107 protein-coding genes and 2 tRNA genes (2 of these 109 only partly in view) are annotated in these 115,343 nt (G+C 53.6%); 52 read left to right on the top strand and 57 right to left on the bottom strand.

Translation table 11 applies throughout. From position 1 onward, the window contains the following. From ACFOSD_RS12890 to ACFOSD_RS12865, 6 genes are all read right to left on the bottom strand, one after another. Window positions 1-88, bottom strand: partial view of a Na+/H+ antiporter subunit E gene (locus ACFOSD_RS12890; RefSeq protein ID WP_380697170.1) — the start only. It extends 386 nt beyond the left edge of the window; only the first 88 of its 474 coding nucleotides appear in the window; the start codon lies at window positions 86-88; the stop codon falls past the left edge of the window. Next, window positions 85-1,593 (bottom strand): Na+/H+ antiporter subunit D, encoded by a 1,509-nt coding sequence (locus ACFOSD_RS12885; protein ID WP_380697168.1) that lies wholly within the window; start codon window positions 1,591-1,593, stop codon window positions 85-87. Before ACFOSD_RS12885 ends, ACFOSD_RS12890 begins: the two co-directional genes overlap by 4 nt. Next, complete coding sequence (locus ACFOSD_RS12880; protein ID WP_380697166.1) at window positions 1,590-1,937, bottom strand: Na+/H+ antiporter subunit C; 348 nt, start codon at window positions 1,935-1,937, stop codon at window positions 1,590-1,592. Before ACFOSD_RS12880 ends, ACFOSD_RS12885 begins: the two co-directional genes overlap by 4 nt. A gap of 31 nt (window positions 1,938-1,968) precedes the next feature. Further along, window positions 1,969-2,421: a Na+/H+ antiporter subunit B gene (locus tag ACFOSD_RS12875; protein WP_380697164.1), complete on the bottom strand. Its 453-nt coding sequence runs from the start codon at window positions 2,419-2,421 to the stop codon at window positions 1,969-1,971. Beyond that, the gene (locus tag ACFOSD_RS12870) at window positions 2,408-4,717 is read right to left on the bottom strand and encodes a putative monovalent cation/H+ antiporter subunit A (protein WP_380697162.1); all 2,310 of its coding nucleotides are present in this window, start codon (window positions 4,715-4,717) and stop codon (window positions 2,408-2,410) included. Before ACFOSD_RS12870 ends, ACFOSD_RS12875 begins: the two co-directional genes overlap by 14 nt. A gap of 290 nt (window positions 4,718-5,007) precedes the next feature. After that, entirely contained in the window at window positions 5,008-5,757 is a 750-nt protein-coding gene (locus tag ACFOSD_RS12865) for a ParA family protein (protein WP_380697160.1), read from the bottom strand. Window positions 5,758-5,967: 210 nt separating this feature from the next. Here ACFOSD_RS12865 and doeB2 point away from each other — a divergent pair, with 210 nt between their 5' ends. The 5 genes from doeB2 (at window position 5,968) to ACFOSD_RS12840 (ending at window position 12,298) form a co-directional block, all read left to right on the top strand. Then, window positions 5,968-7,140, top strand: a complete 1,173-nt coding sequence (doeB2, locus tag ACFOSD_RS12860) for a N(2)-acetyl-L-2,4-diaminobutanoate deacetylase DoeB2 (RefSeq protein ID WP_380697158.1) — start codon at window positions 5,968-5,970, stop codon at window positions 7,138-7,140. A gap of 145 nt (window positions 7,141-7,285) precedes the next feature. Next, window positions 7,286-8,563, top strand: coding sequence for an aspartate aminotransferase family protein (locus ACFOSD_RS12855; protein WP_380697156.1), 1,278 nt, complete (start codon window positions 7,286-7,288; stop codon window positions 8,561-8,563). After that, a complete protein-coding gene (gene doeA / locus ACFOSD_RS12850) occupies window positions 8,560-9,855 on the top strand; it encodes an ectoine hydrolase (RefSeq protein ID WP_380697154.1) in 1,296 nt (431 codons plus the stop codon). Before ACFOSD_RS12855 ends, doeA begins: the two co-directional genes overlap by 4 nt. Window position 9,856: 1 nt before the next feature. Beyond that, window positions 9,857-11,218: an NAD-dependent succinate-semialdehyde dehydrogenase gene (locus ACFOSD_RS12845; RefSeq protein WP_380697152.1), complete on the top strand. Its 1,362-nt coding sequence runs from the start codon at window positions 9,857-9,859 to the stop codon at window positions 11,216-11,218. 279 nt (window positions 11,219-11,497) lie between these two features. After that, window positions 11,498-12,298, top strand: a complete 801-nt coding sequence (locus ACFOSD_RS12840) for a DODA-type extradiol aromatic ring-opening family dioxygenase (RefSeq protein ID WP_380697150.1) — start codon at window positions 11,498-11,500, stop codon at window positions 12,296-12,298. Between the two features lie 113 nt (window positions 12,299-12,411). Here the strand turns inward: ACFOSD_RS12840 and ACFOSD_RS12835 are convergent, their stop codons facing one another. The 3 genes from ACFOSD_RS12835 to ACFOSD_RS12825 form a co-directional block, all read right to left on the bottom strand. Next, entirely contained in the window at window positions 12,412-13,398 is a 987-nt protein-coding gene (locus ACFOSD_RS12835) for an NADPH:quinone reductase (RefSeq protein WP_380697148.1), read from the bottom strand. A gap of 105 nt (window positions 13,399-13,503) precedes the next feature. Further along, the gene (locus ACFOSD_RS12830; protein ID WP_380697146.1) at window positions 13,504-14,067 is read right to left on the bottom strand and encodes a VTT domain-containing protein; all 564 of its coding nucleotides are present in this window, start codon (window positions 14,065-14,067) and stop codon (window positions 13,504-13,506) included. Continuing rightward, window positions 14,060-14,485: a hypothetical protein gene (locus tag ACFOSD_RS12825; protein WP_380697144.1), complete on the bottom strand. Its 426-nt coding sequence runs from the start codon at window positions 14,483-14,485 to the stop codon at window positions 14,060-14,062. Before ACFOSD_RS12825 ends, ACFOSD_RS12830 begins: the two co-directional genes overlap by 8 nt. A 276-nt stretch (window positions 14,486-14,761) precedes the next feature. Here ACFOSD_RS12825 and ACFOSD_RS12820 point away from each other — a divergent pair, with 276 nt between their 5' ends. The 7 genes from ACFOSD_RS12820 (at window position 14,762) to ACFOSD_RS12790 (ending at window position 22,868) form a co-directional block, all read left to right on the top strand. Further along, window positions 14,762-17,125, top strand: a complete 2,364-nt coding sequence (locus ACFOSD_RS12820; protein ID WP_380697142.1) for an efflux RND transporter permease subunit — start codon at window positions 14,762-14,764, stop codon at window positions 17,123-17,125. Next, window positions 17,125-17,955, top strand: a complete 831-nt coding sequence (locus ACFOSD_RS12815) for an outer membrane lipoprotein-sorting protein (protein ID WP_380697140.1) — start codon at window positions 17,125-17,127, stop codon at window positions 17,953-17,955. Before ACFOSD_RS12820 ends, ACFOSD_RS12815 begins: the two co-directional genes overlap by 1 nt. Further along, a complete protein-coding gene (locus ACFOSD_RS12810; protein WP_380697138.1) occupies window positions 17,955-19,292 on the top strand; it encodes a hypothetical protein in 1,338 nt (445 codons plus the stop codon). The genes ACFOSD_RS12815 and ACFOSD_RS12810 overlap by 1 nt, the downstream gene beginning before the upstream one ends. Before the next feature lie 64 nt (window positions 19,293-19,356). Further along, complete coding sequence (locus ACFOSD_RS12805) at window positions 19,357-20,037, top strand: TetR/AcrR family transcriptional regulator (RefSeq protein WP_380697136.1); 681 nt, start codon at window positions 19,357-19,359, stop codon at window positions 20,035-20,037. A gap of 71 nt (window positions 20,038-20,108) precedes the next feature. Continuing rightward, window positions 20,109-21,518 carry an ATP-binding protein gene (locus ACFOSD_RS12800; protein WP_380697134.1) on the top strand — a complete coding sequence of 470 codons (1,410 nt, stop codon included), beginning with the start codon at window positions 20,109-20,111 and terminating at the stop codon, window positions 21,516-21,518. 11 nt (window positions 21,519-21,529) lie between these two features. Continuing rightward, on the top strand, window positions 21,530-22,237 hold the full coding sequence (locus ACFOSD_RS12795) for a response regulator (protein WP_380697132.1): 708 nt from the start codon (window positions 21,530-21,532) through the stop codon (window positions 22,235-22,237). 160 nt (window positions 22,238-22,397) lie between these two features. Next, a complete protein-coding gene (locus ACFOSD_RS12790) occupies window positions 22,398-22,868 on the top strand; it encodes a hypothetical protein (protein WP_380697130.1) in 471 nt (156 codons plus the stop codon). Window positions 22,869-22,951: 83 nt separating this feature from the next. Here ACFOSD_RS12790 and ACFOSD_RS12785 read toward each other — a convergent pair whose 3' ends face one another. After that, window positions 22,952-23,659: a helix-turn-helix domain-containing protein gene (locus tag ACFOSD_RS12785; protein ID WP_380697128.1), complete on the bottom strand. Its 708-nt coding sequence runs from the start codon at window positions 23,657-23,659 to the stop codon at window positions 22,952-22,954. A 128-nt stretch (window positions 23,660-23,787) separates the two neighbouring features. Here ACFOSD_RS12785 and ACFOSD_RS12780 point away from each other — a divergent pair, with 128 nt between their 5' ends. Then, window positions 23,788-24,318 carry a peroxiredoxin-like family protein gene (locus tag ACFOSD_RS12780; RefSeq protein WP_380697126.1) on the top strand — a complete coding sequence of 177 codons (531 nt, stop codon included), beginning with the start codon at window positions 23,788-23,790 and terminating at the stop codon, window positions 24,316-24,318. Between the two features lie 13 nt (window positions 24,319-24,331). On the opposite strand, the gene ACFOSD_RS12775 is transcribed toward ACFOSD_RS12780, so the two are convergent. From ACFOSD_RS12775 to ACFOSD_RS12765, 3 genes are all read right to left on the bottom strand, one after another. After that, a complete protein-coding gene (locus ACFOSD_RS12775) occupies window positions 24,332-25,480 on the bottom strand; it encodes a class I SAM-dependent methyltransferase (protein ID WP_380697124.1) in 1,149 nt (382 codons plus the stop codon). 22 nt (window positions 25,481-25,502) lie between these two features. Continuing rightward, the gene (locus ACFOSD_RS12770) at window positions 25,503-26,444 is read right to left on the bottom strand and encodes a hypothetical protein (protein ID WP_380697122.1); all 942 of its coding nucleotides are present in this window, start codon (window positions 26,442-26,444) and stop codon (window positions 25,503-25,505) included. Between the two features lie 134 nt (window positions 26,445-26,578). Then, the gene (locus ACFOSD_RS12765; RefSeq protein WP_380697120.1) at window positions 26,579-27,175 is read right to left on the bottom strand and encodes an SCO family protein; all 597 of its coding nucleotides are present in this window, start codon (window positions 27,173-27,175) and stop codon (window positions 26,579-26,581) included. 287 nt (window positions 27,176-27,462) lie between these two features. On the opposite strand from ACFOSD_RS12765, the gene ACFOSD_RS12760 reads away from it, so the two are divergent. Next, complete coding sequence (locus ACFOSD_RS12760) at window positions 27,463-28,386, top strand: DegV family protein (protein ID WP_380697118.1); 924 nt, start codon at window positions 27,463-27,465, stop codon at window positions 28,384-28,386. A 136-nt stretch (window positions 28,387-28,522) separates the two neighbouring features. Continuing rightward, on the top strand, window positions 28,523-29,269 hold the full coding sequence (locus ACFOSD_RS12755) for a winged helix-turn-helix domain-containing protein (RefSeq protein WP_380697116.1): 747 nt from the start codon (window positions 28,523-28,525) through the stop codon (window positions 29,267-29,269). Between the two features lie 38 nt (window positions 29,270-29,307). On the opposite strand, the gene ACFOSD_RS12750 is transcribed toward ACFOSD_RS12755, so the two are convergent. After that, window positions 29,308-30,315, bottom strand: a complete 1,008-nt coding sequence (locus ACFOSD_RS12750; protein WP_380697114.1) for a methyltransferase — start codon at window positions 30,313-30,315, stop codon at window positions 29,308-29,310. A gap of 71 nt (window positions 30,316-30,386) precedes the next feature. Between ACFOSD_RS12750 and ACFOSD_RS12745 the strand changes: the two genes are divergently transcribed. Beyond that, the gene (locus tag ACFOSD_RS12745) at window positions 30,387-31,049 is read left to right on the top strand and encodes a hypothetical protein (protein WP_380697112.1); all 663 of its coding nucleotides are present in this window, start codon (window positions 30,387-30,389) and stop codon (window positions 31,047-31,049) included. 49 nt (window positions 31,050-31,098) lie between these two features. Next, entirely contained in the window at window positions 31,099-31,764 is a 666-nt protein-coding gene (locus ACFOSD_RS12740) for a DsbA family oxidoreductase (RefSeq protein WP_380697110.1), read from the top strand. Here ACFOSD_RS12740 and ACFOSD_RS12735 read toward each other — a convergent pair. Both ACFOSD_RS12735 and ACFOSD_RS12730 read right to left on the bottom strand, forming a co-directional pair. Next, window positions 31,761-33,185, bottom strand: a complete 1,425-nt coding sequence (locus ACFOSD_RS12735; protein ID WP_380697109.1) for a sigma-54-dependent transcriptional regulator — start codon at window positions 33,183-33,185, stop codon at window positions 31,761-31,763. The two genes, ACFOSD_RS12740 and ACFOSD_RS12735, sit on opposite strands and share 4 nt — an antisense overlap. Next, on the bottom strand, window positions 33,166-34,689 hold the full coding sequence (locus ACFOSD_RS12730; RefSeq protein WP_380697107.1) for a sensor histidine kinase: 1,524 nt from the start codon (window positions 34,687-34,689) through the stop codon (window positions 33,166-33,168). The genes ACFOSD_RS12735 and ACFOSD_RS12730 overlap by 20 nt, the downstream gene beginning before the upstream one ends. A gap of 174 nt (window positions 34,690-34,863) precedes the next feature. On the opposite strand from ACFOSD_RS12730, the gene ACFOSD_RS12725 reads away from it, so the two are divergent. From ACFOSD_RS12725 to ACFOSD_RS12710, 4 genes are all read left to right on the top strand, one after another. After that, window positions 34,864-35,226 (top strand): DUF4168 domain-containing protein, encoded by a 363-nt coding sequence (locus ACFOSD_RS12725; protein ID WP_380697105.1) that lies wholly within the window; start codon window positions 34,864-34,866, stop codon window positions 35,224-35,226. Between the two features lie 130 nt (window positions 35,227-35,356). Continuing rightward, on the top strand, window positions 35,357-36,385 hold the full coding sequence (locus ACFOSD_RS12720; RefSeq protein ID WP_380697103.1) for a serine hydrolase domain-containing protein: 1,029 nt from the start codon (window positions 35,357-35,359) through the stop codon (window positions 36,383-36,385). Between the two features lie 46 nt (window positions 36,386-36,431). Then, a complete protein-coding gene (locus ACFOSD_RS12715) occupies window positions 36,432-36,974 on the top strand; it encodes a TetR/AcrR family transcriptional regulator (RefSeq protein ID WP_380697101.1) in 543 nt (180 codons plus the stop codon). Beyond that, window positions 36,971-37,960, top strand: coding sequence for an NAD-dependent epimerase/dehydratase family protein (locus tag ACFOSD_RS12710; RefSeq protein ID WP_380697099.1), 990 nt, complete (start codon window positions 36,971-36,973; stop codon window positions 37,958-37,960). The genes ACFOSD_RS12715 and ACFOSD_RS12710 overlap by 4 nt, the downstream gene beginning before the upstream one ends. Before the next feature lie 119 nt (window positions 37,961-38,079). On the opposite strand, the gene ACFOSD_RS12705 is transcribed toward ACFOSD_RS12710, so the two are convergent. The 5 genes from ACFOSD_RS12705 to ACFOSD_RS12685 all read right to left on the bottom strand — a co-directional run bounded on the left by ACFOSD_RS12705 (window position 38,080) and on the right by ACFOSD_RS12685 (window position 43,491). Beyond that, on the bottom strand, window positions 38,080-39,225 hold the full coding sequence (locus tag ACFOSD_RS12705) for a PQQ-dependent sugar dehydrogenase (RefSeq protein WP_380697098.1): 1,146 nt from the start codon (window positions 39,223-39,225) through the stop codon (window positions 38,080-38,082). Then, window positions 39,225-39,716 (bottom strand): hypothetical protein, encoded by a 492-nt coding sequence (locus tag ACFOSD_RS12700; RefSeq protein ID WP_380697096.1) that lies wholly within the window; start codon window positions 39,714-39,716, stop codon window positions 39,225-39,227. The genes ACFOSD_RS12705 and ACFOSD_RS12700 overlap by 1 nt, the downstream gene beginning before the upstream one ends. A gap of 175 nt (window positions 39,717-39,891) precedes the next feature. Then, entirely contained in the window at window positions 39,892-41,283 is a 1,392-nt protein-coding gene (gene pntB / locus ACFOSD_RS12695) for a Re/Si-specific NAD(P)(+) transhydrogenase subunit beta (protein WP_380697094.1), read from the bottom strand. Between the two features lie 12 nt (window positions 41,284-41,295). Beyond that, window positions 41,296-42,864, bottom strand: a complete 1,569-nt coding sequence (locus ACFOSD_RS12690) for a Re/Si-specific NAD(P)(+) transhydrogenase subunit alpha (protein ID WP_380697092.1) — start codon at window positions 42,862-42,864, stop codon at window positions 41,296-41,298. Between the two features lie 180 nt (window positions 42,865-43,044). Next, window positions 43,045-43,491: an RDD family protein gene (locus ACFOSD_RS12685; RefSeq protein WP_380697090.1), complete on the bottom strand. Its 447-nt coding sequence runs from the start codon at window positions 43,489-43,491 to the stop codon at window positions 43,045-43,047. 252 nt (window positions 43,492-43,743) lie between these two features. On the opposite strand from ACFOSD_RS12685, the gene ACFOSD_RS12680 reads away from it, so the two are divergent. Together ACFOSD_RS12680 and ACFOSD_RS12675 are read left to right on the top strand one after the other, a co-directional pair. Beyond that, a complete protein-coding gene (locus ACFOSD_RS12680; protein WP_380697088.1) occupies window positions 43,744-44,019 on the top strand; it encodes an ArsR/SmtB family transcription factor in 276 nt (91 codons plus the stop codon). A gap of 145 nt (window positions 44,020-44,164) precedes the next feature. After that, entirely contained in the window at window positions 44,165-44,539 is a 375-nt protein-coding gene (locus ACFOSD_RS12675) for a hypothetical protein (protein ID WP_380697086.1), read from the top strand. Here the strand turns inward: ACFOSD_RS12675 and ACFOSD_RS12670 are convergent. Genes ACFOSD_RS12670 through ACFOSD_RS12660 form a run of 3 tightly spaced genes read right to left on the bottom strand, consistent with a single transcriptional unit; the run spans window position 44,507 to window position 48,243 of the window. Then, window positions 44,507-46,903 carry an ATP-dependent helicase C-terminal domain-containing protein gene (locus tag ACFOSD_RS12670; RefSeq protein WP_380697085.1) on the bottom strand — a complete coding sequence of 799 codons (2,397 nt, stop codon included), beginning with the start codon at window positions 46,901-46,903 and terminating at the stop codon, window positions 44,507-44,509. The two genes, ACFOSD_RS12675 and ACFOSD_RS12670, sit on opposite strands and share 33 nt — an antisense overlap. A 4-nt stretch (window positions 46,904-46,907) precedes the next feature. Then, on the bottom strand, window positions 46,908-47,300 hold the full coding sequence (locus ACFOSD_RS12665; protein ID WP_380697083.1) for a hypothetical protein: 393 nt from the start codon (window positions 47,298-47,300) through the stop codon (window positions 46,908-46,910). 19 nt (window positions 47,301-47,319) lie between these two features. Next, window positions 47,320-48,243 (bottom strand): histone deacetylase family protein, encoded by a 924-nt coding sequence (locus ACFOSD_RS12660; RefSeq protein WP_380697081.1) that lies wholly within the window; start codon window positions 48,241-48,243, stop codon window positions 47,320-47,322. A gap of 342 nt (window positions 48,244-48,585) precedes the next feature. Between ACFOSD_RS12660 and ACFOSD_RS12655 the strand changes: the two genes are divergently transcribed. From ACFOSD_RS12655 to nudC, 4 genes are all read left to right on the top strand, one after another. After that, window positions 48,586-48,798, top strand: coding sequence for a hypothetical protein (locus ACFOSD_RS12655; RefSeq protein WP_380697079.1), 213 nt, complete (start codon window positions 48,586-48,588; stop codon window positions 48,796-48,798). 4 nt (window positions 48,799-48,802) lie between these two features. Then, entirely contained in the window at window positions 48,803-49,183 is a 381-nt protein-coding gene (locus ACFOSD_RS12650) for a winged helix-turn-helix transcriptional regulator (protein ID WP_380697077.1), read from the top strand. 118 nt (window positions 49,184-49,301) lie between these two features. Continuing rightward, window positions 49,302-51,944 carry a bifunctional acetate--CoA ligase family protein/GNAT family N-acetyltransferase gene (locus ACFOSD_RS12645; protein WP_380697075.1) on the top strand — a complete coding sequence of 881 codons (2,643 nt, stop codon included), beginning with the start codon at window positions 49,302-49,304 and terminating at the stop codon, window positions 51,942-51,944. A 38-nt stretch (window positions 51,945-51,982) separates the two neighbouring features. Beyond that, window positions 51,983-52,807: an NAD(+) diphosphatase gene (gene nudC / locus ACFOSD_RS12640; protein ID WP_380697073.1), complete on the top strand. Its 825-nt coding sequence runs from the start codon at window positions 51,983-51,985 to the stop codon at window positions 52,805-52,807. A gap of 678 nt (window positions 52,808-53,485) precedes the next feature. Here the strand turns inward: nudC and uvrA are convergent. After that, complete coding sequence (gene uvrA / locus ACFOSD_RS12635; protein ID WP_380697071.1) at window positions 53,486-56,335, bottom strand: excinuclease ABC subunit UvrA; 2,850 nt, start codon at window positions 56,333-56,335, stop codon at window positions 53,486-53,488. A 145-nt stretch (window positions 56,336-56,480) separates the two neighbouring features. Here uvrA and ACFOSD_RS12630 point away from each other — a divergent pair, with 145 nt between their 5' ends. The 3 genes from ACFOSD_RS12630 (at window position 56,481) to ACFOSD_RS12620 (ending at window position 59,683) form a co-directional block, all read left to right on the top strand. Then, window positions 56,481-57,839 (top strand): MFS transporter, encoded by a 1,359-nt coding sequence (locus ACFOSD_RS12630; protein WP_380697069.1) that lies wholly within the window; start codon window positions 56,481-56,483, stop codon window positions 57,837-57,839. A gap of 4 nt (window positions 57,840-57,843) precedes the next feature. Further along, on the top strand, window positions 57,844-58,392 hold the full coding sequence (locus ACFOSD_RS12625) for a single-stranded DNA-binding protein (protein WP_380697067.1): 549 nt from the start codon (window positions 57,844-57,846) through the stop codon (window positions 58,390-58,392). Window positions 58,393-58,480: 88 nt separating this feature from the next. Further along, window positions 58,481-59,683, top strand: a complete 1,203-nt coding sequence (locus tag ACFOSD_RS12620) for a Bcr/CflA family efflux MFS transporter (protein WP_380697065.1) — start codon at window positions 58,481-58,483, stop codon at window positions 59,681-59,683. On the opposite strand, the gene ACFOSD_RS12615 is transcribed toward ACFOSD_RS12620, so the two are convergent. After that, on the bottom strand, window positions 59,680-59,904 hold the full coding sequence (locus ACFOSD_RS12615) for a hypothetical protein (RefSeq protein ID WP_380697063.1): 225 nt from the start codon (window positions 59,902-59,904) through the stop codon (window positions 59,680-59,682). The two genes, ACFOSD_RS12620 and ACFOSD_RS12615, sit on opposite strands and share 4 nt — an antisense overlap. 193 nt (window positions 59,905-60,097) lie before the next feature. Here ACFOSD_RS12615 and rfbD point away from each other — a divergent pair, with 193 nt between their 5' ends. Then, a complete protein-coding gene (rfbD, locus tag ACFOSD_RS12610; RefSeq protein WP_380697061.1) occupies window positions 60,098-60,994 on the top strand; it encodes a dTDP-4-dehydrorhamnose reductase in 897 nt (298 codons plus the stop codon). Window positions 60,995-61,009: 15 nt separating this feature from the next. Continuing rightward, window positions 61,010-61,675 (top strand): flagellar brake protein, encoded by a 666-nt coding sequence (locus tag ACFOSD_RS12605; protein ID WP_380697059.1) that lies wholly within the window; start codon window positions 61,010-61,012, stop codon window positions 61,673-61,675. 19 nt (window positions 61,676-61,694) lie between these two features. Here ACFOSD_RS12605 and ACFOSD_RS12600 read toward each other — a convergent pair whose 3' ends face one another. Next, window positions 61,695-62,681: a polyprenyl synthetase family protein gene (locus ACFOSD_RS12600; RefSeq protein WP_449329098.1), complete on the bottom strand. Its 987-nt coding sequence runs from the start codon at window positions 62,679-62,681 to the stop codon at window positions 61,695-61,697. Window positions 62,682-62,983: 302 nt separating this feature from the next. Here ACFOSD_RS12600 and rplU point away from each other — a divergent pair, with 302 nt between their 5' ends. From rplU to proB, 4 genes are all read left to right on the top strand, one after another. Next, on the top strand, window positions 62,984-63,295 hold the full coding sequence (rplU, locus tag ACFOSD_RS12595) for a 50S ribosomal protein L21 (protein WP_449329097.1): 312 nt from the start codon (window positions 62,984-62,986) through the stop codon (window positions 63,293-63,295). 17 nt (window positions 63,296-63,312) lie between these two features. Continuing rightward, window positions 63,313-63,570 (top strand): 50S ribosomal protein L27, encoded by a 258-nt coding sequence (gene rpmA / locus ACFOSD_RS12590; RefSeq protein WP_380697057.1) that lies wholly within the window; start codon window positions 63,313-63,315, stop codon window positions 63,568-63,570. 88 nt (window positions 63,571-63,658) lie between these two features. Continuing rightward, complete coding sequence (gene cgtA / locus ACFOSD_RS12585) at window positions 63,659-64,846, top strand: Obg family GTPase CgtA (protein WP_380697055.1); 1,188 nt, start codon at window positions 63,659-63,661, stop codon at window positions 64,844-64,846. After that, a complete protein-coding gene (gene proB / locus ACFOSD_RS12580) occupies window positions 64,833-65,969 on the top strand; it encodes a glutamate 5-kinase (RefSeq protein ID WP_380697053.1) in 1,137 nt (378 codons plus the stop codon). The genes cgtA and proB overlap by 14 nt, the downstream gene beginning before the upstream one ends. A 3-nt stretch (window positions 65,970-65,972) precedes the next feature. On the opposite strand, the gene coq7 is transcribed toward proB, so the two are convergent. From coq7 to aroQ, 11 genes are all read right to left on the bottom strand, one after another. Then, a complete protein-coding gene (gene coq7 / locus ACFOSD_RS12575) occupies window positions 65,973-66,614 on the bottom strand; it encodes a 2-polyprenyl-3-methyl-6-methoxy-1,4-benzoquinone monooxygenase (protein WP_380697051.1) in 642 nt (213 codons plus the stop codon). Next, complete coding sequence (locus tag ACFOSD_RS12570; RefSeq protein WP_380697049.1) at window positions 66,611-68,827, bottom strand: hybrid sensor histidine kinase/response regulator; 2,217 nt, start codon at window positions 68,825-68,827, stop codon at window positions 66,611-66,613. Before ACFOSD_RS12570 ends, coq7 begins: the two co-directional genes overlap by 4 nt. 176 nt (window positions 68,828-69,003) lie before the next feature. Then, window positions 69,004-70,293, bottom strand: coding sequence for a phosphoribosylamine--glycine ligase (gene purD / locus ACFOSD_RS12565; protein ID WP_380697047.1), 1,290 nt, complete (start codon window positions 70,291-70,293; stop codon window positions 69,004-69,006). 44 nt (window positions 70,294-70,337) lie between these two features. Further along, window positions 70,338-71,924: a bifunctional phosphoribosylaminoimidazolecarboxamide formyltransferase/IMP cyclohydrolase gene (gene purH, locus ACFOSD_RS12560; protein WP_380697045.1), complete on the bottom strand. Its 1,587-nt coding sequence runs from the start codon at window positions 71,922-71,924 to the stop codon at window positions 70,338-70,340. Between the two features lie 24 nt (window positions 71,925-71,948). Continuing rightward, on the bottom strand, window positions 71,949-72,242 hold the full coding sequence (fis, locus tag ACFOSD_RS12555) for a DNA-binding transcriptional regulator Fis (RefSeq protein ID WP_380697043.1): 294 nt from the start codon (window positions 72,240-72,242) through the stop codon (window positions 71,949-71,951). Then, entirely contained in the window at window positions 72,239-73,231 is a 993-nt protein-coding gene (gene dusB, locus ACFOSD_RS12550; protein ID WP_380697041.1) for a tRNA dihydrouridine synthase DusB, read from the bottom strand. Before dusB ends, fis begins: the two co-directional genes overlap by 4 nt. 102 nt (window positions 73,232-73,333) lie before the next feature. Further along, complete coding sequence (locus ACFOSD_RS12545) at window positions 73,334-74,587, bottom strand: DUF3426 domain-containing protein (RefSeq protein ID WP_380697039.1); 1,254 nt, start codon at window positions 74,585-74,587, stop codon at window positions 73,334-73,336. Window positions 74,588-74,626: 39 nt separating this feature from the next. After that, window positions 74,627-75,520, bottom strand: coding sequence for a 50S ribosomal protein L11 methyltransferase (prmA, locus tag ACFOSD_RS12540; protein WP_380697037.1), 894 nt, complete (start codon window positions 75,518-75,520; stop codon window positions 74,627-74,629). 154 nt (window positions 75,521-75,674) lie between these two features. Further along, window positions 75,675-77,015, bottom strand: a complete 1,341-nt coding sequence (accC, locus tag ACFOSD_RS12535) for an acetyl-CoA carboxylase biotin carboxylase subunit (protein WP_380697035.1) — start codon at window positions 77,013-77,015, stop codon at window positions 75,675-75,677. A 12-nt stretch (window positions 77,016-77,027) separates the two neighbouring features. Further along, a complete protein-coding gene (accB, locus tag ACFOSD_RS12530; protein ID WP_380697033.1) occupies window positions 77,028-77,498 on the bottom strand; it encodes an acetyl-CoA carboxylase biotin carboxyl carrier protein in 471 nt (156 codons plus the stop codon). Window positions 77,499-77,524: 26 nt separating this feature from the next. Then, on the bottom strand, window positions 77,525-77,956 hold the full coding sequence (gene aroQ, locus ACFOSD_RS12525; RefSeq protein WP_380697031.1) for a type II 3-dehydroquinate dehydratase: 432 nt from the start codon (window positions 77,954-77,956) through the stop codon (window positions 77,525-77,527). Window positions 77,957-78,193: 237 nt separating this feature from the next. Here aroQ and ACFOSD_RS12520 point away from each other — a divergent pair, with 237 nt between their 5' ends. Continuing rightward, window positions 78,194-79,231 (top strand): DUF2333 family protein, encoded by a 1,038-nt coding sequence (locus ACFOSD_RS12520; protein ID WP_380697029.1) that lies wholly within the window; start codon window positions 78,194-78,196, stop codon window positions 79,229-79,231. A gap of 114 nt (window positions 79,232-79,345) precedes the next feature. Here ACFOSD_RS12520 and ACFOSD_RS12515 read toward each other — a convergent pair whose 3' ends face one another. The 5 genes from ACFOSD_RS12515 to ACFOSD_RS12495 form a co-directional block, all read right to left on the bottom strand. After that, complete coding sequence (locus ACFOSD_RS12515; RefSeq protein WP_380697027.1) at window positions 79,346-81,463, bottom strand: peptidase domain-containing ABC transporter; 2,118 nt, start codon at window positions 81,461-81,463, stop codon at window positions 79,346-79,348. Window positions 81,464-81,467: 4 nt separating this feature from the next. Beyond that, entirely contained in the window at window positions 81,468-82,265 is a 798-nt protein-coding gene (locus ACFOSD_RS12510) for a CPBP family intramembrane glutamic endopeptidase (protein ID WP_380697025.1), read from the bottom strand. Window positions 82,266-82,827: 562 nt separating this feature from the next. After that, on the bottom strand, window positions 82,828-83,196 hold the full coding sequence (locus ACFOSD_RS12505; protein ID WP_380697023.1) for a hypothetical protein: 369 nt from the start codon (window positions 83,194-83,196) through the stop codon (window positions 82,828-82,830). A 45-nt stretch (window positions 83,197-83,241) separates the two neighbouring features. Continuing rightward, on the bottom strand, window positions 83,242-83,451 hold the full coding sequence (locus tag ACFOSD_RS12500; protein WP_380697021.1) for a hypothetical protein: 210 nt from the start codon (window positions 83,449-83,451) through the stop codon (window positions 83,242-83,244). A 180-nt stretch (window positions 83,452-83,631) separates the two neighbouring features. Beyond that, a complete protein-coding gene (locus ACFOSD_RS12495; protein ID WP_380697019.1) occupies window positions 83,632-84,885 on the bottom strand; it encodes an HlyD family efflux transporter periplasmic adaptor subunit in 1,254 nt (417 codons plus the stop codon). Window positions 84,886-85,402: 517 nt separating this feature from the next. On the opposite strand from ACFOSD_RS12495, the gene ACFOSD_RS12490 reads away from it, so the two are divergent. Next, window positions 85,403-86,398, top strand: coding sequence for an IS110 family transposase (locus ACFOSD_RS12490; protein WP_380697017.1), 996 nt, complete (start codon window positions 85,403-85,405; stop codon window positions 86,396-86,398). A 380-nt stretch (window positions 86,399-86,778) separates the two neighbouring features. Then, window positions 86,779-88,962, top strand: a complete 2,184-nt coding sequence (locus ACFOSD_RS12485) for a YgiQ family radical SAM protein (RefSeq protein WP_380697015.1) — start codon at window positions 86,779-86,781, stop codon at window positions 88,960-88,962. On the opposite strand, the gene ACFOSD_RS12480 is transcribed toward ACFOSD_RS12485, so the two are convergent. The 4 genes from ACFOSD_RS12480 to miaB are packed head-to-tail and all read right to left on the bottom strand — an operon-like array spanning window position 88,954 to window position 92,762. After that, window positions 88,954-89,850, bottom strand: a complete 897-nt coding sequence (locus ACFOSD_RS12480; protein WP_380697013.1) for an HlyC/CorC family transporter — start codon at window positions 89,848-89,850, stop codon at window positions 88,954-88,956. The two genes, ACFOSD_RS12485 and ACFOSD_RS12480, sit on opposite strands and share 9 nt — an antisense overlap. Further along, window positions 89,847-90,341 carry an rRNA maturation RNase YbeY gene (gene ybeY / locus ACFOSD_RS12475; RefSeq protein WP_380697011.1) on the bottom strand — a complete coding sequence of 165 codons (495 nt, stop codon included), beginning with the start codon at window positions 90,339-90,341 and terminating at the stop codon, window positions 89,847-89,849. The genes ACFOSD_RS12480 and ybeY overlap by 4 nt, the downstream gene beginning before the upstream one ends. After that, the gene (locus ACFOSD_RS12470) at window positions 90,338-91,360 is read right to left on the bottom strand and encodes a PhoH family protein (RefSeq protein ID WP_380697009.1); all 1,023 of its coding nucleotides are present in this window, start codon (window positions 91,358-91,360) and stop codon (window positions 90,338-90,340) included. Before ACFOSD_RS12470 ends, ybeY begins: the two co-directional genes overlap by 4 nt. A gap of 46 nt (window positions 91,361-91,406) precedes the next feature. After that, entirely contained in the window at window positions 91,407-92,762 is a 1,356-nt protein-coding gene (gene miaB / locus ACFOSD_RS12465; protein ID WP_380697007.1) for a tRNA (N6-isopentenyl adenosine(37)-C2)-methylthiotransferase MiaB, read from the bottom strand. A 161-nt stretch (window positions 92,763-92,923) separates the two neighbouring features. Between miaB and ACFOSD_RS12460 the strand changes: the two genes are divergently transcribed. Further along, window positions 92,924-93,256: a DUF1820 family protein gene (locus ACFOSD_RS12460; RefSeq protein WP_380697005.1), complete on the top strand. Its 333-nt coding sequence runs from the start codon at window positions 92,924-92,926 to the stop codon at window positions 93,254-93,256. A 20-nt stretch (window positions 93,257-93,276) separates the two neighbouring features. Further along, window positions 93,277-94,104, top strand: a complete 828-nt coding sequence (locus tag ACFOSD_RS12455; RefSeq protein ID WP_380697003.1) for a glucosaminidase domain-containing protein — start codon at window positions 93,277-93,279, stop codon at window positions 94,102-94,104. Here ACFOSD_RS12455 and ACFOSD_RS12450 read toward each other — a convergent pair. The 4 genes from ACFOSD_RS12450 to ACFOSD_RS12435 form a co-directional block, all read right to left on the bottom strand. Next, window positions 94,079-95,116: a polysaccharide deacetylase family protein gene (locus ACFOSD_RS12450; RefSeq protein ID WP_380697001.1), complete on the bottom strand. Its 1,038-nt coding sequence runs from the start codon at window positions 95,114-95,116 to the stop codon at window positions 94,079-94,081. The genes ACFOSD_RS12455 and ACFOSD_RS12450 overlap by 26 nt on opposite strands. 24 nt (window positions 95,117-95,140) lie before the next feature. After that, a tRNA-Gln gene (locus tag ACFOSD_RS12445) sits at window positions 95,141-95,215 on the bottom strand. Window positions 95,216-95,242: 27 nt separating this feature from the next. Further along, window positions 95,243-95,319, bottom strand: a tRNA-Met gene (locus ACFOSD_RS12440). A 120-nt stretch (window positions 95,320-95,439) separates the two neighbouring features. Then, on the bottom strand, window positions 95,440-95,670 hold the full coding sequence (locus ACFOSD_RS12435) for a hypothetical protein (protein ID WP_380696999.1): 231 nt from the start codon (window positions 95,668-95,670) through the stop codon (window positions 95,440-95,442). Between the two features lie 83 nt (window positions 95,671-95,753). Here ACFOSD_RS12435 and ACFOSD_RS12430 point away from each other — a divergent pair, with 83 nt between their 5' ends. Next, entirely contained in the window at window positions 95,754-96,239 is a 486-nt protein-coding gene (locus ACFOSD_RS12430; protein ID WP_380696997.1) for a hypothetical protein, read from the top strand. A gap of 77 nt (window positions 96,240-96,316) precedes the next feature. Next, window positions 96,317-97,129, top strand: a complete 813-nt coding sequence (murI, locus tag ACFOSD_RS12425) for a glutamate racemase (protein ID WP_380696995.1) — start codon at window positions 96,317-96,319, stop codon at window positions 97,127-97,129. A gap of 94 nt (window positions 97,130-97,223) precedes the next feature. Here murI and ACFOSD_RS12420 read toward each other — a convergent pair whose 3' ends face one another. The 4 genes from ACFOSD_RS12420 to ACFOSD_RS12405 all read right to left on the bottom strand — a co-directional run bounded on the left by ACFOSD_RS12420 (window position 97,224) and on the right by ACFOSD_RS12405 (window position 101,655). Beyond that, the gene (locus ACFOSD_RS12420) at window positions 97,224-97,967 is read right to left on the bottom strand and encodes an alpha/beta hydrolase (protein ID WP_380696993.1); all 744 of its coding nucleotides are present in this window, start codon (window positions 97,965-97,967) and stop codon (window positions 97,224-97,226) included. Next, complete coding sequence (locus ACFOSD_RS12415; protein ID WP_380696991.1) at window positions 97,937-98,500, bottom strand: cob(I)yrinic acid a,c-diamide adenosyltransferase; 564 nt, start codon at window positions 98,498-98,500, stop codon at window positions 97,937-97,939. Before ACFOSD_RS12415 ends, ACFOSD_RS12420 begins: the two co-directional genes overlap by 31 nt. Continuing rightward, window positions 98,493-100,484 carry an ATP-binding protein gene (locus ACFOSD_RS12410; RefSeq protein WP_380696989.1) on the bottom strand — a complete coding sequence of 664 codons (1,992 nt, stop codon included), beginning with the start codon at window positions 100,482-100,484 and terminating at the stop codon, window positions 98,493-98,495. The genes ACFOSD_RS12415 and ACFOSD_RS12410 overlap by 8 nt, the downstream gene beginning before the upstream one ends. Before the next feature lie 148 nt (window positions 100,485-100,632). Next, window positions 100,633-101,655 carry a GGDEF domain-containing response regulator gene (locus ACFOSD_RS12405; protein ID WP_380696987.1) on the bottom strand — a complete coding sequence of 341 codons (1,023 nt, stop codon included), beginning with the start codon at window positions 101,653-101,655 and terminating at the stop codon, window positions 100,633-100,635. A 208-nt stretch (window positions 101,656-101,863) separates the two neighbouring features. Here ACFOSD_RS12405 and ACFOSD_RS12400 point away from each other — a divergent pair, with 208 nt between their 5' ends. From ACFOSD_RS12400 to ACFOSD_RS12360, 9 genes are all read left to right on the top strand, one after another. Then, window positions 101,864-102,316 (top strand): FxsA family protein, encoded by a 453-nt coding sequence (locus tag ACFOSD_RS12400; RefSeq protein WP_380696985.1) that lies wholly within the window; start codon window positions 101,864-101,866, stop codon window positions 102,314-102,316. Window positions 102,317-102,480: 164 nt separating this feature from the next. Next, window positions 102,481-102,771, top strand: coding sequence for a co-chaperone GroES (groES, locus tag ACFOSD_RS12395; RefSeq protein ID WP_304996398.1), 291 nt, complete (start codon window positions 102,481-102,483; stop codon window positions 102,769-102,771). 57 nt (window positions 102,772-102,828) lie between these two features. After that, a complete protein-coding gene (gene groL / locus ACFOSD_RS12390; RefSeq protein WP_380696982.1) occupies window positions 102,829-104,475 on the top strand; it encodes a chaperonin GroEL in 1,647 nt (548 codons plus the stop codon). A gap of 361 nt (window positions 104,476-104,836) precedes the next feature. Next, window positions 104,837-105,583: a type II secretion system protein N gene (gene gspN / locus ACFOSD_RS12385; RefSeq protein ID WP_380696980.1), complete on the top strand. Its 747-nt coding sequence runs from the start codon at window positions 104,837-104,839 to the stop codon at window positions 105,581-105,583. Further along, window positions 105,580-106,578, top strand: a complete 999-nt coding sequence (locus ACFOSD_RS12380; protein WP_380696979.1) for a type II secretion system protein N — start codon at window positions 105,580-105,582, stop codon at window positions 106,576-106,578. Before gspN ends, ACFOSD_RS12380 begins: the two co-directional genes overlap by 4 nt. A gap of 16 nt (window positions 106,579-106,594) precedes the next feature. Continuing rightward, entirely contained in the window at window positions 106,595-108,526 is a 1,932-nt protein-coding gene (gspD, locus tag ACFOSD_RS12375; RefSeq protein ID WP_380696977.1) for a type II secretion system secretin GspD, read from the top strand. Between the two features lie 330 nt (window positions 108,527-108,856). Continuing rightward, a complete protein-coding gene (gene adk / locus ACFOSD_RS12370; protein WP_380696975.1) occupies window positions 108,857-109,510 on the top strand; it encodes an adenylate kinase in 654 nt (217 codons plus the stop codon). Further along, the gene (gene tsaB, locus ACFOSD_RS12365) at window positions 109,510-110,187 is read left to right on the top strand and encodes a tRNA (adenosine(37)-N6)-threonylcarbamoyltransferase complex dimerization subunit type 1 TsaB (protein WP_380696973.1); all 678 of its coding nucleotides are present in this window, start codon (window positions 109,510-109,512) and stop codon (window positions 110,185-110,187) included. Before adk ends, tsaB begins: the two co-directional genes overlap by 1 nt. Next, a complete protein-coding gene (locus ACFOSD_RS12360) occupies window positions 110,162-110,956 on the top strand; it encodes a class I SAM-dependent methyltransferase (RefSeq protein ID WP_380696971.1) in 795 nt (264 codons plus the stop codon). Before tsaB ends, ACFOSD_RS12360 begins: the two co-directional genes overlap by 26 nt. On the opposite strand, the gene ACFOSD_RS12355 is transcribed toward ACFOSD_RS12360, so the two are convergent. Together ACFOSD_RS12355 and pta are read right to left on the bottom strand one after the other, a co-directional pair. Further along, the gene (locus tag ACFOSD_RS12355; protein ID WP_380696969.1) at window positions 110,953-113,580 is read right to left on the bottom strand and encodes a bifunctional diguanylate cyclase/phosphodiesterase; all 2,628 of its coding nucleotides are present in this window, start codon (window positions 113,578-113,580) and stop codon (window positions 110,953-110,955) included. The genes ACFOSD_RS12360 and ACFOSD_RS12355 overlap by 4 nt on opposite strands. 118 nt (window positions 113,581-113,698) lie before the next feature. Further along, window positions 113,699-115,343, bottom strand: the 3' portion of a protein-coding gene (gene pta, locus ACFOSD_RS12350) for a phosphate acetyltransferase (RefSeq protein ID WP_380696967.1). It continues 485 nt past the right edge of the window; only the last 1,645 of its 2,130 coding nucleotides appear in the window; its start codon lies beyond the right edge, outside the window; it ends in the stop codon at window positions 113,699-113,701.

Here is a 115,343-nt window from a genome sequence, read left to right as displayed (position 1 = left end):
AGCCGAACACAAAGTTCCACGCCGTGAAGCTGCCGGACAGAGCTATCCACGCCAACGCCAATAAAATATTAAAGAAGAAGGCAATCATGGGCGTTCTCCCAGCACGGCTTCAATGTAGCCCATCGGGTTCAACAATTGGTCGGCCGACGCGATGGCTAATTCATAGATCGGCTGGCCGTTCAGGCCGATAAAGAGCGTACAGACGGCCAAACCGATGATGGGCACCAACATTAACCACAATCCTGAATCTGTGGTTTTTCCAGTGAGTTTATCGGTGTTGACGCCTTCAGGTGTGGCTTTCCAAAACACTTCAGCCCAGATTTTGATCATCGAGTACAGTGTCAGCAAGCCCACAAACAACGCGACGGCCGTGACCACCCACGAGCCCGCTTCGACACCGGCACGAATCACAATAAATTTAGCGAAGAACCCCGACAACGGCGGTAAACCGGCGAGTGAAAGCGCTGGCACCAGGAACAATAGAGCGATCATCGGGCGCTCGCGGTAGACGCCACCGAGCTTTTTCAAGTCATAGCTGCCCAATAAGCGATAGACCAAGCCACTGACCAGGAACAGGTTCGTTTTAACAATGATGTGGTGCATGATGTAAAACACCCCGCCAACGAGGGCGAGCGGGGTAAACAGCGCCAGCCCTAACATCATGTAACCGATCTGACTGACAATGTGAAAGGACAGGATACGGCGGAACTCAAACTGCGCGGCCGCCCCGAGCACCCCGGTTACCATCGTCAAAGCTGCGGCCCACAGCAGAATATTATGGGTGAACTCAACGTCACCGATGAAGATTAGGGTGAACACACGATAGAGCGCATAAACCCCGACCTTGGTCAGCAACCCAGCAAACAGCGCCGATACCGCGACCAAGGGCGTATGGTAGGAGGCAGGAAGCCAGAAAAACAACGGAAACGCGGCGGCTTTAATGCCAAACGACACCATGAACATCATGGCCAACACGTTCACAATGCCCTGATGCTCAACCTGACTGAGTTTATAGCCGATGTCGGCCATATTCAGTGTGCCCACGGTGCCATACAACAAGCCCACGGCGGATAGGAAAACCGCCGACGAGAAAAGGTTCAGCGTCACGTATTTGATTGCGCCTTCCATTTGTGCCCGCTCACCGCCGAGGGTCAGCAGGGCAAAAGACGCCAGCAACATGACTTCGAACCACACGAACAGGTTGAAAATGTCACCGGTTAAAAACGAGCCCGCAACCCCGGCCAGCAACAAGTGCATCAGCGGGTAATAGCCGAATTTCTCATGGCGTTCGGGTGTGCTGGCTAACGAATATAGGGCAATGGACACGGCAATAATACCCGTCAACACCACCATGATGGCGCTGAGCAGATCTGCCACGATGGTGATCCCAAAGGGCGCCACCCAGTTGCCCATGTGCATCACGACATAACCTTCCGCGCGCGTGGTGTTAAGCAGCCAGATACTGGCCAGCAATAACGCCCCTGTACCGATCACGGCAATCACCCGCTGTGCCTTGGTGGAGCGCCAGCACATCACCGACAGCGCGGCGGCCAGCAAAGGAATCAGGATGGGTAATACAACTTCTGGGCTCAAGTGTCAGTATCCTTCATCTGGTCAAGGTCATCCGTACCTACAACTTCATAGGCCCGGTGAATCAGGACAACGGAAAACGCCAGCACCCCAAACGAGATGACAATGGCGGTCAAAATCAATGCTTGCGGTAAAGGATCGGCCACGATGCCAGAGGGCGCATACAGCCCTTCGGGAATCAATGGCGGTGCACCGCGCGTCATACCCGCGACGGTAAAAATCAGCAGATTAGCGGCATTGCTCAGGATGATGAGGCCAATCACCAGTTTAACGATGGAGCGTCGCAGCATCATATAGATGGCGCATGCAAACAGAACGCCGATGACCACGGCCATTAGGGTTTCCATTATCGGCTCTCCCCGTTGTTTCTTCTATTGTTCATGAATGTTCAGCCTCCGCCAGCGATACCACAATGGTCAAAATGGTCCCGATAACCGCAAAGTACACGCCAATATCAAACAATAAGACGGTTGAGAGTTTAACCAGAGTGTCAGGCCCTAAATAAAACTCCCACCATAAGGCGGTAAAAAAGGCTTCGCCGAGGAGCAGGCCGGGGATAACCGCTAAAACGCCCAGCAACAAACCGAAACCCAGTAGATCATGCGGATCAACGCGCATGAGCCGTCGAGTTGCTTCCACACCGTGTGCAAAGAGGTACAGCACGATGGCACTGGCCGCCACCAGACCGCCTATAAAGCCGCCACCCGGCTCATCATGGCCGCGCAGAAGTAAGAAAATCGATAGCAATAACTGCATGGGCAGAATAATCAGTGCCGCCGTGTGCAGAATCACCGTGTTGTCTTTCAGTGTTTTAGGGCTATTTGGCTTCATCGTTAGCCTCCGCACGCAGTTTCAACATGGAAAATACGCCCATTGCAGCGATGGCTAACACGAAGATTTCCCCCAAGGTATCCAGCGCCCGATAGTCCACCAAGATTACGTTCACCACGTTGCGACCTTTCGCCACGGGATAGCTGGTATCGAGGTAGTAACCCGAGATGGTTTCAAACAATTGTACGTCTATGGTTGCCATCACCAAGAACATCATCAGTAGACCCATGGCAACCGCTACCGAACCATCGCGCCACACTTCGTAGCGGGTAGAATAGCGTTTGAACCCGGGCAGCTTAAACAGCACCAGCACCAGCAAAATCACGGTTAAGGTTTCCACCAACACTTGCGTGATTCCTAGGTCGGGTGCACTGAACAGAATGAATGTCAGCGATACCATGAAACCCATTACCCCGAGCGTCGCCACGGAACCGAGACGAGAGCGCGTAAACACCGCAAAGACGGCGGCAATGATCAATACCGCGACCAGCGTCCATTCAAAAAATTGCACCTCGGCCGTGCGCAGTGTAAAGGAAAGACCGACTTGCGTTACTAGCGGATAACCCGTCAATACCACCAATACCATGATCAAGACGATCATGTACTTGCCCAACACACCGTTTTGCAACACCCGCGTTTGCCAAGCGGCAAAACCGGTGACTCCGTCCATAAATTTAAAGTAGCCCGCTTCCGGCCCCACACGCGCCAAACGATCATTGAAGGCCATGACGCCACCGCGATTGCGCTGCCACACGGAAAACAGTGCTAAACCTCCGGCTAGGCTCAAAGCAGAGAGGCCCAACGGTAGGTTAATCCCATGCCATAACGCTAATCGGTAGTCGATTGGGGTTGGGCTGACGGACTGCACAGCCGCCATCACGAGCCAGTCACTGGCCAGAAATGGCATCAAGCCAAACAGCAACGAAACGAACGTTAAAGCAATAGGGCCAGCCAACATCCCTATGGGTGCTTCGTGCGGATGTTTGGGTGTTTCTTGCAACGTGCCAAAGAATGGCTTAATCGCGATAACCAACGCGATGGCGGTCACCATCATCGCGGATAAAATTGCCAAGCCCAGCAGCATAATGTGCAGCATGGAGGCGGACAATACGGCTTCAAACATCAATTCCTTGCCAACAAAGCCGAATAAAGGGGGTAATCCCGCCAGCGACAAGGCGGCCAAAGCCGCTACGGTGGCGGTCACAGGCATGAGTTTGCGCAGACCGCCCAGCTTGGTGAGGTCTTTGGTGCCGGTTTCATGGTCCAGAATACCGGCGATCATGAACAGTGCGCCTTTGTACAGCGAGTGTCCGAGTAGAAAGGCGGCAAAGGCGATCATGGCATAGCGCGTACCAATACCTATCAGCATGGTCAGGGTGCCCAAGGCCATTACGGTTGAGTACGCCAGCACCTTCTTCACACCGGTGGCACCATAGGCCAAGTAAGCACCCACAAACATGGTAATGGCACCGAAGAAGGACAACATGAAGGTCCACAGTTCGTGTTCACCCAATACCGGGTTAAGACGAGCCATTAAGTACACACCGGCCTTGACCATGGTGGCCGAATGCAGATACGCGGAAACAGGCGTAGGAGCTGCCATGGCGTTGGGCAGCCAGAAGTGAAACGGGAATTGTGCGGATTTGGTGAAGGTACCCCCCAGAATACACAGAATCATGCCGACCGTGAGGCTGCTGGTCAGAATGCTGTCGCTCGACGCCATCAATTCTGAAATCTGATAGGTGCCGCCCAAGGTGCCCAGCATGATCAGGCCCGCCATCAAAGCCAGTCCGCCACCCACGGTCACAAACAAACCTTGCAAGGCCGACTTGCGCGCGTCGGCATCTTCGTGATTAAAGCCGATCAGCATGTATGAGGTAATGCTGGTGAGTTCCCAGAACACAAAGAGCGAGATCAAATTGTCCGACAGTACCACGCCCAGCATCGACGCCATAAACGACAACATGATCACGTAAAAACGGCCCAGATCCTTATGCCCCTGCAAGTAACTGCCAGCATAGATCAGAATGAACGTACCGATAAAACTGATAAGCAGGGCAAACATCAACGACAAGCCGTCGAGCAGGAAGCTGAGATTGATGTCAATGCCGGGGAACCACGCCCATTCTTGGGTAATGATTGCGCCCGCGCTGATGGCGGGAATAAAAGAAGCGAAATAGAGCGTTAGCCCTGCTGGTAACAAAGCCAATAACCAACCAATACGGTCTTTGCTTAGAGACCGAAGCATGGGTACGAGCGCAGCCAGTACGAAGCCCGATAGAACGGCGAATAACATGGTGTCAGGTAGCTCCATTCAATGGTTGTAGGCTATAGGAAGTACGTCAAAACCTCTTGTTCTCAATCTGGCGTTGTTAACAATGGCCAGATGTTCGCCGCTGAAGTTTTACGATACGCCCAATTGTTCAATTGGCCTTACATACGGAGAAATAAAACGTCGACGAAACCAACGATTCGGCAAAGCTGATCAGAGAATAGCGGAGGAAAATCCGCCACGCAAGAATATCCGGTTCGGAAGAATCTGTGTAGGGCGTCGAAAAAAGTGGCCAATTTCAAGAGCTTAGTGACCTACTTAGCTGGTATTTCCGCCTCTGCTAACACTTGCTGCCAGAGCGCTTCAAACGCCTTCGCGGCTATGCGTCGACCGCCGTATGTGCCAACGGGAGCGCGCTGAATCCCCATGCGCTCAACGTCAGCACTGTAGGGTATACGCGCGTCCAGGATGTAAGGGTATTGTGCGCTAAACGTGGCCATTACTTCTTTTTGTAAGGACTTTCTGCCTTCCACCATGCTGAAAAAAGGCAGCAATTTCTTTTCCTTTACACCCACGTCCGCCATGCGTAAACGCAATTGCTCATAGGTTCTTGCGGAAAGGGTAGTGGGTTGGACGGGTACGACAATGCGGTGCGCTGCGCGAAAAATCTGTTCTGAAAGCCGGTTGAAGGTAGGTGGACAGTCCACAATCACCAATTGATAACGCTTTTTTAGAGCGCGGAGTTCGCGTCTGAGTGCGGTATCGTCTTCGCCGTCCAGTACGAGGTCGAGATCTCGAAACGAATCGTGTGCGGCCACAATATCCAGCCAGTCGTAGTCAGTGCTCAGTACATGGTCAGTAAGTGCAGACTTACCTTTCAGCCAGCGTTTCGCTTCCAATGATCCTTCGGCGTCTTGGCGCAAATAAAAGGAGCTGGCACCTTGCGGATCAAGGTCAAGGAGCAATGTGCTGATGCCGGAGCGATGTGCTAACCAAGCTAAATTAACCGCTGTGGTCGTTTTTCCTACGCCACCTTTAATGCTGTAACTGGCCAGTATTTTCACTGCATGCCCTCAAATGGATACGTTTTCAGCCTAGCATGAAGTGTTAAGGTAAATATGACGAAACGATGACAAAGCCCGCTTTTGACAAAATGTTTGCACACCCTTTTTCACGTAAATGTCCCGTAAGAATCCCTCAGCTGTCCATGAAATACGCAGTCATCTGCTAGGGTTATACGCTAAATCTTCATTTTAACGGGAGGTAATGCCCTCGTGACACCTGTGTGGGATGACGTGATCACCGCCGCCATTGCCTTTCGGCGGACGCTACATCAACACCCTGAACTCAGTTGGCAAGAAACAGAAACGGCGCATCGGATACGTTCGGCACTCACGGCGTTATCCATTGCGTGGCGTCCTTGTGCCGACACCGGCACGGTAGCAACCCTAGCGGCGCAAGCGACTGGCAAACACATCGCGCTGCGCGCTGATATTGATGCTTTGCCTGTCCAAGAGCGCACCGATAAAGCGTGGTCGTCAACCTCGGACGGCTGCATGCACGCCTGCGGTCATGATGGTCACACGGCGACCTTGATGGCAACCGCCCAATGGTTAAAAGCCCATGAAGACGAATTGCCGGGTCCAGTTACGTTAATTTTTCAGCCTGCGGAAGAGGGCGGCCATGGCGCAAAACGCATGATTGAAGACGGTGCCTTGCGAGGGGTCGATGAAATCTACGGCTGGCACAACTGGCCTGCTATTCCCCTGGGACAGGCCGTCTGCCCGAACGGCACGGTCATGGCCGGAAATGGCACCTTTGAAATTGAAGTGCAGGGTCAAGGTGGGCATGCCAGTCAACCAGAGTTGTGCCGCGACCCCGTACTGGGTGCTGCCGCCATTGTGGTCGCGTTACAGCAGGTGGTGGCACGCCGTTTGCCGCCGCAGGATGCGACTGTGCTCAGCGTCACTTCCATAGATGCCCCCAGTTCGGCGACCGTGATACCGGAGACCGCACATATTGGCGGTAGCTTTCGCATTGCACAAACCCACACCCGGGAGCGGTTGGAGCAATTGATACAGGATGTCGCCACCGCCACCGCCGCTGCACATGATGTAACCTGCACCGTAAAGGTGTATCCGCGCTACGGCGCGACAGTCAATCACCCGCAGCCGGCGGCAAAGTTCCGAGCTGCGTTACAAGAAGAACTGGGTGCCCATGGTCTGAGCCAAAGTACGCCCATCCCCATCATGGCCTCGGAAGACTTCAGCTACTACCTGCAGGAGATTCCCGGTGCCTTTTCATTGATAGGTTCAGACGATGGCTTGCATGAACATCAGCGGCCATGTCACAGTCCAGAATACGATTTTAACGACGCACTCATCGCCAAGGTGACGCGGCTTTACTCTCGCTTGGTGGGGGCGCCCCTGCCCAGCGAATCGAACTGATCACATATTCTTCGGTGATCGGTATCGCTTATGGCATTCAGGCTCGTTCTGCTGCCACGTATTTGGCCAGGGTAGACCCGTAAGGAGCTGTCCTGTGCTGTCATCAAGGTGGATATCCACCTGTCTTAATCGAGGAGGGACTTTTATGAAAGTCTTTGAACAATTGGAATCGGACATCCGCGGTTACTGCCGTTTGTATCCGACCGTCTTTAAATCAGCATCGAATGCCCGGCAAGTGGACGAAGCGGGTAAGAGCTACATCGACTTCTTCGCCGGTGCTGGGGTGCTGAATTTCGGGCACAATAATCTGCTGATGAAAAAAGCCATCATCGAGTTTATTGAAGCGGACGGGGTGGCGCACAGTTTGGATACCTACACCACCGCCAAGCGAGACTTCCTCGAAGCCTTTCACAAAACCATTCTGCAACCCCGTGGCATGAACCACAAAATGCAATTTATGGGGCCAACGGGCACCAATGCCGTGGAAACAGCCTTGAAGCTGGCCCGGAAAGTAACGGGCCGCCGCACGGTGGTCGCGTTCACCCATGGTTTTCATGGTATGACCTTGGGCGCGCTGGCCGCCACCACCAACAGCTACTTCCGTAATGCAGCCGGTGTTCCCCTGGAGCATGTGCGGCACGAGCCCTTTGGCTGCAACAAACCCTGCCAAGGCTGCACCCTAGGCTGTGGAGTCGGTGCGGTTGACCGCTTACGGTCACTGTACGCCGACTCTTCCAGCGGTCTCGAACCACCGGCCGCCTTTTTGGTTGAACCGATTCAAGCCGAAGGTGGCGTCAATGTGGCCAGCAAAGAATGGTTGTTGGCCATTCAGACCCTCGCTCACGACTTGGGTGCATTATTGATCTTCGATGATATCCAGGCGGGCTGTGGTCGTACCGGGCAATATTTCAGCTTTGACGGCATGGGTCTTGACCCCGACATCGTTACCCTCGCCAAAGGCATTGGTGGCTTCGGCACACCACTGGCGATGAATCTGGTGAAGCCAGAGCATGATAAACACTGGTCTCCGGGTGAACATACCGGCACCTTCCGTGGGCAAGGGCTGTCGTTTGTGGCGGGTAAAGTCGGCCTGTCGTACTTCGACAACGACGACCTGATGAACGATGTCAAACGCAAGGGCGCCCAGATGCAAGAGCACCTTGAAGGTTTGGTAGAAACATTCGGTTCGGGCCGATTCCAAGTGCGTGGCAAAGGCATGATGCAAGCCTTGGACTTGGGCGACGGCGCACTGGCAAAACAAGTCGCCGCGAACTGCTTTGAACGCGGCCTGTTATTGGGTGCCTGCGGTACAGGTGGCAAGGTGATCAAGATGATTCCGCCACTGACCATACCCGATGCTGATCTCTCCGAAGGGTTGTCGCTGTTCACCGCAGCACTCCAAGACGCATTGGAGGCCGCATGATTGAACGCGATGATATGACCTTTCCGTTCGCGGAATACAAAAGACGCATCGACGGCTTGCGTGAACGCATGGCAAAACGGTTACTGGACGCGGTGGTTATCACCGATCCGGAAAACTTAATGTACCTTACTGACTATCAAACCACGGGTTATTCGTTCTTTCAGGCGTTGGTCGTGCCATTGGAGGGCGAGCCCTTCATGATCACGCGCAAATTGGAAGAGTCCAACGTGCATGCGCGTACCTGGGTCGAATTGACTCGGCCCTACCCGGATACGGGTGACGCCATTCAGATGTTGGTGCAGTCACTGCGCGAATTTGGTTTGAACGGCAAGCATGTGGGTTATGAGCGGAACAGCTATTTTTTCCCGGCCTATCATCAGGATGCCATTCACACCACCTTCACCGATGGCCGCCTGCTCGACTGCTTCGGCATTGTCGAACAAGGCCGCATCACCAAATCAGCGGTAGAAATCGACATCATGCACAAGGCGGCGCGTGCCACCGAAGCGGGTATGAAAGCCGGTTTTGACGCCACCGTCGCCGGTGCGACCGAAAACGAAATAGGCGCGGCCATCAGCTCGGGTATGTTCCGCGCCGGGGGTGAGCCGCCTGCCGTTATGCCTTATGTCGTCAGTGGGCCGCGCACCATGATCGGGCATGCGACATGGGAAGGTCGTACCGTACAGCCAGGTGAACATGTGTTCTTGGAAGTGGGGGGCTGCTATCGGCGTTACCATACTGCCATGATGCGCACCGTGGTGCTGGGTGATATGACCGATACCTTCTACAAAGCCCAAGAAAAAATGAAGATGGCACTCAATCAGTTGAAAGCCATTATGCGCCCGGGATTGACGGTTTCAGACGCCGACAATCTTGTCCGTGCGATCATCACCGAGAACGATATTGGCGGCAGCCTGATCACCCGGTCGGGCTATTCCATCGGTATCGCCTTTCCGCCCAGTTGGGATGAAGGCTACATCATCAGCCTGAAGCAGGGTGACTCCACCGTATTGGAAGAAGGCATGACCTTCCACATCATTCCGTGGATGTGGGGTGTAGAGGGCAATAAGACCATGGGTATTTCCGATACCCTGTACGTTACGGCCAATGGCTGCAAATCGTTCTTCACGCTGGATGAAGACTTCGTGATCAAACCGGAATACAGCGCCAAACGGGTGGCTAAGGCAGAAAAGAGTGCAGCGACCGATGCGCCAAGCACCCCTGCATCCCCCGCCACCGCGGAAAAAGCCGACCTCAAGGCGGTGCCCAATGCCAAAAGAGGAGGTAAATAAGATGTCGGTTTCTGTGATAAACCCCACCACGGGTGCCACACTCGGCACCAGCCCGGAGCTCAGTGCTCCGGCGCGTGAAGCTATTTTGAATGACGCAGTGGCGGCCTTTCCTGGTTGGAAAGCACTGACCTTTGCGGAACGCGGTGACGTCTTACGTGCCGTCGCCCAACGCATGCGCGACGATGTGGAAACACTGGCGCCGTTGATGACGCTGGAAATGGGCAAGCCGATTAAGGAAGCCCGCGCCGAAGTCTTGAAAGCGGCGCTCTGTGCCGACCACTACGCCGAGCATGCGCAAGCGTATTTGCAAGCCGAAACGCTGCCATCGGATGCCAGTCATTCTTATGTGCAGCATCTGCCCTTGGGTACCGTGTTGGGCATCTTGCCGTGGAATGCCCCGTTTTGGTTGGCATTTCGCTTCTGTGCGCCCGCGTTAATGGCAGGGAATACCTGTGTGATGAAGCACGACCCGCACGTGCCTGCTTGTGCGAAAGCCATTGCCGAATTGTTTGACGCCGTGGGTGCGCCAGCGGGCATCATGCAGAATATGCCGATGGCCAACGCCGATGTCGAAGCGGTCATCCGCGACACGCGCATTCAAGCCGTTTCCCTGACCGGTTCCGAGCGGGCTGGTTCTGCTGTAGCCGCCATTGCTGGCAGTGAAATCAAGCCTGTCGTGCTGGAACTGGGTGGCTCCGATCCCGCTATTGTGCTGGCCGATGCAGACTTGCAAAAAGCAGCGGAAACGCTCGCGTTGTCACGCATCATTAATGCCGGTCAGTCGTGCATTGCCGCCAAACGCATCATTGTCGAAGCCAGCGTCCATGACGAATTCGTCAGCCTGTTGGAGCCTTTGCTGGAAAAGCTCAAACAAGGCGACCCACGCGAAGACACCACGGATGTAGGGCCATTGGCGCGTGAAGACTTGCGGCAAAACCTGCATCGGCAGGTGATGGAGTCGGTTGTGGCAGGCGCAAAATGTCGCCTCGGCGGTGAGTTGCCCAAAGGGCCGGGGTTTTTCTATCCCGTGACCTTATTGACGGATGTCACCAACGACATGACCTGCGCCCGAGAAGAAACCTTTGGCCCGGTCGCCGTGGTGCTGAAGGCGGACGATGAAGCCCACGCCATTCGTATGGCAAATGACAGCTTATATGGCTTGGCTGCTGGCGTATGGACCGAACGTAGCCGGGGCGAGCGCATTGCGCATCAACTGCAGGTAGGGCAGGTCGCCGTTAATGGCATCGTGAAAACCGATCCACGGCTGCCCAGCGGCGGCATCAAACGTTCCGGCTTGGGGCGGGAGTTAGGGCCGCATGGGATAAGGGAGTTTGTGAATCATCAGCAAGTCTGGTTGGGATAACTTTTTCTCAAGCTGGCGTTGTTAAAAAAGCTCTCAAATCGCTCACTGGCTTGCCAGAACGACCATGGGTCGGCCCGAAGGGTGAGCGCAGCGAATACTTACCTAATGTAAGCTCGACTCCTTGAGAGCTTTTTTGCCTAGCCAGCTTATCGCCTCTGTGGTTTATCGACTCTTCAAGGCGCGCCATCAAATAAACTGAACGAAGCGTTGAAAGACCTTCGCTATGGTTTATAGGCCGATCTTCTATAATGACGCAATAGATATTACAGGAGATTGGCCATGACGCGTTTACCCACTTACTTTCTTTCGCACGGCGGCGGCCCTTGGTCGTACATGGATGGCCCCATGCGGGAAAGCTTTGCCGTGCTGGAAGCACAGCTTAAAGCCTTACCCAGCGAATTACCCGAGCGTCCTAAAGCGGTATTGGTGATCACCGGTCACTGGGAGGCCGATCATCTGCGTGTCAGCGCTGCCGAACGCCCCGGTATGGTGTATGACTATTTCGGTTTCCCGGACTACACCTATGACATCGTCTACCCCGCCCCCGGCTCGCCAGCTTTGGCGCACCGCGTAAAAGAACTGCTGGATGCCGCCGGTCAACCTACTGAATTAGACCACGAGATAGGTTTTGATCATGGCACCTTTGTGCCCATGTCCGTCATGTATCCGGAAGCCGATATGCCGGTGGTGATGCTCGCCATGCGCAGCGACTATGACCCAGAAACGCACCTCGACATTGGTCGCGCATTGGCACCGCTACGCGATGAAGGCGTGTTGATTATTGGCAGCGGGTTCAGTTACCACAATTTGCGCTTGATGGGGCCAGCAGGCAAAGCGCCTTCGGAGGCTTTTGATGCGTGGCTGCAAGACAGCGTGGTTAAGGCCTCGCCGGTTGATCGTTCGCAGCGTCTTTTGCAGTGGGAACAAGCCCCGGCAGCGCGTATTGCACACGCGCGGGAAGACCATTTGGTGCCGTTGTTTGTAGCTGTCGGCGCAGCAGAGGACGAAGCCGCTGAGTGTGTGTACCACGAAAAAGACTGGCGAGGCGGGATTACCGCGTCCAGCTTTCGCTTTGGCTAGTCTACCGTAGGAGCGCAGCCCCCTGCGCGAATGTTCGGCCAGAGGGCTGGCCTCCTGCTGTAAATGGCTCGCGCAGAGGGCTGCGCTCCTACGGTAAAAACGCTCGTTCTTACCTAGCCGACGGTAATAACCAAGTTCCCCAGCGCACCAGGCTTCAACACATCCAAGTGCGCTTGTGGCAGTTCGGTTAACGCATATTCTTTGCGTACCACCGGTTTCAGCAAGCCTGCGGCGAATAACGGATACATCGCCTTGGCGGTTTGTTGGTGGTCGGCTGGCGTCATGTTCATCACCGCCATACCCATCACCTGCGCATCACGCGCCATCAAATCCCGTGGGTTGATTTCCACTGTGCCACGGTTACCCACCACCACCACGCGGCCTTGACGCGCCAACGCTTTCAAGTCGATATCCAGGTTCACGTTAGCGAGCATCTCAATAATGATGTTAAAGCCGCTGTCGAACGAAGAATACGAGTCTAAATGGCCTTCGGCATCATGACGAATAATCATGTCCGCACCCTGTTTTTCCAGCAACTTAGCACCCTCATCGGTGCCTGCACTGGCCACCACGGTCAAGCCCGCAGCTTTAGCGAGCTGCACACAGGCAATGCCCACCGCACCGGTTGCCCCATGAATCAGCACCTTTTCACCCGCTTTTGCCTGCGCACGGCCAAACAACGCACGGTGAGCTGTGGTGTATGGCACCCCAATTCCCGCACCTTCGGCGAAGCTCACGGCATCGGCCAGCGGAAAGCAGTTGCTCGGTTCACACAGGGCGAATTCGGCTGCTGATCCCGTTAAGTTGCGGTTGAAATACACCCGATCACCGACCGCAAACCCCACCACGTTTTTACCCACTGCAGCCACTTCACCCGCGCCGTCCATACCCGGCGTATGCGGAAATTTGGCAGAATAGTTGTTGATCCCGGCACGAATGTAGGTATCGACCGGATTGACGCCAGCGGCCTTAACCGCGATCAGCAATTGGTCATCGTTGGGGGTGGGTTGGTCCACTGTTTCGAGGTTCAAAACATCAACATCACCGTGTTCATGGCTGCGCATGGCTTTCATCAAATTCACCTTTTGTTTTTTTAACATAAGAAAACGCTGAGCAGTATAGACGACTCGACGGCAAGGCGCATGCAACGCTCTGTACTGGTTCTGGGCGAAGGAGCGCGAAATGTAGGCCTTGCGTGCAGTGCACTAGGCCAACAGCAGCGCCAATACCGAAGCGCCACCAAACACATAGGCTGCGTTTAGCACAGCCTCACCCGTCATGACACCACCCAGAATGACCCGTTTTTGGAAACGTAACAAGGTCGCCAGGTAGACGATTAAATCGGTGGGGACCAGGGGAAAAAAGCTCCAGCTTACAATGATGGGGAGACCGTGTTGGCGCAGCCGTCGCTCCATGCGCGCATACCGTTGCGTACGTAAACGCTCTAGGCGCTGACCAAAATTCAAATGATTAATGGCTAAGATAACAATCAATGAAGACATAAAAATGCCTACCATGTTCATCCAATAAGCGGTCCACGGCGGAAAGAGTACGATGCCAACAAACAGCAGGGGTGTGCTAGGCATGAGCGTAAGGCCACGAATGGCCAACAGCAGAATATAGCCGATGGTGACTTCGGCTAAATTTTCTTCGGCGAGGGTTTGCACGCGTGACAACGTGGCATCAAGGTCGTTCGCAAATACGGTGAAGTGAATCGTCAATCCGGAAGCAATCAGGAGAAGCCAAAGCGCCATGAGGACCTTACGCATGGCCGTCATCCTCGACACAGTAATTATGCTCGAACACCACAGCAAAGTGACGCCACCGGTGGAGTGCAATGTAGGTTTTGCGGCATTCGGTCGGGTAATCCCACACCAGCACGCCGTTGAACAAGAGGTTGTTTTTCCGTTGTTGCTGGTCGTTCTGTGCTTCCGCCCATGCCGCAATAGCCGCACCATCACTGACGTGGGGAACGCCCAACTGTGTGGCAAGTTGCTGCCGCGAATAGATGGCTAACGATGCTTCCTTGTTGGGTTCCTTGATAGCAGCCACAACCGCTGGCCCGTAGGTACGCAAAAGAGAAGGCGAGGAGAACACCAAAACCCCGGACACCAAAGCAAGTACGCAGAGTGCGGCAATGGAGTAGCAGAGGGAGCGCCAAAGGCGACGGGTTCTAAGGCGAGCCATAAACATCTCAGATAAAAAAGAAGCAGAGACTATAGAAGAAATTCACTTCGACACAAAGTGTTGTGTGGCGGTTTCCTCCAACGGTATACGAATAAAAAGTACCTATTTCCACATCGGCTTTCTCCCGATTTCCGGCTCAAGTGGCTATTTTTTGAAAAATATTTACGGTGTTATCTTTACATCATAAAGTTTACGGTGTTAACTAAGCGGGCTTGCAAAGTAAGCACTGTAAACATAAGTGATGCCACTAACACTGAACTGCTGAGGAGAACAGCCGTGAAATCATTCATTCAATTGTGGGCCAGGTCGGTGATCGCCGGCCGCTGGCTTGTGCTGGGTGCGGTCGCGATCGCCATGGCACTGGCCATTCCACCCATGAGTAACCTGTATTACGACAATTCCAATGAGCGTTTTTTCCTCAATGGTGACCCGAATTTAGCGACCTTCAATGATTTGTTGGAACGCTTTGGTGATGTGGAGTACCTGTCGGTGGGGGTCGTTGCTCCGGAAAATGCGGAGGACTTATTCAACCCTGAAAGCCTGCAAGTCATCGCGGAGCTAACGGAGTTTTTGGAAAACCGGCCTGAAGTCACGCAGGTGCGTTCCTTGACCAAATATCAGTACACGCATTCCGGCGGCGGCATGATGGCCACGGATGATGTGTTTGAAGACATCACAGACCCCGTTTATATCGCCGAAGCGCGTGACATTATGCGCGGTGAGGAAATGGCGCTGGGTAGCCTGATCACGGAAGACTTCCGCCACACCCGCATTGCGGCACGTACGCAATACGAAGTCGGTGAGAGTGTATTGAAGATGTCGTTAATGGTAGCGTTGCGTGACTTTGTCACCGAGCAGCAGTTCGCGGAACGTGGTTACCCGCTGTATCTCAGTGGTCAGCCGGTATTTACCGAGCAGTTTGAAACGCTGTCCAAACGGGATCAAGCCTGGTTAAACCCCACCATGGCGGTGGTGATGATCATCATTCTGTTCATCAGTTTTCGCTCCCTAACCGGTACGTTAGTCCCTTGGGTGTTGATCGGCAGCGCCATCACCTTAGTCACCGGAATACAGGGCCTGATGCGTTGGCCGCATTCGGTGGTGGAGTCGGCGCTAATTCCCGCCTTAATCATCATCGGCGTAGGGGTGTCGGTGCATGTGCTGGTGGAATTTTATCGCTTCCGCGCCGAAGGCCAGAGCCCGCAAGCGGCCGCACAGGCCACCATCGAACACCTGTGGATTCCGGCTTTTTATACTGCGTTTACCACGGCGGCTGGCTTTATGGCGTTGAGTGTTACGCAACTTTTGCCGGTGCGGCAGTTCGCGTGGTTGGGTGCCATCGGGGCGATGATGTTGTTTCTGCTCGCCATGACGCTCTTGCCCGCTGTGTTGAGCTTTATTGCAGCGTTTTCTGATCGCACCCGGCACAGCGTTAGCACGGGCATTGTGGCGCGCATAACCGAGGCTGTACCGGCGTTTACCTATCGCTATAAGCGCGGCCTGACGTTGTTGGGTGCGGCCTTGTTGGCGGTCAGCTTGGCGTTAATTCCCCGCATTGAGGTGGATTCCAACTTTATTACCTACTTCAAGCAGAGTAACCCCACGCGGGCGGACTTGGTGTATTTCGACGACCAGTACAACGGCATTCAGAACATTGATGTGATGATCGACAGTGGCGAGCCGGGTGGTATCCATAACCCGCAGTTCTTATTGCGCGTTGCGCTGTTGCAGGAATGGCTAGAGGCACAGCCGGAAACCGGGCAGGTAAATTCACTGATCGACTTCCATAAAAGCATTAATCAAGCGCTGAATTTTGACGATCCCGCGTACTTGCGCTTGCCCGATACGCGTGAAATGGCGGCGCAGTTTCTGTTGTTGTACGACAACAGCGGCAGCGATGAAGATCTGACCGATGTAAAGGATTTCGATGAACGCTGGCTGCGCATCAGTGTGCCCATTCGCAACATGAAAGCCTCAGAAACCACCGCCTTTTTGCAGCGCATGAACGGCCATGTGGCGCGCAATTTTCCAGACCTGACGATCGAAACCAGCGGCAGCTTGGTGATGTACAACGCGCAGGATATGTACATCAATCAGGGCATGTTCCAGTCATTTCTGGTGGCGCTGGCCATTATTGGGGTGAGTTTTATCGTACTCTTCCGTTCGGTGAAATATGGCCTGATCGCCTTGGTACCGAGCATTGTGCCCATTTTAATTACGGGGGCTTTGTTGGTGGTTCTGGGTATTCCCTTGAATCTGGGCACCATGGTGGTGGGCGCGATGACCATGGGTATCGCCGTCGATGACGCCATCCACATGATGAACCGCTATCTCATTGGCAAGCGTGCTGGCATGAATGCCTATGATGCCATCACCCATGCGGCGAATCAGGCTGGTCGTGCGGTGGTGTTCACTTCCATCATCTTGGTACTGGGCTTCAGCGTCATGCTGATGGGTTCATTCATTCCTTACATTTATGTCGGTTTGTTCGCCGCCAGCATCATGTCCTTAGCTTTATTGGGCGACCTGATCTTCCTGCCTGCCATTCTGCACTGGGTTGATGGCCGCGCCGAAGAACAGGCTGATCCTTCCACCAATCAAACCATAGTTTCTGTTTCCCCCAATGGAGGTACTGTTTAATGTTGATGTTCAAATCCAAGACAATGTCATTGGCACTGGGTGGTCTTTTGCTGGCAGCCGGTATGGTTGCGGGTGGCACACAAGCCCAAACCCTGACCGCGCAAGAGATTATGGAAAGGGTAGATACACGCTATACCGGCGATTCATCGGTATCCAGGGCGCAATTGATTTTGGTTGACCGCAACAACCGCGAACGGGTGCGTGACCTCCGTTTGTTAACCTTAGAAGAAGAGGGCGTCACCAAGGGCGTTACCTTCTTTCTCTCACCGACCGATGTCGCCGGAACCGCGTATTTAAGTTACGACTACGACGCCAGCGACGATGAGGCCTGGTTGTACTTACCCGCCCTGAAACAAGTCCGGCGGGTTGCTGCAGGCGATCGTTCCGGCTCCTTTATGGGCAGCGATTTCACCTATTCCGATCTCAACGGTACAACCCTTGAGTGGTACGACTACCGACTGTTAAGCGACAGCGAAGTGGTGGATGGTGCGCCTGCCTGGTTGATTGAATCGACCCCGAAGCCGGAATTTCGTGATCGGGTACTGGCAGAAACCGGCTATGAGCGTTCACATTTATGGATTCGTCAAGACAACTTTGTGCAAGTTCAAGGGCAAATTTGGGTCGCTCGTGGCGGGCGGGTGAAGTATTTCTCAGCGCGCGACCTGGAAGAAATTGACGGTATTTGGACCGCCAAGCGCATTCAGATGATTACCACGAGAAATGGCAACCGTGAGCACGCCAGTGTGTTTCAGATCCATGACGTACGCTACAACGAACACAATGATCCTGCACTGTTTACCACGCAAGCCATGCAGCAAGGAGCCAATTAATGAAACGTATTGGGCTCGTGCCTTTGGTCATGGCGTTCGCCATGCCGGGGCAGGCGAATGACTTCTTCGGTGATGTGGATACCACGGCCAGTGCGCCTGTGGCTCCATCTGGACCGGTGCAATTTCTCGGCTGGGCACAGCACAAAACAGCCTTCGGGTATCGAGCGCCAGCGTCGGGATTCAGCCGCGATGAAGCAGCATTGACCCGTTTTGAATCAACACTCTATGGTCAGGTGACCGGGCGCTGGGGTGATGTTTCGGTGCGTGCAGCGGGGTCACTTGCGCACGACTGGTTGCCTGATGTTGCCGATGCCGGGCTGTGGTCCGCTTACGAATTCACCACGGCACAGGCTAATGCGCGGCGTTGGCAGGGGTTTTGGGATGATAGCTATGTACGCTGGCAACCCGGTGATCTGTGGCTCACGGCCGGGTATCAAACCTTTGCATGGGGTGAAGCCGAGAGCCTGACCGTGACCGATGTGTTGGCACCACGAGATCAGCGCTGGCCGGGTCAGGCCGATCTGGAAACGGTTCGGTTACCGGTTCCGGCACTGCATATGACCTGGCGAGATGCACTGGAACTGGTGGTGTTGGACGCTACCGCAGCAGACCGTTTGGCAGGACCTTTCGACGAATTTGATGCCTTGGCAGAATTGCGCGCCAGCGGCGCCAGTCTATCCACTCAAACACCGAGTCAACGGGTTGGTTTGGCCGCCCGATGGCAACAGCGCTGGTCGGGGTTGGATGTGCAAGTGATGGCTGCCAGCCTGAATGCGTACACACCCACTGTGCGTAGCGTGACTTTTGGCGGTAGTGGTCCTGAGCAAGTCGTTCTGCGGCCTGAAGCGCTCACTGTTGTCGGTGCCGGTGCGCAATGGGTGCTTGGATCCTGGTTATGGCGTACGGAACAAGCCTGGCATCAAGGTGTTCATTTGCCCACTGAACAAGCCTTGGCACCGTGGGAATCGGTAGACGAATGGCGCAGTATGGTGGGTGCTGAATACAGCGGGTGGTCGAATTTAACCGTGTCAGCAGAACTCGGAACAATGCGTATCACTCGCAACGGTGCGGCTGTCGATGCCGATGCGTGGCGCTGGTCACAGTCGCTGCGTACGCGCTGGACGGGCTGGAACGAGCGGCTAACCCTGACCGCCCAAACGGTCAATCTGCCCGGTAATGATGGGCTGTTGGGGCGACTGGACGCGGAATGGAAGCCCAGCGATCCGCTCACGGTCGGGGTCAGTCTGGTCGAGTACCATGCGTGGGACGAGGAACAGATGCTGCACCCGGCGCGGCACAACGATGCGATAACGCTAAACCTGCGTCTGGGGTTTTAAGGTCATTAGCCACCGCGTATCGTAGTCTGCTAAACTAAAGCGGTTTCCAGCAGTGAGAAGTTGTATGACCCAGCCGAAGAAATCCGCCTATCATCATGGCAATCTTAAAGCCGCCTTAATTGACGCGGGTTTTAAAGCGCTGGAAACCGGATCGTTAGAAGAACTCAGTTTGCGTGCCTTAGCGAAAGCGGTGGGTGTGACGCCCACCGCTGCCTATAACCACTTCGCCGATAAAATGGCCTTGATGGTAGAAATGAAAACGGAAGGTTTTCAGCGCTTCGATGCGGCCTTGCATGAAAGTCTGAGCGCGGCGGATCCCGCCAGCCCGGAAGGCAAGGTGCGGGCTATGGCTCGGGCCTATTTGCATTTCGCCTTTACCCACCCCGGTATTTTTAACCTGATCTTTTTCTGGACGCCGGAACCGGAATATTTTACCAATGACCTAATGCAGGCCGCAGGCTGTGCCGAGCGTCATTTGCAAAACACCATGTCGGAAATGTTTGCCCAAGAAGGTTTTGAGCTGACCGAATACCAGCAGGCTGTAGCCTCGTTCAGTGCATGGTCGTTGGTGCACGGTGTTACCTTGTTGCTGCGCACTGGCGTAGTGGATGCCGTGACCCATTGTGGTAACTGGCCAACGCAGTTTTCCTCGGCAAATCGGGAAGAACAGGCACGTATCTTGGAGCATGTTTTTACGATCGAGCTGGAAGGCTTGAAACACACACTCAGTAAGTTCCAACCTTAACGTTCTGCACATTGCGTGCACATTCATGCCTTATTATAGGGTGTTGTCACGGCCTCAAAGTCTCTTAATCGATGAAAATTCGCCTCCGTTACAAGTTGTTTGCTGTCATATTACTCGCCAATACGCTGTTGAGTCTGGCGATTGTAGGGGCGAACACACGGGTCTTTAATGTCGGCTTTTCACGTTATGTTGAAGCATCACAGCGCCAGCGTTTAGAACCCTTGGCCGAGTTGCTGGCGGAGGAATACGCACAACAAGGTAACTGGGACTGGTTGACGATGACGGACGCGCGGCAATGGCTGCGCTGGCAGCAACCGCTGATGATGCCGCGTCGGGACGGCCGCCCTGCACCGTCATCGCGCAATGCCATTATCCTTTTACAAGTCCGTGATGCTGAAGACCAACGCCTGCTGGGCAGCCCGGCACCCGCCAACACGATGAGTTGGATACCCATTGTGAGTGACGGGGTAACCGTAGGCAGCCTGGGATTTCCCAATCAACAGCGGTTGATGTCTGAACTCGATGGCGTATTTGCCGATCAACACCGCCGCCAAACCCGCTGGGTTGGACTGGTGGCATTGATGTTGGCCGCGGCGATCAGTATTCCAGCGGCGGCGATGGTATTACGCCCGGTAACGCGCCTGAAACAAGCCACTCATGCGTTGACCCAAGGCGACTACAACGTTCAATTGCCGGTACGAGGTTCGGATGAACTGGCCGATTTGGCACATGATTTTAATCGGTTGGCCAACGTGCTGCAGCATAACCTGCAAGCACGACAACAATGGATTGCCGACATATCGCATGAACTGCGCACGCCCATTGCCGTTCTAAAAAGCGAGTTGGAAGCCTTGCAAGACGGCATTCGACCCTTGGATGCAGACGCCGTTACGTCCTTGCAACAAGAGATTGCGCGCTTGAACGACTTGGTCAATGACCTGCACCAATTGTCGCTTTCTGACGTGGGCGCTTTGAGTTACCGCTTTACATCGTTGGACCTGATTGCTCATTTGCGCGCCATGTTGGCGCAACACAGTACCAGCTTGGTTCAGCATCATGTGCAGTTATTGGACGAGTTGCCCACCACGCCCGTGTTGATTCAGGGTGATGCGCAACGTTTAACCCAGCTCTGGACCAATTTGTTGTCGAACAGCGTGAAGTACACCACCGCCAGTGCTGAGCGGCCGGGATATTTGCGCCTGCGTCTTAACCAAACAGCCGATGCGGTCATCCTCGAATGGAGTGATTCGTCACCTGGCGTGCCAGAAGAAGAGTTGGCCAAGATTTTTGACCGCCTTTATCGGGTCGACGCATCCCGCAACCGGGAATCCGGTGGTTCGGGTTTGGGCTTGGCGATTGTGCACAGCGTGGTGCAGGCGCATGGCGGCTCGGTGACAGCCAAGACGTCTAACCTTGGCGGTTTGAGTGTTTGTATCCGCCTGCCGCGCCTCGATGCGGGCAAAGCTGCGGCGGCAGAATAAGGAACTTAACGATGGCGCATATATTGATTGTGGAAGATGAGCCCAAGCTGGCGCAGGTTTTAAGTGACTATTTGCGGCGTGATGGTTTCGATACCCACATCTGTGGCGACGGAGCGGACGTCATGCCATGGTTGGCGGAACACGCAACGGACTTGGTCATTCTGGACTTAATGTTGCCGAACATTGATGGTATGACGTTGTGTCGACAAATTCGCCAACAGCATCAACCACACAGCCGCACGCTTCACCAAACGCCCATCATCATGACCACGGCGCGGGTAGAAGAAATAGACCGCTTGTTGGGCTTGGAACTGGGCGCTGACGACTATGTCTGTAAGCCCTACAGCCCACGCGAAATCGTAGCGCGCGTTAAAGCCGTGCTGCGCCGCACGGCCCTGACGGCAGAAGTGTCTACGGCTCCATTTTCGCTCGATTTGGTGGTTGAGCCTAATCATAACCTGTTGCGCGTGGGCGAGCGGCGCGTGGAATTGACAGCGGTAGAAATGCGCTTGCTGCAAGTGATGGTGGGGTCACCCGGACGTATTTTCACCCGCGAACAACTGATGGACCAAGCCTATCCCGACCGGCGCCTAGTCAATGATCGTACCATTGATAGCCATATCAAGAACCTGCGACGGAAACTGAACGCACTGAATGCTGAGCATCAGTACGTGCGTTCGGTGTATGGCGCGGGATACAAGTACGAGCCCACGCCATAAGGCCGTTAAGCGCCCTGCGAGCGCAGGGTGTGTAAAAGTGGTGTCATGCACATTCCCTCCATATTCTCTGCGCTTTTAGCGTTGATGATGTCCTCATCGTCATCGTGCGTTCCACACCGGAATGACCTTCGGCGACCTTTCAATGACTAGGAGCGTTATCATGAAGACAACACGTTATGCAAAATCTCTATTGGCTGCCACGCTGGGCTTATTCATGGCCATTGGTTCATCCCAGGCCATGGCGCACGATGGACAACGAGATGGCCAGCGCCACGGACAACGCGGTGGCATGTCCATGAGCTATATTGCCGATCAATTGGATATTACGGAAGAACAGCAAGTACAAGCGCATGAGATCATCCGCCGCATCATGACTGAACAACGCGATGCTATGCGGACTGAAATGAAGGAAACGCCGCGCGCCGAGCGCACGCGTCCTAGCGCCGAAGAAATCACGGCACGTCGCGCGCAGATCAATACCCTGTTGGCCGACGAATTAGGAACGGTATTGCGCCCCGAGCAAATTGAAGGGTTATTGACCTACATGAACGCCCACATGCCTTCGCCTGGCCGAGACGGGCACATGCGTGGTGGACGCATGGGCGGTGGCCATCATGGCGCTGAAATTTAGCAGACCCTGCTTGAAGAACTAATGTTTGAGATTCATCCCGTTTGCCGCCCACCGGGCGGCTTTTTTCAAGAGAAAGCCACGGTCTATGCCAAAACAGGCTGCGCCTTATGATGCTTAGGTGCGCAGCCAAAATGCTGGCGATAGGCCCGGGTCAGTGCCGTTGGTCCTGAATAACCGGCATGACGCGCCGCGGCCGCGACACTGCTGCCCTGATTGAGCAGACGCTGTGCCGTGTGCAGCTTCCAATGCGCGATATAGCTGCCCGGTGGCTCACCGATGACGCGCCGAAAATGCTCAATAAATGACGAACGTGACATCGCCGCATGGTCAGCCAGCCGTTCAACGGTCCAACCTTGCTCTGGATGATCGTGCAGTGCCACCAAGGCGCGCGCAATCTGCGGGTGCGCCAAACCGGCCAGCAAACCGTCCGGTGCCTGTTGTTGCTCCAAAACCGTGCGCAATAACTGAATCAGTATTACCTCCGTCAGATGTTGTAGCATCATGCCCCCGCCACACCGCGAGCTGTTCAACTCGGTCGACAATAGCCCAACCAGCGCGGACAGATCAGGATTCTCGGCCCATGACATGCGAAGATTATCGGTTAGGGCATAGGCCAACGGTGCATGCGGGTGTTGAAAGAGAATGGCCAGCGACTGCTCATCTGGCCGGGCCCGTTGTCGCCAGTAGATCGTTTTCGCGTGATGATCCAAGATCAGAAAGCCCGCTGCTTTGGCCGGGTCATGGGTAATGAGTGGCAGTGATAAACGTAACAGCGTCGTCAGACGATCCATAAAGTCACCGATTCAAACGAAAGGTTAGGTAATAAGAACATAATAGATCGATAAGTTCACTATGATTCTGAGCATGATCCTGCACCTAGGGTGTTTGATCTTCCATCATCTATTTGGAGAAACGACAGATGAGCTTAATACCACGCCAACCCGTTCCCGCTTTACAGGTGCCACTCTTTGGCCATGAGTCCTTTGATCTTGCGCATGAAACGGCCGAGAACTTTACGTTATTGGTGTTTTATCGCGGTCATCATTGCCCAATTTGCATGAGCTATCTTCGGTCGCTGAATGAATTGCATGATGAGTTCACAGCGCGCGGCGTGTCTGTTCTGGCCTTGAGCAGTGACTCGGCAGAGCGTGCGCAAGCGACGCACGACAAGTTAAAACTTGGGGCGTTACGGTTGGGCTATGGTTTAACGGCTGACGCAGCACGGCAATGGGGCTTATTCCGTTCGGCGGGTAAAGGCAAAACCTCCATTGGCATTGAGGAACCCGCCGAGTTCTCCGAGCCTGGCTTGTTTCTCGTCCGTCCAGATGGCACCTTGTATTTCAGCACCGTACAAACCATGCCGTTCAGTCGCCCGGATTTTCCCGCATTGTTGAAAACCATCGACTTCGTATTGGAGAAGGACTATCCGGCGCGTGGTGAGTTGCAGTAGCTGCGAGCCTTAATCACCTAGGCTGGGTTGCCACCAAGACAACGAAACGCTTGTCTTGGCTGATGGTGCGTACCTGCTTGAAGCTGTGTTTCAGCAGGGCGTGGTAGCCCAAATGGCGATTGCCCACCACCACGAACTGCCCATCCGTTCGCAGTACGCCGCTCGCTTGGGTAAACAGGTCGCGCGCCACATCGGTGGTGACCGTGTCGGCCTGATGAAACGGCGGGTTACAAAGAATGACATCCGCACTCCGCGTATCTAGGCCGTGCAGGCCATCGCCTAAGCGAACGGACCATGAAGCGGTCCTCGGTGCATTGGCGGCCAGCGTCAGTTCGGCGCTGGTGACCGCCGCAACGGACGCATCGGTACTCAGTAAATGATGACTCGGGTGGCGCAGCAACCAGGCCAAACCGAGTATTCCACTGCCACAACACAGGTCAATAATCTGCGCATCTTCACCCTGTGTGCGGCGCTCGATGTCGGCCAAATAGCCCAGCAAACAGGCCGCGCCGGGGTCCAGTCGTTTTGGGGAAAAGACACCCGCCCGATGATGCAATACCACCTCCGGCTCACTGATCTTGACGTGTTGAATAGAGGGTATTTCGCTGCGTGAAGAGGTCACGGCCTGCCAAGTTCGGGCTTTTTTAACAATACGCGATGCTGCCAGGCCGTCCAACCGAGCGCCTAGGACAGCAAGGTCAGCGGGTGTCACGTGCTTTAACATACCGCCTAATAGCAGGGGCCTACCGGCGGGTAGCTGCTGATTGATCTGGGCCAGTTGCCAGTCCAATAATGCACTGCTGCGGGGTAATTTAAGCAGGACGCCGTCGACATCGTTGGGCAGGGGCTCTGACTGCGCGTGATGCTGGGGTGTTGGTATGCCGTTTCGGATGGCATTATCTACCAACGCGTCGGCTTCGACGGCGCTGTCATACCATAGAACGGGTGCTTGTGTTGCTAAACCGAGTGTAAGGGCGCCAAAGCTGTCATTAACAATAGCCCAACGGCCATTGGGGCTTTGTTCGGCGGCTTGAGCAAGTAGATATTCATCGGCGGCATCCCACGCCCGCAGGGCCGGATGATGCGGAAACGGCGAGCGCCGCAATTCCAGAGTTCGGTGGATACTCTGGAATTGGGTCTCAATGTTGTTGTTTTCTGGCATTTATAACCGTTGGCCTCAGGCCTCAGTTGCCTTTGCGGCGACTACCGGCAGCACTTTGGAAGGGGCTGACTTCGCTGATTTGCAGCACCGCGTCGGGTTCATCATCACCGTAGGTGCCAACCCAAACGGCGTAGCGTCCGGCGGCGGCAGATTCAATGGAGAGGCCGGGGTTCAAACCTTCATAGTCATCATTGCAGTACCAAACATCATCGGGGCTGCGAATAACCAGAGTGAGGTCGCTGTCGGAGGTGGCAGAAAAATGCAGCGCACCGACGCCGGAATATTCGACGGTCACATCCGGTGCCGCGCCGTAGATGTTGCCATAACAGCTTGAGCCGATAGAGCTGGGTACCGTATCGGTACCACCCGCAATCAATTCCAGTTCAATGGGATTAGGGCCAAAACCTGCGGCAAGGGTGTAGTGTTCAAACGTGGGCTCTGCCTCCCAATCTATGGCTAAGGATACGCCAGGCTTCTGCGCCATCATGGGTGAAGTATAGGCCACACGAACGGCGGTTTCGGGGTAATCACCGGGGTAGTGAATGCCCACCCACACCGAATAATCACCGGGTACAACCGGCATTTCGACACCGGCATTCAAGCCACGGCCATCGGCGTCGTCGTTGCAGTAAATCTTTCCGTTCGGGTCCATCACCACCAAGGTGCTGTCATCACCGGAATAGGTAGCGAAATAGATTTGCGATTGTGCATTCGCAGGAACGGAGATCACAGCATCCGGTGCCTCAGACACATAACCGGAGCAGTACATGTCGGTGTCCGGTACGCTGTGCATGCTCATGTCATAGTCGCCACCCGCGCGCACCATAACCATCACTTGATCATCGGCAGCCGTGCCAAGGCTTTGTGTTCCGTAGTTTGCCTCAGCTTCTGGGGTCAGCGCTGTGCTGTGGGCGGCAAGAGCAGTCAGGCTGATTAGGGCCAAGGTGCGTGCATTTGTCTTCATGGAATAATCCTTCATGAGTCTGTGGGTAGAAACGCGCCGCACGAAATTGGACGACGCTGAATCGGGTAAGCTTTGCATTTTGCACCAGACCTGCGCGTTAGGCTACGACTCCGCAACACTAAATGTGATCAGCATCACAAAACTTTGCTAACGGCCGCTAAAAGCTCGGTGTAGGGTGCTTCATGGCTGATCAGATCATGAATGCGGCCTTGCCGGTCAATTACATAGGTGCGTGCTGTGTGTTGCACCATGTACCCCATGGCGGAGTCGGATTCTTCGAAATGATAACTGGCGGCATATTGGCGGGTAACGGCGTCGATCTCTGCCTTGGTGCCGGTGATCCCAACAATGCGCGGATCAAAAAACTGGGTGTAATCGTGCAGGCGCTGCACGTCGTCGCGCTCAGGGTCTACACTGATAAAAATACCTTGTACGTTGTCTCGTTGTTGCTCGGGTAACGCGGCAAAGACTTGGCGCATCACCGCCATGCTGGTGGGGCAAATATCCGGGCACTGCGTAAAGCCAAAAAACAACATGACGGCTTTACCCTCGTAGTCCGATAGCTGCACCGGACCGTTCAGACTTTGCAGTTCAAAATTACCACCCAAATGTTCATACATCGGGTTGGCGGGGGTGCTGCGGTCACGCAACGACATAATGGGTAACACGGCCATGAGGACGACCAAACACAATAGCAAAAGGACGGAAAGATGGATGCGATTCAGTTTCATGGTCGACAGGCCTATTACGTAAGAAGAACAAAGAGAGTCAGTGCTGACATTATGCCAATATTGTGGAACGATTTCTGCTACTGCGGTCGGACAGGCCTCTGCACTTTACACGCGGCTGGCAGTCAACCTGCTATTTTGCGCCGTTTGTAAAAAATGATCACTGTTCATCTTGGGTAGGCTATACCCATGGTTAGGATAGTCCGCTATTCTTCTTGCAAAATCTTACAAAAATGTGATGTTTCATGTGGTTGCCACGCCCGAAAGAAACATCAGAAAGGAGATCCGCTATGCCAAAGGTTGCCTTGGTTGTCGATTCAGTGTGTGCGTTGCCACCACAATTCATGCGTGATTTTCACATTTACCAAGTGCCCATTGGTATTGAAATCGATGGAGAGCCGTTTTCCGATCCTTGTCATGATCAACAAGCGTTGGCGTTGTTTGAGTCCGGTCGGTTGACCCGCAAACATTCGGTCACCACTTCCGCGCCATCCGTAGAGGCTTTCCAGAGCCTGCTCTGGCAATTGGTGGATGATGGATACGATTACATTTGGATACAAACCGTCAATCGTGGACAAGGCCTGACCTATGATCACGCGAACGAAGCGGCCTCGACCGTTACCCGGCGTATGACGCCCACCCGCAAAGCCGTCATTCGGGTGATGGACAGCCGCACTGTATTTGCCGGGCAGGCATTGCTGGCGGCAGAAACGGTGCGGCGATTGCAAACCGATGAAGACCCGGTGGCCATGCGGCGCGCCTTGGATGTCATGTCGGCCAAAGTGCACACCTATGTTATACCGCGCAGTCCTTTGATAGCGCTGGAGCGTTCAAAAACGCGCGGCGAGCGTTCGGTTAAGTGGAGCCAGGCCTTAGTGGCCAACACCTTGGGTATTCATCCCATACTCTGCGTGGTTAACGATAACTCGGAACAGGTAGCGAAAATTCGCGGCTTTACCGCCGCCGCTGATGCGGTATTCAGTCATGTTGAAAGCCGTATAACCGCCGAGTTGCTGTTGTCACCCATGGTGACAGTGAACTATTCCGGGCCATTGGCCGAGTTGCGTGCTTTGCCGGCCTACAGCCGGCTGGCGGATACCTGTGCCAAGCATCATGTGCAGCTCATCAGCAATATCGCCAGCGTAGCGGGCGGCATCTATGGCAGTGTGGGGTCTGTGATGGTGGCAGTCGCTACGCCAGCACATAAATGGTAGTGAACAATTTTGTGTGTGAAATTGCGCAAATGATCAGGGTTCCGACTACAGTAATGACAGAGGTAGTGCACCTGAGTGCCCGTTATGAAGGGCTGGGTGACGCAATCATTCCGTGAGGCAAAAGAGCTTGATGACCATGGCAGTCAAAGCAGGATCCGTTCGGTCGAAAGGTAAAACGGTATTGATCGTCGATCATGATGCTATCAATCGTCGACGTTTGGCCGACTATTTTGCGGCGCATCAATTTGACGTATTAGAGGAAGAAGATGGCCGTGCGGCGCTCAATATCATTGCAGAATGCGTGCCGGATGCCGTCATTGCCGATGTCGATGTGCCCGGTGACAACGGGCTGACCCTGTGTAAGTTGTCGCGGACCCATTATGACGGAGCCTTTATACTCCTCTCCAGCCGTGCGGACGAGTTGGATCAGGTGATGGGTTTGGATATGGGGGCCGATGACTTCATTTCTAAAAAAGCCTCGGTGCGGTTGCTGGGCGCACGCTTGATGGCCGTACTGCGGCGCTCGAGTCCGGATGTCAAACGCACCACGCATTTGCATGAACGGCTCGATCTCGGCGATTTGGTGATCGACAACACCATGCGAGAGGCTTGGCTAAAGGGCGAAACCATTGATTTAACCAGTGCGGAATTCGATCTGCTTTGGTTGCTGTGCAGCCATGCGGGCAAGATTCTTACGCGAGAGGAAATCTTCACCGCATTACGGGGCATAGAATACGATGGGCAAGACCGCTCGGTGGATGTTCGCGTATCCAGAATTCGACCGAAAGTGGGTGATGACCCTGATCACCCCAGGCGTATCAAGACGGTGCGCAGTAAGGGGTACTTGTTGGTAGAGGATGCGTTTACCGACGATTACGAATAAAAATCTCCTTGGCTCAATCTGGCGTTGTTAAAAATGCCCTACCGTTGCGCTTCCCACACATCAAACCCATTCTTGTGCTCGATACGTTTCGGGTTATTCAGGTGTTGTTTTAACCAAGGTTCGTAGGGCAGATGCGCATTCACAACGGCCAGCCAGCGGGCGCGGGGCAGCAGCACATCTTTGGATCCGGCAATTAGCTGGTGGGTGATGTCGTAGTCGGTAGCAATGCCGGTATGAAAGGGCGGGTTGGTAATCAGGGTGCGGAATCGTCCTTCCACCTCATCTAATACATCGCTCCACACCACCTTGTAGATCAAACCATTCTCCGAGGCCGTGCGTTGAGCACTTAATACCGCCAGCCAATGGTGGTCGGTGGCGACGACTTCTAACGCGGGTTTATGGGTTTGCGCCACCGCCGCTAACAGTCCGCCACCACAGCCGAAGTCCAGTACCGGTCCGGACAAATCCGCCAAGTGTGGCAGAAAAATCCGACTGCCCTGATCGATTTTGCCGTGACAAAACACACCGGGCAGGGTCCATAGCGACAGTGCTGTGTCAGGAATGGATGTGGTTTTCCAAAAACGGCTCACATCAAAGTCCTCAACAGCCGTCGTGGTGGCTTTGCGAACTCGCAACAGAGCACAGTGCTTGGCGCTGCCCACTTTTTGCACCTGCCAACCTTGCTCGGTCAACAGTTTGGGCGCCGATTTGATACCACCTTTATTGTGTCCAACAATCCATAGCTGACCATCGTCCGCCAGTTGCGGTGCCAGCCATGCCAACAGCATCAGGGCTTCATCTTTGGCTTTTGGCCACACCCAGTACACATCGGTCAGTGCTGATGTTGTTTGCGGGAACATCAGTTCAGGCAGGTTTAGAGCCGCATGTGCTAAATGTTGCGCGCGCGCAAAATGCGCGTGCTGTACCTTGTGGTGGCGCTGCATACAGGCTTCTGCCACGGCGCTGTCGGGTAAATTAAGCAACAAACACTGGGCCGCCGTATGGGGTTGAAACCAACGCAAAAGCACTTCACTGTACGGCGACATATCAGACTCTGGACGGGATGATGAAAGAGCGGCATTGTACCCTTTCTGCCCAATAAACCTAAAGGCTAAAGATGGTTCTCCTTTTGAAGACACCGGCGCAAGCGAAATTCTGGTTTACTTTGTTGTTGTGCGTGAGTGCTGGTTTTGCGGGCGCCGAAATCACCCCGACCGAACGCCAACAATTGTGGCTGCGCGTGGAGCCCGTATTGCGCGCGCAATTGGCGCGTCCATACGCCCGACCTTTTGCGGCCACACCTTGGCAAACACCGGCGCGTTTGGTGGATGAAGTTGCGGCCTATGATGCATTGGCCAATGCGGGCTGGGCCGAGCGTGTGGCGGTCCGTATACCGGCTCCGGTGGTGATCAATGGCGCGGTGGTGCAGCGTACTGAACCCGGCTGGCGCTATACCTGGACAACACAAGGGCTAACGGCCCTAACTGAAGGCGGAATACCTTGGGCGCAAATCGGACTGGTCAGTTTAGACAGCATTACCTGTGCGGAGGGTGACTGCACACGCATGAACGTTCAGTTCCATTGGCGCACGGAACGGCTGGAGCCATGGGCCTTAGCGTCTTTTTTTCGCACATGGCCGGGACAGAATGCCCTATTGGCGGCCCAAACGAAAGGTCAGCGCGGTACAGCCAAGCTGCTCTGGGTGACCGAGCGCGTGGGTGAAGACATTCCATCTGCCCCCTATTGGTTGCTATCTGACGTACAATTGTGGTCGCCTTAAGCCATTCCTACCGTATGCATACATGTACTTTTTAAATCAGAGGTTAGATATGTCCACCCCCGTTATCGACATCAAGATCGCTTCCGATGTGGTATGCCCTTGGTGTGCCATCGGTTACGCCCATTTGCAACAAGCCTTAGCCACCCTGAAGGATGAAGTGCAGGCGGATGTTTCATGGCTGCCCTTTGAGCTGAATCCGGACATCGCGTTCGAGGGTGAGGAGCTGGGTGAGCATCTGGCGCGCAAATATGGCAGCACAGCAGCCGACAGTGAAGCCAACCGGGCGCGCATCACATCGCTGGGTGAAAAGGCTGGATTTACCTTCAACTTCAGCCCCGATATGCGTATTTTTGGCACCTTTCAAGCGCATCGCCTGTTGCGTTGGGTGGGTGAAACCCACGGCGCGGAACAACAAACGGCGTTGAAGCAAGCGCTGTTCAGCGCCTATTTTCAGCGCCATGAAAACCCGAACGACCTCGTTGTGTTGCAGCAGGTAGCCGAGTCGGTCGGGTTAGTGGCGGACGACGTGCAAGCGGTGTTGGCATCCGATCAATATGCCGACGATGTGCGCCAAGAAGAAGCCCAATTGCAGCGTATGGGGGTTAGCTCGGTGCCGACCTTCATCATTAACAACCAATACGCCATCACCGGCGGGCAGCCGACCGATGTGTTTGTGCAGGCCTTGCGGCAAATTGCTGGTGAAATGAGCGCTTAGGGCTCCAACCAACGGTACAGCGTGCGGCGGCCTATTCCGAGTAAGGCTGCGGCACGGCGTTTGTTCCCACTTACTTCGTCTAACACCATACGTACATAGCGTGCTTGCAGTTCTTCCAGCGTGGGTAACACCGGGCCCGCCAGTAGCGCGCTATCTGAGGTCGAGGTAGCTGCGCTATGGGTTGCAACATGGCTACTCTGCGGCCTAGATCGGTCGGACGTTTGATTCATGCGCTTGGGTAAGTCCTCCGGTTCAATGCGGCCGTTTTGACAGAATGCCAAAGCTCGCTCTACGGCATTTTGCAGTTCGCGCACATTACCGGGGAAGTCGTAATGTTGCAGAACCCTCAGCGTCGCCGGGGAAAATGCGATGTCACGGCGGCCTTGATTCACCATGAGTTGGTGCAGAAAGCGTTGGGCCAGCCAGACGCGGTCTTCATCACGATCACGCAAGGGTGGCACATGCAGCGCAAACGTCTCAAGTCGGTAATAGAGGTCTTCCCGGAAATCGCCAGCGGCAACCTGAGCATGCAGATCCCGGTGGGTGGCGGCTATGATGCGCACGTCAACATGTTCCTCATGGTCTTGTCCGACGGGGCGAATAGAACCATCTTGCAGCGCACGCAGTAGTTTGGCCTGCAAAGACAGGGGCATTTCGCCAATTTCATCCAACAGCAGGGTGCCGCCATGCGCTTCCTGCAATAGTCCCTTACGCGCTTTACGTGCCCCAGTGAACGCTCCGGCGGCGTGGCCAAAAAACTCACTTTCCAGCAGCTCAGCCGGTATGCCAGCGCAATTGACAATCAAGTAAGGAGCCTGTGCACGGTCGCTTTCGGCCACCAACGCCTGTGCCACTAATTCCTTGCCCGTACCGCTCTCACCATGAATCAGCACGGGGCCCTGAGCTCGTCCAATGACTCGAATTTGGTCAAATAATTGCCGCATGGCTTTGCTTTGTCCGAGTAGGCCGTGAAAGCCCGTATCTTGCGACAGCGACCGATACTGCCTCACTTCGTCCTCTAGGCGCCGATGTTGCAGTACTCGATGGACGGTCAACAAGAAATGATCCATATCCAAGGGTTTGGTTAAAAAATCATCAGCACCGTTTTGCAACGCTTCGACCGCCTGCCGGACACTGCCAAAGGCAGTAATGACGATGCATGCCGGAGCGCTGGTGTGAGACGTATCTGCTTTTTGGCTGGTGTGCTCGGATACCAAGTCCATGCCATGCCCGTCGGGCAGATGGAGGTCGGTAACCAATAAGTCAATCGATTGTGTCTGCAGACTTTTCCGGGCTTCGTGCACGGAATGGGTGATGCTGACGGTATAGCCTGCACCATCAAGTTCTTCGCCGATCAGGCGTGCCAAGGCGGCGTCGTCTTCCACGATCAATATGTGGAGATCAGTGTTGGTTGAGGTCATGATAGCCTTCTGTTGTTGAAAGCGGTAATCGGAGGCGAAACTGTGTACCGCCGAGTTCATGGGTGTGCACCGTAATGCTTCCTTGATGCTCGCGCAGTACTCGGGTAACGATGGCGAGGCCCAGTCCCGTTCCTTGTCCCGGTTGTTTGGTGGTGAAAAAAGGGTCAAAAATGCGCTCTGTAAGCGCACTTGGAATACCGTCGCCATCGTCGTCTATGCTTAGCTCAAGCAAGTTATCGGCAACACGCCAATGGATTTGCACACGAGTGCAATTCGGCGCCTGTTGTGCGTTTTGAATTAAGTTTCCCAGTGCTTGACCCAGCCCAAGGGTATCGCCAAGGACGGTAACGTCTGGCCCGCCAGAAACCTGTACCTCAGGTTCGGGCTGTGCATACTGATGCAGGCATTGGTCTACCCAGTCAGTCACCGGAATCTCTTTGAAGGCTTGCCCGGTCGAACGACCATAAGAGAGTAACTGCCGCACGATATCGGTCATGCGCTGTACTTGCTGACGAATATCGGTTAATTCCTGCTGGTCTTCCGGGTTTGGTAAGCGCTTCAGTAAGCGTCGCGCCCGACCATCAACCACAGTTAAAGGTGCACCCAATTCATGAGCCACACCGGCTGATAGTTGACCAAGTGCCGCCAAGGTTTCGTGCTGGCGGAGGCGTTCGGCCATCACACTGCGCGCCTTTCGCTGCTGCTCGGCTTGTTGCTCTGATTCGGCTAGGGCATCTAAGGTACGGTTGAAGGTTTGGCTCAATTCGCACATTTCACGCGGCCCTAGGGCTTCGGCCCGGTGTTGTCGGTCACCCTGCGCAACGGCACGCATGCTTTGGATCAGTGCGTTTAACGGTTGCCCCACTCGCCATTGGTGGGTGCTGATGACCGTTGCCACAATTAGCAGAGACACGACCGCATAGGCCAGCCAGGCGTGCCAATTCAAGGTTCTTAGCTCTTGTTCAATGTCCGAGCGTAAGCGGGTAACCTGAAGGAAACCGTTGGGTTGGCCGGTCGCGGTGAATAACGGTAGGAAAAACGAATAAACCGATTCACCACGGATGCGTTCATACTGGGCGAACTCGCCTTGTTCTGTCAGTTCGAGGGCTTCGGTGGTTTGCTCCCGCGTTGGGTTAACTGCACCAAAGCTCACCAATCGAGTACCGGAGCGGTCGAATAAATAGGCGCCAAACACTTCATTGATGTCGAAAACAGAGGCGACACTGGCCTGCACCTGATCCAAATCCTCGCGTGCGAGTGCTTCTGACACAGGAAGGTGTATGGCGCGGGCGACTTGTCGCAAGTCTCGCTGTAGCCGCTGTTCACTGATGTCGGCAATCACCTGTAAGCCGACGGCCAGCAGCGCGGCCAGTAGCACAAGAACAGGTAGAGTTACTTGAAACAATAGCACGGTTTGCAAACGCGGGCTGGCAAACGCCCTATGGCGAAAAATCGAGATGATCGGCTCCTGGAAATTATTGGCACATGCGTCAAAATGACACATTTCTTGGTCGTAGGTCAATGCTAAAGCATCGGGTCAGGCCATCCCTAAACCGGATTGAATTTTAAAAAATACATATAAAACAATGACATATAGAAGTTTTTTGCACGTTTAATGCAGTTGGTACAGGGTGTGCAACACGTCGAATGTATTCATGAAAAATAGGAGATATACCCTATGTTTAAATCATCAATGACGCGTGCAAATGCCCTTCTGTTGGCGCTGGTTCTAGCGCTGGGCTTCAGCGGTGGCGCTATGGCGCAAGAAGTACCTCAGTTGGGTACCGACTTTGACGAAAACCAGTTGTCGTTGTTTGTTGAAGTGCAATCGGACATTCAAGAGATCCGGGTTGAATATTCCGAGCGTTTAGCCACTATCGAAGATCCTGAGCAAGCAACAGTATTGCAGGAAGAGGCCGGGCAATTGATGGTCGACGCGGTGGAAGACAAAGGGTTAGAGGTTGAAACCTACAACATGATTGCTTTCGCTCTTCAGAATGACCCGGAATTGCTTGAGCGCGTACAAACTATGATGAACTAAAGAAACCCTTTATTAGGAGTCAGAACAAGCCGCCATTGAGCGGCTTGTTTTTGTTTATATCAACCGGTTTGATCCAATTCGTGCTAAGCCCAGTATTCTTTGGTGGGTAAAACAGCACTGGTCAAAATACATGTCGTACAAAAATCGTCTGGTTCAGTCACTTATCGCCCTCTGCTTGGCTCTACCTCTGGCATGGTTGAGTGCTGAAACCTATGCCAGCGATTTTCCCGAATCCGCCCGACAGCAAGCGTTGAATATGGCCGCCGAGTTCCCTCGGTTGCACAGCATAATGGCGGCTCATGACGGCGACGTGATTATTGCTGAAGCCTTCCGTGGACCCGGTTTGGATACCCCGGCCAACATCAAATCCCTTTCGAAAACTGTGCTGTCAGCGGTTGTGGGTGGTGCGGTCGATCGCGGTGAGGTGCGGCTTGACCAAGCGATAACAGATCTGATGCCGAACCGCATCCCGGACAATGCCACACCGGGCATCGAGCGGATCACGCTGGCGAACCTGGTGTCGATGCAGGCGGGTTTAGAGCGGACATCCGGTCGCAATTATGGCCGTTGGGTGGTGAGCAATGATTGGGTAGCCTACGCGTTAAGCCGACCGTTTGTCGATGAGCCGGGTGGACGCATGCTCTATTCAACGGGCAGCACGCACCTCGCATCGGTGGCACTTACGGAAACAACGGGTCGCAGCACCCTGGCCCTCGCGCGGGAATACTTGGGTGAACCCTTGGGAATTCGCATCGACCCCTGGTTACGTGACCCGCAAGGCGCGTATTTCGGTGGCAACGATATGGTGATGTCGCCGCGCGATCTATTAACCTTCGGTGAAATGTACCGGCAAGGTGGGCGGCACAATGGCGTGCAAGTGTTGTCCGAACGGTGGGTCAATACATCATGGCAACCGAACGACCGTTCGCCATGGACCGACGATGCCTATGGCTACGGTTGGTTCATTACTGAATTGGCGGGAGAGAGGGTCTACTACGGGCGGGGTTTTGGTGGTCAGGTATTATATGTCGTGCCGAGTGTTGAACTCACCGTGGTAATTACCTCCGACCCGAACCCGCCATCACCCGGCGGTCGCTACCTGCGTGAATTGCACCAAATTGTCGCTCAGGTACTGATACCCGCTGCGCATCATCTCTAGCAAAAAATGGTTTGACTGACTAGTCACTCCTATATACGATTGGCGTATGACTGATCGAAGAAACCAAATCCTAGATGCCGCAACATCTCTCTTCTTGGAGCAGGGTGTTAGTGTGCCCACAGCAAAAATTGCTAAAGCCGCCGGCGTGTCGAATGGCACGTTGTTTAATGTTTTCCCAACAAAACAAGCCCTGATTGATGCCATCTATACAGAAGCAAAGATTGGCATGTTCGCCAATATGCGCTATTGCGGTGAAGATCCTCTCACGAAGGTCACATTGCGTGCCAACTGGGATGGCTACATGAACTGGGCAAATCGATATCCTGAACGTCGTCGAGTCATGCATCTTTTATTGGATGCAGGCCTTGCCAGTGCTGATGCGCAAGCAGAAGTAAGTGCTGTGGTAGAGCCCCATGCTGCTTGGATATACATGGGGCTAGACCGCGGAATCATCCGAGGCCCAAGCGTCTCGTTCATTGGTCAATTGGTATTTTTCCATATTGACCTTGTTATCAATGAGCAGCTCGATCGTCAGGGTGAGAATCTAGCCTTTGAGATGCTATGCAACGCGATAGGACTGAACCCATGAGTAAAGTGTTTTTAACCGGTGCATCCGGCTTTATTGCCAAACACATTCTTCGAGAGCTGATCGAAAAAGGTTACTCCGTGCGTGCCTCGGTGCGGTCTGACCAAAGAAAGCAGGAACTTCAAGGCTTGTTCCCGACAGCGACCATCGAATTCTCCATGTTGGACCTGAACAAAGACGATGGTTGGCATGAGGCGCTTCAGGGTTGTGACGTGCTCATTCATACCGCTTCACCATTCCCGTTGAGCGAACCGAAAGACCCCGAGGAACTTATTCGCCCTGCCGTAGACGGCACGTTGCGAGCGCTACGAGCTGCGCAAGCCGCTGGTATCAAACGAGTGATTCTCACATCCTCTTGTGCTGCCATCTACAAGCAAGCAGACAAGCCAAAAATGCAACCGTCGACAGAAGCGAATTGGACAACACCGACCGACCCCTCGGTAGGCGCTTATGAGGCGTCTAAAACATTGGCCGAAAAAGCGGCTTGGGATTTCGTAGCACAGCATCCCGACATGGCACTCACCACCATCAATCCCGGTGCGGTATTCGGACCTCCGATGGATGCACGATATGGCTCCTCTCTCGAATTGGTTGAGCAACTTATGTCGGGCAAGATTCCAATGGCACCGCCCATGGATATGGTAGCGGTTGATGTGCGGGACGTTGCGCGTATGCACGTTGAGGCCATCGAGCTTGAGGCCACAAAAGGCGAACGATTTGCAGCGTCCAGTGGCGCATACCGCATCTTTGAGCTGGGTAGTATGCTTAAAAACTGGGATGCAACTCTTAAAACGCCCTCCCGAGAAGCACCCAGCTGGCTACTGAAAATCATAGGTCTGGTGTCTAAAGACGTGAAAATGGTTGCAGACAATATAGGTCGCACACTCGCCGTATCTGGCGATAAGGCTGAAAAAACCTTTGGCTTCAAATTTATACCGGTTAAGGATGCGTTAATAGCATCGGCTGAAGCTGTTAAATCGGCCAAATAACCGGGTTATCAGAACGCGCGCGAGCGTTTGCAAAGGTCCGAGCGCCAAATTGACATTGCTCGATCAAGGAACAATAAAAGCGCGCCAAGCTCTGATACCTAAGCCAAATGCCGGTTCACTCAATTCGGAGTGAGCCGCAATAAACGGCCTTCAGCGCTATCGGTCAGCACATAAATAGCCCCATCTGGCCCGACACGCACATCGCGTAAGCGTTCGTCCAAGTTCACCAGCAACCGTTCTTCGGTCAGAATTTGATTGCCGGTCCATTTCAGCCGGTGCAAGGCTTTACCCGCGAGCGCGGTGACGAATAAATGCCCGCGCCACTGAGGGAAAAGATCTCCGGTATAGACCGCTAGGCCCGAAGGTGCAATGGACGGTGTCCATGTCCACAGTGGTTCTTGCATACCCGCACGTTGCTGAAACGGTGTGACCATCGCGCCCGTATAATCCAATCCAGTGGTCACAATAGGCCAGCCGTAGTTATTACCGGCCTGAATTCTGTTCACTTCATCGCCGCCACGCGGGCCATGTTCGTGACTGATCACTTGTTGGGTGATGGGGTCGTAGACGATACCTTGCGGGTTGCGATGGCCCAATGAATACAGCTCGGGGGCAGCTTCAGGTTGATCTAAAAAGGGGTTGTCATTCGGTATTGAGCCGTCTTGTTCCACACGGACAATTTTGCCCAAGGTGTTGGTTCGATTCTGGGCCTGTTCGCGGTAATCGAACCCATCGCCGGTGGTCAGCAAAAGTGTTTGATCGGGCAAAAAGGCCATACGCCCGCCATAGTGGGCGCTACCTGCTTTGGCGGGCTGCGTGCGAAAGATTTCCTGCACCTCAGAAAGGCTGTCGTCAACGAAGCGTGCAGACGCCAAACACAGATGATTTGCTTGCTCGGTGCCACAACTGTAGCTGAAAAAGACACGCTGGCTGGTAGCGAAGTCAGGCGCGAGGGCAATGTCTTGTAGCCCACCTTGGCCGGAAACATAGATGTCTGGCAGGCCGGGTACGCGGCGGTCGAGCAATACGCCGTCCTGAGTGACCAAACGCAGATGGCCGGTACGTTCGGTAATCAGCATGCGCCCATCGGGCAGGAAAGTCAGCGCCCAGGGATAATTCAGCCCGGTGGTGATGACATCGATCTGTACGCGCTCGGTCGATGTTGGTTCTGTGGTCTGGGCATGACTCACGACGGGCAGAAAACCGAGCCCGGCCAAAAATACGAGCGTTGCGCCGAAAGGGCGTGACAAGATTGAGCAAAACATTAACGAAACCTCATTCTGATGTCGCCTTGTGGATCCCAGCCTTGGCGGCCCGTGCGGGTCAGACGGGCAAACACCCAACCGCCTACGACACCGGTCAGTACCATGCTGTACAAGCCAAGCGATGTGCGGGTAGCGGCGATTAAGGTGGGCATGGGTAAGACCGTATTGATGACCCAGAAAGCAACCCACAAGGCGCTGCCCCCCGCCAACGCGAAGATAAGGCCGCGCAGCGGAGAAAGTAAGCGCGCCAACACACCGGCCAGTAAAAAAGCGAAGAAAAACCCCGGAACGACCAAGATGGCAAATATGGGGCTGAAGTAGAGCAGATCATGTTGCGTGCTAGACCAGCGCACGGCCCAGTCGATATCAACGTCCATCGCGGCCAGCGCAGCCAGATTGAATTGGGTTTGCACGGCGCTGCCCAGGGCGGTTGTGCAGCCCACAGCGAGCACAAAGCTGAGGAAGCGGCGCAGTTTTCCGACGGTATGCATAGTGTTACGACCATGTGAATCCGAAAAGAATACGGCACGATAGCATGGTAGTTCGGGTGCTTCCAAGTGTGGGATGCGTGCACCCGCTAGAGTGCGGGTTTGCGGTAGGGCATGTCGTTTGGAAATAGGTTACCCAGCGCTCATGAAGCGCCGGATAACATAGGTCATCGAGCCGTTAGGAACTCAGTGTTTGCGCCAGTTTCTGCACGCTGTCTTTGGCGTCACCAAACAACATACGGGTGTTCTCTTTGAAGAACAGCGGGTTTTGTACGCCAGCGTAGCCAGTGGCCATGCTGCGTTTTAAGACCACGCATTGACGCGCCTTCCAAACTTCCAGTACCGGCATTCCAGCAATGGGGCTGTTGGGCTTTTCAATGGCGTCGGGATTGACGATGTCGTTGGCGCCGATCACCAACACCACATCGGTGGTTGGGAAATCTTCATTGATTTCATCCATCTCCATCACGATGTCATAAGGTACGTTAGCTTCCGCCAACAGTACGTTCATGTGGCCGGGTAAGCGGCCTGCGACGGGGTGGATAGCAAAGCGGACATTCTTGCCCTGTTTGCGCAACGTGGTAGTGAGGTCACTGACCGCACCTTGGGCCGTTGCTACCGCCATGCCAAAACCGGGCACAATGATCACGCTGTCGGCTTGCGCCAGGGTTTCACCCAGTTCTTCAATAGAGGTGGCAATCACATCACCGTGTTCTTCATCACTGCTGGCGGTGGAGGAGTCCGTACCAAAGCCACCCATGATGACGCTGATGAACGAACGGTTCATGCCTTTACACATGATGTAAGACAGAATCGCCCCACTGGAACCGACCAATGCGCCCACCACGATCAGTAGGTCATTTGACAGCATAAAGCCGGTGGCCGCAGCGGCCCAGCCGGAATAGCTGTTCAGCATGGATACCACAACGGGCATGTCGGCACCGCCGATGGCGGCAATCAGGTGGATACCCAGCAACAGCGCAATGGCCGTCATCACGATGATCAGTGCGGCGCTTTGCGGGTTTGGCTGTTGTGGTACAACCAACACCAGAATGATGAAGGTGATGATCAGCGCCACCAGATTCAGCCAGTGCCGGGCAGGCAAGGTGAGCGGTTTGCCAGAGATAAAACCTTGCAGCTTGCCGAAAGCGACCAAAGAACCGGTCAGCGTGATGGCACCGATGAAAATACCCAGATAAATCTCGGTATTGTGGATCACCATTTCCGCACCGCTGTAGTAGAAGTTGGGGTCGAGATAACTTCCCCAGCCAATCAATACTGCGGCTAAACCAACAAAACTGTGCAATAAGGCAACTAATTGTGGCATTGCCGTCATTTCAACGCGGCGCGCTAAAGCGAAGCCAATGATGGCGCCGATGATCATGGCGGTAGCGATCAGGCCATACGCCTGCACTGATGCACTCATCACCGTGGCGATGATGGCGATCAGCATACCGGTCACACCATACCATACGCCCCGTTTTGCGGTTTCTTGTGAACTCAACCCGCCCAGGCTGAGGATGAACATAATGGCGGAAAAAAGGTACGCCATTGAGATAGTGCCTATCATGAGTCGCTCTCCTTATTTCCGGAACATGTTCAACATGCGGTGCGTGACAAAGAAGCCACCCGCAATGTTGATACTGGTGACAAACACGGCAATGGTCGCCATGACGGGCACGATAACGCTGCCCTCAACGGAAACTTGCAGCAATGCGCCGACGATCACGATACTGCTGATGGCGTTGGTGACGCTCATCAGAGGCGTATGCAGGCTGTGTTTGACGTTCCAGATGACCTGCCAACCAACAAAAATCGACAGAATGAAAATAAAGAAGTGACCAACGAAATCCGTTGGTGCCACCGAACCTAAGCCCAACAATAGAGCACCCGCAATCGCCCAATACAGGGCAATGCTGCGACCGGAGATAGGTTGCTTTTCTTTCTTGGGTGCTGGTGGCTCTGCGGCTGCGGCGGGTTTCACGCCACCGTCTTGTCCACCTTTTGGTGGCGGAGGTGGCCAGGTGATTTCACCCGCATGCACCACGGTTGCACCGCGCTGCACTTCATCGTCCATGTTCAGGACGATCTCGCCGTTTTTCTCGGGTGTTAAGTCGGACAGCAGGTGTACCAGGTTGGTGGAATACAGTTGCGACGACTGAGCGGCTAAGCGGCTGGGTAGGTTACTGTAACCAATGATGGTAACACCGTGTTGCACCACCACTTCATCCGGCGAGGTCAGTTCACAGTTACCGCCATTGGCCGATGCTAAATCGACGATGACGCTGCCGTCCTTCATGGACTCGACCATGTCTTTCAGGATCAGCTTGGGCGCAGGCTTGCCGGGAATCAACGCGGTGGTGATGATGATATCCACTTCTTTGGCTTGTGCCCGAAAGAGTGCCATTTCGGCTTCGATGAACTCTTTGCTCATCTCTTTCGCATAGCCTCCCGCGCCGGTGCCGTCTTCGTTGAAGTCCAGCTCCAGAAATTCAGCACCCATACTTTCGACTTGGTCTTTAACCGCTGGGCGAGTGTCAAACGCGCGCACGATGGCGCCCATGGACTTGGCGGCCCCGATGGCAGCCAGTCCGGCCACACCGGCACCAATGACCATAACCTTGGCGGGCGGTACTTTACCGGCGGCGGTAATTTGGCCGGTGAAGAAGCGCCCGAACACGTTTGCGGCTTCAACCACAGCACGGTAACCCGCAATGTTGGCCATGGAGCTGAGTGCGTCCATTTTTTGTGCGCGTGAAATACGCGGCACGGCATCAATCGCTAATGCCGTCACGCCTTGTTCGGCAAAGCGCTTGAGAGTGTCGGGGTTTAAGGCGGGTTGTAAGAAACTGACGAAATAGCTGCCTTTTTTCAGCAGCGCGACTTCGTCGCCGTTTTTCAGGTCGGTGCGGACTTGTGGGCCATTCACTTTCAACAAAATGTCAGCACGCGAATAGACTTTTGCGGGCGTGACGATTTCAGCACCAGCGGCTTCATAAGCAGCATCGGCGAAGTTGGCCGCGGCACCGGCGTTACGTTCAATGACCACAGAGTAGCCCAGCTTGATCAGCTTCGATACGGAATCTGGCGTTGCAGCCACCCGATTCTCTTGCTTGCTGGTCTCTCTGGGAATGCCAATCGTTAAAGACATACGTTTTGCTCCCATGTGTTATTAGCGGAGGTCAGGCGCTCCTCCGTAGGTGTTGTGATGATACCTATGCAGTATCCACCTTTTTTATTTCTTGCTTAGCCAGTTGTCAGCTGTCCCTGAGCCGAGGCTCGGTCAGTTTTATCGTTATAAGGTGTAGCAGGTTAGCAGACTTGCTGCTTATTATTTGTTTTTTGGTATGAAGACAGTTGTGCTGTTCGATACACGTTCTGGCAGGGTGCGACGCTGCGGGTCCACAAATGCCCAGAAATAACCCAATCCGCAGAGCAGCACAGAAACGAGGCCGACGGTAAAGCGAAGCAGAATTTGCCGTGCGTTCAGTCGGTTGCCATCTTGATTTATGGCTTTGATGCGCCATGCTTTCATGCCGATGGTTTGGCCTGCACGTTGCCAGCTAAGGTACACATAACCAAACACGATGAATAACAAATAAACCTGAAAAGATATCGTGCTGGTGGCTACGGCATCGGCACCGGTCAACCAGTGATAAATGCCTAAATAAGGAAACGAGAGAATAATGAGTAAGCCGACCACCACCAATACGTCATAGAAAAAAGCCGCAAGGCGACGCCATTGCAAACGCACGAGTTCAGAAACCGAGGTTGTCATAAGGTGCTTTTAGGCCATGCTGGAACCAATTTGACCCGCGATAGTGCCGCAGAGGATTTCCGATGTAAACTGCTTTTCGGCGAAAAATTGGACACATTGAGGTGGAATTTTTGGCTAATAGCCTTGCTAGAATCCGCTGTTTGGGTGCAAAATAAGCGCCCACTTGATTAAATATTACTCATCATGGCGATTTCACAAGAACATCAAAACACTGATGTACATCTGACTTTGACTGCTGCGCAGATGGCGGCAATGGCAGAGAATGCAGCGGAAGCAGCCGCTTTACTCAAAACACTGGGTCACGAATGTCGACTAATGATCATGTGCATTCTGCTGGACGGCGAAAAAACCGTGTCCGAGCTCAATGCCCGTGTTCCACTTAGTCAGTCAGCATTGTCCCAACATTTGGCACGTTTGCGTGCGGAAGATCTGGTCAGCATCCGAAAGGAAGCGCAAATGGTGTATTACCGTTTGAAAAGCGACAAGGTCGAGCGCGTGATCGGTTTGCTGCACGACATGTACTGCTGATCTAACATCATTAGAATGATCTAATTGTCGGAATTTTGTCGACTGGTCGTCAAAATTCCGTTGTCACGTTTGACATCCCGTCTCTGACCCACTACTGTCTGGTTAAATATTGCTCAACTTAATGTCAATTAACCGGAGGGAGAGTATGTCGAGCCCTGCTTTATTGGACAATAACCCATTGGTCATGGATGAGCTTCCCCAAACGCCTGGGCGTCGCCGTTTGTCGGCGCGTTCTTGGGAAATCGTTTGGAATATTCAGATGCAGTCACCGTTACACAATCCCGATACGCTCCAAGGTTTTGTGCGCCAATACAACACTGATCAAGTGGTGTTTCGCACCAAATTACGTACTGCACAACGCTTGATGGTTGTGGTCACACTAGAAGATATGGACGACGAAATTTCAACCCGTATGTTGTTTGATTTGCTACGCGGTTTAGAACGTCAATATGGCCCTATTCAGACGATTGAAAACCGGCCCATCGAATTATGGCCGTTGCGCCAAGCCTCGTTTGGTTAGTCTCGTGGCAACGTGTGTCGATGGATTGTCCGGCCATGGATGGCGCGGGTAACGCCCGCGCATTTCTTTTCGGATGTCCGGGTAGGCGTTTTGCCAGAAGGTCGTTAAATCTCCTGTAATGGCCAGTGGGCGACCAGCCGGTGACAACAGATGTAAGGTCAGCGGTATACGGCCTTCCGCTATTTCCATTGTTGTAGCACCGAAAAACTCCTGCAATTTCCCTTCGATATGCGCACTGGTGGGCGTCGTGTCCGTCCGATAGTGGATGCTTACCTCGCGTCCACTGGGCAGCCTCAAGGTATTGGGTACAAGGCTATTCAATGCGCGCAGGTGCTCATGCCCCAGCCGATATTCTAACGCCGCCAGCCATGGCAATTGTTGTAGACGACTATCGGGCGAAAGAAAAGGCAGTAGCCATTCACCCAGGGTAGAGAGCAGAGCGTTTTCACCGAGGTCGCCGAAGGGTATCAGTTCGTGGTCCAGGGCAACTTGGGCGCGAATAAGCAATTGCGCAGCGGCTTCGGGCCAGTTGAAATGCCACAAGCCTTGCGCTGTAATTTCGGCCAAAATGGCGCTAGGGATATCTTGTTCAGACAGTGGCTCGCGCTCTACCGCCACCGTCAAGTTGCCTAATATCCATTGAGTTTCCCTAAACCAGCCTTTTCCCTGCTGCACGGTACGCGTGGTCGGTTGGCTCAGTGCCTTCTCTTGTGCTTTGGTCAATGTCAGCGGTAAGGCGAACCCAGAAATGCGTTTACCTTCGGGCGACAAGGTAACAAACACCGCCCACGAGCTATTAAGTTCTCTACATTCAGCGCTGATGCCCATGGTTAAACGATAACGTTCAGACGGCTGTTGCAGACCAATACGCTCCGGAAACAGGTGGGCAAAGCGCAACGCCAAATCTGCCAGTTCCACCTTTGGGCTTTCCGATAGGGCTAATTGCCGCAGCCAGCGCTGTTTCATCTGCTGCCAGTGTGGGTGTTGCTGGCTAAGTGCCTCCGCTCGAGTTAGCCATGCTTCATCCGAACTGATCATCTCGGGCATAAAATGCAGGCATAAGGCGAGGGTTAGTGCGGTACTTGGGATGGATGTTTGTGTGTGAAACGAAAGCAGCCAAACGGCGATGCGCGGCTCGGTGCCTAAACTGTTGGCTAATTCACCCTTCGGGCTGATTTTCCCGTTGGCCTGCAGTAAACCCCAGTGGGCAAGGCGCTCATGCGCCAATTGCAACGCGGGAAGTGAGGGCTTATCGGGCCATAGAAGCTGATTGGCAGGTGTGCCCCAATGCGCAATATATAGGGCGAGGGCGAGGGCGTCGGTGTGTACGATGTCTGGCCTTTCTGCGGGTGCCAAGGGTCGCTCTGCGGACCATAAACGAATGCAATTTCCTGCTAAAATTCGGCCCGCCCGGCCACGGCGTTGGTCCGCCGAGGCCGCGCTGATTTGACGAGTTACCAGGCGAGTAATACCGGATACCTGATCAAAGCTTGGGTAGCGCGCCAACCCGGAATCAATCACCCAGGTGACATCGGGAACGGTTAAGGCGGTTTCTGCAATATTGGTGGATAGAATGATGCGCCAACCGGAATCCGGATTAAGCGCGTTGGCTTGTTCCTCGGGTGGCACATTGCTGTGTAAGCGGCAGATGCTGCGCTCCGGGAACGTCTGGTGCAATGCTCTGTGGGTGTCTTCAATCGCTTGCCAGCCGGGTAGAAAAACCAGCACCGTGGCTTCTGGCGGCACCGGCGTTACCCGCAAGGCACGACAAACGCTTTGGGCTAGCCGCTCGCGGTCTTGGCTTGGCAGCCAGTGCGTTTGCACCGGAAATTGTCGCCCTTCGGCGCGCAAAATGGTGGGTACTTGCGCCCTTAAGGTTGGGTCTGGCGTGGCGGTCATCACAATGACGTTCAGTTGCTCACGCAGTACCAATAATTCTTGCAGCCAAACCCAGGCGAGGTCTTGTTGCACGCTGCGTTCGTGAATTTCGTCTAGGATTACGGTGTGCACACCCGGCAATTCCGGGTCATGCAACAACCGCTGTAAAAATATGCCGGGCGTCATCACGACCAAGCGGGCTTGAGGGCCAATTTGGCGTTCATAGGGTACTTGGTAACCCACCCAATGCGGTTTTTCTGACAGCTCACGAAGCCGCTTGGACACCGCCCGCGTGGCGAGAATGCGTGGTTGAATTAACCATACTTGCTGCCCGGCGGGGCAGCTTTCCATGGCCCAGAGCGGAATCAGCGTCGACTTCCCGGCACCGGGCTCTGCTTCTATCAGCAGTGGGTTTTTCCGGCGGTCGAGAAAAGCAGACTTGTGCTCATACAACGGGAGCTGCACAAGGTCGTGTGGTGCTGTCATACCGTCAGAGCACAGGCCCATAGGGTAAAAAGCGATTTTCAGTATTGGCTTTGATCCACCGCACCAATTCTTTGTCCGGGCTGCCAAATGCGGACTTGTGTTGCCGGAAAGCATGAATTACCGCAGATTTTGCCCCCGCATCACAGCCGCCAAGGTGGCTTTCCGCGAGCGTCATCAATTGCATAAAATGGCAGAGTTGTTGTGCGGTTAAGTGGGTAAGTACCGGCTCCCACGCATGCCAATCCAGGCTTATCCACTGTTGAATGGATTGCTTGTCAAGGTCATCCAAGCGCGCCAAATCAGCGGCAGAGGACCAGCTTTCGGCGGCCCAGTTGGCGACCCTTTGGGCATCGGGTTGGCTGGGTTTAGCGCTTGGGTCAAAGGTTGCAACGGTCATAGCATTCTCATACAGGTTGTTACCGCCCCATCAAGGCGGCTAGGTGAGTTTCGACACATTCGGCCAATGCTTGTACATCATACCCGCCTTCCAAGAAGCTGACGAGGCGGCCTTGGGCATAGGTATCCGCCTCCACCATAATGGCTTCCGTCAGCCAGCGGTAATCTTCGGTAGACCAGTTTAGCTCGCCGAGTGGGTCGTCTTCGTGGGCATCAAAACCCGCAGAAATAAAGAAAAACTCGGGCTGATGCGCCCGAATGGCGGCCCGCCACTCACGTTGCCACACATCGCGTATTTCGGTGCCATCGGTATCCGCCGCCAACGGCGCAAAATGCATGTGTGGATGCTCGGCCTGCCAGTGCGAGTTCGGGTAAAACGGGTGCTGAAAGCTGGACAGAAATAAGACGTCCGGGTCGTCGCGGAATATTTCTACCGTGCCATTGTCTTGGTGCACATCGAAGTCGATCACACAAATGCGCTTAATATGGTAGGTCTGGCGCAAATAGCGCGCCGCAATGCCGAGGTTATGAAAAAAACAAAACCCCATGGTGGTGGCGGGTTCGGCATGGTGGCCGGGTGGGCGGGTAGCGCAAAAGGCATTGCGGTAGAAGTGGTTCATAATGCCGTCCACCGCTTGAATGCCCGTACCCGCAGCGCGATAGGCCGCCTCCAAACTACCCGGACTCATCGCCGTATCTGGCCCCGCGTGAATCATGCCGTGTTGCGGTGCCAGTTGTTTAATCTGTTCCAAATAACGCGGGTGATGAATAGCCAACAAATGACGATCTTCCGCCCGGTGCGCGGTATAAATATCCAACTCCGCCCACAACGGCCCGCGCTCAAGGCGCTCAATGATCGCTGCTAAGCGGGCAGGGCTTTCTGGATGCTCCGGCCCCATGTCATGCGTTAGGCACGCGGGATGGTAGATGAAACCCGTCTTCATGGAGGTTCCTTAGCGCATTAGATACTGCGAGAGTATATAGGGTATTGGTGTGGTTAGAAATTGGGGACGACTATGTCGTACCAATCGGCCAGATGGGCCTTGGCTTCATGAATATTGACGGTTTTCATTGTGATTAGCTCCAAAATATGGCCAACATAGTAAGATACTAGGCCAGCTACTAAAAACCCACAAAAGCACCTGAAATAACTTATGCCTAATTACCAACCGCCATTCACTCTGACGAGTACCATTTTAAGCTTGGTTGCAGACATCGGCAGTGCGGTAGGTCAACTGACGGCCGAGTTCGAGTAAACTCAGTTGCACTTACGCAAAGTGAATCGCATGCGTACCATCCAAGGCTCGCTGGCGATTGAAGGGAACACGCTTTCTGTGCAGCAGATAACGGCGATACTGGACGGTAAACGCGTGTTGGCTCCGGTGAAACAAGTCCAGGAGGCCCGCAACGCTATAGCTGTCTACGAACAATTGCCACAGTGGCAGGCAGCAAGCGAACGTGATTTGCTGGCGGGCCGTCTTTACCAACATTCCGGTTGAAAGCATGGTCTACCAACATCAAGAAGGTTACTACCGTGCGATACGTGCAAGCACCGCCTTGGGCGAATCAGCCCCCTTCATAGAATTCATGTTGCAGATGATTTTAGCGGCAATGAATGAGGTGATTAATGATGAAGGTGTCGGTGTAAATGTCGGTGTAAATGTCGGTGTAAATGTCGGTGTAAATGACCGTGGCCTACCTGCGGTGCAACAACACATCTTGTCTCTGTTGCGAACATCACCGCAGATGACCATTCAGGCGTTGGCGGATGCCACAGGTAAATCGAGTCGCACCATTGAGCGCCACCTTAAATCGCTGCGTGAAGCTGAGGCTATTGAGCGCGTTGGCTCGGATAAAACCGGAGTTTGGCACGTGCTTTGGTGACTTTTACAGGGCTATTCAAGGTATCGGTATGCCCCGAAAACCCATCTTCACATTGCACCCACTAGCGCTTTCGGCTTTACTGTTAAGCACACACCCAGAAGCCAGAATGATGTGATGCATGGCCGACCTTGACGCGTTTTTCCAACCCAAGTCCATTGCTGTTTTAGGTGCGTCCGAACGCGACGGCAGCATGGGTGGGTTGGTGCTCCGTAACCTACAAGCCTCTGGCTATCCGCATCGTATTTTGGCAGTGAACCTGAAACGCTACGAAACCGTTTATGGTGTTAAGTGCATCTATCAAATTCGTCCGCAAGACCAGATTGATTTGGCCGTCATTTGTTTGCCCGCGAAGGCATTGTTGCGCGCTATAAAAGGTGCTGCTGAAGCGGGTGTTAAGGCTGCCTTGGTGCTTTCCGGTGGGATGGCGCGCGATCAATTGGGGCCGCGCACCATGCGCCGCATGACGGGGCTAGCGCGCCGCTGGGGCATTCGCTTAATGGGGCCGAACAGCCTTGGCGTTATCGTGCCATCGTTCAATATGAACGTGTCGTTTTCGCACATTCAGGCCAAGCCGGGCAGCATCGCTTATGTGGGTATGTCGTCCGCCTTGGGGTCAGCATTGTTGGATTGGGCGACCGGCCGTGGGTATGGTTTTTCGCACTTCGTGACGGTGGGCGCGCGCGCCGATGTCAGTTTAAGCGATGTGGTGGATTATTTAGCGGAAGACCGGCGGGTTAAAGCCATTTTGCTGCATGTTGAAAACATTCGAAATGCGCAGCGCTTTATGACGGTGTTGCGAGCTGCCTCAAAAAGCAAAAAAGTGTTGGTGCTCAAAACAGACTTGCATACGCCGGTGCCGCCCGGCTTGGCATCGCGTGACCGGTTAGACCCTGCCTACTTTGACCGGGCAGGCGTTTTGTTGGTCGATAACATACAAACCTTGCTCGGCGGGGTAGAAACATTGGTGCGTTCAAAGCCTTTGTATTCCTACCGGGTGGCGCTGCTGGGCAATGGTCTCGGGCCGGTACTGCTGGCCGAGCAAGAGCTGGTACGCCAAGGGGGGTTGTTGGCACAGCTCTCGGGGTTGCCGCAGAACCTGTTGGAGCAAACTCTGCACGGTAACCGCACCCAGCACAATCCGTTGGTGTTACCGGCCAGTGTCAGCCCCGAGTTTGTGCGCAGCATGTTGAGTGCCATTGACCAACTTCCTGACATTGGTGCAAAAATACTGGTGTTGGTGCCGAGCGTGAAGTTGGATGTGAATGGCGTGACCGATGTGCTGCTGGAACATCATCGCCAATCCCGACGCACCCTGATGGTGGTGTGGATGGGTGAAGCGACCGTCGGTAGGGCTCGCCAGCGTTTGGATGAGGCCGGTATTCTGAATTTTGATATGCCAGCGGATGCGATTGTGGCGTTTTCGACCATTGTGCAGCATGAAAAAGTCCAAGCGAATTTGCGCGGCACGCCGGAAAAAACCACTCTGGCACTGCCTGCACCCGAGCAACTGCAAGCCTTTGACCGGGCGAAAGAGGCCACAGCACCGCAGGCGTTAAGTTGGGATGATACGCGAACACTGCTGCAACTGTTTGGGTTTGATCTCAATGGCTCCACTTTTTATCCCACGCAGGAAGCGCTGGCAAACCACCCTATTCAGGCCGGGCAACCCCAGTCAGTGCGTTTGTTGCACCAATACTATCTGCACCCTTTTGCCTACAGTGGTGACCCCCAACGGCGCTGGCGGGCGGTATCCGTCGACATCAACACGCGGGCGCAATTACAGGACGCCGCTGAACGCTTGAAAGCGGACTGTACCCTGCATTTTCCCGACAGCACCCAACTTGGTTTTGTGGTGCAGCCGATGCGCCGCCGTTTGGATTCGCTGCAGTTCAGTTTGGGGATCACCCGCGATTCGGTCTATGGCCCGATCCTGTTGTTTGGCCGCGGTGGCACCTCGGCCAATGTGCGGGCCGATCGCAACATGGCTTTGCCGCCGTTGAACCGTACGCTGGCGCGCATGATGATGCGTGAAACGCACGTTTATCAGCTGCTGCAAGAGCATTGCCGACTGCCATTGGTGGCAGAGGATACGTTGCTACATGCCTTGATGCGTCTGTCGGCCATGGCGGAGCAGTGCCCTTGGTTGGTCGGTTTGGAAATGAATTTGATGCTGGAAGGGGATGACCGCTTAGTGGTGTTGGGGTCTGCAGCAAACGTCGGCCTGTGGGTGTCACCTGCCATTCCGGTCTTTCCGCGCGAATGGATAACCCGGCTGGAACGCAAAGATCAGCATTTTATCCTGCGCCCTATTCGCGCCGAAGATGAACCGGCCATGAAAGTGCTGTTTGAAAGCCAGCCGCCGGAAGCCCTGCGCCTGCGTTTTTTTGGTAGCCGGTTAAATTTCGAACATCGTGAACTGGCGGCCATGTGTCAGGTCGACTATCACCGAGAAATGGTGTTGGTTTTAGAGGCTGAAAATGGCACCTTGGTGGGCGAGGTGCGCGGCCTGACACGGTTGGGTAAGGTGATCAGCATGGAGTTCGCGGTGCTCTTGGATCGAAGCGTACAGAAGAAGGGGTTGGCCATTGCCATGCTGGCACAATTGGAAGCCTTTGCGCGCACCCAAGGCGTTGAATTAATGCGCGCCGAAATGCTGCATGAAAACACCGGTATGAGAAACTTAGGCCTCAACAGTGGCTACGCGATCGCGCATCAAGACGCCGACATGGTCACCATTGAAAAGTCGTTATTGCAGCTCTGAATATGTTTAGGCTTTCAGTATAAAAAGTAGGACGTTTGATGCTATATGATCTCAACCCGTTAACTTGGGAACTTAATGCCCCGCCTGAGACCATTCCGGCGCAATCGCGCGTGGTGATTGTGCGCGGACAGGATGTGTTGTCCACGCAAGCCGACCACTGGCAGCCTCCTCAGTTGGTGGATATGGGCTTGGCTGAAGAACCTATTTGGTTGGGTTATGTTGAAGCACGGCCATATTATGCTGTGCAATGGCCTGAAGAAGTGATTGCGCCGCAGGGCCATTACTGGATTCCACTGCGTGATTTATTGTTATTGTCGGAACAAGCCTTCGCGGTGGCCAGCCGCGCCGCGCAATTGGTCACTTGGTTACGCCAACATCAATATTGCGGCCAATGCGGGAGGCAAACCCGGCGCGCCTATGAAGAGCATTATTTGGCGTGTGACCCATGTCGCCTGCGCTTTTATCCGCGGATTCATCCTTGCATCATTGTCTTGGTGACCCGTGGTGATGAAGTACTGTTGGCGCAAGGAGTGCGGCAACAGAAGTCGGGGTATTACAGCACCTTAGCGGGCTTTATGGAGGTGGGCGAGTCGGTTGAGCAAGCCGTGCATCGGGAGGTTTTCGAGGAAGTCGGGTTGCGGATTACCAATTTGCGTTACATCAATAGCCAGACTTGGCCCTTTCCAAATCAGCTGATGCTTGGCTTTTTGGCCGATTACGCGGATGGTGAGTTTGTGTTGGAACCCACCGAGATTGTCGATGCGCGCTGGTGGCCGTTGGATAATTTGCCGAAGCGGCCACCCAGCGGGTCGATCAGTGGCTATCTCGTGGATACCTATAAGCGCGAACGCGGTTATCTGTAGGGGTCATTCACGAATGACCCGCCATGCGTTTACCCTAGCATGGGAATTCGGGGTATGCCTATGCCCCTGGCCTAAACGAATTCGGTGAGTACAAAAAAGGCAGCCCGGTATTTGCTAAAAAAAGAGGGGTAGCCATCCTTGGCTCAGCGTTAATCCTTCTACCTGTGTCTGCGAACTGATGCGTTTCCTTTTGCATGCCGGCAAATCCTTCGCAGGCAACTTCCCTGAGGTGGAGCATCCTTCACCCGCTCGCTTCAACGGGGGTTAGAATAACACCCTTATTTTCCCCAGCACCATAGTGAAACCTGACGATTTTGGGGGTGGAAAATCGTCAGGTTTCACTAGATTAGAATATACGAAAATAATAATGTTAATGGAAATAAACGTAAATATATCAATAGCTTAATAGAATTTAAGTAAGTAGTTTGTAGAATATTCTTGCGTGATCGGTCGAGAAAATAATTTTCAGGGTTTTGAGTGCCCTGAGGGGTGATCTTTCGATCAGCGACGAGGTTGAGCAGGGCTGTGCGACAAAGAAAGCTTTATACGCTGAGTGCGAAAAAGCTCTGCCCGCGGGCGTAGGGTGTGTGCCTCAAGGCGCGCCTTCCGGCCTGCCGTGAAGCGCCGGAGGCACACCCCGAAAGCCCAGCCGGGATACGCCGCCAGCATCAACGAACATTAAGCCAACACATGCTCTTTTGCCTGCGCCAACAACGGGGCGAGGAACTTCCCGGTCAGCGAATGCGGCATCGCCGCTATAGCTTCAGGGGTGCCAACACCAATGATCTGCCCGCCACGAATACCGCCCTCTGGGCCGAGGTCCACTACCCAATCGGCCGTTTTCACCACATCCAGATTGTGTTCGATAACCACAATGGTATTGCCACGATCACGCAGTTGATGCAGTACCTGTAACAACTGCTTAATGTCGTGGAAATGCAAACCGGTGGTGGGCTCGTCCAGAATGTACAGCGTTTTCCCCGTATCACGCTTTGACAGTTCTTTCGCCAGTTTAACCCGTTGTGCTTCACCGCCTGAAAGTGTGGTGGCTGACTGGCCAAGTTTTACATACGACAGGCCCACATCCATCAGCGTTTGCATTTTGCGCTGCAGAGCCGGGATGTTGGTAAAAAACGCATTGGCTTCTTCTACTGTCATGTCCAGCACTTCATGGATATTTTTGCCTTTGTACAGCACTTCTAACGTCTCGCGGTTATAGCGTTTACTCATACACACGTCGCAGGGTACATAAATATCCGCGAGAAAGTGCATTTCGACCTTGATCACGCCATCGCCTTGGCACGCCTCGCAGCGTCCACCACGTACGTTAAAACTGAAGCGGCCCGGCGTATAGCCGCGTGAACGGGCTTCTTGGGTGGCCGCAAACAACTCACGCACCGCGGTGAATATGCCGGTGTAGGTCGCGGGGTTCGAGCGAGGTGTCCGGCCAATGGGGCTCTGGTCTATATCCACCACCTTGTCGAAATGCTCTAAGCCCAAAATGCGCTGGTGCGTGCTGGCACGCAACGTCGTGGCATTGTTCAGAGCCGTGGCGGCGAGTGGGTACAGTGTGCTGTTGATCAGGGTAGATTTGCCCGAGCCTGATACGCCGGTCACGCAGGTGAATAAACCGACCGGAATTTCCAGTGTGACATTCTGCAAATTGTTGCCGTTCGCGCCTTCTAAGCGCAATACATGGCCTTTCGGGAATGGGTGGCGCTCGTGTGGTACATCTATGCGTTGTTTTCCTGACAAGTATTGGCCCGTTAAGGATGCCGGATTGCGCATCACCTCGTCGGGCGTGCCACAGGCCACCACTTCACCACCATGAACGCCCGCGCCGGGGCCTATGTCTAGCACGTAGTCGGCAAGGCGAATGGCGTCTTCATCGTGCTCAACCACCAAAACGGTGTTGCCCAGGTCACGCAGATGGCGAAGCGCGTCGAGCAAGCGTGCGTTGTCGCGTTGGTGCAAGCCGATGGAGGGCTCATCCAAAATGTACATAACCCCAACCAAGCCGGCGCCAATTTGGCTGGCCAGTCGGATACGTTGCGTTTCGCCACCGGACAGGGTGTTAGCGGAGCGGTCAATGCTGAGGTAATCCAAGCCAACATTCACGAGAAACGATAAGCGCTGGCGAATTTCTTTGAGGATTTTATCCGCAATTTCACCTTGTTTTCCCGGTAACGCCAGTTGCTCGAAATAGGTGTAAGCGTCACCAATGGGCATGTGGGTGATGGCGGGCAAATTGTGGTTGTCGACAAATACATGGCGCGAAGATTCCTTCAAGCGCGAGCCGTGGCAGTCCGGGCAAGGTTGCTCGGTGAGGTATTTGGCAAGGTCTTCACGCACGGAGGCCGATTCGGTCTCGCGGTAGCGGCGCTCCATATTGGGTAAAACGCCTTCAAAAGGATGCGAGCGTTCTACCGTATCGCCCCGGCTGTTGACGTAGCGAAAGCGGATTTTTTCAGCACCCGTACCGCGTAATACGCGGTCTTTAAAGCGCTCGGGAAGCTGTTCCCAGTCTTTGCTTAAATCAATGCCATCGTGCTCCGCTAAGGCTTCGAGCATAGAAAAATAGTAGATGCTGCGCCGGTCCCAGCCAGAAATAGCACCTTCCGCCAAGCGTAAATGCGGTCCTTGGACGACTTTATGTTCATCAAAATACTGCTTTACGCCCAAGCCGTCGCAGGTCGGGCAGGCGCCCGCCGGGTTGTTGAACGAAAACACCCGTGGTTCCAGTTCAGGGATAGAGTAGCCACAAACGGGACAGGCAAATTTGGCCGAGAATATCAGTGGGTCAGGGCCGTCGTCGTCCATCGACATGATGATGGCGACATCGTCCGCCAGGGCCAAGCAGGTTTCGAACGATTCTGCCAACCGCAAGCGCAGATCATCACGTACTTTAAAACGGTCGACCACCGCTTCAATGCTGTGTTTTTTCTTTTTGTCGAGTTCAGGGACGTCATCGAGATCACATACCAAACCATTGACTCTGACGCGCACAAAGCCCTGCGCCCGAAGTTGCTCGAACACATGTAAGTGCTCGCCCTTGCGCTCTTTCACAATGGGGGCCAACAACATCAAGCGCGCGCCTTCCGGCAGCGCCATCACTTGGTCGACCATCTGGCTGACGGTTTGTGCGGCAAGCGGTTCGCCGTGTTCCGGGCAACGCGGTTCCCCGGCGCGGGCGAACAGCAGACGCAAATAGTCATAAATCTCGGTGGTGGTGCCTACCGTAGAACGCGGGTTGTGCGTGGTGGTTTTCTGTTCGATGGAAATAGCAGGCGACAAACCCTCAATGTGATCAACATCGGGTTTTTCCATCATCGACAGGAACTGCCGGGCATAGGTGGACAATGACTCGACATAGCGCCGTTGACCTTCGGCATAGAGCGTATCGAATGCCAGGGATGATTTGCCTGACCCACTGAGGCCGGTGATGACCACTAACTGATCACGCGGGATCGACACATTGATGTTTTTCAGATTGTGCGTGCGGGCACCCTGTACGTCGATGTTCTTCATAAGCCTCTGGTACACTCAATAGGATCGGGAATAATACTGGAATGATATACAGTCTTCCAGTCGGCCTTTCGATGTGTCGCAAAGGTCGCCATTTTGTTGCCACATCATTACACTAAGCGCCCCAAATTCGCGCTAGGACCTATCTGTGCCATTACGCACCGTTATCTCGATCAGTTTGATTTATATGACTCGGATGCTGGGTTTGTTCATGGTGTTGCCAGTGTTGTTTGTACTGGGGCAGGACTATCCCGGCGCGACGGCCACCACGCTAGGTTTGGCCTTGGGCATCTATGGGCTCACGCAGGCGAGCTTGCAAATTCCATTGGGGGTATTGTCGGATGTCATTGGCCGCCGACCGATTCTGGTGGTGGGTTTGTTGGTGTTTGCGGTGGGCAGTGTCGTAGCGGCACTGGCGGACCATGTTGTGTGGTTGGTGGTGGGTCGTGCGTTGCAAGGTGCGGGGGCTATATCCAGCACACTGCTGGCGTTGTTAAGTGATCTTACTCCTCCCAAATTCCGCACCCGTGCCCTTGCGGTGGTGGGTATCAGTATTGGGGCGTCGTTCAGTTTAGCCATGGTGGTGGGGCCGTTGGTCGCCAATGCGTTCGGGTTGTCGGGCGTGTTCTTTTTTACCGCTGTGTTGGCGTTGGGCAGCATGGTGCTGGTGTTCAGCTTGCCGGTTCCGGTGCGGCACAGCGAACATGGATATCAACGCTGGCAGGCCAGTGCCATGCGCCCGGTGTTGGCGGAACGCAGTTTGTGGACGCTCAATCTCGGCGTATTCTTTTTACATGCCATTCTTGCCAGTACGTTTTTGTATTTGCCGCAGCAGTTGTCGGAGTTGGGATTGAGCCTGGCCCAGCAAGGTTGGCTGTATTTGGTGGTGGGTGTTCTGGCCTTTGTGGCCTTGGGCCCCATGATGGGGGTGAGCGAAGGCCGGGGCTTGCCCAAACCCATGCTGTTGTTGGCGCAGGTGCTCTTGGCGGTCGGGATCGGCTTGATGTTTTGGGGTGGCATGGGGATGGGCACTCTCGTGGTGGCGATGGCGTTATTTTTCGTCGGGTTTAATTTTCTTGAAGCCAGCCTACCTTCATGGTTAAGCCGTATGGCACCGGTGGCCCAGCGCGGAACAGCCATGGGCTTCTTCTCCACCGCGCAATTCTTGGGCGCAGCGGCCGGTGGAGTTGTCGGTGGGCAGGTAATAGACCGCTGGGAAATGACCAGTTTGGGTACCGCTGCATTGATCTTACTGCTGATATGGTTCATGCTCACACTCCTTCAAGCACCGCCACCTTTAACCCGGCAACTGGTGCTGAATCTCAGTGATATTCCCGCAGCGCGGCATAACTCGTTACCGGTTTGGCAAGAGCAATTAGCGGCGTTAGACGGTGTTTTGGATGTCCATATTGATGAGCAAGAAGGGTCCGTAATGCTACGGGTGTCCCGACATGAATTTGATGAGACTGCTTTGATGGCAGCGCAAGATAACAGGAAGGCGGATTAGAACCATGGCAAAAGGTACAGTAAACAAAGTGATCATTCTTGGCCGCTTGGGCCAGGACCCTGATGTTAAAGCAACGGCCAGTGGCATGCAGGTGGCAAACTTAAACGTAGCGACCAATGAATTGGGCTCGAAGAACCCTGATGGCACGCGCGGCCCGGACCAAACCGAATGGCACCGCTGCACCTTGTTCGGTCGTCAGGCCGAAATTGCCGCCCAGTATTTAACCAAAGGTTCACTGGTTTATTTGGAAGGACGCTTGCAGACTCGTAAGTGGCAGGATCAAAACGGTAATGACCGTTGGACGACGGAAATCGTCTGTAACGAAATGCAGTTGATGGGTGGCGGCAACCAAGGCGGCGGCAACCAGGGCGGTCAGTCTTACGGTGGCTCACAAGGCGGTGGTTATGGCAACCAGCAAGGCAACAACAATCCGTTCAACCAGCCGAACCAAGCGCCGCCACGGCAGCAAGCCCCACAGCAGCAGGCTCCGCAGCAACAAGCCGCACAGCCTACCAGTTCCTTTGATGATTTCGATGACGACATTCCTTTTTGAGCCAAGGCCTCTTCAGTACTATCACAGGCTTGATCATTGAGGCGTTCGTGCCTCTGCAAGCCTGTGAGTCTTAGCTAAGGAATTCATTGTGTCTATATCGCCTGCCGTACTCGTGGTTGCTCTCACCTTGCTGTTGGGGCTGCAACCACTGAGTACTGACCTCTATCTGCCTGCGTTGCCAGCGCTCACTACGACCTTCGGCGGCACCATGGTACAGGCACAGTTGACCTTGTCATCCTTGCTGTTGGCATTTGGCGCATCACAACTGATTTGGGGGCCGATTTCCGACCGCGTTGGGCGGCGTCCCATTTTGATCATCGGCTTAAGTTTGTACACCCTGTCGGCCATCGGCAGCAGTTTCTCTTTTTCGATGGAAAGTTTGATTGCCTGGCGGGTGCTACAGGGCGTTGCGATGGGTGCGGCCATTATGGCCGCTCGTGCCTTGGTGCGGGATTGCTTTGATGATCCTATCATGGCGGCCAAGGTCATGAGCCAGGGATTATCCGGCCTGGGTGTGGTGGCGTGCGTCAGTACGCCGATCGGCGGTTTATTGACCGACTTGTTTGGCTGGCGTATTGCCTTGTTGTTTCTTGCCGTGGTGGGCAGCGTCGCCTTGGGTTTGATTCTGTTGAAAATTGATGAAACCTTGCGGGCACCGAAGCTCGATGCCTTGCGACCAAACGTATTGCTGCATACGTGGAAGTCCATTTTGGCGAATCATACGTTTTGGTCGTTTGCGCTCTTGCAGTCGGCAACCTATGCCGGTTTGTTTGTGTTTTTAGCCACGTCGTCCTTTGTGTTTATTCAGATCTTGTCGTTGTCGTCGTCCGTCTACGGTTTATTGATGTTTACCATGTCGGCTTCCTACATCAGCGGTACTTTGTTATGCCGTCGATTGTTGTTGCGCTACTCGGTGCAGCGCACGGTGGCCATTGGCGGTGTCTTTGCGCTGGTCGGTGGCACCTTGATGGGTGTGTTAGCTTTGGCGGGTATTCAAGCCGTGTGGTCGATCATGTTACCGCTCTACATCTATATGATTGGTCATGGCATTAACCAGCCCTGTGCTCAAAGTGGAGCCATGGGGCCATTCCCACGCTCTGCCGGGGCGGCTACGGCATTGAGCAGTTTCATTATGGTGATTTTTTCGTTCTTCATCGGTCAATGGTTAGGGGTGCGCATGGACGGTACGGTAATGCCGACCGCCTTAGGGATTTGGGTCAGCGGCGTTGCGGTAGCGGTGGTAGCGTGGGGCTTTGTGGTGCGTATACCCTTGCCGCCTAAAACGGCCTAGGTTTCGTCATCGTCCCAGGTACGCTTGCGTTTAGGGCGGTATATTTTCCGGTCCCGATACCAACCGATGATGTAACAACATACCCCCAAGGGTAACAGCATGATTGATGGTTTGGGGAAAAGACCTGCGGTATCAATGGGCAGCGCAATAACGCCGAGCAAGACGAAGACCATGCCTACGCGCGTAAATGCCGACGTCAGTTTGGGTTTGCGAACACGCATAAGTCACGTTTCTCCATGTTCAGTTATGTCATTGTGTGTCGAGATCCCGAGATTGTCCAATTCTTGCTTAAATTCCCCACGTGAACTCTGTTCTGGCGCTGCGCTCTGGGTTACATTACTTGGACGAACTTTAGTAATCATTGAATAAAGGCTTTACCGTATTGATAACCGCTAGCATGGAACCCCGCGCGCTATGAAGATTTTGATTGCTGGCGCGAACGGCCAACTAGGGCAAGCAATGCTGCGTGTCTGTGCTGATTTGCAGTTACCGCACTGCGGCGTGGCGCATGCGCAGATGGATATAACGGACCTAAAGCAGATTGCTGCCGTCGTTGAGCGAGAGCAACCGACCTATGTTGTCAATATGGCGGCCGTGTCTGATGTGCGCGCGGCGCAGTCGGATGCTGCGCATTGCTACGCCGTCAATCGGGATGGGGCCGCTAACCTGGCCCGGGTGTGTGCGGAACATTCGATTCCCTTGCTCCATTTATCCACGGATTATGTTTTTGACGGTCAGTTGGGCCTGCCCTACACCGAAGAACACAAGCCCAATCCGCAGAACGTATACGGTAATAGCAAGTTGGAAGGCGAAGAAGCGGTGCGTGAGCTGTGCCCGCAGCACGTCATTGTGCGATCCAGTTGGGTGTTTGCTGCAACAGGCAATAATTTTTTTGCGCGGACATTGGCCGCATTGCAGCGTGGCGATAGCGTGCAGGCAGCGAATGACCAGATCGGTTGTCCAACCTATGCGGTGCATCTAGCGCAAGTCTGTGCCGCCATTCTGCAGCAAGTGGATTGTGATACCGACCCGCCGTTGTGGGGAACCTATCATTATTGCGATCGCGGCCCCACGACGCGGTATGATTTTGCTCGTACGATTGCAACGACGTTCGCCCAGCGTACCGAGGCACCAGAGCCAAAAGTCGAGCCCATAGACAGCAGTGCATTGAATGACCGGGTGTATTCGGCGCGCCATGCCGTTTTGGCAACGGAAAAATTATTTTTTACCTTTGGCATTCGTCAGCGTGGTTGGCGCCAAGGGGTAAAGCGGGCGGTAGAAGTAGCTGCCCAGCATGGATTAACAGAATGACGCCACAGGGGAATCATGGCCAGCGTTGAACTCACAAAACTAAAAATACAACCGGGTGTTGGTGTTCATATGGAAGTGGCAGATCGGCCGGATTCCCGCCTGAGTACGAAACTGATTGGCTTGGTCGCCCCGCGCTCCGTGTTGGTCCAAACGCCCATGGTGGACGGTCGACCTGTCCTGTTTCGTAAGGATCAGTCTCTGATTGTGCGTTTTTTCGCCAATAAAGTGGCCTGTGGTTTCCGTACGAAAGTGATTCATCTATGCACCACGCCCTTTCACTACCTACATTTGGCGTATCCGGGGCGTGTCGAAGTCGGCGAGGTGCGTAACGCGGCGCGGGCGCAAGCGAACTTGCCCATCACCGTGATCAATAAAACCAACACCCAGATCGAGAATGTGCATGGTGCCATTGTGGATATCAGTACCACAGGCGCCAAAATTGAAACCTTGCAGCCGGTAGCGGAAATGGGTGATGAGTTGTTAATCACCGCTAAGGTTGCCGTGGGGCATATTACGCGGATTGTGAATATCGAAGCCTATGCGCGTACAGCGATAGACCGTTTTGATATGGCGAATTCTGTCGCGGCCTATGGTATTCAATTCAAATACCTGAGCGACGTAGACTTTCTCGCTTTGCATGCCTTCGTGAACAGTCAGCTCGTGCGTAACGCCGATCTCTAATCTAAGGTAAAGCGCCGAGCTATGTTTTGCGTTGAACGGCCAATATCGCCAGCCCGCATAAGGCGGCTTTAGCTTCGCTGTCAGGCCAGTCGGCCAGAGCATCGATGGCACGCTGGGCATGTTCATGTGCTTTTTGGGTGCAATAGCTTAGTGCCCCAGTAGCCTGCATGGCAGCCAAAATAGCCTGCACGGTGTCGGTTTCTGTGGTGCCTTGGCGAATGGCTTTGCGGATCATTTTCCGTGTTCCGTCATCGGTGGTTTTCAGCGTATGGATGAGGGGCAGTGTTACCTTACCTTCGGCCAGATCGTCACCAACATTCTTACCTAGCGTGGCGCTGTCGCCCGCATAATCCAATACGTCGTCTTGAATTTGAAAGGCCAAGCCCAGTTCCGTACCGTACTGCTGAGCCGCGGCAACGATGGCCGCGTCGGGTTGCGCTAACTCCGCTGCGCTGCCGGTAGCGGCGGCGAATAACATGGCGGTTTTGCCTTCAATCACCCGCATATAGTCGCTTTCACTCAAGTCAGGGTTCTTCACGTTCATCAGCTGCAGCACCTCGCCTTCCGAAATGACGTTGGTGGCATCGGCCAGAAGATTCATCACCGGCAAATTGCCGATTTGCACCATCAGCTGAAAGGCGCGTGAGTAGAGGAAATCTCCGACCAGAACAGAAGGGGCATTACCCCAGCGTGCGTTTGCCGTAGAGCGGCCACGTCGCATTGCTGACATATCCACCACATCGTCGTGCAACAAGGTTGCGGTGTGCAGAAACTCAATCACCGTCGCCAGCTTGATCAGATCCGAACTATCGTGGCGCAGTGCTTTGCCAACCAATAGGGTGACTAACGGACGAAGGCGCTTGCCGCCACTGGATACAATGTATTCGGCGATCTGTTCAACCAAGGGTACGCGGGAATTCAATTCGTCGTGAATGACGGCATCCACCGCAGCAAATTCTGCGGCAACCACGCGTTGAATATCGTTGATGTGCATGCTGGTCTGCATTGTTTAAGGGTCGCCTACCTACCGTGAGCCGGGGCCGATGCTATGGGCAGTCGGAGGGGGTGTCAAGGTGCAGCCCTAGCAAATTGACAGATCATTGACTCGCGTGGGGTAAACGGTTGCGTTGTAGCAGGGGATAGTCAACATTGCCCCTGTATATACTTGTTTTATGCATTACCTTTCGCTACAATTGCGCGCCTTCGAAAACCTCTCCCCACCATAGGGTGCCGCAGCGTAGGCGTTGCCTTTAGAAGTGGGTCAGTCAGAGGGAAGGTGTAAAGTCATATTTTTATTGGAACGTCATTATGTACGCTGTGATCAAATCTGGCGGTAAACAATACCGCGTTAAAGAAGGCCAGTTACTGAAGCTGGAAAAAATTGAATTGGAAGCCGGTTCTACTGTTAACTTCGATGAAGTTTTGTTGATCGGTAATGGCGACGATGTAAAAATCGGTGAGCCATTAGTGGCTGGTGCCAAGGTCACTGCTGAAGTGATCGCTCAAGGTCGTCACAAAAAAGTTCGCATCTTGAAGTTCAAGCGTCGTAAGCACCACATGAAGACCATGGGTCACCGTCAGTGGTTTACTGAAGTAAAAATCACCGGTATCACGGCGTAATTTAGGAGAGTATAAACATGGCTCACAAGAAAGCAGGTGGTAGTACCCGTAACGGTCGCGATTCACAGGCCAAGCGTCTGGGTGTAAAAGCCTTCGGCGGCCAAACCGTTACCGCAGGTTCAATCATTATCCGTCAGCGTGGCACTTCTTTTCATCCGGGTACCAACGTAGGTTTAGGCAAGGATCATACCTTGTTTGCTCTGAAAGACGGCGCAGTGAAGTTTGAAGTGAAAGGCCCGAAAAACCGCAGAACGGTTAGCATTGTAGCGGCTTAATCACCTCATTGATCTGAGTGACAAAAAAAGCTCTGTTGCTACAACAGAGCTTTTTTTATGTTCAGTTATCTATCCACAGAGAAATATCATGAAATTCGTAGATGAAGCCAACATCCATATACGTGCCGGTAAGGGCGGAAACGGTTGCGTGAGCTTCCATCGTGAGAAATTCATCACCAAAGGCGGCCCGAACGGCGGCGACGGTGGTGATGGTGGGTCTGTCTGGTTACAGGCCGACGAAAACCTTAATACCTTGATTGAATACAAGTTTAAGCGCAGCTATGCCGCAGAAAGCGGGCAGCCGGGCCGGGGCCGTGATATGACCGGTGCTAAAGGCGAAGACTTGGTTTTATTGGTGCCGGTGGGTACTGCAGTCCGGGATCTGGATACCGACGAGCAGTTGGCTGATTTGACCGAGCACGGCATGAAGGTGAAAGTTGCGCAAGGCGGTTGGCATGGCTTGGGGAATACCCGTTTCAAGTCGAGTGTGAACCGTGCTCCCCGTCAGTCAACCAATGGCTCACTGGGTGAAGAGCGCAACTTGCAACTGGAATTGAAGGTCATTGCTGATGTGGGTTTGTTGGGCTTGCCCAATGCCGGTAAATCGACCTTCATTCGGTCGGTATCGGCCGCTAAGCCTAAGGTCGCGGATTACCCCTTCACTACGTTGGTGCCGAACCTTGGTGTGGTCAGGGTCGATCATTTGAATTCCTTTGTGATCGCCGATATTCCGGGTTTGATTGAAGGCGCAGCCGAAGGTGCCGGATTAGGGATTCACTTCCTCAAGCACATTGTGCGTACCCGCGTGTTGCTGCACCTCGTCGATATGGCACCCTATGACAACACGACGCCAGAAGATAACGCGCAAATCATCATTAATGAATTGGAAAAATTCAGCCCTACACTGGCGCAGCGTGAACGCTGGCTGGTGTTGAATAAGATGGATTTGATTCCGGCAGAAGACCGTGCTGCAGCGGTTGCCCGGGTGGTGAAAGCTTTGGATTGGCAAGGGCCGGTCTTTGACATTTCAGCGATGAATCAGCAAGGCACTAAGCCGCTGACGCAATCCATCATGCAGCATTTGCAGAAGCAACGGGAATTGCTGGCCGAAAACGAAGATGCTGCTCGTGCTGACGCAGAAGAACGTGCTTTGGTGGAAGAAGAAGCCCGTGCACGCATTGAAGAAGTGAAACAGATGCGTCGTGCCGGACGTGATGCCGATGACGACGATGATGACGATGACCATGATGTAGAAGTCGTTTATGCACCGTACTGATGAGTCGATACAGACCGAATTGACGCAAGGTAAGCGTTGGGTGGTGAAGATCGGCAGCGCGCTGCTGACCGAAGACGGCCAAGGCATTGCTCGCGATCGAATAAAGGATTGGGTAGATCAAATAGCGCAATTGCATGCCGAAGGTGTGCAAGTGGTGCTGGTGTCGTCGGGCGCCGTTGCTGCCGGTATGATGGAACTGGGCTGGGACAAGCGCCCGGTTGAGCTGGAGTTGCTGCAAGCCGCCGCCGCCGTGGGGCAAAGCCGACTGATTCAATTTTATCAGGATTGTTTCCAACAACACGGGCTCGGTGCGGCACAAATTCTGCTGACCAATTCTGACCTGGCGGATCGGCAACGTTATTTGAACGCACGTTCAACGTTGCGTACGCTGTTGTCGTTGAATGTCATTCCGGTGATCAATGAAAACGATACGGTGGTGACGGATGAAATTCGGTTTGGCGACAACGATACCTTGGGCGCTTTGGTGGCCAACCTGGTGGAAGCGGATGCGCTGATCATCTTGACCGATCAAAACGGTATTTTTGATGCCGATCCGCGAAAATACCCAACGGCCAAACTCATTGCACGTACCCGCGCGAATGACCCAGTGTTGCAGGCTGTGGCGACGGAAGGCGGTGCCTTGGGGCGGGGCGGTATGGTGACCAAGGTTCGGGCAGCGCGGTTGGCCTCTCGCAGCGGTGCGCTGACGGTCATCGCGGGTGGACGTGCGGCACAGGTGCTGTCGCGGTTACGCGCGGGCGAGCACGTTGGCTCTTTCTTGTTGCCCGACGAAGAGCCACTGGCGGCCCGCAAACAATGGTTGGCGGGGCAGTTACAAGCCATGGGCTGGGTACGGCTCGATGCCGGGGCTGTAAAAGCCATTCGAGAGCAAGGTAAAAGTCTATTGCCGGTAGGGGTTACGGCAGCCGATGGCCGCTTCCAACGGGGTGATTTGGTGGATTGTGTCGATGAGCAAGGCGTGGTCGTTGCCAAAGGGTTGTGCAATTACAACGCCGATGAAACGCGCCGCATTGTGCGCAAAAGCACCGTCGCCGTTGAGGAGACCCTGGGCTATCTAAGCGAGCCCGAATTGATTCACCGCGACAACTTAGTGATTCTCTAGCCGCTAAATCCGGTAGGTGGTCAGGGTCATTACTTTTGCCACCACCGACATGGTTTCTTTAACTGGCCGCGGAAATTCATAACCTCCTGCAGCACGCGCGGAGGCCGCGTGGCGTTCTTCATCGCTCAGCATTTGTTGGACAATGGCGCGACTCTTCACGTCGTTTGCGGGTAAGGTGCTGAGATGCTCCTGCAGATGTCTGCTGACTTGATCTTCCGTTGCGGCAACAAATCCCAAGGAATAGCGGTCGCCCGCCTTGCCAGCGATAGCGCCGAGGGCGAATGACATACCATAAAACACCGGATTTAACAGGCTGGGTCGGCTGTTCAGTTCTTCAAGCCGGGTTTCACACCATGCCAGGTGGTCCAGTTCTTCATCGGCTGCCGCTGACATTTGCTGCCGAATGTCGGGTAAGGAGGCGGTACTGGCTTGCCCTTCATACAGCGCCTGTGCGCACACTTCACCCGTGTGATTGACGCGCATCAGACCAGCGGCATGTCGGCGTTCACCATCGCTTAAAGCGGTTGTTTCTGTCAGCGTTTGCGCGGGATTGGCGGTAGCCGCAACCACACTGCCCGGAACACAGGTTTTTAACGCACGGTCTATATGGCTGAGTGCGTGATCGATCCAGCTTAATGTTCTCATCCGTCGGGGTTCTCCTGCAGTAAACGAAGTAACTCGCGCGTGTTGATCGGTTTGGGTAATACGCCAACCGTACTTAAATCAGCGACCGCTTGTTCAACAAAGTGTTGATCGACACCGGTCAACATGATCACTTTGAGCCGCCGCAACCCTTCAATCGAGCGTATCTTACGCAACAGATCGAGGCCGTTCATGCGCGGCATTCGGTAATCAATCAGCGCCCAGTCAAACGGTTGGTGAAAGTACATATGGCTTTGCAAAATGGCTAAGGCTTCTTTGCCGTCACTGGCCAGCTCGGGCAGCATACCCCAGCCTCGTGTCTGGTCTTCTAATACGCGTCGGCAGGCAAAGTGGTCATCCACAATCAGTACTTTTTTGTGCAGCAGGGTTTCTAAATCACGCTGCATGGTGGCTGATTCGGGTACAACTTCGGCACTGAAAGGTATGCTGATCCAGAAGCTGGAACCCCGCTCAGCCCCCCGACTCATACCGATTTGGCCCTGCATGGCGTGCACAAGCGCGCGTGCAATCGGCAGGCCTAATTTAAGATAGGTGCGGCTGACATTGGGGTCGGATACCGGTGCTTTAAAATCGAACAATGTTGTTTGTTCCTGCTCCGGAACGCCGCGGCCTGTGTCGTCGACGCGCAAGCGGAGTCGATTTTCGCCTTCCAAACGAATGGTTACCACAATGTCGCCTTCTTCGGTATACCGTACGGCATTGTCCAAGAGAATGCGCAACACCTGACCCACAGCGTCGGGATCAAGGCGCACAAACTGCGGTACGGCAGGAAGAATCTGCGTCGCGACCTCAATCATTTTCTGGCTGGCCAGGTGCGCAAACGGGCTGACCACATCGTGTATAAACACGCCCAGCTCAACCCGTTTCGGGCGAATCTTCATCTGGTCGGACGTTAATCGGGTTAGGGTGCGAATCTCATCCGCCAGGTTGAGCATTTGCAGACCGGCATTGTTTATGGTGGCCACATACTCTTGTTGTTGGCTGTTCAGTTGGGTATCGCTCAACAACGAGGCCATGCCTAAAACACCATTAATGGGTGAGCGTAGGTCATGGTTTAGTTTGCGCAGCAGACCAATGCTGTCGCGCGTGGAGTCGGTCGGTAACTGCAAGTTGGAAAATACCGGGCGTTGTTTCACCCGGGCAACAAAGGCGCGTTGTATAAATACGCCATGAATCAATAATAGCGTTAATTGCAGTGGCTGATGGGCGCGGCCGGTGATGGCAAATTCGGTATGATATAACCATTCGAGTAGTGCCCACAGGATAAGGGTGAGTACCGCCGCTACGGTTTGAAACTGATGTACGTCTTCCCGGCGGATGCCAAAGCCAGCCAGGCGTGTCATTAGAAGTACGGCCAGCAAGGCGACCACGCCCAGTGTTCCAGCCAGTAAGGCGGTAACAGCGGCCGCAAGCACAAGCGCGTAACCCAACATGCGTTGATCTTGTGCTGCCCAACGTTGACCCCACCACATCAGACCTAACATGCTGGTACCCATGGCCAGTGCCAGTGCAGGCAGCCATTCCTTGTCGGCGGTTCCATTGACCCCCAGCAAGGGGGTAATGCCAACGTATTGAAATAGAGTAAACAGTACGAGCGTGAACAAATAGCCGGGCCACAAGAGAAAGTGCGAATTGGCCGTGTGTTCTTTGCGTCGGGCGGTTTGTCGGAGTAGCTGCACGACAGCCGCCAACAGCCCGGCACCCAGCAAGGCATAGATGTAAAAGCTCAACCATTGGTTGCGGCTGGTGAAGTAGCCCAGATTCTCGCAGTACAAGCCAAGGGTGTAGGGACGTTCACTGACCAAGCGAAACACCCAGTGATCTGTGGCTGCGCCGTCGGATAGGGCAATGGCATAACCACGTAATGTGGGGGTCAGCAGAGGGGTTACCTCAATGCCGTTTTTCCAGGCTTGAATCTGTACGCTACGACCGGTATCCAAGAGCAATAGGGCGTTGCCGTTGGTGGGTGAGTCCAAAGTGATGCTCAGCCATTGTGCGCTGGTGTCACCGGCGCCGCGTAAGCGGTTGGCCTTAACGGGTATCCATTGTGCCGTAAAACTCGGACTGACCACATCGGCGAAGCTGAATGAAGCCGAGTCATCCAATAGTTGGTAGGCTTTAGGAAGGACGTTTTCTACCCGGGCACGCGGGTCGAGGTGGTCGTTCGCCCACGCTAAGGGGGCGAGTAAAACCAAAAGTGCAGTGAGCAGCCGTGTAACCTGCCCAATAGACCTACGGGGCCATGTCAGCCTAGACGTGCATGGATGGCGCATGGGCGAAGGTCCTCCAGCATCAACAGGGGTGGGCCATGAGGCCGGTCAAACGGTGGGCTGCCATTCTATGGTTGCCCACCCAACCGTTCACTCAGTGATCAGCTCGACTGTTCGCGCTTAATCGCCCGGTGGCCAATATCCGTGCGATAGTACATGTCTTGCCAGTTGATTTGCTGCACCAAATCGTACGCCAGCGCTTGTGCTTCGGCAACATTGTGGCCCAGTGCGGTGCAGCAAAGGACGCGGCCACCGTTGGTGATTACATCGTCATCCTGTTCGGCCGTGCCCGCATGAAATACTTTTTGTTGCGCGTTTTCGTGCTCTGGTAAACCGTGAATGATATCGCCCTTGGCATAGTCACCCGGGTATCCACCCGCCGCTAGGACGACTCCCAGTGCGGCACGTGAATCCCATTCGGCGGATACGGTGTGCAGCTTCCCGCCAATGGCCGCTTGGCACAAGGCGACGAGATCGGACTTAAGACGCATCATGATGGGCTGGGTTTCAGGGTCACCAAAACGGCAGTTGTATTCCAGGACATTCGGCGTACCGTCCGCATCAATCATCAGTCCAGCGTACAGGAATCCAGTGTAAGGGTTACCTTCGGCCTTCATGCCGTCAACGGTAGGCCGAATGACGTCACGAATGACACGAGCTTCGATGTCGGGGGTGACCACAGGTGCGGGCGAGTATGCGCCCATGCCGCCGGTATTCGGGCCGGTATCACCGTTGAGGGCTGCCTTATGATCCTGGGAGGTGGCCATAGGGAGAATATGGTCGCCATCAACCATGACAATAAAGCTGGCTTCTTCGCCGGTCAGGAATTGTTCGACGACAACCCGCGCGCCGGCTTCACCGAACGCATTGCCCGCCAGCATGTCTTCTACGGCGGCACAAGCTTCGGCTTCTGTTTGCGCCAGTATCACGCCTTTACCCGCCGCTAAACCATCGGCCTTTACCACAATGGGTGCGCCCTTTTCTTTGATGTAAGCCAGTGCCGGTTCTACTTCTGTAAATACGCCATAGAATGCGGTGGGTATGTTATGGCGGGCCAAGAAATCTTTCGTGAAGGCTTTGGAGCCTTCTAATTGCGCGGCACCTTGCGTCGGGCCAAAAATGGCCAAGCCTTCCGCTTGAAAATGATCCACCACACCGATCACCAGTGGCGCTTCCGGGCCAACAATGGTTAAGCCAACGTTATTTTCGCGGGCAAAACGGCTCAGCGCTGCGAGGTCGGTTGGCTCTATGGCAATGTTTACTACCCGTGACTCCAAGGCAGTACCTGCGTTACCGGGCGCGACAAATACGGTATCAACGAGCGTTGATTGTGCAGCTTTCCAAGCCAAAGCGTGTTCGCGACCACCGCCGCCAATAATCAAAATGTTCATTGCGTGATCCTATTGCTGCGGTGCGGCTTGGTGCCGCACATCAATTAATGACGGAAGTGGCGCATGCCCGTAAACACCATGGCAATACCGTGTTCATCGGCGGCGGCGATGACCTCATCATCGCGCATCGAGCCGCCGGGCTGAATCACTGCTTTTACGCCCATATCGGCGGCTTGATCCAAGCCATCGCGGAAGGGGAAAAATGCATCGGAAGCCATCACCGAACCAGCAATAGTCAGCTGTTCATCGGCGGCTTTAATGCCGGCAATTTTGGCGCTGTAAACACGGCTCATTTGCCCAGCACCAACACCTACGGTCATCCCCTCATGGGCATAGACGATGGCGTTGGATTTAACGAACTTGGCAACTTTCCATGCAAATAAGAGGTCTTGCATTTCGGTGGGGCTAGGCTCGCGCTGGGTGACGACTTTCAGGGTGTCTTCCGAAACGATGCCTAAGTCGCGGTCTTGAATCAGCAAGCCGCCATTGACGCGCTTGAAATCCCAGTCGGCAGTTGGTTCGTTCCACTGTCCGCAAGCCAATACCCGAACGTTGGGTTTGGTCGACAAGACTTTCAGTGCGCTGTCACTGATTTCCGGTGCAATGATCACTTCCACAAACTGGCGGTCAATGATGGCCTGTGCGGTTACGGCATCCAACGCACGGTTAAAAGCAATGATGCCACCAAACGCCGAAGTCGGGTCTGTTTTGTAGGCCCGGTCATAGGCGCCGATGAGGTCACTGCCCATCGCCACGCCACATGGGTTGGCGTGCTTAACGATCACACAGGCTGGTTCAGCCAGGGTTTTTACACATTCTAAGGCTGCATCGGTATCCGCAATATTGTTGAACGATAAGGCTTTGCCTTGCAGTTGGCGCGCGGTAGATACCGAGGCTTCGGGGTGTTTGGGGTCAATATAAAACGCAGCGCGCTGGTGCGGGTTTTCGCCGTAACGCATATCTTGCGCTTTGTGTAATTGCAGGTTGAAAGTGCGAGGAAAAACCGCGCGTTGCTCAACGCTCAATTTATCGGCGGTTTGGTCTATGGAACCCAGGTAGTTGGCAATCATGCCGTCGTACTGAGCGGTATGTTCAAACGCTTTGAGCGCCAGATCAAACCGCGTTTTGTGCGTAACGCCACCTAAGCGGTCGACTTCATCCAATACACGATCATAGTCATCGACGTTCACCACAATAGAAACCCACGCATGGTTCTTGGCCGCACTGCGCACCATGGTGGGGCCGCCAATATCGATGTTTTCAATCGCCATAGGAAGGTCACAGTCAGGCCGGGCAACGGTGGCGGCAAAGGGATACAGGTTGACCACCACCAGGTCAATCGGGGTAATGCCATGTTCAGCCATAATGGCGTCATCTTGGCCCCGTCGCCCCAGAATCCCGCCATGAATGGTGGGGTGCAAAGTTTTTACCCGACCGTCCATCATTTCCGGAAAACCGGTGTGTTCGGACACCTCAGTGACCGGTAAATGATGCTGTTGCAGCAACTTGAAGGTGCCGCCGGTGGACAATAGAGCGACGCCGCGTTGATGGAGCGCAGTGGCAAATTCAACGATCCCGGTTTTGTCTGACACGCTGATCAAGGCGCGTTGAATGGCTACGGTGGCTTGCATAACGAATCCTATGGCTGTGCGAGTTTAAAGAAGGCCGTACTGTTTTAATTTCTTGCGCAAGGTACCGCGGTTTAAACCCAATACTTGGGAGGCTTTGGTTTGGTTGTCGTGGGTGTAACGCATCACCACTTCCAACAAAGGCGCTTCGACTTCCGACATAACCATTTGATAAACATCGCTCACATCCTGGCCGTCTAACTGTGAAAAATAGTTGTCCATGGCCTGTTCAACGCTGTCGCGAAGGGTTTGTGACTCAGTTGGTGTTTCTTGCCCAGCGACGGAGTGTTTCATGGTGACCTCAATTGAATTCGTATTCATGCTGCTATGATCTGTTCCTGTAAATCGGGTAAATCGTCAAAGTACTGATGGATCAACTGCAGTTGATCCATCGCGGTATTAAGCGTGTTGAAGCGTTGGCGAACGGTTTCACCTTGCGGCTGGGCATGTAGATACCAACCTAAGTGCTTGCGCGCGATGCGCACCCCGAGATATTCATCATAAAAATCATACAGGGCCTGCATGTGCGCTAATAATGTCTCCTTCCGTTCCGCGGTGGTGACGCGTGTTTGTACGGTACCGGTGCGCAATAATTCCGCGGTTTCCCTGAAAATCCATGGGTTTCCTTGAGCCGCGCGACCAATCATGACGGCGTCCGCATGGGTATAGTTCAATACCGCCTGGGCTTGTTCTGCCGTCTGAATATCGCCATTGGCGATGACCGGGATAGCTACTTGTTCCTTAATGGCGCGAATGGTGTCGTACTCCACCGGGCCTTTAAAGCGGCATGCCCGCGTACGCCCGTGCACGGCAAGCGCTTGAATGCCTGCGGCTTCCGCACATTGTGCAATGCGCACGCCATTGCGGTGCTCTATGCTCCAGCCGGTGCGAATTTTCAACGTAACGGGTACATCAACGGCCGCCACAACGGCGTCTAGAATGCGTGCGACCAGCGCTTCGTCCTGCAATAACGCAGACCCTGCCGCACGGTTGCACACCTTCTTGGCTGGACACCCCATGTTGATGTCGATGATTTGCGCACCATGGTCCACATTGAGACGCGCGGCATCGGCCATCTGTTGCGGATCACTGCCGGCGATTTGCACACTGATCGGGCCGGGTTCGTTGCGGTGGTCCATGCGCAAACGGGACTTTCGCGTGTGCCATAAACTGTGATCGGATGTCACCATTTCGGACACCGCCAACCCAGCCCCCAGCGCACGGCATAATTGGCGAAACGGGCGGTCGGTAACACCGGCCATCGGTGCAAGCACCACGGGCGGGTCAATCTGATAGGGTCCGATCTTCACGGCGCATCCAAAGTTGATCAGTTTGTGTCCAGCAAGGGCGGCGTATGATACTGATTCAGGCCCCGTTAGGGAACCTCTGAAGCCCCCTTTTTAGGGGTCGGCTTAATATTGGAAGGTCAGACGAAAATTATCGAGGTTGTCAACCGGGCGATTGGTGTTGATGCTGATGCTGATAGGTTGTCCCGGCGGTACCAAGTCCTCGGGGCGAAAGTCGCCAGAAATATAGTCGGCGGGGGAGAACAAGCCATCCGCTACGACATCGCCTTGCGCATCAGTAATGGCCAGAAGCACATTGGGGAAGGGGAGGGGGCGTGTACCGCGATTAATCAATACAGCGTCTAAGCGCATGCGTTGGTTCGGCATTTCGCGTAATACAGAACTGATGGGTCGCAGCGCGGTGGCATCGGGCACGGGTTCGGCAAGGTTACAGGCCACATATTGGCAAAGTTGCGCATAAACCGGGCTTAACGTGGCGTTTTGCGACAGCTGCGCACGCTGCCACCAAAGTATCTGACCCGCGAAAACGATCAGCATAAACACCGCCGCTAGAGTCCATAACCCGGTCGCCGAACGCGGTTGCTCCATGCGCTCAACCATTTCATCCAGATCATGGTGGGCAAACATTGAACGTTGATTGGATGCCTTTGCAGGGTTGTCGGGCGTGCTATCGAGGTTGTCTTCCTCGGTATCTAAACTAAAGGACAAGTCATTCAGTGGCTTGATGGCTTTGGCCTTGGGAGCGCTTCGTTTCGCAGGCGCCGATTCAACGGCCGCTTTCTCCGCCAAGAGGTTGCGTGACCAGGCGTCTTCATCCGCGTCGAGTTGTTCTGGCCGACCCATAGCAGGCGCCGATTTCTGCCCCTTGGTGCTGTCCTTTTCGGATGCTGCACTGTCGTCCAATGCCAGAAAAGAGTCACTGAACTCGAGGTCGTTGTCGCCCGCATCCAAGTCGTCATCTAGGTCCTGGTCGTCATCCATGAAGATGAGGTCGCCATCGTCGGCGGATGGGTCATCTTCGGAAAAAAGAAAATCATCATCATCGGCATCAAACTCACTGCCTACGTCCCACGCCGGGTCCTTTGGCAGGCTATCGACGGCTTGGGTGGCTGCGCTGGTTGTAGGCGACCTTTGTGCTATGGGCTGCGCAGGTGCGGCTTTCGGCGCTGGCTTTGCGATCGGTTCTTCCGTTGCTCGCATCGGCGGTATGGGGGTGTTGTCGCGGAAGTGTTCATCGGCCCGAAACACCTTTAAGCAGCTACCACAGCGCACGGCTCCCTTTGCTACACCCAGTTGTTCGTCGGACACACGAAAAGCGGTGCGACAATGCGGGCATTGTGTGATGTGCGATGTGGTCATCTAGACAGCAATTCCATGTTGTTCCCTGAGTCAACGCGATTAGGCAATGCGTTGGCCCGTGATTCTAGCCCAGTCTTCGTCGTAAGTAATGTCCATGTTGCGCAAAAACGGTCGGTAGGCGGCAGCCACATCCTCTACTTGCGGGCGAATAATGCCCGATAAGGCCAGCCAACCGTTAGGGGTGACATACGACAAAATAGCGTCACGTAATTCGATCAGCGGCCCGGCCAATATGTTTGCCACCACCACATCAGCGGCGTGCGTGGGTGCGTCAGCGGGCAGGCAAACGGCGTAGCGGTCGGGGCTGATTTGATTACGTTCAGCATTTTGTCGCGTGGCCAATAAGGCTTGCGGATCGATATCAATCCCCAACATGGTGCGGGCACCCAACAGCAAACCGGCCAAACCCAGAATGCCGGAGCCGCAGCCATAGTCCACAATGGTTTTATCGCTCAGGTCCAGACTGTCCAGCCAGCGCATGCAAAGTGCTGTGGTTTGATGGGTTCCGGTGCCAAAAGCAAGGCCAGGGTCCAGCATCAAATTGACGGCTTCGGGCTGAGGTGGGGTATGCCAGCTCGGACAAATCCACAGCCGCGTACCAAATTGAATGGGATGGTAGCTGTCCATCCAGGCCCGAATCCAGTCTTTGTCTTCCAGCAGGTCACTGGTCCAATGCGGCAGGGGAATGCCCTGCTCGGCGAGTTCACTTTGGCAGGCCACCCGAATCAGGTCGGCATCCGTATCGGCCGGGAATAAGGCGGTTAAACGAGAATGCAACCAGAGTGGCGTGGTCCCTAACTCGGGTTCAAAAATAGGGTCATCGGCGGCATCTTCAAAGGTTACAGCTTGTGCTCCTAGGGCCAATAGAACATCTTCGTACGCTTCGGCGTGTTCTCGGGCAATGTCGTGGAGTTGAATTTTAAGCCAGTTCATGCGAGTCCTATGTTGTCATTCCGGGTTGGATGCTTGCGTTCAACCACGTAGCCTTGAGTTGGGTGGTGGCGGACGATCTAACGAAAAAACGCACTGACCCCCAAATTCCTTCGAAAAGGACATGGGAGGCAATGCGTTTTCGTCCGCTGTAACGTTATTTGATCAGCTTGCCTTCGAGGTAGTGAATATTTACCCCACCCGCTTTGAAGCCTTCATCGCGTACCAGCATTTTCTGTAAGTCCACGTTGGTTTTGATGCCTTCAATGACTAACTCATCCAACGCTACGCGCATTTTTGACAAAGCCGCTTCACGTGTTTCACCGTGTGTGATCAGCTTGCCAATCATGGAGTCGTAATAAGGCGGAATGCGGTAACCATCATAAATGTGCGAATCCCAGCGTACACCGTAGCCACCCGGTGAGTGGAATTGCGTAATGGTGCCGGGGCTCGGCATGAAGGTTTTGCTGTCTTCCGCATTGATCCGGCATTCGAACGCATGACCGCGCAATTGGATGTCTTCTTGCTTAACCGACAACGGCAAGCCAGAAGCAATCCGTAATTGTTCCTTTATGATGTCGACGCCCGTCACCATCTCGGAAACCGGGTGTTCAACCTGTACGCGGGTGTTCATTTCAATGAAATAATACCGACCATCTTCATACAGGAATTCGAAAGTACCCGCACCGCGATAGCCGATCTCTACACATGCACGTACACAGGCCGCCAGAACTTCAGCCCGCGCTGCCGGGTCAATGCCTGGCGCCGGCGCTTCTTCCAACACTTTTTGGTGTCGGCGCTGCAGCGAGCAGTCACGGTCGTACAGGTGAATGGCATTGCCTTGGCCGTCAGATAACACCTGAACTTCCACGTGCCGGGGGTTAACCAGGAACTTCTCCATATATACCGTACCGTCACCAAAGGCCGCAGCGGCTTCTGATTTGGTAATGGATATAGAGCTCAGCAAGCTTGCTTCACTGTGTACTACACGCATACCGCGGCCACCGCCACCGGCGGCGGCTTTGATGATCACGGGATAGCCGACTTGACGACCAATTTCAATATTCTTGGCGTCGTCTTCGCCGAGCGGGCCACCAGAGCCCGGCACTGTAGGAACGCCGGTTTTGATCATGGCGCGAATGGCAGAGACTTTGTCCCCCATCAGGCGAATAACATCGGCGGTTGGGCCAATGAAGGTAAAACCACTGCGCTCAACCTGCTCACAGAAGTCGGCATTTTCGGCCAGAAAACCATAGCCGGGATGGATACCCACAGCGCCGGTGACCTCTGCAGCCGCAATCAGGGCCGGGATGTTCAAATAACTGGCTGAGCTCGGGTTAGGGCCGATACAGACCGTTTCATCGGCCAATTTCACGTGTTTCAGGTCACGATCAACCTGAGAGTGCACCGCAACGGTCTTGATGCCCAGCTCTTTGCAAGCGCGCATTATCCGCAAAGCGATTTCACCACGGTTTGCAATGAGTACTTTTTCCAACATCAGGTCACCCAATTAAACGATTGTGAACAAGGGTTGATCGAATTCTACGGGTTGACCGTTTTCGACCAATATTTCACCGACGGTGCCATCTTTGTCACATTCGATTTGGTTCATCATCTTCATGGCTTCGACGATGCACAGCGTATCGCCTTTTTTCACCTTTTGACCGACTTCAGCAAATGAGGCTGACGTCGGTGAGGCGGCACGATAGAAGGTGCCGACCATGGGTGAACGGACAACGTGTCCGGTTAACGCCGCGGGCTCATCAGACGGTGCGGCTGGGGCCGGGGCTGCTGGTGCTGCCGGTGCAGGAGCCGGCGCAGGCATGTGCTGCATAGGCGCTGCCATATAGTGTTGTGGTTGCGGCAAGGATCTGGATGCGCGACTGATGCGGATTGACTCCTCACCTTCGGTAATCTCGATTTCATCGATGCCAGATTCTTCCAGCAGCTCAATCAGTTTTTTTACTTTGCGAATATCCATTGGGTGATCCTGTTGGTCTAGTAAGGTTAAAATTTTTGGCTAAGAAAACGCAACGCGGCGCGATACCCCTCGCTGCCCATACCGCATATAACGGCCAGCGCGAGGTCAGAAAAATAACTGTGATGGCGAAACGCCTCACGTTGGTGCACGTTCGATAGGTGAACTTCCACAAACGGCAGCTCTGCGGCCGCCAGTGCGTCACGAATGGCGACACTGGTGTGCGTATATGCAGCCGGATTAATGATCACCGCACTGCAATGCCCGCGCAGGCTGTGAATATGGTCAATCAGCACATGCTCGGCGTTACTTTGTAGGCAACTGACTTCCACATTGAGTGCCTGACCCAAGGTCAGTAGTGAAGTATTGATGTCGTCTAAAGTCTCATGACCATAAACGGTAGGTTCGCGGGTGCCCAGCATATTAAGATTGGGCCCATGTAACACAGCGATGTGAGGCATAGGTAAAAAAGCCGAAAGTTGCAGTGATCGTCATCGAACGGGTAGACAATATTGTGTGTTAGGTTATGGGTCAACGGTTCGAGGTGATTTTTGTTATGAAAAAAACTCAAAAACCCGACGAATTGCACAGAAATAATAGAGAATGTCGCAGAAACGAAAGGGCTTTCCTGCCTCTCTCGACTGGCGAATTTCCACCGGGGCGCGTATCGTGTATAAAAAATTTGGGAGGAAACCTAAATGAGTAATTTTCGTCGATGGCTTTCGCTGGTCAATCCTTGGTATTGGGTAAAGGCGCTGCTCCAGCGGATCGGTACGATGACTGAAGGGCGCGGATTCTTAAAGGCAGGTCTGATACTGGGCTGTGCGGTGTTTGTGGTGTTGGTGATTGTTGGTATGTGGTGGAGTCGTGCCCCCAGTCAGTTTGATGTGATGGCACAGGCGCAAAACCGGGCGGAAGCACAAGGACATTCTTTGGCCGTGGGATACACGACAGCGGCCACCCTAGAGCATTTGATGCAAACACTGTTGGACAAACCCGGTGGTTATCTAATGAACGATGTGATGCCACCCGGGCTCTGGCTGGACAACATGCCGAATTGGGAGCTGGGTGTGGTCATTCAGTCCCGAGATATGGCCCGAGCCCTGCGCCGGGATATGAGCCGCTCGCAGTCGCAATCGACTGAAGATCCGGATTTGGTCATCGCCGAACCACAGTTTCACTTTGATACCGGCAGTTGGATATTACCGTCCGCCGAAGGCGAATACCGCCGCGGTTTGCGTGCCTTGGATTCCTATCTGAACCGCTTAACCGTTACCGGCAATGCGCGGGCCGAATTTCACCCGCGTACCGACAGTTTGGCAAACTGGCTGGGCGATGTTTCGACCCGTCTGGGATCACTGTCACAACGGTTGAGTAACAGTGTGGGCGGCCGAGTGTATGGCGTAGGAATGGACCCGGAATCCTTCTCGGAAACGCCGTGGTTGGAAATCGATGACATTTTTTATGAAGCGCGTGGCTCCGCCTGGGCTTTGGTGCACCTATTAAAAGCCGTTGAGCATGACTTTGCACCGGTGTTGGAACAACGCAATGCTGCGGCCAGTCTGCGCCAGATTATTCGTGAACTGGAGGCCACGCAACGACCATTGCGTTCACCTATGGTGCTGAATGGAGACGGTTTCGGCATGGTAGCAAACCATTCCTTGGTAATGGCAAATTACCTGTCCCGCGCCAATGCGGCGGTGATTGATTTACGCCAGTTGCTGCAATCTAACTGATTGGCCGTAGGGGCGACATCTGAGTCGCCCCTTAACGCTACTCCCTCCGCTGAATGAGCGGTTATAACGAGCACTTAAGGCTGCGAAATCGTGTTTGCTCGTACCATTGCGTATCTACAGTGCCTTCAGCTCGATCACCCGGTCAGCACTGGTAATGGTTTCTTTCCGGTGCGCCACGATAACCCGCGTAATCTTTAAGCGTTTAATGTGCTCATTCACGATGCTTTCATTGGCCGAATCCAAGTGGCTTGTCGCCTCATCCAAGAACAATATCGTCGGTTGACGGTACAGCGCCCGTGCTAACAATACTCGTTGCTTCTGGCCACCGCTTAACGAGGTGCCCATGTCGCCAACCAAGGTGTTGTACTGCATTGACAAAGTAAGAATATCATCGTGAATAGCCGCCATTTGGGCGCAACGGATGATGCGCTCATGGTCTGGCTGTGGGTCAAAACAGGCGATGTTGTCGGTTATTGAGCCACTCAACAACTGGTCGTCTTGCATAACAGCAGCAATGGACTGGCGATAGTGCCCTAATTTACCGAGCGGTGTGCCATCGGCCAGCACCTGGCCTTCTTCCAGTTGTAACAGGCCCATTAGACATTTGAGCAACGTGGTTTTGCCGCATCCGCTGGGGCCAATGATCGCCACGGACTCACCCGGTGCAATGTGAAACGACAGGTTTTTGAACACCCACGCATCCGCTTCGCTGTAGCGATAGGCGAGGTTGTCCGCTTGCAGTGCGCCGATCAGCGGTGTAACGGCTTGGCCGGGAATGCTCTGGTCGTCGACTTGTTCCGGTTCGGTAAAGGCTATGTCGGCCAAGCGGTCGAGGTGCAGGCCAATCATCTTGATGTCAATTAACGTGGCAATCAGGCTATCCATGCTGTCGACAAATTGCTGTTTGTAGCTCATGAACGCAAACAACATACCAACGGAGATGAGGCTGCCCATCACAGCCTGTGCAGCAAGATACACAATGATGATGTTCTCCAGGCCAAACAGCAGCCCATTAATAGCCCCGTAGCCGATTTGCCATTTGGCGATGCGAATGTCGGTGTTCATGGCGGAGGCGTATTTGTTTTGCCACAGGTTCTGCCGATCGTTCTCACGCTGAAACAGCTTTACCGTTTGAATGGCGCGTACTGACTCCATAAAGTTAGATTCATGTTTAGCATGTGCCACGATGCTTTCTTCACTGAGTTGACGCAGCGGTCGATACAGCGCCAGCCGGGCCAAACCGTACAAGACCACAAACCCAATCACGACTAAGCCCAGCTTGACCGAATAGACCATCATCACTACGAGGGTAATGATCGCCATGATGCCGTCTACCACCGCAGACACCAGCCCTGTGGTTAACAGCTCACGGACGGCCTGCAATGAACCAAAGCGCGACACCACATCGCCCATGTGACGCTTTTGGAAATAGTCGATGGGCAAACGAATCAAATGGCGAAACAGGTTCGCCGCCATTTGAATATTGAGCCGCGTGGAGAGATGTAAGATACATAACTCACGCAGCGCTTCCGTGCCCACCCGAATGAGCATCAGCAAGGCAAACCCGATTGCCAACACCAACAGCAAGTGCGCATCGTTGCGCAGCAATACGTCGTCCACCACGGTTTGCATATAAAACGGCGACAGCACCGCGAACACCTGCAACACCAACGCCAGTGCTAAGATCTGGAACAGGCTGCGCTTTAGCCCGCGAATGCGAGTCCAGAACTGGCTTAACCGCAGGTGCCGCCGCTCTTTCGCCGGTTTAAAGGCTTCGGTGGGTGTCAGTTCTAAGGCTACACCGGTGAAGTGATCACCCACTTCTTCCCAGCTCAACGACACCTCGCCTTGTGCCGGGTCATGAATCAATACGCCTTTGCGGCTTGTGGATTTAAGCACCACAAAATGGTTCATGTCCCAATGCAACACACAAGGTGTTTGCAGTTGCGGTATTTCGTCCACTTCCAACTGCAATGCACGGCCTACCAGTTGTAAGCGGGCCGACATATCCATCAACTGCTTTAGGTTGACACCATGCTGGCTAACCGAAAACCGCTTCCGCAAATGCAGTAAATCGGTGTCGTAGCCATAGAAACCGGCAATCATTGCCAAGCACGCCAAACCACATTCCGCTGCTTCACTTTGGTGAACCACCGGTAAGCGCCGACTGCCACTGAAGTTAAGTAGCTGAGTGGTAGCGTTGGACTCCGCCGTATGCTGATGACGGGCCATGTTACTAGATGCCCCAGTACACGAGAGTGATTGCGGCTATGCTGTTATTCAACGCGTGCAGCGCGATCGGCGTCCAGATAGAACCCGTCTTCTCACGGGCCAGCCCCAATATGACCGAAAAGGCAAACAGATAAACCAAGAGTAAACCGGAGTATTGTGTCGCATGAATACTGGTGAAAATCAATGATGTCAGGATAATCGTTCCCCACAACTCCAGCCGGGTGTGCCGCCATGCTTTAAACAAATACCCTCGAAATATCAATTCCTCTATGAGAGGTGCTAACAAAACCAAGGCAAATACAAGACCTAAGTGTCTGCTCCCCACTAGGGATGTCATGAGGTCACCGAGATCTAACGGCACAATAAGGTCAAGTATCGACTGTACAACAAAGTAAGCGCCGTAAACCAATACCCAAAAGCCCATGACGCGCCATGACACTGAACGAAAAGCCAAGGTTTCACGCCACGACTGATGGGAGAAATGGGAGACCCAGATCAATACCGGGATAACCAAAACCGCTTGCATTAGAAAAGTAATGGCTATGCCTGAAGGGCTTAACATGGCGTCAAAGATAGTTGACTCCAATAACTCGGCATCGGCAACAAGGTCGGGCTGGGTAGCGCCTAAATATCCGCCGTACGCCATCCCGTAAATCATGGCTGCGCCGAAAAATAGCACGGCGAAGACGAATAGCCATGCAAGGGACTTGCCTATAGTCGGTACTGGCTTGTGCTGTTCTGCTTCAGGCAGAATTGGTGATTCGGTGGTTTCCGAGTTGGGTAGTACAGTTGTTTCAGTCATATGTAGGATTTCCTTGAGTTACTTGATCTTGATTTCATTAAACAACCTATCACAATATATCAATTGTCATTATATTAGCTGGTGCGTTATTATTTGAATACATAAATATAGGCATTAATAGCGACTTCGCCCTCAATGCGACACGGCAATGAATAGCCCGCGAAAGAAAAGACCTTGCAGTATGGGTTGGTCTTTCTATAATCACATGAGGTACTGCAAAAATAGCGGAAATATAGGCGTATATGTACCTGCCGCTGTATTTAATATTCACCACTCTGAAATCTGTAATTCGTCTTATCATTGAGACATACAATGTAATAAATAGAAAAAGAATTATAGTTGAGACAGTCAATGAACTCGATTGACGTCTATTGCATTTAAATGAATCATAGCCTTCGCCAAAACACCATTCGTTAACACTGGCGCCATAAGCGCCAATGTAACCAATAAAAATAAATGACATAAACGCAAAAAAACCGAAAATACCAATATAAATATGATGCCAGAAAAAAATAATATTGAGGCTTTTAAATGTAAATTTCACCTCCTAACAGCCTCGTTATTAAACACTCGTCATGACCTTATGTTTTTCTAAAGACTTATAGTCAATGGCCATAAAAAAAACCAAGCCAATTACCAACCCAAACACATCATTAACATCAAAAACTCCTGCTCCCCAATATTGCTGAACTTCATACAGTACACTGCCTGCAAATACTGGAATAATGAATTTTTGTTTAAAACGGTTTGAGTTCGGAAGATGAAAAATTCTTAATAAAGATAATATCCCAAGCATATAGGCGAAGGAAGGGTATGAGTAAATAAAAATCTCTACAAACTTAAAACCTCCTTCATAATCATCTCTATATAAAACACACAGAAAACCAGTAGTCACAGTCAAAAATATTAAAAAAGAGAACCTGTTCATCATACTTGCTCCAAAATAGCCGGGCTCAAATTGAGCCCGGCTTCAAGTTTAGCGCCAGCGAATGCCTCTGCGCGTTTGACGAGGTGTTTGACTTTCTCTCTTCTCTTTGATTTGACGTCTACTCTTTTCAATATCCTTCTTTACGTAACTTACCGCGGCGTCAACTGCCTTACTTACAACATATCCAACTGCAAACACTCCTACTGCACGTGCACCACCATTCACTTGCTCAACTTGTTGTACATTTAAAGTTTGCATTTCATTCATCTCCATTGAGATTTATCAAAGTTAAGTTAAACTCATCCCTGACAGCTTACGAAAACCATTTTCGTTTGCCTGCCACCGGTGGCAGCTCAGCCCTTTGAAAGTCAGGGCTGCCATCGGTTCTCCATCTCGGCTTTTCCTACTTAGGCCAAGCCAAATTCTTTGTCATTCGTCTCACTGCAACCGCCCTTTCAAACTGTATAAAGGTTCTAACAACCATTGCACCAATGTGCGCTGCCCTAGTGTGATGTCGGCATCCAACAAAATGCCCGGGCGCAGTGGGGTTTCTTGCCCAAAGGCTATAACACCCTGTTGATGTAAGGTGGCGATAACGCGGTACAAGGGTTCTTCAACGGCGATAGGGGCTTGAAGCCATTCGTTGGGCAGCAATACGTGATCACTCACTTGGCTGATTTCACCTTGGTACAAACCGAACTTTTGATAGGGAAAGGCGGCGTAGCGTATGTTCAGTGCTTGGCCGGGTTCTATAAAGCCGATAGCACGGGTGGGTACTAACAATTCGGCGACTAGGGTGCTGTCTTCAGGCAATAAAGTTGCCAATGGGATACCTTGCCCCGCATCTTGCCCTTCGGTTGCCTGAACGGTGGTGACGGTGCCACTACGTTCGGCGGTTATCACATAGGCTTTGCGACCATAGAGTTCGGCGATTTGTTGAGCCAGCGTGCTGAGTTCTGCTTGCAACTGATGTTGCTGGGCACTTTGGTCGTCGTTCAGTTGGGCAGCGCGGTTGGCTAATAAGTCATGTTGATGCGTTTGACTGGAGATACTGCGCTCCAGGCCTTGCAGTTCAGACAATATCGCCAAGCGATCAGCCAAAATGGCTTGCACATCTACCTCACTGGCCATGCGCATTTCATGTAAACGCTGCATGTTATTGAGCTGGTTATCAACAATAGCTAGGCGTTGTTGCAGGGTGCTTTTTTGTTGGTTTAGCCATTGCACGTCGGTGTTTATGGCGGAGGCCTCACGCACTAAGTCGGTATGGCGGCGTTGGAATACGGCGGGAATTCGTTCAAGTTCTTGTTGCAATAAGCTTTGTTTGTACTCGTATTCGTCGAGCAGCACTTGCTCAAGATGCCGACCATCGGCCAGTATGCTGTCGCCATTGATCACAAACAGCGGTTGCCCGGCTTGCACCACATCGCCTTCTTGCGTCAGCACTTGGCGGATGACACCCGGACGGGCTGCGTATACGCGAATCACCCCACTGGATGGCACCAAATGCCCTTGCACGGTTTCTTTGCGGGCGTAGGTGCCCCAGAACAAATAGGTCAGGATACTGGCAACAATGAGAACGACTATACCGGTCAACAACCGCAGCGATAACGGCTGGATAAGCAGCACTTCGCCCCACAGGCGGTCGCGCTGGCGCTCCATAGCTTGTTGACGAAACAAGGCAGTGGTCATGTTTTTTCCTTGGCTAATCCTAGCCGATGTCAGATAACAAAACTGTTACTGTAATTCCATTCACCGGATTGTGCCTTACGGTGATTGCAGCAGGATATTACTGAGAAGTTCTAATGCTGACAACTTAACCCAAGGGATAGTGTGATCGTTTAAATGTCGACTGCGTCACAAATTCCACATTTTTTAGTCATATGTCCTTCGGCCAATTACAATCTTCTTGGCAAGAACTGTTAGTTGTTGCCTAGCTGTGCATCGTTGTATGTAAGCTGACCTCCTTGTATGTTAGAGCTGACGGGTTTGATACTGTTTAAACCAGTCACCGGGGAAGCCGTGGCCTCCTTGAGGCAGCCTTATGCTGACCTCGTCCGTAGAGAGGCTCCCCGCCTCATTGCCCACTTCGAGGAGTATCCAGAAGCCAGCTCGCTGGACTTCGTATGACAAGGTTGAAGCGGCATCAAGTGCGAGGTCGGGGAACCGGTGTCTATTGTGACGCAATTGACCCTAGGAGTTAAAGACCATGAGAGTATTTGTAGGTATCGACATCGCCGCTAAGTCCTTCGACCTAGTGGTGTGGAAGCACGGTAAAAACCAGCCCGTGCTCACTTTCCCACAAAACCCACAAGGCCACGCCAAAGCCCTTAAAAAGCTACAAATGGTCAAACCCGAACGAGTCGTCTTAGAAGCAACCGGCATTTACTATCTGGACTTAGCGGTGGCGCTGCATAGGGGTAATATCCCTGTCAGTGTGCTTAATCCCAGAAGTTTTAAACATTTTGCCCAGCTCAAGTTGCAGGGCAGTAAAACCGATGGCATCGACAGCGCCTTGCTGGCCGAATACGGTGAACGCATGATGCCGCGCTTATGGACACCACCCACACCCGGCAAGCTGGGCTTGCGTGATCTGGGTCGGCAGATCAATCGGTTGATCCATGCCCGGACACAAGCCAAGAACCGGCTGCATGCGTTGTCCGCCAAACAAGATACCCTAGGTCTGTTGCTTGACGATGAGCAAGAGGGTATTGAGCAGTTGAATCGGCGTATCGAGCGTTTAAAGAACGCGGCACTTGAGCTCATTAATGTCTCGTCGGAGTTAGCCAAGCACTGGAAGCACATGATGGCGGCTAAAGGCATCGCTGAGGCCAGCGCACTGGTCATTCTGGCAGAACTCTGTGTGTTGCCCGACACCTTAAAAGCTCCTCAGGTGAGTCGATACGCGGGACTCGATGTGCGTATAACACAATCGGGTACCAGCATTCATAAACCAGGCAGGATGAGTAAGGCGGGCAATATGTACTTACGTTCCGCGCTGTTTATGCCTGCGATGACGGCTGTTCAGTATGAACCCAGAGCCAAAGCGTTCTATGATGCTCTAGTGGCGCGAGGCAAAAAGAAAATCCAAGCCTTGTGCGCCGTGATGCGCAAGTACCTCACTGGCCTGTGGGCTTGTATTAAAAGCGACACCCCATTCGATGCAGAGCGGTTGTTCAGTGCTGAGCACATGAAACCGGCTTAACGAAAACAACACGCTAGGGCAAGAATGAGTGCGATGAGGCAATGGACGCAGAGGTATGCCTCAAGGTGCGACTCCCGGCCTGCCGTGGAGCACCGGAGGCATGCCTCGAAAGTTCATGCCGGGACCATCATGCTGGTACATAAGAGGTGATCGTGATCACCCTATGCAGAGATGCCGTCAAGTCAAAACTTTAAAAAGTGTTGAACTTGAACGGAGTATCTACTTTGTTAAAACAGGTTTGACGTTTGAGGCGAGCCTGCAAAGCCTCGAATTACAATATGAGAGTGATTGCAAGTCTGATCGCGAATGAACGGCGGCAATTGGCATCGCGGTGGAAATCCGTACAATAGGCCGCCTATTCCTTCCTTTGTTGTTATGTCATGTCAGCCGCAAACGTAAAACCCCTCTACGACTACCGCAAATACTGGGCCGAATGCTTTGGTCCGGCGCCGTTTCTACCCATGAGTCGGGCCGAAATGGATTCGTTGGGCTGGGACAGTTGCGATATTATTCTTGTCACCGGCGATGCTTATGTCGACCATCCGAGCTTTGGCATGGCGGTGGTAGGGCGTGTCTTGGAAGCGCAGGGGTTTCGTGTGGGCATCATCGCTCAGCCGGATTGGCAATCTACAGTGGACTTTAAAGCCTTGGGGCAGCCTAACCTGTTTTTCGGGGTGGCCGCTGGCAATATGGACTCCATGATCAACCGTTACACGGCTGATCGTAAAGTCCGTTCGGACGATGCTTACACACCCGGCGGGCAGGGTGGCAGTCGCCCGGACCGTGCCACCATTGTGTACTGTCAGCGCGTGCGCGAAGCATGGCCAGACGTGCCGGTGGTGATTGGTGGAATTGAAGCCAGCCTGCGGCGCTTGGCGCATTACGATTATTGGTCGGACAAAGTACGCCAGTCTATCTTGGTCGACAGCCATGCTGATCTGTTGTTATACGGCAATGCGGAACGCGCCATTGTGGAGATTGCCCATCGTGCTGCACAGGGCGAACACCCGCGTGATATGCACGACATCCGCGCCACCTGTTATGTTACCAAAGCCTTGCCCGATCATTACGCGCGTATTGATTCACGGACGTTGGATGCACCGACCAAACCTTTTCAGCCCACCAACCCATATCAGGTAACGGAAACCGCAACCTGCAGCGACAGCAAAGCGAAAGCAGCGCGGACAGGCGTGGCCGAAGATGGCGCGATGGGAGCCGTGGTGGTGGATAATGAAGTCGAGCCCGTTCGTATGTTGGGCGCGGCCTCCAATGCGCCAACGTTCATTGAGCTGCCCGATAGCCAAGCCGTGCGGCAGGACAGCATGCTCTATGCGCATGCCTCGCGCGTCTTTCACCGCGAAACCAACCCCGGCAATGCTCGCGCTGTGGCGCAACGGCATGGTGATCGGTGGGTGTGGCAAAACCCGCCCGCTATTCCCTTAAGCACTGATGAGCTGGACTGGGTATTTGAAATGCCCTACCAGCGTGTGCCGCACCCAGCCTATGGTGATGCGGTGATTCCGGCGTATGACATGATCAAGTTTTCGGTCAATATCATGCGCGGTTGTTTTGGCGGCTGTACGTTTTGCTCCATCACCGAACACGAAGGGCGCATCATTCAGAGCCGCTCGGAAGATTCGGTCATTCAAGAAATTGAGCGTATACGTGATCAGACACCGGGCTTTACCGGTGCGATTTCAGACTTGGGCGGCCCCACGGCCAATATGTACCATCTGACCTGTAATGACCCTGAAATAGAAGCCAAGTGTCGGCGGCCTTCGTGCGTGTATCCGACCATTTGTGGGAACTTGATCACCGATCACAGCCCTACCACACGGCTATACCGACGGGCTCGTACTTTACCCGGCATTAAGCAAATTCGTATTGCATCGGGTCTACGTTATGACCTTGCAGTGAAAGACCCGGAATACGTGAAAGAGTTGGTTACGCATCATGTGGGCGGGTACTTGAAGATCGCTCCGGAGCATACAGAGTCCGGCCCACTGGATTTGATGATGAAGCCGGGCATGGGAGCCTACGACGAATTCAAAGAGATGTTTGACCGCTTCTCGCGGGAAGCCGGTAAAGAGCAGTACCTGATTCCGTATTTTATTGCCGCGCATCCTGGCTCTACAGATGCCGATATGCTGGCACTGGCGCTCTGGTTAAAAGCGCATAAATTTCGTGTTGATCAAGTGCAGAATTTTTACCCGTCGCCCATGGCAACGGCCACGGCCATGTACCATACCGGTAAGAACCCGTTGAAGCCGATGAAAACACAATCGGCGATGAATATTTTCTCGGCACGCGGCAAGCAACAGCGCTTATTGCACAAGGCGTTTTTGCAATATCACCGACCAGAAAACTGGCCACTGTTGCGGCAGGCCTTAAAACGCATGGGGCGGGCGGATTTAATTGGTAAAGGTAAAGCACACTTGGTGCCGCCTGAAGGGGTGCAGCGCGACCGATTTGCACCTAAGCACGTCGCGCGCACGCAGCATACAGGACTACCGACGAACCCGCGTGCTAAACGTCGCGGTTCGTCGAAGGCGCGCTCAGCCTAGCGCGCTGGTGTCCGTGGTGGTGAGTGGGATGGGCAACTGTGAGGCAGGGGCCACCAGCAGTTGAATGATCCGACGTTCGTCGGCGCTTTGTACCGTGAACAGCAAATCAGCTATGACCACCCGTTCACCGCGTTTCGGTAAATGCCCGAATACATGGGTTACATAGCCGCCAATGGTGTCAAATTCTTCATCGCTCAGTTCGGTGTCGAAATGCTCGTTAAAGTCTTCGATTTCCGTCAGCGCGGCGACACGGAATTGCTCTTTATCGATTTGTTCTATGTCTTTTTCTTCCGTTGGATCGTGTTCGTCTTCAATGTCCCCGACGATTTCCTCAAGAACATCTTCAATGGTGACCAATCCGGCAACACCACCGTATTCATCAACCACCACCGCCATGTGATTGCGTGTTTCACGGAAGTCACGTAACAGGCGATTCAAGCGTTTAATTTCCGGCACGAACACCGGCTGACGAATGATTTGCTGCAAGTTGGCGGCAATTTTCTCAGCATCGAAGTGATAATCTTGAGCCAACTGTAGAATGTCCTTGGCCAGTAAGATGCCGGTCACGGTAGAGCTGTCTTCACTCAGCACCGGAAAGCGCGAGTGGGACGAGGCCACAATCTTTTTCATGATGTCGGCAAAGCTGTCGTCGTGCTCTATGCAAACCATGTGTGAGCGCGGCACCATGATATCTCGGGCGTGCTCGTCGGACACTTTCATGGCACCTTGCATGATATGAAGGGCGGATTGGTCCAGCAGTTCGTTTTCGTGCGCTTCTTGTAAGAGTTGTAAGACTTGTGCTTTGTCACGCAACTCCGATGAAAACGCATCGGCTAGCTTTTCCAGCCAGCTACGTCTGCTGGACTGACTACTCGGTTCTTCGCTCATGGCGTGAGGCTCTCGCTCCCGTCGGTGGTTAACAAATAAGGGTCTGGGATGTTTAAAGCGGCGAGCAGCTCGCGCTCTAAATCTTCCATTTCTTCTGCATCTGCATCATCAATATGGTCATAGCCCAATAAATGCAAGGTCCCGTGGATAACCATGTGCGCCCAATGATGCAATTCCGGCTTGCCTTGTGCAATGGCTTCGTCGTTTACAACGGGCAAACACACCACCAGATCACCCAAATAATCGGGGTCTTCGGTGAATTCAGGTGGGGCTTCGAAGGGAAACGATAGGACATTCGTGGGTTTATCTTTTTGCCGATAGCGGGCGTTTAAGGCTTGCGATTCGCTGTTATCCACCAGGCGGACGGTTAACTCGATAGGCGCCTGCAGTCGCTCGGCGATCTGGCCGAGCCAGCCGACAATTTGCCCTTCGGTCGGTCGCATGCCCGCCGTGGTACACACGTCTTGTAGATGGATATGCGGGGTGATCATGCGCCTTTGGACTCGTCGCTGGCATCCCAGGCGTCGTAGGCATCGACAATGCGCTGCACGACGGGGTGACGTACCACATCTTTGGAGGCGAAATGGGTAAAGCTGATGCCTTGTACGCCCGCCAATACGCTGACCGCGTGCTTTAAACCGGATTGTTGGTTGCGCGGCAAGTCCACTTGCGTCGGATCACCGGTAATCACCGCCGTCGAGCCAAAGCCTATGCGCGTCAGGAACATCTTCATTTGCTCTCGCGTGGTGTTTTGGCTTTCATCCAAAATGATGAACGCATGGCTCAGGGTACGGCCACGCATATAGGCCAGGGGCGCTACCTCGATGATGTTGCGTTCGATCAGCCGATCCACTTTTTCAAAGCCTAGCATTTCGTACAAAGCGTCGTAGAGCGGACGCAAGTAAGGGTCAACTTTTTGGGCCAAATCACCGGGCAGGAAGCCCAGCTTTTCTCCGGCTTCAACCGCCGGGCGTACCAGAAGAATGCGTTTCACATCATCACGCATGAGTGCATTAACCGCACAGGCCACGGCTAAGAAGGTCTTTCCCGTGCCCGCCGGACCAAGGCCGAAATTGATGTCATGCCGCTGCACCGCTTCAATATACGCGGTTTGGTTCGGGCCTTTAGGCCGAACCACCAGCTTTGGGGTGCGGATTTCATTTAAGCGCGGGTTTTGCCACGGGTTATCAGCGCTGATGTCTTCGCTTTTCAGGCGCTGCTCGATTTCAGCATCTTGCAGATGCAAATGCACGAGGTCAGGGGATAAATCTTGTCCGCCCTTGGTGTGTTGATACAACTCGGAGAGTAATTTCTTCACCACCAAACCCATGTGTGCCTCGGCCTTCACTTCAAAGTGATTGCCCCGGCTTAGAATACGCACATCCAGACGCTCTTCAATCAAGCGCAGGTTTTCATTGGATAAGCCACATAAACTGGCCAGACGGTGCGGATTGTCTGGATTGAGATCAAATTGTACAGCTGTGATGTCACGGGTGTCTGTGGTCGTCACCAAACAGGTTGCCTCGTCATAATAGAGTGGGTGGTCAAAGTATAGATCAATACGCGAGATCAGCGTTAATCAGCTCACCCCGCAAAGAATTCGGGTAGGCTTCTGTTATACGCACTTGCACGAACTTGCCTATCAGACTTTCGTCGGTGGCCGGGAAATACGTTAAGCGGTTGTTTTCGGTTTTGCCTACCATTTCACCAGGATTACGCAGCGAGGGGTTTTCAACCAGCAACAGTTGGGTCGTGCCGATCATGCGTTGGGAAATGTCCATCGCCATCTGGGCAATACGGTCTTGCAGAATCTTCAGACGTTGCCGTTTGACCTCTTCTGGCGTGTCGTCGTCCAGTTGTGCCGCCGGAGTGCCGGGGCGGGCACTGTAGATAAAACTGAAAGAGTGGTCGAAACCCACCTGTTGAATGACGTTCATGGTGTCCATAAAGTCTTGCTCGGATTCGCCCGGAAAGCCAATGATGAAGTCGGACGAAAAACTGATGTCGGGGCGCAGTTCCCGGATACGCATCAACTTGTCGACGTATTCAGCGGCGCTGTGGCCACGTTTCATGGCCTTTAGAATATTGTCACTGCCGCTTTGCACCGGCAGATGCAAATGACTGACCAGTTCGGGCACATCGGCGTAAACATCGATCAGGTTGTCGCTGAACTCTACCGGGTGTGACGTGGTGAAACGAATGCGGTCTATGCCATCGATTTGCGCGGTAACGGTAATCAATTCCGCTAAGTCGGCTATGCTGCCGTCGTGTTTAGGACCTTGGTAAGCATTGACGTTTTGGCCCAAAAAGTTGATTTCGCGCACGCCTTGCGCCGCCAAGTGTGCCACTTCGGCCAGTACGTCATCGTAAGGGCGGCTAACTTCTTCTCCACGGGTATAGGGCACCACGCAGAAGGTGCAATATTTTGAACAACCTTCCATGATGGAAACAAAGGCAGTGACACCATTGCTGCTCGGCGCAGGCAGGTGATCAAACTTTTCAATTTCGGGAAAGGTCACATCCACCGCCGCAATGCGATTGCCGTTCGCCGTAGCGCTGCCACCTTTGAGCAGTTCAGGCAGTCGGTGCAAGGTTTGCGGGCCAAAAATCATATCAACATAGGGCGCGCGCTTGCTGATCGCATCACCTTCTTGGCTGGCAACACATCCGCCCACGCCAATCTTCAGATTAGGGTTCTTCTTTTTTAACTTCTTCCATCGCCCAAGTTGATGGAAAACCTTCTCTTGGGCCTTTTCCCGTATTGAGCAGGTGTTCAGTAAAATAACATCGGCATCTTCCGGTGACGAAGTAAGCTCCATGCCTTCGCTGTCTTTGAGTAGATCGGCCATCCGCGCCGAATCGTATTCATTCATTTGACAGCCATGGGTTTTGATGAACAGCTTTTTGGTCATGGTGGTTAGCTTTGGGCTTTTACCGCAGAGGTTAAGGGCGCGCATTATACCTGTAGAAGACACGAAAACCCAGTGTGCTGGGTGAGGTTGAAATGCTGTGCTACCATCGCCATTTACTGCTTCGTCGTTGGCAGTGTTCAACATTTATTAGTGGTAGAGCAATGACTGAGAAAAAACGGGTGTATCGCGTCTTGTTCATTCATCAAGACAAGGTGTATGAAGTCTTTTGTCGAGAAGTAACCCAGAGTGATATGTACGGCTTTATTGAGTTGGGTGGCTTCATTTTTGGCGAGCGCTCACAGGTGCTGGTTGATCCCGGCGAAGAAAAATTAAAAGCAGAGTTCGCCGGTGTGAAGCGCAGTTATGTGGCCATGCAACGCATATTGCGCATAGACGAAATGGATAAAGAAGGCGTCGCTAAAGTGCGCGACAGCAGTACAAAGGGTGACGTTACGCCGTTTCCCTTGCCGCCGCGTCCGGCAGGCCGGAACTGAGATTACCTAGGAGTAAAGCGATGGCACAGCCTATCTATCCCCGGCAGGCAGGTTTGTCCTATACCTGGTTGATCCTATCTTTTTGTGCCATTGCCGCCGCCGCATGGAGTTTTAAGGCGGGTACTGTCTTGGAAAATGAGGAATTGGATGCTCAGCGTCAACAAGCGGAGGCTGAAGCGTTGGTGATGCTGGACCTGCCTGATTTTGCGGCAGAGCCCACCGTACAAGCGAAAAAGGACGCATTTTTTGGTTTTTTGGAGCCCCTCGCCGAGGCGGAAAATGCCCGTGTGGCTCGGTTGCGTGATGAAGTGGAGCAATGGCGGGCAGATTTGGATTCAGGGCGAGCATTGAGCGCTGAGACTCTTGAGCGCTTGGAGGTGATTACGGCCCGTTATTATGTCTCAGACGACTTGGCCACTTCAGACCAAATAGATGAGCTGCTCATTAAAGTGGACACTATTCCCATGTCATTGATTTTGGCACAAGCGGCCAATGAATCGGCATGGGGAACATCGCGTTTTGCATTGGTGGGTAATAATTTGTTCGGTCAATGGTGCTTCTCTGTCGGTTGTGGCGTGGTGCCGGACAGTCGTCCTGAGGGTGAAGTATATGAAGTTCGGGCTTTTGAGCACGCCGGGCTGTCGGTACGGGCCTATATTCTGAATCTCAACCGGCATCGGAGCTATGCGGATCTGCGTGCCTTGCGGGCGGAGCGGCGCGCGCAAGGGCAAGCGGTGACTGGTTTGGATCTCACGCCGGGGCTGTTAGCGTACTCCATCCGGCGCGAGGAATATGTCGACGAACTCAACGCAATGATTGAGTTTAACGATCTGCTGGACCTTGATTGATCAGCCATTGTTGCGACAACCAGTAATAGACACCACTTTGCGATCGGGAGGGTGCGGTGCAGTTGTAGCGTTGGCGCCCCTCACGCAGCGGGCTTTCGGTTTGGGTGATCAACCAGCCGTCTTCCAGTTGGGTCGGTAAAGGCTCGCCACCGCCGGAAAAACATTGCACCGCATGCCAGCCAACATCCAGGTTTTCTAGCACTCGCACCCGCAATTCAGGTGTGCGATTGTTGGTCACCGGGTCAACCAGCGGAAACTCGACGGGCAGCGGGCGACTGCGCAGCTTGGGGCGCAAGGTGTTCAAATTGGCATAGATGCCGCCAGCGGCGTAGCGAGGCAGTGCCATCCAGTCAGAAAATTCGCCGACCCCCCCTGAGTGCTGTCCAAACGCTAATTCATAGCCTTCTTCGCGCAAAGCCGCTTGCAGCAAATCGTTATATTCACCGTATGGATAGGCCAAAACCTTGGGCAGTGTAGTGCCAAGTTCTTCTTCCAAACGCTGTTGAGCGGTACGGATGCTGGTCATGGCATCGTTCAGCCAGGCGTCATCATAGCGTTCAGAGCGCACCAAATATTCATGGCGATGGCTGTGATTCAAAATGGTTACCCCCGCCGCATGCATTTCGCGATGCATGTCCCAGGTCATCATCAGGCGAGAGCCTTGGTCTACGGCAAAGGTTGCGGTAAACAAGGTGAAAGGGAAGTCAGCCTCTTGCAGCATGGGCCAGGCAGTGGTGTAGATATTTCGATAGGCGTCGTCAAAGGTTATGGCAACGGCGTTTTCGGGTAATTCCCGGCCCGCTTGAATTTCCTCAATGGCCCACAATAGATCTACCACCTCATGGTGATCTTGAAGGTAGTCTAAATGTTCTTGAAAAACATCCACACGCGTTGATGTCGATGGCGGTGTGTCGTTCGCCACATGGTGATACATCAAGATATTCAGAGCGAAAACAGCGGGTGAAAAAAACAGAATAACGAAGCCGAGAGCTGCTCGGAAGAAAACGGACATAGGTGCTCCAATGAGGCAGAGAGATGGCTGGGCTGGGAGGATTCGAACCTCCGAATGCCGGTACCAAAAACCGGAGCCTTACCACTTGGCGACAGCCCATCTACTCTCAACATTGTAGCCCTAGGTTGGTGGCTATGGCTAGATTCGAACTAGCGACCCCAGCATTATGAGTGCTGTGCTCTAACCAACTGAGCTACATAGCCCCGAGGACGAAGCGCATTATCCTTATATTTCACGGAGTGTCAACAAAGGGTAGGAAAAAAATTTAAAAGATTTCAATCAGTTATGGGCTTTACTGAGCCCATAACTGAGCAAAGGAGGCGTTAGGCCAAAGGGTCGGTATTCAAAGGTTTGTCACCGCCCATTGGGTGCACGGGTAAATACGCCGAATAATGTTGAATGCGAATGAGCGTGCTTGCGGTCAGCAGCGCAGCAGCCACCGCATGATGGTGCAATTGCCCCAGCGTCAGTAAGCGGAAGTTGTCTTCACTCATGGCGTAGGTCAGAATCTCGTCATCAGTGAGTAAGTTCTTGCCGAGTGTGATAGGTGTCATCGCTGAATCTCCTCTAACTGACTATAGAATCGGCGGCGGTGGCCGTTACTTGAGAGTAGGGAATCAAATAAGTGGTCTGCGTTATGACATTACGAATCGTTTTTGTGTTTTTAGGGTTGCTGTCACTGGGGGTGGGTGCGACACCGGTAACGACGTTGCAAGGAATTTACGCCCTGCCGGTGTCCGTGGTGTATGTCCAGCGCTTGGGGTATTGGCGGCATGGCTTGTTGGACGGCAATTACCGTGTGGTGGTGGTAGAAGAAGACAGCCGCTATCAGCGCCATCAAATGCACATCCAATGGCTGTGCCAGTGTGAAACCGGCTTGGTGGCGATTCGTGGGATAGATGAGCTGAATGTGGATGAACGCTTTATTTTTACCCCGCCGACGTTTCGCCGCATAGACGACATCGATACGCTGGATTTTGTGGCGCGTGACACGCGTACACAGGAGGACTTTGCGGTACAGATTCGCTTGCTGGGGTTGGGTGAATATGAGTTGTTACGACAACGCTTACCCGACACCGACCGGCGCCAGGTGGTTTCTCCGGCCGACGCCCCTTCGCAATAGTGTATTGGGGCGCTACAATGCGCCCCTTTATGTCGACGTATACGACAACTTTTTACCTCTAGCACGCGGACCAGATTATGAATAACGCGCCCATTGGCGTCTTTGACTCGGGGCTGGGTGGGCTCACGGTACTGGCGGAGTTACGCCGCTTGTTGCCGCATGAAGATATGATTTATCTCGGCGACACCGCCCGTGTCCCCTATGGTACCAAAAGTTCAGCCAGCGTTACGCAATATGCCTTGCAGGTAGCCAAGAAACTGCGCTTGCAAGACATCAAAATGCTGGTCGTGGCCTGCAATACGGCCTCGGCCATGGCGCTGCCCGCGATTCAGGCTGCATTACCGGACTTACCTGTGATCGGCGTGATAGAGCCCGGTGCTCAGCGTGCCGTGAATACCAGCCAGAATGGCCATATTGGCGTGATTGCAACCGAAGGTACGATTTCACGAGGAGCCTACACCTCGGCCATTCATCATCTGCATGAGGATGCGGTGGTTACCGGCCAGGCGTGTTCCTTGTTTGTGTCGCTGGTGGAGGAAGGCTGGATCAGCGGGCCCATAGTAACGGAGATTGTGCGGACCTACCTTGAACCTTTTTTTACCTTGGATACGCCGGTGGATACTTTGGTGTTAGGTTGCACACATTATCCGGTGTTGCGGTCGGTGATTGCTGAAGTGATGGGGCCTGAAGTACGCTTGGTGGATTCAGCGGAAACCACGGCCAATGTGGTGCGGGATTATTTACAGACATCTGGATTGAGGGCTGAACGCTCCGTATCCGGCTACACCGAGTTCCAGGTCACCGACGGGCCGGAGCGCTTTGCGCGGGTGGCGGGTATCTTTTTAGGCCATGAAGTAGAGTCAGGCCTCGTGCATCTGGTGGATCTGTAACATCTCCTAGCGTGGTCCGTATTTCTTCGATCCTTGGATGGGTGGCTTCACAAGAGCGTAGAGGTATACCTCGAAAGCTCATGTTTAGGGTTAATCACAAACCCAAGTGATCTAAAAAGTCCAGCATGGCTTCCTGACTGATCCGCCATTGCTCAGCGGGCAATATCGTCGCGATGCCGTCTTCTGCTTGTGCTCCATAGGCGCCAAACTGCGCATGGTTAGCCCCTGCAATCAGTTGCAAATCTGAACGCGGGGGAAGTAAGCGTTGCGCACGCAAGCGATCGTCGGCCGTCACCAGTCCATCTTCAGTGCCAAATAACAGCAGCGTTGGGGGACCATCTTCCGGGTAGCGGCGCTGGGTTGGGTAGGCCGCCAGTAACAGCACAGCCGCATAGTCGCCCTCATCTAACGCATGCCCGGTGGCAACGGTGCCACCCAGGCTGTGCCCGGCAAGTACCCATTGTTCAATCTCCGGGTACATCTCTCGCACATCCATGGCGCGATCTTTCGACAAAATGGCTAAGTCCTGACGCATCACAGGCACCACCACCAAATAGCCTTCACGCGCCAATGGCCGCAACAGCGGGGCGTAGGCTTGTGGTTGAACTTTTCCGCCTGGATAAAAAATGATGCCGGTGCGCGGCGCCACCTGTTGCGGCAGCAATAGTACATCCTCGTCTTGCACCACTTGCACGAGTGAGTCATCACTCAACGCCCAGCGTTCGTTGTCCAGTAGGCTCGCCGTCGGTGAGAATAAGCCACACCCGCTGGTCAGCGCGAGCGTGACCCATACCCCAAACGTTAGGCCTAGACGGAGCGTTGATGACGACTTTGCCACAACACCTCCTGACCCCCGTTTTCGCGCGCGATAACGCGGCTGAGTACAAATAGAAAATCCGATAGACGATTCAGGTACTGAATCGCCAATAGGTTCAAGCTTGGGTCTTCGGCTTGTGCCGCCCACAGTTGGCGCTCTGCCCGGCGCGCCACGGAGCGCGCAACGTGCGTGCGCGATGCGGCTTCGTTTCCGGCGGGCAAGATGAAATTTTCCAATGTCGGCAGGTCCGCGTTCAAGCGGTCAATATGTGCTTCAAGATCACGCACCAGTTCCGGACTAACGAGCGTATAACCAGGCATAGCCAGCTCACCGCCTACGTCAAACAAATCGTGTTGCACCTGATTCAAAACAGCATCCAGTGGATGTTGCTCACCCAAAGCGGAGCGAATATGACCGATCCAACTGTTGGTTTCATCCACATCACCCATAGCGTGAACACGCGGCGAGAATTTAGCAACTCGGTCATTGGTGCCAAGGCCTGTCGTGCCCTGATCACCGCCCCGGGTGTAGATTTTGGTCAAACGGTTAGCCATTCGGGTTGTCCTGTGTCAACGGAAGTTTAATGGTGAAAGTAGTACCCACGTTGGGCTCAGATTGTACGGTCAATTGCCCGCGATGGTGTGACGTAACAATAAAGTAAGCCACACTTAAACCGAGCCCGGTGCCTCGGCCCACTTCCTTGGTGGTAAAGAAAGGTTCAAAAACCCGTTTGCGCGTGCTGGCGTCCATACCCTTGCCATTGTCGCGTACTTGAATAATGCAATAGTGGCTACTTTTTTGGCACTGAATGCGAATGTGCCCAACAACATCATCATCCGTCTGGCGGTCAAGAATCGCTTGATGGGCATTTTTCAGCAGGTTAAAGATGACCTGTTCAATTTCCGTATTGGCCACTGGCAGTTGCAGCGCCGTACAGTCTGCCCAATCTCGTTCAATAACCAAGCGCTCCTTACGGATCTGGGCGCGTAAATCCAAGTCACTCAAGGCGATGGCGAGCGCGCGTTCGAGTAAATCAGTAATTGAAGCCTGTTGAAGAACCGTATTACTTTGCCGACTGAATTGCAGCATGTTGGTGACGATAGCGGCAGCACGATTGCCCGACGTTAAGATGTGGTCCAAGAACTTGGGTATATCCCGGCGTTTGAAGTACTGTTGCAGGATGTTCAGGTCGAGTTGCAAATCTGCGGCGACGCGTTGGTTGGCTGGCGTCTCGGGTTTTAAGCGCCGCTGGATGGTTTGCACACTTTGTACGATCGCACTGAGCGGATTATTGATCTCGTGAGCCATGCCCGCGGCCAAGCCGCCCACGGACATCATTTTCTCGCTTTGCACCATCATATCTTCCATGCGTACCTTGTCGGATACATCGTCTATCCGAATGACCGCGCCGATGGTGCCTTTTAAATGCAGCGGGTAAATCATCATGTCGAGCTTGTAGTCCATGTGGCCTTCCCGATAACGCACCCGCTCTATATGCTGGGTTTCGCGCTCCATGAGGGCCAGGCTCAAACGGTCCATGTACTTGTGCATAAAGGGAAAGGCTTCGTCCAAGCTATAGCCCAGTGCCAAGTCCAACGGTCGGCCACTCAAGCGGCTGGCCTCGTCGTTCCATTGGGTAATGCAGGCATTTTCATCCACTGCGATCAATACCGACGGCATGGAGTTGATCATGGCGTTCAGATAGGCCTGAAATTCCGTCAATTTTTGCTCGACTTTCGAACGTACTTGAACCTCAAATTCCAAGCGTTGGTTGGCGGCGCGGGTTTCGCTGGCTAACGTTTGCGCTTGCACTTGAGCTTTCTCGGCCCGGTCGCGCTCGCTTTGTAACTGCACATCGCGTGTTTCAACACGTTGCAGCATGTCGTTAAAGGCATCGACCATTTCGCCGATGTTGTCGTCTGGCCCTTTGGTGGCGCGCAGGGCAAAGTTCTGTTCTTCGCTGACCGTCCGCGCCAATTCTATTAATTGCAATATGGGTCGTGAGAGGGCGATCTGTACACGATAAGAGAGAATAGATATCGCACCGAACCCAAGCACCGCCATGCCCAGTAGTTTCCACCAGAGTTGGTCGAAATAGTCGCTGATCAGGCTGGCATTGACCGCAGTATAGAGTTGCCATTGGCCACCTTCGTCCAAGGTGGTTAGGCGCTGCACACGCGGAAAGGATAGCTGCTCGGGCAGGTCGGCTATGGCAGAAGGCAAGGGGGATCGTGGCGTGCGGTTGAAATCAGCAACACGCACACCGTTTTCATACAAGGCCGCGCGTTCAAATAGACTGGGGTATTCCTCCCACAGTTTGGCGCGCTCGGACCAAAGTTCGGTGTGGTTGATGTCTTCGGGGAAGCCGCGAAATCCGTCTTCAAATCCGGAAATCCAGGTGGGCGCCAGGCTTTGGAAGGAAAACATCAGCATCGCAAGAAGGCTGACTAACACGGTAGTAAGAGCAGCGCCACCCATCAACAGGGCATTTTTTAAGAAGAGACGATAATGTAAAGGACGCTGTTTTAACACGATCACGATGGCGTTCCGTTGGTACCACTGAACAGAAACTCAGGGTATAACGAACAAGGCGCGAATGCACCGAATTTCCGTGCTCGATCTCCCCCCGCAGCGGCTTTGATGCTGGCTTAGCAATGATAGGCAGTGTCGTGCTGTACGGCACCCCTCAAACCTTATGCTGTTGATAGCCGCTGGGAGCAGAGCGGCGCATGGCGGCTGCCGAGTGGACGTCTTCTTGCTGCCAGTTGATCACCACATGACGCTGTGTTTGTGCGGACTCGATCAGGGCTTTTTGGGCTCTTTGCCAAAGCTCACTGATGGGCGCTATGCCGCGATCGCTGCTGGTGGAAATTAAACAGCTGCTGGCCTCAATGGTGATAAAACCCGAGCGGGTTTTTAAGCTACGGTGGTGCAAACTGTGGCGGAATCGTTTGAGGGCGCCCGCTTGAAAATGCTCAATGGTGTTGGAGTGACAGACCACCGCGAAAGTATCCCGGCCCATGCGGGCCACCAAATCCATCGGGCGGCAGAGTTGTTCAACGTGTTGTCCTACGCGCTGCAACAAGCCAGCCAGGGCGGCGTCCGCCATTTGATGGCTTAATGTTGCGTAGTTGTCGATGCGAATAAGCACCAAGCCAATGGCACCGCCACGGGCTTCAATGTGCTCCAGACTGCGGGCCAGAAAGCGCTTGGTATATTGCGGGCTGGCCAACAACGTGATGCTGTCCTGCCAGGTATTTTGACGAAGCGTTTGATGACGAGCGTTGAGATGACGATGTTGCGAAATCAAGCCATTTTGCCTGAGCGCTGTGCGGGCCGCAGCATAGACGCGCGGCACCAATTCACTGTGCAAGTGGGTTTTGCAGATAAAGTCGTCCACGCCTTGGTCGAACGCGGATTGAATCGCCGCCGGGCCTTCCTCGGCCGTTAACATAATGACATAAGTAAAACGATCGTTGTCGTCATCCCATGCGCGGACTTTCTGCATCAACGCGAGCCCATCCATGACCGGCATCCGCCAATCCACAATCATAATTTCAGCGGGGTTGTCAGTGTGTAATTGAAACGCCTCTGCGGCATGGCTGGCACAGCGCAGATTGTTGTACCCCGCATGTTCCAAATGCCGGACCGTAACGGCATTGCTGAAACGCGCATCGTCTACGACTAAGATAGCGACCGATGATGACATATGTGTATCCTTGTAGAGGCTTAAGTGGCATCGCGGAGCTGTAGTGCAACTTCCTTAATTCATCAGCTCTCTAACAGCATAAGATCACACTTCCTCGTTCTTTTCTGTGAACTGGCTAACGAAATGAGCGTTTGGGTCATATTTTGTTGAAAAAATCATCTTGGCCCCCACTTTAGGAACTACATCTTTTAATACGTTGGGGTAGGGCATGCCTTTACTGATTATTTTTATGGTTTTCTTCGCCGTCGAGCTGGCGTTGTTTATCGAAGTCGGCGGCGAGTTGGGTGTGTTCGTAACCCTATTATGGATTGTCCTGTCGGCGATGTTGGGCGGGCAGTTGATTCGTCGCGCCGGTTGGGGTTTGTTGCAGACCATGCAACGCGGCGGCATGTCCCATTGGTGGATGCGTATGCAGCAGCAAACGGCCATGCGCCAAATGCTCGCTGGGCTTCTGCTGGCCATGCCAGGCTTCGCAACGGATACCTTGGGGGTCTTGTTATTGGTTTGGAGTTTTATTGGGCCGCGCTCGTCTGGATCAAGAGAGGATTCCGGGTTCAGACAAGGCCCGGAAGTGCCGCCCAATGTTGGCCCTGGCCAAGGCGAAACGTCTGCCACTAAACGCGGACAGGTCATTGAAGGCGAGTACGAAAGAGAAAAATAAATTTGTACCCAAGGTATTGAAATGATGTTGGACGGCCCCATTGAGTGAGGGGTCGCCAGCCAATAATCCATACGTTGGCTAGCACACATGAATTTAAGGGGTGGTCAGTGTGATCACTGACCGTTTCAACAATCAGTGTTTTGTTTAGTTGGGAGAGACATCAGATGAAAATTCGTCCGTTGCATGATCGCATCGTAGTACGACGCAAAGAAGAAGAAACCAAAACCGCTGGTGGCATTGTGCTGCCTGGTTCAGCCAAAGAAAAACCTTCACAAGGTGAAGTGTTGGCTGTGGGTAATGGTCGTATCCTGGAAAACGGTGAAGTGCGTCCGCTGGATGTCAAAGTGGGCGACGTGGTTGTGTTCGGTCAGTACGCCGGCAGCACAGTGAAAGTCGACGGTGAAGAACTGTTGATCATGTCTGAAAGCGACGTATTTGGCGTGGTTCAAGCCTAATTTTTCTGACTATCCGTTAATTGACTAACTGATTAAGCGATTGAGGTATTAAGTAACATGGCAGCTAAAGACGTAAAATTTGGCGTTTCCGCACGTAACCGCATGCAAGCAGGTGTGAACCTGTTGGCCGATGCCGTTAAAGTTACCTTGGGCCCGAAAGGCCGTAACGTGGTTATCGACAAAGCCTATGGCTCACCCCTGATCACCAAAGACGGCGTGACCGTAGCAAAAGAAATCGAACTGGAAGACAAGTTCGAAAACATGGGCGCGCAAATGGTTAAGGAAGTTGCTTCCAAAGCCAATGACGAAGCCGGTGACGGTACCACTACAGCCACTGTATTGGCCCAAGCATTTGTTAACGAAGGCTTGAAGTCCGTTGCTGCGGGCATGAACCCGATGGACCTGAAACGCGGTATCGACAAGGCGACCAACGCCGTGGTTGAAGAACTGCGTAAGCTGGCCGTGCCTTGCCAAGACAGCAAAGCGATTGCTCAAGTGGGTACGATTTCTGCCAACACAGACGCTACCATCGGCAAACTGATTGCTGAAGCTATGGAGCGCGTAGGTAAAGAAGGCGTGATCACCGTTGAGGAAGGCACCAGCTTCGAAGACGAACTGGACGTTGTTGAAGGTATGCAGTTCGACCGTGGCTACCTGTCGCCGTATTTCGTAACTAACCAAGAAACCATGACCGCTGAACAGGAAGAGCCTTACATCCTGTTGGTTGACAAGAAAATCTCGTCTATCCGTGATTTGATTCCCGTACTGGAAGCCGTTGCCAAGTCTGGTCGCCCGCTGATGATCATCGCGGAAGACATCGAAGGCGAAGCACTGGCAACGCTGGTTGTGAACAACATGCGCGGCACGGTTAAAGTAACCGCTGCTAAAGCACCTGGTTTCGGTGATCGCCGTAAAGCGATGATGCAAGACTTGGCGATCCTGACCGGCGGTACAGTGATCTCTGAAGAAGTGGGCTTGGATCTGGAAAGCACCACACTGGAACACCTGGGTACGGCCAAGCGTGTTGTTTCTACCAAAGAAAACACCACCATCGTGGGCGGTTCTGGCGAAGAAGCAGACATCAAAGCTCGGGTTGATCAAATCCGTGCTGAAATCGAAAATTCTTCATCTGATTACGACAAAGAGAAACTGCAAGAGCGCGTGGCCAAATTGGCGGGCGGCGTTGCTGTGATCAAAGTCGGTGCGGCTACTGAAACGGCCATGAAAGAGAAGAAAGCCCGTGTTGACGACGCGTTGCATGCTACCCGTGCTGCGGTCGAAGAGGGCGTTGTCCCTGGTGGCGGTGTTGCCCTGGTGCGTGCATTGAGCAACATTGGTAACCTGAAAGGCGACAACAGCGACCAAGACGTAGGTATTGCTTTGGCACTGCGTGCGATGGAAGCGCCGTTGCGTCAGATCGTACGTAACGCTGGTGGTGAGCCATCAGTGGTACTGAACGAAGTCCGTAACGGTTCAGGTAACTTCGGTTACAACGCGGCCAACGGCGAATACGGCGACATGACCGAATTCGGCATCATCGACCCCGCTAAAGTAACCCGTACTGCCTTGCAAGCCGCTGCTTCTGTTGCTGGTTTGATGATCACCACGGAAGCCATGATCACTGACTTGCCGTCAGATGATAAAGGCGGTGCGCCTGATATGGGTGGCATGGGTGGTATGGGCGGTATGGGCGGCATGATGTAAAATCGGTCATTGGCGCTGCTGCGCTGACCGATACGGCGTTGGAAATGACAGCTCGTTGCTCATGTGCTTTAAGCACACTGCGCTCTCGCTGGCATTTCCGCCTTGTCTCGGTTGCGCTCGCGACACGCCACTGAACGATTTAAATTGCCTCATAGCTGCTGCACTCGCGACGTTATGAAATGCAATTTACATGCGCTTGTTACAAGCCTATGAAATCTAAAAGCCCACTTCGGTGGGCTTTTGTGTTTCTGCAAACATGACCTTTACTTTTTTGGCTCAATGCTACCTTGGCTGGGCTGCGTAAAGTCAAGTACACTGTCAGACCACTGAATGAACGCTCACACTCGGTTGTCTCAGCTCAATGATAAAAATACGCCACTTACTGATCGCCTTCCTCTTGTTCTTCTTGTTTGCATTGGTGTTGTTTACGCCGGTTAATGTGTTGTGGCATCAGTTCGGTAATGATCGGGCGCTGCCAGTGGAGGTTCATGGTCTGTCGGGTACGGTGTGGCATGGTAAGGCCGATGTCAGCTATGGCTCCGATCGTGTTTTGGTCGATTGGCGGTTTTACCCCACTCGTTTGCTGCAAGGGCAAATACGCTATGACGCAACGGTTTCCGGTCGGCGGATAAATGCCGAAGCGTCAATAGCGCGGACCTTGCGTGAATGGCGACTTAACGATGTACAGGGTTATGCCGACCTTGCGGTGTTAGATGCGACCTTGGCCCCACAGCGCATCGTGTTGGGTGGGCAGATGTGGTTCCAAGGGCTGAATGTCAATTGGCAGCCCGGGTCGGGGGCGGTGCAAGCGCAAGGTGTTGTGGACTGGCGCAACGGGCGCTCCGAGTTTGTCTGGTTTGGCCGACCACAGGCCGTTGAATTGCCACACATCAATGGCCTCATCGCTACCGATGCTCAGGGCTTGGTGCGTGCGAATATTAAGGATGTGCCAGCGGATAAGCCACTGGCCGATTTGGAGTTGGATACGGAAGGCATGGCGATGTACCGCATATATACGCACATACGTGATGTACTCAATGTTAACCTTCCCGGTGGACGCGAAATTATTATGGAAAGTCGCGTAAATGTCCTGGAGTGGATGTCATGATTACCCTACCTCCGCTGGCGCAACGCTGGCTGCAGCGCCTCTTTGGTTTTTTGTTGCTGTGTTTGGCCGCTTGGGCCGGAGCAACAACGGCCAAAACCGTGTGGCAGGTATTGGCACCCTCGACCGTGGTATTTGCCGATGTCGATTGGTCAATGCCCGAACAAACACCGGCCAATGTGACGACAGATACAGCGCGCCAAGTACAAGAGGTGATTTCCGGACAATGGTTTGGCGAGTTTCAGGAGATCGAGGAAAAAAAGCCCGAACCCCTGCCCGTTGCGGTCGAAACTGCCCCCGCGACTAGGTTGCAACTAGTGTTGCAGGGGGTGTTTTCAGCATCTGATCCAAAACGAGGGTCCGCCTTGATTTCTCAGCGCGGGCGTGGTGCGGAACTTTTTCAGGTGGGAGAAACGCTGTTTGGGCAAGCTGAATTGGTGGAAGTGTATCGGAATCGGGTGGTACTCCTACGGTCGGGAACGCTGGAAACATTGAGCTTTGAGGAAACACCTTTGCTGGGCAGTGCACCCGGCAATGCAGAACTGGCTTCTATACCAGAACCCACCGTGGAGGCCCCGCCAGTGTCGGTAAGTGCGCCGCAACCGAACAACGTTGCCAATACGCGGACCAATACCAACACGGCCCGTGCACCTGAACCGACGCGCAACAGTGTTGATGTACAAGAACGGTTGAATCAACAAATTCGCCAAGCGATTACCGATGTACAGACACAAGCCTACCGCAATCCGCAAGGCCTATTGAATCAGTACGGTTTGCAACTCACGGATGAAGGCTACCGTGTAACGCCACGCTCTGGCATATTGATCGCCAATGGATTGCGCCCCGGCGATATGATTGTGGAAGTGAACGGGCAGCGCGTAGGGAATATAGAACGAGATCAGGCCCTGATTGAGTCCGTATTGGCCTCGGGTGAAATACGCATCACATTGGAGCGCAATGGGGCTACGTATCGTGTATTCCAAGAATTACCGAATTGAAGGGAGTAACCTGTTAATGCGATTGTTTATTCGTGGTTTGTTGCTGGTCCTGCTGCTCAGCCCCGTTGTGGTGCAGGCACAGCAAGCGACCTGGCAAGTCAATATGAAGGAAGCGGACTTGTCGTTGTTCATTAACCAAGTGGCTAATATCACCGGGCGAACCTTTATCCTCGACCCGCGGGTACGCGGGCAAGTCACCATTATTTCAGACGATGAGTTAACCGCCGAAGAAGTGTACGAAGTGTTTCTTGCGGTGCTGAAAATGCAAGGCTTTACGGTGGCTGAACGAGGCAATGAAGTGCATGTTATTCCGGTGAACGATGCCAAGCAGATCACCGGTCCGTTGGTAGAAACAGAATTGGCGGTTAACGATGACTTCATCACCCGGGTCATTCAGGTACAGCATACCTCTGCCATGGAATTGATCCCCATTTTACGCCCCATTGGGGCTAAGTATGGGCATATGTCGGGCATTCCCTCCACCAACTCCATCATTCTGGTCGACCACGCGGATAACATCGTTCGCATTGAGCAAATTCTGGCGCTGGTGGATGTGGAGACCGAAACCGCCATTCGTTTGGTGCCGCTGGAAAACGCTTGGGTGGGCAATATAGTGGCGTTGTTGCAGACTTTGTTGCCCGAACAGTTGGCAACGGGCGGGCAAGCGGCACCCAATGGCTTGCCCGGAACATTACGGGTAGTGGCGGATGAGCGTTCGAATCGCCTTATATTGCGTGGAGAGCCCAGCGTATTGGATTTTGTAGAAGCCTTGATCAAAGATCTCGATGTGGTGTCCGCCCAGCGCAGTGGCAATACGGAAGTGGTGTTTTTGAATAATGGTGATGCGCTGAAAATGGCCGAGCTGTTGCGTGGTCTTAATCCGGCCAGTGCACCGGCGGGCGGCGGGGGCGGCAATGGTGCGACCAGCGCACCGGCGACTGGCCTGTCGATTCTGGCGGATGAAGAATTGAACGCCTTAATAGTGCGCGCCGAACCGGATGAGCTGGCGGAAATTAAGCGCATCGTTGCACAGTTGGATATCCCGCGTGCGCAGGTGCTGATTGAGGCTGCGATTGTTGAAGTCAGCGGCCGCGTCAGTGACCAGTTTGGTATTCAGTTAGGCTTGTTGTCTCCCGGCAACAGCAGCCGAAACATTCCGCCGGCGGTAGGTGCTTCCAATTTTCCTCAGGGCGGCGCCAGTATGGGCGCTGTTGGGGCTGCGGGCATTGGCTCCGGTGGTGATGCAGCGCAATCTTTGGCACCCGTTTTGGAAGCCAACGGTGCCTTGGTTGGTTTAGTGCTGCCGGGCAATAACCTCTCGTTTGCAGCCATCATTCAAGCATTGGAGACGCAATCGAACACCAATTTGCTGTCGACGCCTTACTTGATGACCATGGATAATACGGAAGCGCGGTTACTGGTGGGTGAAACCGTACCTTTCCAAACGTCACAAGACCCGGAAAACCCGTTCACCATTCAGCGGGAAAACGTAGCGACCGAGATCACCGTAAAACCCCATATTCAACAAAATGAAATGGTGCGTATGGCGATCAATCAGGTGACAGAGGAGCTGATCGGTGACGCCAGTCTGACTTCACGCACCTCAAAACGCCAAATTCAGACCAATGTCGTAGTCGCTAATGGTGACACCATTATTTTAGGTGGTATGGTTAAGGATCGAGTAACAGAAACCGAACGCAAAGTGCCTGTGTTGGGAGATTTACCCTTTATTGGTGCCTTGTTTCGCAGCACCACCGCCGAGGTTGATAAGGTGAATTTGTTGGTCATCATACGACCAACGATTGTCAGTGAACGTGTCACTGAAATGGCTATGGAGCGCTATTTGGGTATTTGGGAGTTGCGCTTCGGTCCGGACGGGGCTGATCTGGATGCCGTGGTCGCACCGCCATCGTTTGACCAGTTGTACCGTGGTATCCAGACGCAATAGAAACAGCTGTAAAGTTTAAATTACGAATTATGCGTTGATCAGCCAAGGTGTTGGCCCGACCAGGGTTTCCATTCGGAAATGCCTGCGTAGAATGGGCGGCGTTTTGACTCTCTTGCTGATTGACGCCCTGCCAGCGGTTGCTGTGCGGGGCTTTTTTTATGCCCATGCGGTCAACCATAGCAGGGCCTTATACTCATTATCGGCCTGGCACATAATGCCAGCCTTGTGTATATCCTGACAGCCGGTTAAGGTTAGGCCAATTTTTCGGTCGATAACCTGCGGGTTGTCCGAGCAAACAGATTCAAAATATAAAATCAGGAGTTACGTCACATGCGTGTTATTTTGCTAGGGGCCCCCGGGGCTGGTAAGGGTACGCAAGCCCAGTCCATTTGTGAGCAGTTCAACATTCCGCAAATTTCCACCGGTGATATGCTGCGTGCAGCCGTTAAAGCAGGCTCTCCCTTGGGCCTGAAAGTGAAAGAAGTGATGTCATCCGGCGGCCTTGTTTCTGACGACACCATCATTGCCTTGGTCAAAGAGCGTATTCAAGAAGCCGATTGTGCCAACGGCTTCTTATTCGATGGGTTTCCTCGCACCATTCCGCAAGCTGAGGCATTGAAGAACAGTGGTGTGGTGATTGACCATGTGGTTGATATTGATGTCGCGGACGAAGAAATCGTTAAGCGTCTGAGTGGTCGTCGTATCCACGAAGCCTCCGGTCGCGTGTACCATGTTGAGTACAATCCGCCCAAAGTCGCGGGGAAAGACGATGAGACAGGCGATACCTTGATTCAACGTGAAGACGATAAAGAAGCCACCGTGCGTAAGCGCCTTGAAGTCTATCACTCACAAACCGAGCCACTGGTGCATTATTACAAGGATTGGGCGCAACAAGACCCGGAAAATGCACCGGCCTACAATTACATTGAAGGCGTGGGTTCAGTAAAAGACATTACTCGTAAGATCTTTGCCAGCCTCAGTTAATGACTCGAATACTGGCGATTGATACCACAACAGAAGCCTGTTCTGTGGCGTTGTCTTTGGACGGGCATGAGGTGGCAGAGTGTTTTGAAATAGCGACACGTACCCATACCCAACGCCTGTTGCCTATGGTGGATGAGGTGCTAAAAGCCGCTGATGTGGCCTTGGCAAGCCTTGACGGCATCGCTTGCACCCGTGGGCCGGGTAGCTTTACCGGCATTCGTGTAGGCGTCAGTGCTGCTCAGGGCTTGGCGTTTGCCGCCGGGCTTCCAGTACTGCCACTGTCGACTTTGGCCGTGTTGGCGTGGCAGGGTGCCGAACTGCAACCGGAAAAAGAGCGTTGGCAGGTTGTGATGGATGCGCGCATGGGCGAAGTCTACTGCGCAGCGTTCAGCGCGCCGGATAAAGGTTTTCGGTTGCTCGAAGGCGAAGCATTGCTACCACCCGCTGACCTGACCGTATGGACAGACCTTGCTTCCGGCCGTATAGGTTCAGGCTGGGCATTGCCTGAACTGGCGGTGACATCGGATGTCATCACCGAGGAAGCCGGTTTGCCGACCGCAGCGGCGGCGGCACGTTTGGCCGACTTTCTGCTTACGCGTGACGGTACGTCGTTATGGCAACCCGCAGAGGCTCTGCAGCCGTTGTACTTGCGTGACCAAGTCACCCATGGGCATTAATAAGGTCGTTATACATCCAGAGGCGCACGCCTACGCCGATGTACACAATATTCCCCTTCCCGAAGCATTACCCATACGCAGCCAAGCGCAAGCCGGGGATGCGTTTCAATTGGTGTGCGCCAACGGCTTGGCATTGCAGCCGCTGCAATTGGGAAACGTAAAGCCCATACATGTGGATTTTGTCGCGGGGGCGCTCGCCCATCGGCGCAAATTCGGTGGCGGGGTGCAGCAGGATATTGCCAAGGCGTGCGGGCTTCATCAAGTTCGCACATTGCATATTCTGGATGCCACCGCCGGACTGGGACGGGATGCCTTCGTGCTGGCGTCTTTGGGAGCTCGTTTAACGCTTATGGAGCGGCACCCCATTGTCTTTGCCTTGCTCTTTGACGGCCTGCAACGCGCGCAAAATCTGGGTGATACAGACGTACAAAGCATTGTTGCCCGTATGCATTTATTGGCCGGGAGCGCTCCCGATCACTTCCATTCAGAGCCTGCACCCCAGCAGGTGCTGTACTTGGACCCTATGTTTCCACCGCGCCAAAAAGCTGCGAAAGTGAAGGTAGATATGCAGAGCTTGCATGAATTGGTGGGTATTGAAGACGATGCTGATGCGCTGTTGGCGTGGGGGCTTGAACAGTCGTTTGCTCGTATTGTGGTCAAGCGACCCCGTTTGGCGGACGCCCTACTGGATGCAGCGCCGTCGCATCACATCATCGGCAAAGCCAACCGATTTGATGTCTACGCGCTGCACAAATTAACCTCCGCTTAAAAATGCGCTACTTTTTTGCCGTAGGATTCAATTAAATCTGCCATGCGTACGGCGGGTGAAAAAAGATAGCCCTGGTATTCATCGCACCCGGCTTGGTGCAAGAAGCTGTGCTGTCCGCTGGTTTCAACGCCCTCGGCGATCACGATTAAACCAAGATTGTGGCCCAATTGGATGACGGTATTCACCAAAGTTCGATCATCTTGATCAAGCTCGATGTCGGACACGAAGGTTTTGTCGATCTTTAAGGTTGTTAAGGGCAGGTTCTTCAGGCTCGCTAAGTTCGAGTACCCGGTGCCAAAGTCGTCCAATGAGAAACCAACCCCAACCCGCGACATCGAGCGCATAAAGGCTTCGCATTGTGCCCGGTCGCGAATGATGAAGGTTTCGGTGATCTCGAGCTCTAAATTCTTGCCCGGTACATCGTAGGTCATCAATGCATCCCGGATATCGTTCTCCAAATCAGAGTGCTGTATTTGGCGCGGCGACAGGTTGATTGATAACCGCAAATCCGGATCGAAATGCAGGCGGGCTTCAGAAAACTCTCTAAAGGCCTCGTTCATAACCCAAAGCCCAAGTTGCACGATGAATCCGGTTTCTTCTGCTAAAGGGATAAATTCATCGGGTCCCACCATGCCAAATTCAGCGCTTTGCCACCTTAGCAGTGCTTCTATGCCCACCAGCCGCTGATCGGCTACCGACACTTTCGGCTGGTAGGCCAAATAGAATTCGTTGTTAGACAGTGCACCGCGCATCGCACGCTCGAGGTTTGTGCGGCGCTGGAAATCAACATGCAGGTCACCGGAAAACAGATGGTATCGACCCCGGCCTGACGATTTGGAGCGGTACAACGCAAGGTCTGAACGCTGATACAGTTCCTCATACGTGCTGGCTTGGTCGGGGAAGATAACGATGCCAATGGAAACCCCATTGAAAATTTCGTGCCCCTGTACCGACATAGGGGAGTGGAATTTCTCCACAATTCGGGCCGCCACCATACAGGCTTCATCACTGTCAGCGATATCGGTCAACGCCACCATGAATTCATCACCACCCGTTCTGGACAGTATGTCCCGTTCTTGCAGTGCGGCCTGAATGCGCTCACTGGTAATGCGCAACACATCGTCACCGATTAAGTGGCCTAATGAGTCATTGATAACTTTGAAGTGATCCAAGTCGATGTGCAACAGCGCGAGTTTTTGATGGCGGGTACGGTGTTCATCCAACAGGCGCTCAACTTCGGATTTAAAGTAGTAGCGATTGGGGGTATGGGTCAGCATATCAAAGTACGCCAGACGTTCGAGTCGTTGCTCGGTCTCTTTTTTGACCGTGATATCGATGACCGTACCAATCGCTTGGGCATCGCCGCGCGAATTCACCACGGTGTGTTCCGCGGTATGCTGGACAATGCGCTCCTTGCCATCCAGCGTGCGAATACGGTGTTCAATACTGAAGTCGTTGCGCCGGCCGGTCATGATGTCGTGTAAGGCTTCCGACACCAAACGAATATCCTTGCGCGGTATAACGTTCATCCAATCACTCAACGAGACTTGCGTTCCGGTGTGCAGCATTTCTGCCAGTTGCGGTGATAGGGTAAAAGGGGTGCCGCTGGAGGAACGAATCCAACTGCCCATACTGCCGATGCGCTGCGCCTCATCTAGCATAAAAGTGCTGGTTTGCACGGCAATCTGTGCCTGTTCACGTTGGTCACGATCACGTGCCATCAAATAGGTCACCCAAATCGCCAACAAAGTTGCAAGTAAGGCAATAACGATAACGCTGATTTGCGTACTGATGCCGATACGAACGGGTGAGCGGGGGTTTAAGGAAATATCCCACGTACCATTCGGAATGCGCGTGCTGACCTTCACCCAAGGTGCCTGTTCAAGTGGGCTGCCCCAAACGTTAATCGGGATGCCGGGTTGGCTGGCGAGCCAGGCCTGAATATTGACTTGGTAATTGCGCGTCAGATCGGTTAGGCCGGCAAAGCCCAGTAGGCGATCCAAAGGTAGCACCCCAGCAATAATGCCCCACAGGCCCCCGGCGTTGTATACTGGTTCATGAATAATAAACCCTTGGCCGCCTTGCGCGAGATTGATCGGACCAATCAAGATGGTATCACCAGTACTCAACATATTTTGAATGGCTGGCCACTGGCCGGGTACATTGGGGTAGTAAAGACCCAGCGCCGGCTCGTTTCCGGCAACGGGGTAAATGTACTCAACCCGTAAGTCGGGTGCGGCCGCCATGTTGGTGTACAGTTCCGGATTCACCAGTAAACGGTTGAGGTAGTGCTCGTATTGATTTTGGGTAAGGTTCGGGTTGTCGGCCAAATAGGTAACCAAGGCTCTGGCTTCCACTTGACGGTTGCTGATGGTCGATTCAATACGCTGCGCCAATTCGCTCAACTGCAATTGGGCCTCGCGTTGTAACTGAGCGTTTAATGAACGGTCGAGTAACCCAAAGGTCAATACAACGGAGCCTACAGACGCCAGCACTAAGGCCGAAGCAGACCATTTGAACGAGCGCAAGGTGGTGAAGTGCCAAGCCGCTGCGACCACGATGAAGACGACACAGGCAGCAAGCAGGCTGATGACGCTGACCACCATATCATTGATGTCATACATCGGTCAGTGCTGCCTGAACATTACAATACGATAGAGTCGCCATAAAACGGCCAATCCTCAATGCTCACGTACATTCACCCACATTGACCTGCAAAACCACGGCAGGACCCTCTTAAAATTAACCAGCGGCTTGAATAGCGGTCAAGGCAATAGTGTACACAATGTCGTCGACCAGAGCACCGCGCGATAAATCATTCACTGGCTTACGCAAGCCTTGCAACATCGGGCCAATGGATATCAAGTTTGCACTACGTTGCACAGCCTTATAGGTCGTGTTGCCGGTGTTCAGGTCGGGGAAGACAAACACCGTAGCACGCCCGGCAACATTGCTGTCCGGCGCCTTACTTTTCGCCACACTGGCGATGGCGGCCGCGTCATATTGCAAGGGACCATCGAGCAGCAAATCAGGCCGCTTTTCCTGCGCGATGCGCGTGGCCTCCCGAACTTTTTCAACATCTTGGCCGGAGCCGCTTTTGCCGGTCGAATAGCTGATCATAGCAATCCGCGGTTCAATACCGAAGGCGCGCGCAGAATCACCGGATTGAATGGCAATATCGGCTAATTCCTCGGCATTCGGGTCCGGGTTCACCGCGCAGTCGCCATATACCAGGACTTGGTCGGGAAGCAGCATAAAAAACACTGAAGATACGAGCGCCGCGTCCGGTTTGGTTTTAATCAATTGCAGAGCCGGACGAATGGTGTTCGCTGTGGTGTGCACCGCGCCCGAGACCAAGCCGTCTACCTCGTCCAAAGCCAGCATCATGGTGGCCAAAACTACGGAGTCTTCCAATTGTGCTTCGGCCATGGGTTCGGTTAACCCCTTGTGTTTGCGTAGCTCTACCATGGGTGCAATGTAACGGTAGCGTACGGTGTCTGGGTCAATAATCTCTAAATCTTTTGGCAGTCGCACACCTTGGTTTTCCGCGACCCGTTGAATGGTATCGGGGTTGCCCAGTAGGACGCAGCGCGCAATGCCTTTTTCTTGGCAATAGGCCGCCGCTTGAATGGTGCGCGGTTCATCACCTTCCGGTAAAACGATGCGTTTTTTCGCTTTCTGGGCACGTGTCATCAGGTAGTGGCGAAACGCTGGCGGGGACATGCGTTTTTCTTGCTCGACCCGCGCCAGGCGCGCTAAATGATCAGCGTCCAACGAGGCGGCCACGGCGTTCATCACCAATTCCATGCGCGGAATATCATTGGCCGGTACTTCGTTGTTCATGCTGTCCAGCCATTGCGCGGTACGGTAGGTATTGGTATCGGTCAGCATGATGGGAAGCCCGGTGTTGAGGGCAGCCCGGCAGAGTTCAATCACATTCTCGGCCGGTCGCAAACCGCCGGTGAGCAGAATCCCGGCAATGGGAACATGGTTAAGCGCGGCCATGCAGGTGGCTAGGAAAATATCTTCACGGTCACCCGGCGTCACGACCAATGCCCCGGGCTTCAGGGTGTGCAGCATGTTTGGCATGGTGCGGGCGCAGAGTGTAATGCTGGTCACCCGGCGCTCCATCGCAAAGCCCTGATTCAGATAATCGGCACCCAAATATTCGGCAATGTCACTGATGCGGGGTGCAACGAGGCTGGGGTTCCAACGTACCGCGCCAAAGAGTTGGAAGCTGTCACCAAAGACCGGCAATTTGGCGCGAATTTGCTCTATGGTTAGCGCTCGTTCGGCTTCTGCGTCGTTATCGTCTAGCGCTCGTACATGTTGCAGATCTGTGGGCGGGGCACCGACCTTATTCAAAATACACCCCAGCACCTTGGGG

Source organism: Salinispirillum marinum (assembly GCF_042650105.1).
Taxonomy (GTDB): Bacteria; Pseudomonadota; Gammaproteobacteria; order Pseudomonadales; family Natronospirillaceae; genus Salinispirillum; species Salinispirillum marinum.
The sequence above is the reverse complement of the archived record's forward strand: the minus strand, read 5'-3'. Positions and strand labels throughout refer to the sequence as shown.

Coding starts and splice junctions, on each gene's coding strand:
- ACFOSD_RS12805 (WP_380697136.1), top strand. CDS start 19,357: ATGACCCAGCCGAAGAAATCCGCCTATCATCATGGCAATCTTAAAGCC.
- rfbD (WP_380697061.1), top strand. CDS start 60,098: ATGAAGATTTTGATTGCTGGCGCGAACGGCCAACTAGGGCAAGCAATG.
- ACFOSD_RS12400 (WP_380696985.1), top strand. CDS start 101,864: ATGCCTTTACTGATTATTTTTATGGTTTTCTTCGCCGTCGAGCTGGCG.
- tsaB (WP_380696973.1), top strand. CDS start 109,510: ATGACTCGAATACTGGCGATTGATACCACAACAGAAGCCTGTTCTGTG.
- ACFOSD_RS12545 (WP_380697039.1), bottom strand. CDS start 74,587: ATGACCACATCGCACATCACACAATGCCCGCATTGTCGCACCGCTTTT.
- doeA (WP_380697154.1), top strand. CDS start 8,560: ATGATTGAACGCGATGATATGACCTTTCCGTTCGCGGAATACAAAAGA.
- ACFOSD_RS12715 (WP_380697101.1), top strand. CDS start 36,432: ATGACTGATCGAAGAAACCAAATCCTAGATGCCGCAACATCTCTCTTC.
- ACFOSD_RS12645 (WP_380697075.1), top strand. CDS start 49,302: ATGGCCGACCTTGACGCGTTTTTCCAACCCAAGTCCATTGCTGTTTTA.
- gspN (WP_380696980.1), top strand. CDS start 104,837: ATGATAAAAATACGCCACTTACTGATCGCCTTCCTCTTGTTCTTCTTG.
- groES (WP_304996398.1), top strand. CDS start 102,481: ATGAAAATTCGTCCGTTGCATGATCGCATCGTAGTACGACGCAAAGAA.
- coq7 (WP_380697051.1), bottom strand. CDS start 66,614: ATGAGAACATTAAGCTGGATCGATCACGCACTCAGCCATATAGACCGT.
- ACFOSD_RS12810 (WP_380697138.1), top strand. CDS start 17,955: ATGAAACGTATTGGGCTCGTGCCTTTGGTCATGGCGTTCGCCATGCCG.
- ACFOSD_RS12495 (WP_380697019.1), bottom strand. CDS start 84,885: ATGACCACTGCCTTGTTTCGTCAACAAGCTATGGAGCGCCAGCGCGAC.
- accC (WP_380697035.1), bottom strand. CDS start 77,015: ATGTTGGAAAAAGTACTCATTGCAAACCGTGGTGAAATCGCTTTGCGG.
- ACFOSD_RS12750 (WP_380697114.1), bottom strand. CDS start 30,315: ATGTCGCCGTACAGTGAAGTGCTTTTGCGTTGGTTTCAACCCCATACG.
- ACFOSD_RS12515 (WP_380697027.1), bottom strand. CDS start 81,463: ATGGCCCGTCATCAGCATACGGCGGAGTCCAACGCTACCACTCAGCTA.
- ACFOSD_RS12755 (WP_380697116.1), top strand. CDS start 28,523: ATGGCAGTCAAAGCAGGATCCGTTCGGTCGAAAGGTAAAACGGTATTG.
- ACFOSD_RS12795 (WP_380697132.1), top strand. CDS start 21,530: ATGGCGCATATATTGATTGTGGAAGATGAGCCCAAGCTGGCGCAGGTT.
- ACFOSD_RS12625 (WP_380697067.1), top strand. CDS start 57,844: ATGGCAAAAGGTACAGTAAACAAAGTGATCATTCTTGGCCGCTTGGGC.
- accB (WP_380697033.1), bottom strand. CDS start 77,498: ATGGATATTCGCAAAGTAAAAAAACTGATTGAGCTGCTGGAAGAATCT.
- ACFOSD_RS12430 (WP_380696997.1), top strand. CDS start 95,754: ATGACATTACGAATCGTTTTTGTGTTTTTAGGGTTGCTGTCACTGGGG.
- ACFOSD_RS12405 (WP_380696987.1), bottom strand. CDS start 101,655: ATGTCATCATCGGTCGCTATCTTAGTCGTAGACGATGCGCGTTTCAGC.
- ACFOSD_RS12855 (WP_380697156.1), top strand. CDS start 7,286: ATGAAAGTCTTTGAACAATTGGAATCGGACATCCGCGGTTACTGCCGT.
- ybeY (WP_380697011.1), bottom strand. CDS start 90,341: ATGATCACCCCGCATATCCATCTACAAGACGTGTGTACCACGGCGGGC.
- ACFOSD_RS12785 (WP_380697128.1), bottom strand. CDS start 23,659: ATGGATCGTCTGACGACGCTGTTACGTTTATCACTGCCACTCATTACC.
- ACFOSD_RS12690 (WP_380697092.1), bottom strand. CDS start 42,864: ATGTCTTTAACGATTGGCATTCCCAGAGAGACCAGCAAGCAAGAGAAT.
- ACFOSD_RS12670 (WP_380697085.1), bottom strand. CDS start 46,903: ATGACAGCACCACACGACCTTGTGCAGCTCCCGTTGTATGAGCACAAG.
- pntB (WP_380697094.1), bottom strand. CDS start 41,283: ATGATAGGCACTATCTCAATGGCGTACCTTTTTTCCGCCATTATGTTC.
- ACFOSD_RS12725 (WP_380697105.1), top strand. CDS start 34,864: ATGTTTAAATCATCAATGACGCGTGCAAATGCCCTTCTGTTGGCGCTG.
- ACFOSD_RS12840 (WP_380697150.1), top strand. CDS start 11,498: ATGACGCGTTTACCCACTTACTTTCTTTCGCACGGCGGCGGCCCTTGG.
- aroQ (WP_380697031.1), bottom strand. CDS start 77,956: ATGCCTCACATCGCTGTGTTACATGGGCCCAATCTTAATATGCTGGGC.
- ACFOSD_RS12685 (WP_380697090.1), bottom strand. CDS start 43,491: ATGACAACCTCGGTTTCTGAACTCGTGCGTTTGCAATGGCGTCGCCTT.
- ACFOSD_RS12680 (WP_380697088.1), top strand. CDS start 43,744: ATGGCAGAGAATGCAGCGGAAGCAGCCGCTTTACTCAAAACACTGGGT.
- ACFOSD_RS12460 (WP_380697005.1), top strand. CDS start 92,924: ATGACTGAGAAAAAACGGGTGTATCGCGTCTTGTTCATTCATCAAGAC.
- ACFOSD_RS12660 (WP_380697081.1), bottom strand. CDS start 48,243: ATGAAGACGGGTTTCATCTACCATCCCGCGTGCCTAACGCATGACATG.
- ACFOSD_RS12875 (WP_380697164.1), bottom strand. CDS start 2,421: ATGAAGCCAAATAGCCCTAAAACACTGAAAGACAACACGGTGATTCTG.
- purD (WP_380697047.1), bottom strand. CDS start 70,293: ATGAACATTTTGATTATTGGCGGCGGTGGTCGCGAACACGCTTTGGCT.
- ACFOSD_RS12615 (WP_380697063.1), bottom strand. CDS start 59,904: ATGCGTGTTCGCAAACCCAAACTGACGTCGGCATTTACGCGCGTAGGC.
- ACFOSD_RS12415 (WP_380696991.1), bottom strand. CDS start 98,500: ATGGCTAACCGTTTGACCAAAATCTACACCCGGGGCGGTGATCAGGGC.
- ACFOSD_RS12870 (WP_380697162.1), bottom strand. CDS start 4,717: ATGTTATTCGCCGTTCTATCGGGCTTCGTACTGGCTGCGCTCGTACCC.
- ACFOSD_RS12520 (WP_380697029.1), top strand. CDS start 78,194: ATGAGTAATTTTCGTCGATGGCTTTCGCTGGTCAATCCTTGGTATTGG.
- ACFOSD_RS12485 (WP_380697015.1), top strand. CDS start 86,779: ATGTCAGCCGCAAACGTAAAACCCCTCTACGACTACCGCAAATACTGG.
- ACFOSD_RS12665 (WP_380697083.1), bottom strand. CDS start 47,300: ATGACCGTTGCAACCTTTGACCCAAGCGCTAAACCCAGCCAACCCGAT.
- ACFOSD_RS12650 (WP_380697077.1), top strand. CDS start 48,803: ATGGTCTACCAACATCAAGAAGGTTACTACCGTGCGATACGTGCAAGC.
- ACFOSD_RS12455 (WP_380697003.1), top strand. CDS start 93,277: ATGGCACAGCCTATCTATCCCCGGCAGGCAGGTTTGTCCTATACCTGG.
- ACFOSD_RS12380 (WP_380696979.1), top strand. CDS start 105,580: ATGATTACCCTACCTCCGCTGGCGCAACGCTGGCTGCAGCGCCTCTTT.
- fis (WP_380697043.1), bottom strand. CDS start 72,242: ATGAATACGAATTCAATTGAGGTCACCATGAAACACTCCGTCGCTGGG.
- ACFOSD_RS12835 (WP_380697148.1), bottom strand. CDS start 13,398: ATGTTAAAAAAACAAAAGGTGAATTTGATGAAAGCCATGCGCAGCCAT.
- gspD (WP_380696977.1), top strand. CDS start 106,595: ATGCGATTGTTTATTCGTGGTTTGTTGCTGGTCCTGCTGCTCAGCCCC.
- ACFOSD_RS12700 (WP_380697096.1), bottom strand. CDS start 39,716: ATGCATACCGTCGGAAAACTGCGCCGCTTCCTCAGCTTTGTGCTCGCT.
- ACFOSD_RS12655 (WP_380697079.1), top strand. CDS start 48,586: ATGCGTACCATCCAAGGCTCGCTGGCGATTGAAGGGAACACGCTTTCT.
- ACFOSD_RS12825 (WP_380697144.1), bottom strand. CDS start 14,485: ATGGCTCGCCTTAGAACCCGTCGCCTTTGGCGCTCCCTCTGCTACTCC.
- miaB (WP_380697007.1), bottom strand. CDS start 92,762: ATGACCAAAAAGCTGTTCATCAAAACCCATGGCTGTCAAATGAATGAA.
- nudC (WP_380697073.1), top strand. CDS start 51,983: ATGCTATATGATCTCAACCCGTTAACTTGGGAACTTAATGCCCCGCCT.
- murI (WP_380696995.1), top strand. CDS start 96,317: ATGAATAACGCGCCCATTGGCGTCTTTGACTCGGGGCTGGGTGGGCTC.
- rpmA (WP_380697057.1), top strand. CDS start 63,313: ATGGCTCACAAGAAAGCAGGTGGTAGTACCCGTAACGGTCGCGATTCA.
- proB (WP_380697053.1), top strand. CDS start 64,833: ATGCACCGTACTGATGAGTCGATACAGACCGAATTGACGCAAGGTAAG.
- ACFOSD_RS12830 (WP_380697146.1), bottom strand. CDS start 14,067: ATGCGTAAGGTCCTCATGGCGCTTTGGCTTCTCCTGATTGCTTCCGGA.
- ACFOSD_RS12760 (WP_380697118.1), top strand. CDS start 27,463: ATGCCAAAGGTTGCCTTGGTTGTCGATTCAGTGTGTGCGTTGCCACCA.
- ACFOSD_RS12845 (WP_380697152.1), top strand. CDS start 9,857: ATGTCGGTTTCTGTGATAAACCCCACCACGGGTGCCACACTCGGCACC.
- ACFOSD_RS12605 (WP_380697059.1), top strand. CDS start 61,010: ATGGCCAGCGTTGAACTCACAAAACTAAAAATACAACCGGGTGTTGGT.
- ACFOSD_RS12765 (WP_380697120.1), bottom strand. CDS start 27,175: ATGAAACTGAATCGCATCCATCTTTCCGTCCTTTTGCTATTGTGTTTG.
- ACFOSD_RS12770 (WP_380697122.1), bottom strand. CDS start 26,444: ATGAAGACAAATGCACGCACCTTGGCCCTAATCAGCCTGACTGCTCTT.
- ACFOSD_RS12510 (WP_380697025.1), bottom strand. CDS start 82,265: ATGACTGAAACAACTGTACTACCCAACTCGGAAACCACCGAATCACCA.
- ACFOSD_RS12600 (WP_449329098.1), bottom strand. CDS start 62,681: ATGCAGACCAGCATGCACATCAACGATATTCAACGCGTGGTTGCCGCA.
- ACFOSD_RS12745 (WP_380697112.1), top strand. CDS start 30,387: ATGGTTCTCCTTTTGAAGACACCGGCGCAAGCGAAATTCTGGTTTACT.
- ACFOSD_RS12355 (WP_380696969.1), bottom strand. CDS start 113,580: ATGTATGACATCAATGATATGGTGGTCAGCGTCATCAGCCTGCTTGCT.
- cgtA (WP_380697055.1), top strand. CDS start 63,659: ATGAAATTCGTAGATGAAGCCAACATCCATATACGTGCCGGTAAGGGC.
- ACFOSD_RS12790 (WP_380697130.1), top strand. CDS start 22,398: ATGAAGACAACACGTTATGCAAAATCTCTATTGGCTGCCACGCTGGGC.
- prmA (WP_380697037.1), bottom strand. CDS start 75,520: ATGAACTGGCTTAAAATTCAACTCCACGACATTGCCCGAGAACACGCC.
- ACFOSD_RS12490 (WP_380697017.1), top strand. CDS start 85,403: ATGAGAGTATTTGTAGGTATCGACATCGCCGCTAAGTCCTTCGACCTA.
- ACFOSD_RS12740 (WP_380697110.1), top strand. CDS start 31,099: ATGTCCACCCCCGTTATCGACATCAAGATCGCTTCCGATGTGGTATGC.
- ACFOSD_RS12480 (WP_380697013.1), bottom strand. CDS start 89,850: ATGAGCGAAGAACCGAGTAGTCAGTCCAGCAGACGTAGCTGGCTGGAA.
- uvrA (WP_380697071.1), bottom strand. CDS start 56,335: ATGAAGAACATCGACGTACAGGGTGCCCGCACGCACAATCTGAAAAAC.
- ACFOSD_RS12730 (WP_380697107.1), bottom strand. CDS start 34,689: ATGTGTCATTTTGACGCATGTGCCAATAATTTCCAGGAGCCGATCATC.
- ACFOSD_RS12735 (WP_380697109.1), bottom strand. CDS start 33,185: ATGACCTCAACCAACACTGATCTCCACATATTGATCGTGGAAGACGAC.
- ACFOSD_RS12450 (WP_380697001.1), bottom strand. CDS start 95,116: ATGTCCGTTTTCTTCCGAGCAGCTCTCGGCTTCGTTATTCTGTTTTTT.
- ACFOSD_RS12505 (WP_380697023.1), bottom strand. CDS start 83,196: ATGATGAACAGGTTCTCTTTTTTAATATTTTTGACTGTGACTACTGGT.
- ACFOSD_RS12800 (WP_380697134.1), top strand. CDS start 20,109: ATGAAAATTCGCCTCCGTTACAAGTTGTTTGCTGTCATATTACTCGCC.
- ACFOSD_RS12775 (WP_380697124.1), bottom strand. CDS start 25,480: ATGCCAGAAAACAACAACATTGAGACCCAATTCCAGAGTATCCACCGA.
- ACFOSD_RS12880 (WP_380697166.1), bottom strand. CDS start 1,937: ATGGAAACCCTAATGGCCGTGGTCATCGGCGTTCTGTTTGCATGCGCC.
- ACFOSD_RS12675 (WP_380697086.1), top strand. CDS start 44,165: ATGTCGAGCCCTGCTTTATTGGACAATAACCCATTGGTCATGGATGAG.
- ACFOSD_RS12705 (WP_380697098.1), bottom strand. CDS start 39,225: ATGTTTTGCTCAATCTTGTCACGCCCTTTCGGCGCAACGCTCGTATTT.
- groL (WP_380696982.1), top strand. CDS start 102,829: ATGGCAGCTAAAGACGTAAAATTTGGCGTTTCCGCACGTAACCGCATG.
- ACFOSD_RS12500 (WP_380697021.1), bottom strand. CDS start 83,451: ATGCAAACTTTAAATGTACAACAAGTTGAGCAAGTGAATGGTGGTGCA.
- ACFOSD_RS12435 (WP_380696999.1), bottom strand. CDS start 95,670: ATGACACCTATCACACTCGGCAAGAACTTACTCACTGATGACGAGATT.
- rplU (WP_449329097.1), top strand. CDS start 62,984: ATGTACGCTGTGATCAAATCTGGCGGTAAACAATACCGCGTTAAAGAA.
- ACFOSD_RS12710 (WP_380697099.1), top strand. CDS start 36,971: ATGAGTAAAGTGTTTTTAACCGGTGCATCCGGCTTTATTGCCAAACAC.
- purH (WP_380697045.1), bottom strand. CDS start 71,924: ATGCAAGCCACCGTAGCCATTCAACGCGCCTTGATCAGCGTGTCAGAC.
- ACFOSD_RS12720 (WP_380697103.1), top strand. CDS start 35,357: ATGTCGTACAAAAATCGTCTGGTTCAGTCACTTATCGCCCTCTGCTTG.
- ACFOSD_RS12815 (WP_380697140.1), top strand. CDS start 17,125: ATGTTGATGTTCAAATCCAAGACAATGTCATTGGCACTGGGTGGTCTT.
- ACFOSD_RS12780 (WP_380697126.1), top strand. CDS start 23,788: ATGAGCTTAATACCACGCCAACCCGTTCCCGCTTTACAGGTGCCACTC.
- adk (WP_380696975.1), top strand. CDS start 108,857: ATGCGTGTTATTTTGCTAGGGGCCCCCGGGGCTGGTAAGGGTACGCAA.